This window comes from Sunxiuqinia sp. sy24 (genome assembly GCF_052677165.1).
This window is the reverse complement of record NZ_JBQYLH010000010.1, coordinates 1-115343: the sequence shown is the minus strand read 5'-3', so window position 1 is coordinate 115343 and position 115343 is coordinate 1. Positions and strand designations below refer to the sequence as shown.

Sequence of the window (115343 nt, the reverse complement as noted above, 5' to 3'; positions counted from 1 at the left end):
CCGTAAAAGATTTAACCACCCAGCTCGATGAAGTAGAAAAATTCAAAGGCTCCTTGACCCAATCTGCCGAGAATTTACTGAAAGCGCTGGAGTTCAATAGCAGGCTTTCCAAAGAAGCATCCAAAGTTTACTTATATGCCGGTATGAATTCCGACCTGGACACCCGCAACATGAAATACAATGGCATGAAACAAGAGCTGCAGTCTGTATTCTCCAACTTTGGAGCTAAAGCTGCCTTCATTGAACCGGAGATCCTTTCAGCCGACTGGTCAACCATTGAAAATTTCATCAAAAAAGACCCCCGCCTGGCGATTTACCGCATGCCTTTGGAAAATATGTTCCGCACCAAAGCCCACTCGTTAAGCGAAAAGGAAGAGCGCATCATGGCTCTTTCAGGAATGGTAAGTTCTGTTCCCCAAACCGTATATGGGACCTTCTCCAATGCCGAAATGACCAAACCCGAAGTACGCTTAACAGATGGCACGAAGCTGAAGATTGGCAGCGCCGAATATGGCCGCTACCGGGCATCAGCCAACCGCACCGACCGCGAGATCGTGTTCGAAGCCTACTGGAACAACTATGCTAAGTTTCGTGCTACCTACGGAGAAATGCTCTACGGGAATGTGAAAGCCGATATTTTCCAGGCCCGCGCCCGGCACTACGATTCGTCACTCGAAGCTTCGCTTTACCCGAACAACATTCCGGTAGAAGTGTATCATTCATTGGTTGACAATGTGAATGAAAATCTGCCGGCTTTCCATCGTTACCTGAAAATCAAGAAACGGATGATGGGCGTTGACACGCTCAAATACCTGGACTTATATGCTCCAGTGGTGAAAAATGTGGACCTGAACTATGACTACGACGAGGCAACAACCCTCATTCTGGATGCACTTAAGCCACTGGGGAAAGAATATGTGAGCACCGTAAAAAAAGCCGTAGATGAACGTTGGATTGATGTGTACCCCACCGAAGGCAAGCGCTCCGGAGCCTATTCCAACGGAGCCTATTATGATGGACATCCCTTCATTCTACTGAACTACAACGATCTTTACGACGATGTGAGCACCCTGGCACATGAGCTGGGTCACACCATGCAAAGTTATTTTTCAAACAAGACACAGCCCTACCCGACGGCTGACTACGTGACTTTTGTTGCCGAAGTGGCCTCTACCTTCAACGAAGTATTGCTCTTCGACTACATGATGAATAAGGTGGAAGACGACGATGTACGCTTGTCATTGCTGATGGAATGGCTCGACCGTTTCAAAGGGACCTTGTTCCGCCAGACTCAGTTTGCCGAGTTCGAACTAAAAATTCATGAAGAAGCCGAAAAAGGCAAACCACTGACCGGCGACGAGTTCTCCGAAATATACACCGACATTGTCAATCGCTACTACGGACACAATGAAAATGTGTGCTATGTAGATGACTACATCAACATGGAGTGGGCCTATATCCCTCATTTCTATTACAACTTTTACGTGTACCAATACAGCACCTCGTTCACCGCATCCATTTCGCTGGCCGAAAAAGTGATGAGCGGCGACAAACAAGCGCTGAAAAACTACATCGATTTCCTTTCAGCTGGTGCGTCAGACTACCCAATTACCTTGTTGAAAAATGCCGGAGTGGACATGACCAGCTCTGAACCATTCGACAAAGCCATTGCTTCGATGAACAAGGTGATGGATGAAATTGAAAAGATTTTGGACAAGAAGGAGAAAGAGTAACCAAGTTACTGACTGTCCGCTTATGAACCAGTCTCCCACAAGGGAGACTGGTTTTTTTTCAGCAACGGAACCAATAGCTGACCGAGACGCCAACAGTCAACAAGATGGGAGATCCAGAATCGATCCGGCAGCATAACGGTATAACAACAAGGACTAAATGCAGCCGTTATCCTTAAAAAACACTAATTTTATTTTTACAAACTCAAATACTTCAACATGAACAAATTAATCGCTATCTTTTGTCTGGCAATTCTCGCAACTGCGATAGCCTGCACTTCAACCAGTGAGCAACCGACCGAACCCGCTCGCGTGATTATGGGTTATTACTTTGCAGGAGAAGATGCACAGATTGAAAAACTTCCTCTGGACAAGTTAACGCACATCATTTTCTCGTTTACGGAAGTGCTGGACGGGGAAATGAAGTTTCCAACCGAATTCAGCGCTGATCAACTGCACCGTTTGGTTGCCCAAAAGAAAAACTATCCCGGACTGAAAGTAATGATTGCCTGCGGTGGCTGGGTTGGCAGTAAAGGATTTTCGGAAATGGCTGCAACTCCTGAATCGCGCAAAAAATTTGTGGATAGCACCGTTGACTTCATTAACACGTACAAAATTGACGGAATCGACCTTGACTGGGAATATCCGGCTTTGCCAGGAGATAATAACCCTTACGGCCCGGAAGATACGCCCAACTTTACTTCGCTGGTTAAAGAGCTTCGCGAAGCGATGGATAACATTGATGAAGATTTAATCCTTTCGTTTGCATCAGCCGGATGGGCCAAGTACTACGACCACATCGAAACCCTTGAGGTAATGAAGTATGTGGATTACATGAACATCATGACCTATGACCTGACAACCGGAGCCAATCCGTTTACTGGTCACCACACCAATTTGGGACTGATTACGAAAGAAGACCTGGAAGGAACGCCTATGATGGAAGCCTACAAAGCTGATCCGGATTTTGATGTGGAAAACTGGACGCCACGTTCCACGGAGTTCATTGTTGACTATTGCATTGAGCTGGGTATTGAGCCTTCTAAAATTGTGTTGGGAGCTGCTTTCTACGGACGTGGATGGAAAGGTGTTCCTCCTGAAAACAATGGCCTTTACCAACCCAACCAGGGAATTTTCATCAACTGGGCATCTTACTCGCTTATGCGCGACAAGTACGAAAACAAGAATGGCTATGTTCGCTATTGGGATCCGGTAGCTGAAGCACCTTACCTATACAGTGCCAAAGACAGCATTTTCTTCTCCTACGACGACAGCACGTCACTAAAAATGAAGAGCCGTTATGCGATCGACAAAAACCTGGGAGGCATTATGTTTTGGCACCTGGGCGACGACACCACCGAAGAGAACAGCTTGCTGGATGCCATTTATGAGGAAATGACACGCTAAAACAAGCACTGAAAATAAAGAAAAAGGCTATCTCAAAAGTAATTTTGGGACAGCCTTTTTTTATGGCTATACCGACAAGCTTTTCCAAAGTTTAAAACTTTGGAAAAGTTAAACTCGATATTGGCACACAAAACATGGAAACCGAATGATTAAAAATTATCTGAAAGGAATTGCTGGTAACTCCATTAATGCCAATCTGGCCGCCGTAGACTTCAATTTCAAAGGATTACTTCGGAAAATCAAAGAAGAGGTTCTTTGGCTTAATATTTCACTGGAAATAATCATTAGACAAAACAATTATCTCCAGTAAATATTAGTTCATAAGGATTACTAATTATACAATCATTGATTTTTTTTAATTCTTGCCAGATGACATTACGATCTCGGTTTTTTCTGTAAATCAATCTTTTATCGAAACAATAGCAATGCTTATTAATCCACCAATCAGCATTACAGAACCTGCGAGAAAAGGAAATCCTGCACTAACTCTACCTTCAATAGTAGCCGAGTATAAAAATGGAAGATAATAAAACATTCCAGCAATGGCTGTTATCATAGTCACGATAGCCATTATCATTACAATTTTCTTTAAGTCAAGTTTTTTCATATTGTGATTTTAATCTTATGTTGCCTATTTGCACTATCGTTCCAGTATACGGCACAACGTTCTGGTATTTTATCTATCGTCATAGCGTGCCGTCAAATTAATAATAATAATAACACACAAGAGTAATATTTGCTTTTTCGCCAGGCATTAACCAACGGAACATGAGTGCCTGCATCAATCGTATTCCCCTGCTGGCTCGGATTTACAATCGTGTCATTACTGAAGGCAATACGATTCCACGACAATGACATTCAATAAACCACTTTCTCTTACACAGTCAACTAATTGTTAAAAACGACGCCCGGCAGATCGATGAGAAGAACGCTTTTTTACAGATAACACTACCTTTGTACTTTCAAAAAAAGAATCAAAAAAAATGGGAAACAAAACCGATAGAACCATAGGAACACCATTTTCAGCAACCGCTACCAAAGCGCTGATGCTTGGTTCGGGAGAATTGGGGAAAGAAGTCGTTATTGAATTTCAGCGCTACGGCCTGGAAGTGATTGCCGTAGACAGCTACGAAAATGCGCCGGCCATGCAGGTGGCCGACCGTTCGTATGTCGCTTCCATGCTGGATGGCGAAAAGCTGGCTGAAATCATTCGCAGCGAAAAACCCGATTACATCATTCCCGAAGTGGAGGCCATTGCCACCGACACCCTGATCGAGCTGGAGAAAGAAGGGTTCAACGTAATCCCTACAGCCAACGCCACCAAGCTCACCATGAACCGCGAGGGAATCCGGACACTGGCTGCCGAGAAACTGGGGCTTTCAACTTCGCCTTACCGTTTTGCAGGAAGCAAGGAAGAGTTCGACGCTGCCATTGAAGAAATTGGCTTTCCCTGTGTGGTGAAGCCCATTATGAGCTCGTCGGGCAAAGGACAAAGCGTCGTTAAAAGTGCCGGCGACATTGACCGTGCGTGGAACTACGCCCTGGAAGGAGGCCGCGGAAAAAGCGACCGCGTGATTGTGGAAGGTTTTGTTGATTTCGATTACGAAATTACCCTGTTAACCATTAGCCATGTGGGTGGCGTTTCGTTTTGCGAACCCATTGGACACCGCCAGGAAGGAGGCGACTACCAAGAATCGTGGCAGCCACAAATCATGACAGAGAAAGCCCTGAGCGAAGCCCAGCGCATTGCCAAAGCCGTGGTGGAAGCACTGGGGGGCTATGGCCTGTTTGGCGTCGAATTCTTCATTAAAAACGATCAGGTGTATTTCAGCGAACTATCGCCACGCCCGCACGACACCGGTATGGTAACCATGATTTCGCAGGACTTAAGCGAATTTGCCCTGCACGTGAGAGCGGTGCTTGGCTTACCCATTCCCAACATTCATTTTCATGGTCCGTCAGCCAGCAGTGTTATCATGGTTAAAGGCGAATCGACCCAAGTGGCTTTCGGCAACCTGGGAGAAGTGCTCAAAGAAACCAATACGCAGGTGCGCCTGTTCGGTAAACCCGGCGTAAGCGGCGAACGTCGCATGGGTGTTTGCCTGGCCCGCGCCAACTCAGTCGACGAAGCCCGCGAAATAGCCAACCGCGCCAGCGCTTCGGTTGTTGTAAAATTGTAAATCCATTTTCAAGATACCAGAGCAAGCAGATCCGGTTTCGGGTCTGCTTTTTTTTGTCTCTTCTCGTATCTCATCTGCCGAAAATGGGCTTGGTATTATAAGCTTATTCTCTTCTTAATATTTTCACAATACGCTTATATACGATTTCCGATAAACTCCAGGTGTATCCTTCAAAATCAGCTGTATTCACAAATTGAATAACAACCGCGTCGATGTCTTTGTGGTATTTGGCAATACTCTGATAGCCGGGAACCAGTCCCGTATGCTTGTACACATAAATAGACGAATAGATTTCCTGTTCCCCTTCATCAAACAATGAGCCATCGTTTAATGCCCGTAAGAATATCCCCACATCTTCTGCTGTCGCGATCATTGAGCCATAATCGGTCGTTTTAATATCTTCTTCTACGCCAACATAGTAACCACTCATCAAATCGTCCATATTCACATCATAAATCGATCCGAAGGTATTTTTCAATCCGAGACGATCCAGAACTTCCTCTTTGATGTATTGAAAACTGCTAACTCCCATCACGTTCTCAATAAGTAAGCTAATCAGTAAATAGTTGGTGTTTGAATACCCATAGTCTTCATCGGGGGCAAAGGTTGCCGGCAAACCAAGTACCCGCTCAAGCGCTTCCTGGCTGCCTGTTGGTGGGTCTGTCCAAAAGTTGGGGGTGTCTGCTAAATTCGGAATACCACTCCGATGCTCCACTAGCATTCTCAAGGTAATTTTCTCCGCATTTTCAATTCTTCCCACAAGTTCCGGAAAGTAATCAGCAAGCGTTTTATCCAAAGACAAATGTTTGTCATTTACCAATTTGGCAATAGCAACAGCATCATACAACTTACCAATGCTGGCAATCTTGAATAAGGCTTTTGGGGCGGCAGCTATTTTATTTTTCCGGTCATGCCAGCCAGCCGCATAAAACTCAGGTGGCTTTCCTGCTTGGTCCACATAAACAATCATGCCATCAAATCCATAACCAATTGCCTCATCCACTTGCTCCTGAACCGTAGCAGGCAGTGGTAAAATCCAAGCCTTTACCAAAATCCATGGGACGAACAACAAGGAGCTTATGCTTGCAATAATAAATACGATTCGGAGTATTCGTTTTGTCTGTTTCACCTTCATAATACCATGCTATTTCAGTACGATGCCTTTTTATTCGATTACTCATGACGGCATTCTGTCAACAAAGTAAAATTAAGCCGTTTATATTCTATTCGCTTTAATGGCTGTTATCTAAACAATTCCTGACCCGAAAAGATTGCTAGATAGTCTGGCAGACGGCAATATGAGAACTGACGGTTTGCGGTGTGCAAACTTTTCCAAAGTTTTAAACTTTGGAAAAGTTAAGAAAATAAAAGCCCGACCATCGTGGTCAGGCAAAATAGCTTATATCCAATTGGAAAACCCATAAGACTTGTTTCGGCTATCAATCCCGGTTTACGTCAACACCGCGTTCAGCCACTGTGCTGCGCACTGGCCGAACACTTAATTGTTGGCAGTAGTTTTTATTTTTCATTTAATTCTCCATCTTTATTATATGACAAAAAAATTCCCTCATTATTAAATAAGTAAGATCTTCTTTCTTCTTCAATTTCTTTTAGAATTTCTTCTTTGTTGTCTATATTTCCCATTATTTTTTCAGCATAATTGCGGAGTAACATACCTATAGATATGACTCTTTCATTTTCATCCTCTAAATATATCCCACTGGGGAATTTCGTTCTAATAAAGTATTGTTTTTTTCTAGCGACATATTCTGAATAATATATTGGTCTATCTTTAAGATTTATATTTATAAATACTAAATGGGAAAAAATCTCCCTTAATTGAAATGGAGTTACAGCCCCATTTATTTTCTTAAAATTTTCCATAAAAACATTCAAAGCTGCAGAAGAGTCATTTAAAATGGATATAATTGAGAATTCGCCTAACTGCAACATTATGCCTTTCCCTTAAAGATTATCAATATAATCAAATCCATCCAAATTCAAGGTAGCTATAGATGGGACTATTAATAATGTTCCATAAACTTCACTATCTATTTTCGCATCTGTGTAATGACTCCTAACAATACAATGGATATGATGCATATCTTCCCAAAAGTAGTTGTCTGCTAAACACCCTGAGTCTTTTCTTAGGTCGCGATCAGTTCGTAATGTTTTATCTTTTAAATGAGTTTTTAGGAAAATCAAAGACAGCCACTTGAATAGTGTTTTAAATAATTCCGGTTTTTTATGTATAGATTCAATTATTTCAGTATAACTTTTGGTAAGAAGTTCACTCATTGGAACCTCATAGGTTTTACCTAACTCACGATTGCATTCTTCACAACATGGTATCTTATATTGACCATAGTTAAACGAGGTGTTGTTAGGTAGAGTAATAGTTTTAGCATGTAATTTATACTTTCGTAATATCCAATCAGGTATAACATGTTCATCATTAAACTTTTTAGTTTCGGGTACTGCCCCGCAAATGAAACAACAACTCCCCTTTGCAATATCCTTAATGAAATCTTCCAGTCCTATAAAGACTGCCTTCCCTTCATCGTTTATTATTGTTTTACTCTTATTTGGAATCATGTCATTAAATTCTGTCTAACGGTAAATTTTCAAATTACCCTCAAAATTTCAACCGTTAACTTGAAAAATCAATGGTTTTACAATAGGGGGAATTACTGCCAACGTTTCAATGTGATTTTTAGCCGGCTATTTGTGGCCGGCGGGGTTAACAAATAAAGACACGAATTAATGTAACTCACTGATAGCTTAGCTTTTATTGTGTATTGTGCACAGTTAATTTTTGTCAATCCATCCTTGTATTAGTTCATATTTCATTATCTCATGTTTTGGATATTCTCCACTACGTGACCAAATTTCAAGATAATCAATTAATCCGTTCTTAATGAATAACATCCCTTCAGCGTCCAATTCTTGTTCTTTTGCTTTTATTATCAATCCATCTAACACTTTATCTTCAGTAATTTTAAATCTCTCAATTGATATTGGTTTAATAAAATGGACAAATAATCCAGTACATGTATATTCTAAATCCTTTATTTCTAACAAATCAACTTGGGCCTTTAACAAATCATAATCCGATTCAGTCTCAATGAGTTTGTTTAAAATATCATTTATGTATTTTGAATTAATCATAATCTTTTAATCTCGTTTGTCTTTCATTATCCAAAATCCTCAAAAGTTCTCTTGCTCCACGGTATCTACCAGGATACATTACCAGACCACTCTTTTGTGTCTCTCCAATTGCTGTAAGTGTAAGATTTATAATTTCTAGCATAGATTCAAGAAATTTATGAACTTCATCAATATGAGTTGATGTTCCAAAATCTTTTCCGCCAGTTGTATAATTCAAATCATAATGAGCTAAATGTTTTCTTCTATAGTTTATTATGTCCTTATATTCTTTCTTGAGATTAATTAATTTACTTTCAAGCTCTTTCGATTCTTCTTTCTCTTGTTCCTTTAAAATCTCAACTAATGTAAATAAGGTTAAATTTAAATTTTGTCCTTGTTTATGATTATCAAGAAGTCTCGCAATTGTTATCAGAAAATTTCCCCAGTAAAAGTCATTCAAATCCATGAAAAAATCAGGAAGCAAATCATTTCTCAAATCCTTAATGTTTTTGTCGTCCGAAAACAAGGTTTCAAACTCCATCACTTTTGTCTTAAAATGAACCCAGTTATCGAATATTTTCTTTATCCTAATGTCCATGTTTGTAGCTCTGTCTTAATTGTGCACAACGTTCTAGTATTTTATCCATCGTTCTGGCATGCTGTTAAATTAGTAATAATAATTGACATTGTTATTTTGCTATTGGGAGAGTTTAAAATGATGGATAAAATATAGTTGGACTATTCCCCGTCGACGCTATGGGCTTCCCGTTTGCAGAATCTCCTCTATTGTCTCAGATTAAGACGATTGCCGTTTCGTTTCTTTCGCTTCTTGTTATTCGAGCACTGCTTTTACTTCAGGGGCGAACATAGTTTCCCCGTTGACCTTTAGATCAGTCTGTTGGAAACTTATTGTTCGGTTTATCAAAGAACGCGTGTTTGTTAGTTCAGGCAGAGTTGCTTATCGGGTAAACTTTCATGATCCCTTCGCCGCATTGCTTACATCGCCAAGGGTCTTTTCCGCTAAGGATCTGGAAAGCTTGGCAAGCATTCAATCCTTCCACCGGCGAGAGGTACTGGTCTTTGTCTATCAGAGCCAGGCATTGCTCTTTTTGAGCGGCAGCATTGGCCGAAGCCAAAATGCCAAAGTACCTGATTTTGTAGAAACCCGAAGGCAAAATGTGGAGTAAAAATCGTTTGACAAATGTTGCTCCATACCAAGTCCAAATCTTTCCCGTTTTTTCTAAGTTATTTCAAAGTATCTTCTGTGTTTTTCAATACAGAAGCTATACAGAAGATACCCAGAAGCAACGCAGAAGATCCGGAGTTGAACCGAAGACGATTCTGCCCGGAAAAACGAACGAAAACACGAACTCATGAATGAACGAACCGACAACCGACAAGGTCTAAGTCCCCCACTTCACCGGCAGGTGAAAGCGCGTGGGCAGAAAATTTGGCCCGGGCCAGCGAGAGCCTTGCGGGCGGAAGCATGAAATTTTCAAGATTTTTCTTTGTTTCCATGCCCGTCCGGCAGGCGAGCGTTTCTTTTCATCCGAAAAGAAATGAAAAACCTCATTCAGCTAGAGCCTAACCATCAGCAAACCACCTCGTCACCGGTAAACCGGTGCCATCCCTACCAGCAACCGATCCTGAAACAAGTTCAGGATGACGCTCAACGACGTAGCGGTGCACCGAGCGAAACAATTATCAAAGGGCACTCCGCTCCAACACAAACACGCCACAAACGTCTTCGCAGTCGTAGGTCGATCCTACCATTTGATTTTCGGTCATGCGTTGTATTTCAAAAGTATTGGGAAGGTAGCTAATTTCGCAGCCGTTTTGCAGAGCAGTAAGCTCAACGCTTTCCAACAACAACTTTCCATTAGCAATGGTGCCTTTTACCTTTTCGGTAACTTCAATGCGGTAATTGTTTTCGACCTCTTCGGTAAACGAAAACACGCCACTTACCTCATTACCGGTTTGGGTGAATTCAACCTGCCCTGTCGATTGGCCGTATTCAAAATCTTCGTGGTATGTCCAGCTTCCGCTAATATCCATGGTTCCTCATTTTAAAGGCAAACTTAATAATTTTCGTCATTGCACAGAAACTGGCAACTGCTAACACGCCACCCCATGGGTTCAACGACTTTTTTTACCTTTGCACGAAAACACAACTATGTCAAAAGTCAACTGGAAACCCGGAACCATGGTGTACCCGCTGCCAGCCGTATTAGTCAGCTGCGGCGAAACACCTGAGGAATACAACCTGATCACCATCGCCTGGACAGGAACCATTTGCAGCGACCCGCCCATGTGTTACATCTCGGTCAGGCCCAACCGGCATTCGTACGAAATCATTAAACGAACCGGCGAGTATGTGATCAACCTGACCACCGAAGAGCTGGCCCGCGCAACCGACTGGTGCGGCGTGCGCTCGGGCAAAAAGTTTGACAAATGGAAAGAAATGGGACTCACCCCTGCCCCTGCCACCATTGTCAAAGCTCCCATCGTACAGGAAGCCCCCATCTGCATTGAGTGTAAGGTGAAAGAGATTGTTCCGCTAGGCACGCACGATATGTTTATCTCCGAGGTGGTTAACGTACTGGCCGATGAACGATACCTCGATCCGGAAACCAATGCTTTCAGCCTCAAACAAGCCAAGCCGATTTGCTATTCCCACGGTCATTATTTCAAACTAGGAGATCCTATTGGCAAATTTGGCTGGTCGGTTGAAAAGAAAAAGACCAAAATGAAGAGAAAGAAAAAACGTTCGGAATGAACCATTCTTAAAGTTTTCTGTAATAATCTGGAACAGATTACGACAGATGCTAAACATCTGAATTTCGGAGAACTTAAAACATGAAAACAATGAAAACAAGTTACCGGGTGCTGGGCACCCTTTTAGTTTTACTTATTATGATGACAACACAAGCAGAGAACAACGAAAATCCCTTACTGAAACCTTTTCAGCATATCCATCAAACGGCCCCTTTCGGGGAAATTAAAAACGTGCATTTCTTACCCGCTTTCAAAGCAGCCATCGAGGAAGCACGTGCCGAAGTGGATGCCATTATCAACAACCCGCAACCGGCTTCGTTTGAGAACACAATTGTGGCCATGGCCAAGTCGGGCGATCGGCTATCGACCATTCGCAAAATATTTTTCAACCTGAACTCGGCTGAGACCAACGACGAGATTCAAAAGATTGCGCAGGAAGTGGCTCCCATGCTTTCGGAGTTTAGCAACGATATTTCGCTTAACCCCGATTTATTTGCGCGTGTAAAAGCCGTTTATGAGCAAAAAGAACAGCTGGATCTGAATCCGGAACAGAGCACCTTGCTCGAAAATTCGTACCTCGGATTTGTACGAAGCGGAGCCAACCTGAATGAGGCCGATAAAACCCGCTACCGCGAAATTACTGGTGAGCTGTCGAAGCTAAGTTTGAAATTCTCGGAAAACGTGCTGGCCGAAACCAATGCCTTTGAAATGCACATTACCGATGAAGAAGCATTAGCCGGACTACCTGATTTTGCTAAAGAAGGAGCCGCCCAAACGGCGAAGTCGAAAGACAAAGAAGGCTGGATCTTCACCTTGCAATACCCAAGCTACATCCCCTTTATGAAGTATGCCGACAACCGTGAGCTGCGCGAAAAGATGTACCGTGCATTCTCTTCAAAAAGCAACAAAGGCAACGAATACGACAACAAGGAGATCATAAAAAGAGTGGTGAGCCTGAAGCTTGAGAAAGCCAAACTTCTGGGCTACGAGTCGCACGCCGACTACACGCTGCAACGTCGCATGGCTGAAACACCCGAGCGGGTGATTGAGTTTTTGGAAGACCTGCACCAGTCGTCGCGTACCGCTGCACAAAAAGATTTTGCCGAAGTGGTGGAATTTGCCAAAGCCGACGGTTTTAACGAACAGCTACAACGTTGGGATTGGTCTTATTATTCCGAAAAATTGAAAAAAGCACGCTACGGCTTCAACGAAGAAGAAGTAAAAGCCTACTTCAAGCTGGAAAACGTGATTGATGGCGTATTCGACCTCGCGCAAACCCTCTATGGGCTGGAGCTCAAGGAAAACAAAGCCATTCCGGTATATCATCCTGATGTGAAAGCCTACGAAGTTTTTGACGCTGACGGCGCATTTGTTTCAGTGCTTTATATGGACTTCTTCCCGCGCGACGGTAAACGCTCCGGTGCCTGGATGACCGATTACCGTGGGCAGTGGCACGAGAATGGGCAGGACATTCGTCCTCACGTAAGCATCGTGACCAACTTCACCAAACCCACCGAAACCAAACCTTCGCTGCTGACTTTTGATGAGGTGACCACCTTTCTGCACGAATTTGGACACGGGCTACATGGCATGCTCAGCCAATGCCAGTACGAAAGCACTTCGGGCACCAACGTATTCTGGGACTTTGTGGAACTGCCCTCGCAAATACACGAAAACTGGGCCTACGAAAAAGAATGGCTCGACCGCTTTGCCGTTCATTATGAAACGGGCAAAAAAATCCCAAGTGAACTGATCCAAAAGATTGTTGCCGCCAAAAACTTCCAGTCGGGCTACATGTCTGAACGCCAGCTTAGCTTTGGCATGCTCGACATGGCTTTCTACAACACAACAGAAACGCTGACAGAGTCCGTGGCAGCAATAGAAGCCAAGGCGATGGCTCCAACCGAGCTTTTCCCAATGGTGGAAGGCAGCCTGATGAGCACCTCGTTTTCGCACATTTTTGCTGGTGGCTATTCGGCTGGATACTACAGTTACAAATGGGCTGAAGTGCTGGATGCCGACGCTTTTTCAGTATTTAAAGCCAATGGTATTTTCGACCGGAAAACAGCCGATGCTTTCCGCACCAACATCCTCGAAAAAGGCGGAAGTGAGAATCCCATGGATTTGTATGTTCGTTTCCGAGGACAAGAACCAACCGTGGAAGCGCTACTCGAACGTAGCGGATTAAAAAACTAAGTGGCAAAAACTGCTAACGAAAAGCCTGGACATGAATTTGTTCAGGCTTTTTTAGGCTCAATCGGCCAGGACTAACCTGAGTTTTAACTCGTAGAACTCATTTACCTCCCAATCAACTTATTCATAAACTTTGAAGACGTTCAATTCAACATTTAAAAGCGGTTGGCTGTTGTGCTTTAAACTGACTGAAAACAGAGTTGTAATCAATCATTTATAAAAGACACAAACCATGAAGAAACTAAACGTACGTCACGCCTTGGCTCTAAGCTTTTGTTTAAGCCTGTTTTCGTTCGCTTCTTACGCCCAGCCAGAAGCCAAAACAGACACGCTGCACATCCCCAAAAATGTCAAGGTGATTCTGGATAATTCGTGCTTTGGCTGCCACAATACTGATTCGCGAAACGATGACGCCAAAGAGGAACTCGATTTGAAAACCCTGCCTCAACTGAGCGGAACGAAAAGACTGGTCGCCCTGAAACATATTGGTGAAGTAATTGAAGAAAATGAAATGCCTCCCGAGAAGTTTCTGGAACGAAAACCGGAGAAAGCCCTGACCGACAAGCAGAAAGAAACACTGATCGACTGGGTGAAGCAAGAAAGCACCAGCTTACTTAGCAAGTAATTTTTAAACCAGAAAAACAAAGCATATGCGAACCGCTTTTCGCCTCATCCTTCTGCTGTTTATCGTGGGATTAGTTGTTATTCAATTCTTTCAGCCCGAAAAGAATCAGGGCACAGTCGGAGCAAATCATCTCTTAACAAGTGAGCAGGTACCGGATGATATCTCACAATTGCTGACCAATGCCTGTCTGGATTGTCATTCCAACCAAACAGACTACCTGTGGTACCATCAGTTTGCACCGGTATCGTGGTTCATCAACGACCATATTGTTGAAGGGAAAAGCGAGCTCAACCTGTCGAACTGGAAGACCCTGGAGGTGCTGGATCAAATTGCCGCGTTGGAAGACATAGCCAAAGAAGTGGATCATGGTAAAATGCCGCTTAAATCGTATGCCGCTGTGCATTCCAAAGCACGGCTCTCGGAAGAAGAAACCAAAGCACTGGTAGCTTGGGCAAACGACTTTAGCGAACGCTTACTAACGGGAGAATAAGGTAATTGTGCATTTAGCCCGTTCCGATTAGAGAGGTAAAGGCAAAGGCGGAGGCGGAAGAACAAGCGAAGAGAAGGTGTCCCGGGAACCGGGACGGATGGGTTAAGAGAATCAAGTAAACAGGCAGAAAGCAGAAGGGAATCCTCCAACTTCACCGCAAAGTGAAAAGCACGTGGGTCGAAAATTTGGCCCCGGCCAGCGGGGGCCTTGTGAGCGGAAGGATGAAATTTTCAGGATTTCTCTTTGTTTCCGTTTCTTTTCATCGGAAAAGAAATGAAAAGTGCAGCTGGGGTCAAGTGTTGACCATCAACAAACCACCTCGTCGCCGGTAAACCGGTGCCACTCATCCTTACCAAAAAGGAGGAGAAAAGAACACACGAGCATACGAAGTCACGCATCTTAGGTACTGAGGAACTACCAGGATCTGACGAAAAATCCCCAGCCGGTTAATTCGACTGAGGATTTCAATATCCGTCAATAGCTTAATTATCATTTCATCCGGGTTCCTTCTTCGGTGCTCTTTGCACCAAGCCCCTGCTTCGAGCCTTTAGCCCTTAGCCAGTGAGAACAAGAACTCGAGACCTCCTTCGGGCTTGTTTCGAACGGAAATTTCGCCCTTATGCAGCTGCACCGCATTCTTTACAATCGACAAGCCCAGGCCGGTTCCCCCGCTTCCGCGGGTGCGGCCTTCGTCGGCCCGGTAGAAACGCTCAAAGATACGTGGCAGATGTTCCTCTGGAATACCTTTTCCGGTATCAGAATAACTCAGGTAGTAGAACTTTTCGTCTTCGAGGTATTGCTTAATTTGAATCTCCGCATTTTCACCGGCATAGTTGATCGAGTTTTCAATGAAATTCTGGAAGATAGAGGCCAGCAAGCTGTCGTTTCCATAGACGTTCACCTCATCGCTCACCGACACTTGCACCAGCATATTTCGCTCATTCAGGCGCGACTCCAGATTCTCAATCACATCGTTAATCAGCGGACGCAGGTGCGTGTATTTAAACTCAAACAAGTCGCCGGCATCTTCAATGTTGTTGAGCAAGGAAATGTCGTTGAGCAATTCATTCAGTCGCTCACTCTGGCTAAAAGCTCGCTGAATAAAATACTCGAGCTTATCCTTGGGCAGGTTCTTGTTGTTCAGAATCGTTTCCAGGTAGCCTTTAACCGAAGCCAAGGGTGTTTTTAGCTCATGGGCAATATTCGATGTCAGCTGCTGTTTCAGCAGGCGTCGTTTCTCCGGCTTGGTAATGTCGCTAATCAACACTTCAAAGCTCTTATCGGGAAAGACGATGCTTTGCACCCGAAAATACTTTTCGTTACGCGAGATGGTAATCGAAAACTGGGGCAGATCCTTGGTATTAATCACATCATCATCACCAAGACATTTATCAATCTGAAGAACAAGTGGCTTAAAGTCTTCGATTTCAAAAAGCATGTCGGCCGAGACTGACGAACGATCAGAAATCAGGTTGATGTATTGAATAAAATGGCTGTTAGCCAGTATCTTTTCTTTGTTTGGAAGAAAGAAAGCGATTCCTTCGTTCAAGGCATTCAAGTGGTTAAACAGGCGTTCTTTTTCGGCTGTCAGGTCTTCCTTGGCTTGCCTCAGGTCGTTGTAAATATGCACAATCTGCCGGCGAATATCACCAAATTCAGAGTCGGCAAAAGTCAGACTCGGATCGATGTTTTCGTGCCGACCGGCCCGAACGGCAAAGTCGCGCAGCTTATTGACAAACTCCCCCAGGCGATTGGTAACCAGCGACAGCAAGCCCCACATGATTACGAACAGGGCAATCATAAAGAAAATAAACACCCGCTCGGTTTTCAGGAAATTCTTAATTTCAATGTTGTATTCCACCGCACACCGCACGAAATAGCCATCGTAGTAGCGCGCAAAATAGTAAAAGTCCTGTCCGGTAGTTTCGGAATACCGAATGTTGCTTCCTGTTTCTGAATAAAAGGCTTTTTGTACTTCCGGACGCGACAGGTGGTTCTCCATCTGGCTGTAATCCGACACGTAGCTATCATACAATACATCGCCTTTGGTATCGATCACCGTCACCCGGGTATTGCTCTCCGGAATCAGGTAGCGGATGGTGTCCAAACGGGCAAAATTCTGTTCCTCCATAACATCGTAATGCTCGATGTAGCGATTGGTAAAGCCCGCAATATTGTCCAGCGTATTTTCAAGCTGATCGGTCCGATAGCGTTTTTCGCGGTTAAACTGAAAGGCCAGAATCGCGACCATGAAAAAGGAAAATGCAGCAAAAAAGTAGATAAAAATCCGCTGCTTGTATGTTCTACGTTGAAGTCCCACAGTATCTGTTTTTAAAGTTTTAGTATTGACTCGTTAATGACCATTGCCAAATTACTAACATCTGTTTATTCTCCTGTATGAAGCTGATGTGTTTATCTAATTATCAAAGCAGTACCCATAGCCGGATCGCCCCTTGATGGCAGTGCCATAGGTCTTTATTTTCTTCCGCAAGCGGGCAATATTCACATCTACATTCCGCTCAGTAACAATCACATCGTCGCTCCATATCCGGTCCAGAATTTCCTGCCGGGAGATAAACTTTCCACGGTTTTTCATCAACATCGCCAGAATCTCAAATTCTTTGCGGGTCAGTTTTAGCTCCTCCTCATCAATAAAGGCTGACTTTCGACTCACATCTACCTTTAACCCATGATGCTCTAACAGCGTGGAGGGTTTGTTGGTGACGATTCCGCGTTTCAGAATGGCTTTAATGCGAACCACCACTTCCTTGATGGAAAAGGGTTTAACAATGTAGTCGTCGCCCCCCACATTGAATCCGGTCAACAAATCATTTTCCGAACCTTTAGCCGTCAGGAAGATGATGGGAATATCCAGATCTTTCTCTTTCCTCAGAAAGTCGGCCATTTGGTAACCCGACATGCCGCCCATCATCACATCGAGCAGGATGAGGTGGTAATTCTCCAACGGCATCGTTAAGGCCTCTTCGGCCGACGCAGCCACATCAATTTCAAAACCTTCGCTTGATAAATTAAACTGAAGAATTTCGCGCAGGTCTTTCTCGTCATCAACAACCAATATTTTAGGGGTATAATCCATGGCTCTATTTACCAAGTTTATGGTGACGAATATCTTTTCCTTCAATAGAATAGATGGCTGCCTCGGCAATGTTGGTGGCATGATCAGCAATACGCTCAATGTTCGACATCATTTCCTTGATGGTTACAATGCTCATGAGCAAGTGCTTGTTGCTTTCCTCTGTTTCCGTTTTCGCCAGTATCTTTTTCATCAACTTATGGTTGATCTCCTCAAAAACCAGATCATTTTTAATAGTCCAGATCGCAAACTCCTTATCATCATTCAAATAGGAAAGTAAGGATTTTCGAACCATCTTAATACTCTGAATAGTCATATTTGACAAGACTTCCCTTAAGCGCTCGTAAACTTCAGGAGTTTTAATTTTATTGATGAAGTTGGTTACATTAACCACAATGTCGCCTATGCGTTCCAGGCTCAGAATAATCCGATAACAAGCCATAATCCAGCGTAAGTCGGAAGCTACCGGCTTGTACAACACAATGGCATTAACAATCTTATCGCTCAGCTTGACTTCCCGCTTGTCGATGTCCTTTTCATTCTGCATGATCTTCTTCAACAGCCCGTCAGCCACATCTATTTCTCCCGAAATGATGATCTGCTCCATCTGGTCCAACTGCTCAAGTACCAGGTTGGCCATGGCCTCAAAGTCCGCCTGAATATGATTAATCGCGTCGTCTTTTTTAATAGTCATGATTTGATTTTATTAGTGGCTGTTAACCAAATTTTCCGGTTAAATATTCTTCCGTTCTGGAGTCTTTCGGGTTGGTAAACATGTTTTTTGTTTTCCCGTATTCAACCAACTCACCAAGATACATAAATAATGAATAGTCGGAGATCCGAGCCGCCTGTGACATGTTGTGCGTCACCAAAACGATGGTGTAATTTTCTTTCAGTTTGACCAGCAGATCCTCAACCTTTGAGGTGGCGATTGGATCCAGGGCCGAGGTGGGCTCGTCCATCAGAATCACTTCGGGACTAAAAGCCAGTGCCCGTGCTATGCACAGGCGTTGCTGCTGTCCGCCAGAGAGAAAGGTTCCCTTTTTGTAAAGCGAATCTTTCACTTCATCCCAAAGAGCCACATCGCGTAGCGAACGCTCCACAATCTCGTCGCGCTCTTTCTTTTTAGTACGAATGCCATTCAGCTTGTAACCTGCAATAACATTATCGTAAATGCTCATGGTTGGGAATGGGTTGGGGCGTTGAAAAACCATGCCCATGTGCCGCCGCAGCTTGATGGGCGACATGTCGTAAATATTACTGCCATTCAGCAATACCTCGCCTTCAGTACTAATATTTTCATACAGCTCGTGCATCCGGTTCAGGGCACGCAGCAAGGTACTTTTACCACAGCCCGAAGGTCCCATGATAGCAGTCACCGAGTTCTTCTTGATTTCAACCGACACCTTTTTGACCGCATAGTTCTTGTCATAGGCAACAGACAAATCGTTGATCGACAGAATCGGTTTTTTTATTTCAGCTATTGTGTTTGTCATGTTCTAATTTCTTTTGGCGGTAATCTGCTTCGAGACAATATTCAAAATTAAGACAATCGCCATTAAAAGCAGGGATGAACTCCAAATCAGGTCAATCATATTTGGATCGTTATAAAATTCCCAGATCAACAGCGGAATGGCGCTGGTCGGCCCGGTGATGTCCAGGTTAATCCGGGAACTGCCGAGTGCGGTTAACAACAAAGGAGCTGTTTCACCCAGAATTCGGGAGATTCCCAATAAAATTCCGGTTAACAAACCACTAAACCCGGTGGGAACCAACACCCTCAAGATCACTTTGTGGTAGGGAACCCCCAAGGCCAGTGCGGCTTCTTTTAAGGTTTGCGGAATCATTTTCAGTGTTTCCTCCGTCGATCGCACAATCATGGGCAACATCATAATAGCCAGCGATACGCTGCCCGCCAAGGCCGAATAGCCGCTGGTAATGTGCTTCACCACCCACAAATAGGAGATTAGTCCTAATACGATGGAGGGAACGCCCTGTAAGATATCCGATATATTTCGTGTCAGGTTCGCCATCAGTTTACCCTGATTTTCATACAGGAAAATCCCCGTCAACACCCCAACAGGAATGGCAATGACCGCAGCCAACACCACCATCACCAGCGTACCAACGATACCATTGGCAATTCCGCCGGGAATCTTTTCACCATTGGCCACAGCGGTCATCGCTTCAAAGGTGTCCGGTGTATTCTGAATCAGGAAATCAAGACTGATCTGCCGATAGCCTTCCATCACCAGCTTGGAGATAATCAGAATGATTGGTGATATGGTGACCAATGACAGGACGACAACCCCAATAAGCACCAGCTTGTCTTTCAACAAACGGCTGGATGAGTGATCCTGATTTTTAAGTGCTTGAATGGATTCCATGGGAAGCTTAGTTCATCTTTTTAATTATCAACTTTCCAACAGCATTAATGATACCGGTAATTAAAAACAAGAGCAGGCCAATCGCGATCAACGAACTCAGCTTGAGCCCATCGGCTTCGCCAAACTGGTTGGCAATCACACTGGCCATGGTGTTTCCGGTGTCGAAAAAACCGGAAGGCACTACATTGGTATTTCCGATGAGCATGGTAACGGCCATGGTTTCGCCCAAAGCGCGCCCAAAAGCCAGGATGTAGCCCGCAACGATGCCCGAGCGTGCGCTGGGAATGGTCACGGTGGTAATCACTTCCAGGCGGGTGGCACCCAAGGAGTAGGCTGCTTCTTTCAAGTCGTTCGGTACCATGCTGATGATTTCATTACTCAGCGAAGTGGCGTAGGGAATAATCATGATGGCCAGAATCAGACTGGCAGTAAAGATTCCAAAACCCCGTCCGCCAAAACCCAGCTCAATTAATGCGGGACGAAGTACATAAAAACCCCAAAGCCCATACACGATGGAAGGGATTCCAGCCAGCAGATCCACCAAAAGTCCTAAAATACGCGCCACGCGGGTTCCCCGAAAGTATTCACCAATAAATAGTGAGGTTGAAAAAGACAAGGGAAGACAGAGCAGAAGCGCAGCAAAAGAGGTCATTAATGTTCCGACAATGAACGGTAAAGCACCGTAGTCTTCCTGCCCTTCCGTGGGGTTCCATTCTCCGGAGAAGATAAATTGCCAGCCAAAGGTTTTCAATGCGGGGATGGCGCCTCCAACCAAGGAGTAAACCATACCTGCCGCCAACATCAAAATAAGTGTGGATACGGAGAATAAAACGGCTTTGGTGATTTTGTCACTGTTCATCGGTGTGGATCGTTTGGTTGTTAGTCATCGGGTGACTTCGAGTCACCCGATGACTAAACATTCAAATCATTTTTTTACTCCTGTAAAATTGCTTCGCCGCCGTATGTCACCCCGCGAAGGATAGCTTTGGCTTTTTGAACAGCTGCTTCGGGCAGCGGAGCATAGTTTACTTTGGCCGCCTGACCTTGAGCCTCTTCGCCAACCATCCAATCCAGAAATTCAACGGTTGCCAACGCCTGCGCTTTAGAGCGATCATCGTATGCCTGATCCTTATACAGAATAATCCAGGTAAATCCGCTGATTGGGTACGAAGCCGGATCGGACGAGTTGGTCAACATCACCCGGGTGTCGGCTGGTATTTCGCCTTGTGCTGCTGCACTAATACTTTCAATGCTTGGCACGATATACGCACCGCTACTGTTTTGAACTTTGGCGGTTTGTATTTTTTGAGCAAAAGCAAATTCAGAACCGATGTAGCCGATAGCACCTTCGGTTTGACTAATCGTTCCGGCAACGCCCGGATTACCTTTAGCGCCCATTCCAACCGGCCATTTCAGCGATTTACCGGTTCCTACAGCATCGGCCCATTTTTGACTGACCTTGCTCATGTAGTCGCTAAAAATATGAGTTGTTCCACTACCGTCAGAGCGGTGTACAAAGGTGATTTCCATATCCGGAAGATTCGCATCCGGGTTGTTTGTCTTTAGGGCCGGATCGTTCCAGTTGGTAAGCTCGCCCATAAATATTTTCTCCAGCAATTGGTCTGAAAGCCTCAGCTCGTCTACTCCGGGCAGGTTATAGGCAATAACTACCGCACCAATACAGGTTGGGATGTGAACCACCTCGCCCGGCATATCCGCTAATTTGTCATCGCTTAAGTAAGCGTCGGTGGCACCAAAGTCAACCACTTTATCTTTCAAGCTGCGGATGCCACCGCCTGAGCCAATACCGCCATAGGTGACCAACACATCGGTTGCCTTCGTGTAATTTTTGAATGTCAGGTTATAATATGGTAATGGGAAAGTCGCTCCAGCAGCTGTCAAACTCACGTTTTCGCCACCCGACTCATTGGTTTTCTTGTTTGAATTTTGGCATGCACTAAGCAGGGCAAGTGCCAAGACAAAGGATAAAATTACTTTCATGATAAAATCATTTATAGATTAAAATTTGATCTCACAATTCAGGAATAGTGAAGCACTAAAGTCCTTGCTGTCATCGGCCGGACTCCATCCCTGGAAGTTGGGAGCCAGTTTCACACCCTTTACCGGTGTAAATTCCAGTCCTGCCAAAAACAGCTGACCATCTTTTGACCTGTTCCAATCGCTGGATGAACCAGCCAAAGCGTTTGAGAAAAGCTTATCGTAACGAGCAAAAACCTTGATTTTTGATGAGGCATTCCAGGTTCCATAAAAAGAGGTTCCGCTTAAATCGTGATCTTCTTTGAATCCGGCATTATACTGCTGGTTATATTCCGCTCCAAGCGAGAAATCGTCTGCTTTGTAGCCAACAAAGGTGGCTAGAGATGACTGCGTGTTTTCTTTTGAAATAAAGTCGTAGTAAACTCGTCCGGTAAGCTTTTTCACCGGATGAATGGTTACACCGAAACCCGTCCGAAACGTGCTGTCGGCTTGTACTTTTTTGTAGCCTTCACCGTTCGACATAATCACATCTGCGCTAACAAAATCGGAGAACTTGTAAGCCAGGCTAACTCCCAGATCCGCGCTGGCGTTGTATTTATGTTCATCCTGAAGTGATTTATATAGATAGCGGTAGCCCCAGGCACTTTCCTGCACCTTAAACTGAGTCGTTGCAATCATTCCGAAGTTAGCTGTGAAATTTCCGGTATGATACTTCAGGTAAGCATTTTTCACATAAGCAGCCATCTTCAGACCACCTACACCTGGATCGGCCACATCAAAAATGACAGTTCCCGACAACTCGTTGCTAAACTGATGCTGATACCCCAAATACACCCGGGTTAGCTCAAAGGCAGAAGCCGATTCACCGTCCGAAAACGTGCTGTGATAATTACTAAAAATCCGCATAACTGGTTTTCCAGTTGGTTTAAATTCATCTGCTGTTTGGGCTTGGCCCAAGGCAATCATGCCCAGCATGACCATTACTAATACGCCAATACGTTTCATATACTTATGATTGATAAAAAATTTAATCTTCCTTGACAGAATTCACTGGCAAATGAAGATCTAAAACATTACAAGCCCATTAATAAAAGATTACAATTCGATTAAATTAACGAGTAAGGTTTCATAACGTGTCCTCCGAAACACGTTTATCTAACTGAATAACTACAAATTACAATTTGCTGCAAAAAGATTACAAATCAAACTTTTTTCGACCATCGGATTACAAAGACTGAAAATCCCCATCCCCTTCAAGCCTTTCATTAAGGACGCTCTGCGCTACACAGAAACACACAAGCTGCAGATACAGCAAGCTCCATCATTCAAAAATAATAAAAGTAATAGAAGTACTTTTCATCCATCTTTTATAAAAAAGGACAAAAAAGTATTTTATCAGGCAGCAGATTCTGTTTTGCAATCGTACCCTTTAGTAGAAGCGATTCGAAAATTTGCGCGCAAAACTTTTTTCGATCGAACTAGCAATTCAGTATTAACGCATTAAAAATCGAATCATGAAAACAAAAGACATCCATTTAAAAAGCAAATCACCAATAGTGGTTTTAATCGTTCTCTTTCTCTTCAGCGGACTATTCGCCTGTAGTGATGACAACAATGACAATACCGATATGGAATCAACTCAAAAGATTTCTTATGCCGGAACTTTCGTCAAATCCTCTGACAACGTCACAACATCAGCAACGGGAACCGCAAAGGGAACGTTCGATCCCATAACGCAAAAACTAACCTACACCATCAGCTGGTCAGGTTTGGGATCCAATGCCGTCAACATGCATTTCCACAACGACGGACCTGTTATTGTTGAAATTACAGGCTTTGCAAATGCAACGGCGGGGACCGTTTCAGGAACCGCGACGTTGACAAATCAACAAGTCAATGATTTAGCTGCCGGAAAGATTTACGCTCAAATCCACACGCAGGACTATCCTGCCGGAGAGGTTCTGGCTACATTGACCAAAGACAATTCTGGCTCAAATAATTCCGGAGGCGGAAGTGGGTATTAACCGAAAAAAGGCAAGCAAATGCAACCTGATAATTTAGACAAATGAAGAACCCAATTCTTATATGCTTAGTTGGGCTGGTCGCTCTTTTCGGTAGCTGTGAGAATACAGCACCGGAAATAGTTCCAGAGGATCCGGATCCAATGGACTGTGTTCCTCAATATCCAGAAATGGATATCACCTACACGAACTACGTCAAAGAAATTATGACTCAATACTGTGTTGAGTGTCATCATCAAGGCAATTCACAAGGACCTGGAGATTTTAGCACTTACAATGGTGTTAGCCAATACTTGGGCTCGTTCAATGCACGCGTGCTTTCTAGCAATGCAGATATGCCTCAAGGCAATGCCCCCCTGCCTCAGTCGATCAGGGATTCGCTCACTGTCTGGATTGCCAATTGCGCACCTGTCAACGAATAGAAAAGACAACTGTGATGAAAACAGCACTTATCGCTTTCCTAATCCTTTTAGTTACGCTGTCAGCCCATGCACAGCTATGGCTATCAGACAAGGTGAGCTTAAGCTTTTTCTCAGAAGCTCCTTTAGAAAACATCTATGCAATCAGTCACCAAGGAGTTTCAGCTATTGATATGGACAATCAATCTGTCTACTTCAAGGTTGCTATCCGAACCTTTGAGTTTGAGAGGCCATTGATGCAAGAACATTTCAATGTGAAGTACCTGGAAAGCGATCAGTATCCATATGCCGAATTTAAGGGTAGCATCCAACAACCTGTTGATTGGAAACAGAAAGGCATTGCTACAGTTGTTGCCCATGGCCAACTAACAATCCACAATGTAACTAAAAGTTATACCGTTCAGGCTCAACTGCAAACCGATGGAAAAATCCTGACAGCAAAAGCCACCTTTCCTGTTCGTCTTAAGGATCATCACATCCGCATTCCCCGCTTGGTAATCAAGAATATTGCAGAAGAAGTAGAAGTAACCGTTTCAGCACGCTACCAATTATCACTTAATTAATGCGATACGATGAAGAAAATAGAACAACCGCCATGACAACATGTATTTTGGAATTAAGCTCAATGCTGCCTTGTTCATTTTTCAAAACAGCATTGGCTTCTCTCTTTCAATCAACTAGTTACTGACATCCAAAATTGATAAACGAAACCATTTTGTATTATGAAGCGACTCTTCACACTTCTTTTATCCTTTTCACTAATCATTTTAGCCCAGGGGCAGGACTTAGCCCAACTTTTTCCCAATTCGGACAAAGATCAAGCTTCGTTACCGGTTCTTGGAACCTTCAATTCATCCCGAATCATCAATGCTCAGTCGAATGAAACGGTCCATAAAAATGACTTACTCTTTGTGGTGATGCACCGCTTTGGAGATATTGCCGGAAGTTCCGGAGGGATTCAAACTTTTTATGGGCTGGACAACTCCACTGATATTTTGATTGGTTTTGATTATGGCATATCCGATCGCTGGAGTATTGGGATCGGAAGAGCGAAGGGCTCTCCCAATAGTATCAGCACCGGTCAAAGAGAGCTGGTCTACCTAAACTCAAAATTCCGAATCGTTCGTCAAAGTACAGACAACCGCATTCCTCTTTCTGTTAGTTTTTTTGGAAACAGTGTCATCTCGACCATGGAAAAATCAACTATCGCTACTTCTGATGCAGCCTTTCATTCACTTGGAGACCGAATGAGTTACCTGGCTCAACTTATCGTTACCCGAAAATTCAATTATGGTCTCTCATTAGCCATCCTTCCTACCTATATTCGACGCAACTATGTGTCTTATATGGATGAAAACAATCTCTTTGCCCTTGGTCTTGGAACACGTGTAAAAATAAGTCCGGGCATAGCCATCATAGCCGATTACTTTATTCCTTTCAGAGGTCAAAACAGTAAAGACTATTTTCTGGAACAGAAAGATTTTCAATTCCACCATCCTTTGGGGCTTGGCCTTGAAATTGAGACCGGAGGGCACGTATTTAACGCTATTTTTACCAATTCAGCAGCGATTCTCGAAAACCAATTTATTCCTGCCACAAGCAGTTCATGGGGAAGTGGAGAGTTCCGATGGGGATTTACAATTACCCGAACATTCTCACTGGCGAAGAACGAACCATAACGAACTACAAACGATGACTTTACTCTTTAATCAACGTGATCAATTAAAAATAATGTCTTAAATTACACCATATGCGCCTATGACCAAAGCAAGAAGAGTTACTACTGGTATTAATTAGTCATTCTTTCCATGGAAGAACAAGAGTTACAGGAGTTGATCGTTGGTTGCAAAAAACAAGACCGGCAGAGTCAGAAGTTATTGTACCAAAAGCTTTACGGGTTTGCTATGAAAATTTGCCTGCGCTATGCCAATAACTACCAGGAAGCTACCGAAGTTTTAAATGATGGCTTTTTCAAAGCACTAACAAACATTGAGAAATATGACGAGAACCGACCTTTCACAACTTGGTTGAGTAAAATCATTTACCATGCTTCCATCGACTATTACCGGGCCAATCTAAAATGGACACGAATCGAGAAGCTGGAACAATCAGACGATCTTCCAAACGAGGCAACAGCTGAACGTAAACTTCGCTACGAAGACTTGCTGGCCATGGTCCAACGGCTTCCACCAACTTACCGGATGGTATTTAACTTATATGCCATTGATGGCTACTCGCATGATGAAATTGCTGAACTCATTGGAATCAGCGCCAGCACCTCCCGCTCAAACCTATACAAAGCCAGACAAAAGCTACAACAAATGCTCGCTCATCCTCAATCCATTGTTGTTTTTTTACTTTGGAAGAGCACGATAGCCTCAACGATACAATTCCTAAACCACCCGGGTTTTCATTCCAAATCGCACGAATCATGAAACCGAAGGACCTTGAAAATATCGATAAATTGTTTCGGGAAGGCTTAAACCCTGAATTTGATCCGGTTTCATTTAACTCCGATGACTGGCAAAAACTTGAAGTGCGTATCAAAAAGCATTCACTGCGAAAAAGCATTGTGTTTTGGCTTAAACCACTTGGCAGTATAGCTGCATTGCTTTTACTAGCTCTTAGCATTTGGGTGCTATGGCCCGCCCAGCAACAACAGGTAGCAGAACAGTTAAAGCAGGAAGAAACACCTGCGGAAGAAGAAAAGATACCTAGTCCACCTGCCACAGAGCGAGAATTGATCGATTCACTCATCCAACCCGGCATAAACTATCCTGATTTAGCATCCCGCACTGAATCTGAGGTGCAAGAAGATCGCCAATCCACCAAAACACAAGGGTCAACAGAGCCAACAGATACCAGCGAGCTTATTTCTTATTCAGAACTTATCCAACGTGAAAGTATATCCGGAAAACTCCCAGAGGCAGAGCGTCCAAAAACAAGTAAGCTAGAATCACTCAATAAGAATAGAGAAGCACCCCTCATCAGGCAAGCTACAGATAGCCCCCTTCATCTTGAGTCCGGTCCTAAAAACAGGCAACTTGCCTTAAGTGTCCTGGTGGCTCCTGCTTACAATGGCATTGACAACTTGAATGATGGAAGCTTTGGAGGCGACATCGGTCTGCTCCTAAGCTGGCACTTAACTCCACGATGGCAAATTAGCACAGGTGCCGTTTATGCCAAAAAAGTATACGAAACCGGCCTTAACAATTATAAGGTTGAAACCACCTATGCCACTCAAATGGTAAATGCCGACTGTCGGGTACTGGATATTCCTTTCAACATCCAATATGCCATCCTCACCAAAGGAAAAACAACCGTTAGCCTGGGAACTGGAATTTCATCCTATCTTATGCTCAAAGAAGACTACTATTTTGAAAACAGTAACGGCTATGGTCAAAACACAGAGGACGTCCACCTTGTAAACGAGAATCAACATTGGCTAAGCGTGCTTAACCTGCAAATGAGCGTACAGCAACAACTAAGTTCGAGAATGAGTGTCAACGTGCAACCATTCCTGAAAATTACGACACAAGATATCGGGTATGCTGAAGTTCGCTTACAGTCCTTTGGCATGGCTCTTAGCGCCAGCTGGACCCTCTAAACGATAACATACAAAAGTCCATTCACCTGACTGTGAACAGACTTTCAATATAATCACAAAAACATTCTGCTTTAAACGACTAGCTTAATCCTGCAAAAAATAATCAACCGTAGAAACCACACGCACAATTTTAATGTGCGGACTGTTTTGATCACGATCGTTGATGGTAAACAAGCCTTGGCGGGCATTTTTGATTTTTCCCACTTTGGAATTCGAATCTTTAGCAAATTTTTCGGCCACTTCGCGAGCGTTCATCGTGGCTTCCTCAATCATCGACGGTTTGATTTCATTCAACTTGGTGTAGATAAACTCAATGGGGCGCCAGGTATTTTTCGAACCAATCAAAATACCTTTAGAAATAAGAGATAAGGATTCGGCCAGCGCTGTTTGCAGCTTGTCGATGTTGCCGGTACGCACAGTAAACTCTGTTTTTACAATATACCGAAATTGGCGGTTTTGCATATTACCACCGTACATTTGTGCCCGAGCATCATCGATGTTGGTAGATCCCATACTCAACTCATCCTCAACAAAGCCCTGCTTGAGGAAGAACTCCTGTACCTGCTGCTTTTGCTGTTCAATATCGGTTTTTAGCAACTTTAAGTCGTTCCCGGTAAGGGTAATCTGAATGGGCCATACCGCCAAGTCAGCTTTCACTTCCCGCTCCGAAAGCCCTTTCACCTCCACATGGCGGTTGTACTTAATTCCATTTTGATGCATATTGCCCACAAAGTAACCTGCAATGACGAGTGCCACTGAAACAAGCACTGCTTTTAACCATCCTGTATTTTCCATTTTTATATGTTTAAAGTATTTATGCTATTGAAGAACAATTAGCAGACGTCTTCAACGGTTCCTTTTTGCTTCTTCAATTTTACGAAATAGTTCTACTACAAACAATGAGCCAAGCTAGTTCTAAAATCATTTCTCAAGCCTATTCAAAAAACCAAAACTATTTATAGATTTGCCTGTTTTTTTATCCAAGTAAAACAGTAGGATTAGGAACACACCCCAGTTAATTCGTGCTCCCCCCTTTTAACAAACTCAATTTACAAGTCATTATGATCTTTCGAAATGTTCTTCTTTCTATTTGCATCCTGCTGGCAGGAAACGCAATTGCTTCAAACGTTAGCGGCCGGGTTATTGACCATGAGGCCAAAGAGCCCATGGAATATGCCAGTGTGGCTTTGTATCAATCCGCTAGCCGGGAGCTGGTGGCCGGAGGAATCACCGATGTATCCGGCAAGTTCGCTTTCTCTAAAATTGAATCTGGAAGCTATTTCCTGCAGATTCAGTTTATGGGTTATGAAAAGAAACAATCTGAAGTGTTCGAAATAAGTACTGGAAAGCCAGTCCAGTTGGGAGATATTGCCCTGACTCCAGCCAAAGTTCTAGTCGATGAGATAGCGGTAACCGGTACCAAAATACAAGCGTTTAACAAGCTCGATAAGCAACTGTATAAAGCCGATCAGTTTGAGTCTGCTCAAGGCGGTTCGGCCATCGATGTACTCAAAAATATGCCCTCCGTTTCAGTCAATGGGTTGGGTGAAATTTCCATGCGTGGCTCCTCCGGCTTTCTGCTCTTGGTTAATGGCAAACCGGTATTGGCTGATCCGCAAAGCATGTTAAGTCAACTGCCGGCCAACACCATCGAAAACGTCGAACTGATCACCTCTCCGTCAGCTAAATACGATCCGGATGGTAAGGGCGGAATCATCAACATCACCACCAAACAAGGAAGCAGCGACCATACCGGCTTTAGTGTCAACCTTAAAGGAGGCCTGCCCAGCACCACTACCTTTGGCAACGAAGATCAACCTGTTCGTTATGCGGCCGATGCCAGTTTCAGCTACCAAAAGGATAAGTGGGACATCACCCTTAGCGGAAATTACGCCCGCGACGATCTGGCCGGCTTTCGCGACGGCTATGTCCGGATTACCAATCCGGAGAATGGCACTATCAATCATTTTCCGAGTGCCGGAGAACGCAGTTTTTACCGCTACAACTACATGGGGCGGGCATCTGTTAGCTATGCTGCCGACGAAAACAATGTGATCTCACTGGGCGTGTACAGCGGCAAACGCTACCAGGAACGCGATGCCAACATCTTTTACAAGAACTCGCAAACCGATTTGCAGGATAACTTCATCTACCATTTCAACTACTACAACCCCAACAAGCAGATCAAGCAAGGAACGTTTACCCTGGGGAACCTGGACTACACCCACACTTTTGCCAATCAGTCCGACCTGACGCTTTCGGGTTTGTATGAATACGATGATTTGTATGGCAACACCCACAACTACAACCTGAGCAGACCGGGAGGCGAGGTGTTGCAATACGTCCAGAATCCGTACGAGAAACCCATTAAAGGCTACCGCCTGAAAGCCGACTACCGCCTGCCCGTGGCCAGTGGCATGCTAGAAACCGGTTACCAGTTTCGCAACGACCGGCAAGATGGGGTATTCGACTACCTGGTAACTCCCTTTGATCCGAACCAACCCGGGCTGGATCAATTTAGCGGAACAGCCGTTTCAAAAAACCGGATCAATTCGGCCTACGTCCAGTATTCAGCACAAAGAGACCGTTTGGAATATTCAGCGGGCTTGCGTTACGAGTATTCAAGCCGTACCGTTGTTTTATCGACCGATCCCAACCCACATAAGCTGAAATTGTCTAACCTGTTTCCCTCGGTCAGTGCGCTTTATGCATTAGATAACGACTGGAAAGTGAAAGGAGCTTACAGCCGTCGGATTCAGCGATCGTCCAACAACCAGCTCAACCCAATTCCGGAGCGTGAGCACTCCGAAACCCTGGAAATTGGTGATCCTGACCTGCGTCCGGAGCTGATCAATTCCTTCGAGCTGGGGCTGATTAAAACCTTTGACAAAGGCTCCCTGTTTACCACAGCCTATTACCGCTCAAGCAAGGATCCGGTGCAACGGGTTAACAGCGTATATGCCGACACCATCCTGAACCGGGTGTATACCAATGTTGAAAAAGCAACTGCATTGGGCCTTGAACTGGGTGTAAATGTGCAGCCCGTCAGTTGGTGGAATTTTTACCTGGGAACCACGGTTTACAAGCAAAAATACGAAGGTGACCTGGTCATTCTGGGTGAGCCGGTTCGGATTGATCCGAAAGACGACTGGGTGTATTCCATCAATGCAAACACCAACTTTACGCTGGCTCCCACCTGGAGCCTGGATGCCAATGTGAATTACCTTTCGGTGCGCCCAACAGCACAAGGCGAAGATTCCCGTTTTTTAAGCCCCAACCTCAGCCTGAAAAAGAGTTTATTCAACAACCGGATGACCGCCAGCGTGCAATGGCAAAACATTGACCTGGGCATGCATGAAAGCAACCGACAGCGCATCACTACCTGGGGCAAAGACTTCTATACCACCACCAATTACATTTATGAAACAGATATGATTTTGGTGAACCTCAGCTTCAACCTGAACAAGAAAAACATCAACAGCAAACTCCCCAAAAGTGAGTTTGGCGAAAAAGAGTTTTAGCAGTTGTTTCAATGAAAGCCTACCCACCTACCCCTCGTTTCCGCAATTGCTCAAACGAGGGGTGGAGTTGCTACATTTGATTGGACGGTAGGTTAAGTATTATTTTATTCACCTACATTATGAGTCCTATGAGAAAGAAGTTTGACAAAGAATTTAATAAAAAAGCCATAGAGCTATCCTATGCGAGAGGGAATGCCAGCGAGATTGCAGATGAACTGGGAATCGACCGAGCATTACTTTATCGGTGGCGTAAGGAATTTAGTCAATATAAAGACAATAGTTTTCCAGGTTACGGGAATCCAAAGATGACGGATTTGGAGCGAGAAAATGCCCGCTTACAGAAAGAGCTTCGAGAAGCCAGAATGGAACGCGATATCCTAAAAAAGGCAATCAGCATCTTCTCCGTGAACGATGGGAAATCTACCAATTTATAAGCGATCACCGCAACCGGTTTTCTACCCGGATGATGTGTAAAGTATTCAAAATAAGCAAAAGCGGTTATTACCACTGGCTTCAGAACGGAGAGTCAAACCGTTGGAATGAAAACCAAAAGTTATTGGTCGAAATTAAACGGATTTTTCAGGATAGTGGTCAAAGCTATGGAAGCCCGCGTATGAGCGAAGAACTCCGCGCCTTAGGACACAAGGTGTCACGTTCTCGCACGGCCCGAATTATGAACGCTGCAGGACTGCAAGCCAAGCGGAAACGAAAGTTCAAAGCGACAACCGACTCCAGACACAACTATCCGATCGCTCCCAACCTGTTAAACCAGAACTTTTCGGTTTCTGCCCCTGCCAAAGTTTGGGTTTCCGATATTACCTATATCAGAACCAACAAAGGCTGGATGTACTTGACTGTCATTATTGATTTGTTTGATCGTAAAGTGATTGGCTGGGCCATGAGCAAGGGCTTGAGCGCTGAAGAAACATGTATCCCAGCATGGAGAATGGCCGTAAAGAATCGTCCGATTACGAATGAACTAATCTTTCATTCAGACCGTGGTATCCAGTATGCCTGCAATGCTTTCACCAATCTTTTGGAACGCGAGCAGCTGGTTGTCCGCAGTATGAGTCGTAAAGGTAACTGCTGGGACAATGCAGTAGCCGAAAGCTTCTTTAAAACGATAAAAGTGGAGTTGGTCTATCAACGGAGCTTTCTCGATCAGGAACAAGCCCAATTATCCTTGTTTCGGTGGATCGAAACCTGGTACAACAAACGAAGAAGGCATTCGGCTTTAGGGTACAAAACAATAAACGAATTTGAACAACTAAATAATAATCAAAGAATAGCAGCGTAACTCTTAACTAGCCGTACAGTTTTTTGTTGCATATCCACTCAGCGGGTGACTGCGAGTCACCCGCTGAGTAAAAACACAATCGCGCGGCAGCGATGGAAAAATAGTTTCAGCAATTGCTGCATCAACAGTCCGGGGAAAGGCCCCCTGCTGCAATAAGGCTTTGCTGAAGGCCTTTAAAAGAGGAAGCCCGGAGATAAATCTTCGGGCTTCTTCTTTTATGCTATGCTGTTCGACCTATAGATCGAAGGCTGCTTTGATGGTATCGACATAGTCGAGTTTTTCCCAGGTAAACAGTTCCACTTCCTTTTCAACCTTACCAAAATAAGGAGAATCAAATGTTTTGGTAACCGCAGCAGGCGTACGTCCCATGTGTCCGTAAGCAGCTGTTTCTCTGTAAATCGGGTTACGAAGTTTCAGGCGCTCTTCGATGGCTGCCGGGCGCAGGTCGAAAATCTCCTGTACCTTTTTCGCAATTTGTCCGTCATCCAGCTTCACGTTGGCTTTTCCGTAGGTATCGATAAACAAACCTACCGGCTGAGCCACACCAATTGCGTAAGCCAGCTGAACCAACACCTCATCGGTCACGCCAGCTGCCACCAGGTTTTTGGCAATGTGACGGGCTGCATAAGCGGCCGAACGGTCTACTTTGGAAGGGTCTTTCCCGGAGAAAGCACCACCACCGTGAGCTCCTTTTCCACCATAGGTGTCCACAATAATTTTACGGCCGGTCAAGCCGGTATCGCCATGAGGTCCACCAATCACAAACTTTCCGGTTGGGTTTACATGGTAGATAATATCGCTGCCAAACAAAGCTTTCACGCGCTCAGGAAGTTGAGCAATCACCCGTGGCATTAAAATCGTAATGACATCTTCCTTGATTTTTGCCAACATGGGCTCATCGGCATCAAACTCATCGTGCTGCGTTGAAACCACAATGGTATCAACACGTTTCGGGCTATGATCGTCGTTGTATTCAATGGTTACCTGCGACTTGGAATCCGGACGCAAGTAGGTCATTTCCTTTCCTTCGCGACGAATAACCGCCAGTTCCATCAAAATACGGTGCGATAATTCAAGAGGAAGCGGCATGTAGTCATCGGTTTCCTTGCTGGCATAACCAAACATCATTCCTTGGTCGCCGGCGCCCTGATCCATTTTATCGGTTTTATCCACCCCGCGGTTGATGTCGGGACTTTGTTCATGAATCGCCGTCAATACGCCGCAGGAGTCCCCATCGAAACGGTAAGCAGCTTTGGTATAGCCAATCTCATTAATCACCTTACGGGCAGCTTCCTGCACATCTACATAGGTTTTCGATTTTACCTCGCCGGCCAATACCACCTGTCCGGTTGTTACCAGAGTTTCAATCGCCACTTTAGAGTTGGGGTCAAAAGCCAGAAACTCATCCAGCAAGGCATCTGAAATCTGATCAGAAACTTTATCCGGATGCCCCTCGGATACTGATTCGCTTGTAAATAAATAACTCATATCGAAGTGTATTAAATGAACAACTTTGCCTGACACAAACTCATTGCGTCGGCTTAAAATCAGCGGTAAAAAAGGAGATTGAAGGAAATTGAAAAGTTAAAGCCGATTGCTTTAGCATTTTTTTTATGTGGTTGCAATCAATCTCAAATTTATCCACAATGATGGGCACAAATGTACAATCTTTTTTTGGGATACAAAATAATCAGAATCAGAGCATCAGCAAAAAGTTCAACGAAGCAGTTGATGGCCTAAAACGAAAGGAAAAACTAATTATTCAAGAAGTAACCGGTTAGCCTAAAAACCTTATTATAAGGTTACTTCCTTCAGCAAACTCATTTTCCGGCCGGGGAGATTAATCCCCCGAGACCACTGCTTCGAAATTATCGATCGTCGCATTGTAATAGATTTTCCCAACAGGCTTGGGTTGATCAACTGTATCCTTGTTAGACCCTTGATCTAAACTCACGACAACCTCAAAGTCAGGAAAAACACTGCTGACGCTATCCGGAATGTGGGTATTGATTGAAATTTTTTTGGCAGAGAAGCCAGGCTTCGAAAAAACGACCGTGTATGCTTTATTCAATTGAAAATCTATCCGAAACTGGTTGTTATCAATCACGCTTGTGTTACCAGATGGCTCAGTCCCATCATAAATCGTCATTTCTGAATGGCTTAACGTATCGCCAACGGTCTTCATTTTTCCGACAACTGTAAAATGCCCCTCCCGTGTTGGAGCAACCTCCGAGGTATTTTCAATATTCTTGTCTTTTCCCCTTTTGTCGGGTGTTGAACAATGAATCAGGCAAACTAAACCCGCCAGAATAAGCGGAAACGCAATTCGTGTAGGCATTTTCATGTCCATAAGGATTAGATGTGGTTCATTAATTAGCTTGCAATCTAGTTAATTAAATGTTTAATACCATGGATCTTCACACGTAATTGAAATCGTAAATTACAGGACGATCACGCCTTCAATTTGTCCAACCTTCTCGGTTACCTCTACAATCTCATCCGCATTTTGCATGGTCGCCACACAAGTAATGGCCACATGCGTAAGGTTGGAAGTATGCTTGTAGGAAATTTTGCCATGCTCAGGCAACAAGGCCTTAATTTGCTCCACATTGCCATCTTTGTTTGGGGTAATGAACTTAAACATGTATTCCAACGGCCAGGTTTCGCTCTCCATCAACTGGTACCGCAAATTTTTATATTTATCTCTCTCCATAATAATCTCCTTCATAAGGTGCAACGCATCTGCTGCGCTTTTTGTTTGTCCCTTCGAACCTGAATAGCTGCCAGTCCCCGGCTTCAACATAAGCTTCCGGGAGGAATCACATCTCGCGGCAACCTTTTATTGCCTAAAACGTTAGCTACTTAAAAGCAACAAATTTAACGGCAAACTGACAGGTGAAATCCAAGCTTCGGGAAATTCACCAAAGAAAATCTAAAAAATGGAAAAAATGAAAGCCATAGCCTATAAAAGATACGGACGACCAGAAGTGCTGGAACTCGTAGAGGTAGAAAAGCCAAGCCCGAAAGCCCATGAGGTGCTGGTAAAAATACAGGCCACCACGGTAACAACCACCGAGTGCTACTTCCGCCAAGGCAAACCACTCACGACCCGGCTGTTTACCGGACTTGTGAAACCCAAAATCAACCGGCTGGGAGAAGAGCTGGCGGGTGAAATTGAAGCAGTAGGCCAAGATGTCCAACGTTTTAAAAAGGGCGACCTGGTATTTGGAACGGCAGGGCCTGAATTTGGGGCCAATGCGGAATACATTTGTCTCCCCGAGGACGGGGTCCTGGCCCCAAAACCGGCCGGGATTAGTCCTGAAAAAGCCGCCGCCAGTGTGGATGGCTTTTTAACGGCTCTGCCGTTTCTCCGCGATACTGGCAAAATCAAACAAGGCCAACGCGTGCTGATTTACGGGGCTTCCGGCAGTGTTGGTTCTTCGGCCGTTCAGTTGGCCAAATACTTCGGCACTGAAGTAACGGCTGTTTGCAGCAGCACCAATATTGAGTTGGTTAAATCGCTTGGAGCAGATAAGGCAATTGACTATTCCGTAGAAGATTTTACGCAAAACGGGGAAACCTACGATATCATACTGGATGCAGTTGGGAAAATCCGCTTTCCCCAAGTTAAGAAAGTACTGACTCCGAACGGTGTCTTTCTGGAAGTAGCTATTGGTCTGAGTGTTCTTCCAAACGTACTATGGACTTCGCTCATTGGAAAACAAAAAGTAAAAATAGCTGCCACAGGCTTAAGACCACCTAAAGAAAGAGCTAAAGACCTGCTTCTGCTGAAAGAACTGCTGGAAACCGGCCAAGTAAAACCAGTCATTGACCGGACCTACGCGCTGGAACAAATTGCTCAGGCGCACACCTATGTCGACCAAGGGCATAAAAAAGGCAATGTAGCCATTGTTGTTTAACCCAAAGCCCGGCAAGCCTCCCCCGCTGCTATACTTGCTTTCGCCCCCAATTGTGTGGAAGAAATAAAAGCTCTTCAGGAATTCATCCTTCACAAAAACTTTGTAAACTTACTGTGCCAAATATTTAATCAAACACCATGCAAACTTCCCTTTCACGATTTCTGCAACCCCTGGTTTTCGTATGCCTTTTCATTTCCGGCTCAGCCCAGCAAATTTCTTGGCCCACGCCAAACCGCGAATCAAAACCATGGACACGTTGGTGGTGGATGGGCAACGCGGTTGACCAGGAAAACATCACACGCGAGTTGCAGGAAATGGCCCATGCAGGAATTGGTGGGGTTGAAATAACCCCCATCTACGGGGTGAAAGGGGAAGAACATCGGTTTATTGAATTCCTTTCCCCCGAATTTTCAGACCTAATTCGCTACACCGTCAACCAAGCCCACGGGTTAGGAATGGGTGTTGACCTTCCTCCCGGAAGTGGCTGGCGCTGCGGAGGTCCGTTTGTTCCCGAAAAAAAGGGCTTGTGGTCGTTGGAAATACAGCGAACCGAACTGCGTGAAGGTGAAAAGTGGCAAGCTCCAAACAAGCTATCCGGTCAGATAGCTGCCGCGTCCTTTGTCAATTCCAACGGAGAAACAACGGTACTGAATGCTGCCGGGCAATTTACCGCACCTCAAAACGGCACCGTTTACATGGCGCTACGCCAGAAAAACAAAGACAAAGTAAAACGTCCTTCGCAGGGTGGTGAAGGTTGGGCAATTGATACTTTTGACCAAACAATTTCGAACTGGTATTTCAATGAATTCTGGAAAAAACTGGGGATTGACGAAGGTTTGCTTCGTTGCTTCTTTCACGATTCGTTTGAATATACCGGTGACTTTACCCCCTACTTCACTAAGGAATTCCGCAAAAGAAGAGGTTACGACCTGGCGCAATACCTGCACGTGCTAACCGACGACTATCCCGACAAAGAGCTGGTTGCCCGTGTCAAATCAGATTATCGGCAAACACTGTCCGACTTGGTGCTGGAATCCTTTATCCAACCCATGACCGACTGGGCCAACAGCCATGAAAGTATGAACCGCAACCAGGCTCACGGTTCGCCCGGAAACATACTGGATTTGTATGCTGCCTGCGACATTCCCGAAACAGAGATTTTCAAAACAATTGAGCCGGGTACGGTTCGTATTTTTGTCAATAAATTTGCGTCTTCGGCCGCCCATGTTACCGGTCAGAAGCTGGTTTCAGCAGAAAGCTTCACCTGGCTTAATGAGCACTGGACAGTCAGTACTTCAGACATGGTGCGGGCAACCAACCGACTTTTTCTGGCTGGCGTAAACCACCTGTTTTTTCACGGCACCTGCTATTCGCCGGCTGATGCCCCATGGCCCGGATGGTTATTCTATGCCTCTACCCAGGTGAACAACCGCAACCCTTTGTGGCGCGAACTGCCTGCCTTGTTTCAATACATCGAACGTTCTCAGAGCCTGCTTCAGCAAGCCAGTCCGCAAAATGACCTGCTGGTGTATTGGCCTTATTTTGACGTTACAGCCAGTGAAGGACGGCTTTTCAACAACCTGAACATTGATAAAGGTGATCAGGCCTCCTGGTTTAGCGACTTTCCACTGGCCAGGCTTTCCGAAAAACTGACCAGGGCCGGATACAGTTTCGACTACATTTCCGACAAGCAATTGCTTAACTGCGGGATTCAGGATGGTGAAATCGTTACGGAAGGCAAAGCCCGGTATAAAGCCGTGGTAGTTCCCAAAACGGCTTATATGCCTGTGGAAACCATGCAGCAACTGGTGCAGTTGGTGGCAAGTGGTGGAAAGGTATTTTTTGATGAAAGCTTGCCGAAAAGTGTTCCCGGCCTGGCCAACCTTCACGAGCGGGAGCAGCAATTGAGGAAACTGCAGTCAGCCCTTTCTCCCGAAAAAACAAGCGGGGAAGTGCTGCAATTGCTTACCGAGTCCGGTATTCGGGGAGAAGTTTCGCTGACTGAAAACGGATTTCATTATCGAAAAATGAAGCTAGGCCATGATGATTTGTATTGGATTGTCAATACTACCACTGATCAGAAAGATGCCTGGGTTAGCTTGAACGCTTATGCCCAATCCTATGCTTTTATGAATCCGATGAACGGCGAGATTACGCTCCCCGGACAAAAAGGAGATTCGGTCCGGATTCAACTCGAATCAGAGCAAGCCTTGTTTATCAGCTGTTCCAATAATAAGGCGAAGGCGCCGGATTATCGCTATGAAAATTCCGATCAGATGCCCCTTGAAGCCGGTTCGCTCTGGAAGGTTGAGTTTATTGAGGGCGGCCCCGTATTCCCCGGCAACCTGCAAACCGACGAACTGCTGTCGTGGACTAAAATGGGCGACATGGAAACCCGTCGCTTTGCCGGAACAGTGCGCTACACCACCCAGTTTAACCGCTACCAAACTGAGAAAGAGGCTTTGCTGGACTTGGGACTTGTGAAAGATTGTGCCCGGGTAATCCTTAACGGGAAAGACTTTGGAACTTTGCTGGGCCCCGTATACAAGGTGAAAGTAGACAACCTGATGCCCGGGAAAAACACCCTGCAGGTTGAAGTGACCAACGTGGCTGCAAACCGTATCCGCGATCTGGATTGCCGGGAAATTATCTGGCGTAAGTTTCATGACATCAACTTCGTAGATATTCACTATCAACCATTTGATGCGTCTAATTGGAAAATTAAAGATGCAGGCTTACTTGGCCCGGTTATACTGAGAGCGTTTTAAAAGTCCAGGAATCTCATCTTCTAAATCCACCTTCGACAGCGCCAACCACTAGCTAATCTAAAAGGCAAAAACAAACAGTTCGCCTCGCTTAGCTTCCGCTTCCCTATTTAGAATTTAAAGGACCTTATCCTACTACTATTATCACACAATAATTAGTTATATTAGCCTGCTCAAAGATTATCACTTCTATCTGGATGAGAATCTAACTTAATGATAAAAACGAATAATACGCGGTTACTTTTTCTGGTTATCTTTTTCCTTTCATTTAACGCCGGACTAGCTAAAAACACCGATGGGGAAAGCCTTGATCTGCTATTGGCGAATACTTCAGGAGATTCAGCCAAAGCAGAACTTCTGAAAAAGCTGGCGCAGTCTTCCTTGGAGAAGAATAAATCAGTTTACTATTATACTTCAGCACTGGAGTTTGAGAAAGATTCATTCCAAAGAGCTCACTTATTAGACCGGATCGGCCTTTTCAACTGGCAGCTTGGAAACTTCCAGGAAGCCATCAACCACTTCAACCAAGCCTACACCCTCTTTTCGCAACTAAACGACAGTTTGTGGCTAGGCAAGGTACACAACAACATTGCAGTGGTTAATTGGGGCTTGGGAAACACCATTGATGCCCTCAGCAATTATCAAAAAGCACTCGCCATCCGCGAAGCCATTAAAGATACTGCCGGCGTATCGAAAGTAATGAATAACATTGGCCTGGTTTATCAGGATTGGGGTTTGTATGACAAAGCCTATGAACTTCACTACAAGGCCTTGAAAATGGCTACTGAAATAAGAGCCATGAGTTCCATTGCTTATTCGTATGCCAATATTGGCAATTGCTATGAGAATACGAATGAATTGGGAAAGGCGCTTAAAAGCTATCACCAAGCCATTGATATACTCACAGAAAAAGATGGAGGCATCCCCTCCTATTCGTTTGTCTCGGTGAACATTGCAAGTGTTTACAGCAAAATGAATCAGCTGGATTCAGCCCAATACCACTACCGTCAGGCCGTGCAATACGGAATACACATGAATAACCTCAACCGGATTGCTATTGCAGAGCATCATCTGGGGCACAACTACCTACGTCTCAATCAGCTGGATTCAGCTCGCTACTACACTCAAAAAAGTCTGAAACTGTCGGAAGAAAAAAATTATGCTGGCGTAATCCGTGATAACCTGTTTGTTTTATCGAAAATGGCTGAGAAAGAAGGTCGGACTACATCAGCGCTAGACTATTACAAACAGGCAGCAACATTGAAAGACAGTCTGTTTAATGCCGAAAAACTAACGAAATTCAACGATTTACAAATCAAATACTTTACTGAGCAACAGGAAAAGGAAAACCAGATTTTAAGAACCAACAACGAGCTACAACAAATAACCATTCGCCAACAAAAAATGGTCAGCTACATTTTGATTACCGGTGGGGTGCTTATCTTGCTGGTTTTAGCGATTGTAGCCAGAAGTCGCATTTCATTGAAACGATTAAGTGTTAAGCTTGAAAAATCAGAAATGGAACTTCGCAAAGCCAATGCCGATAAAGACAAGTTTTTCACCATCATTGCCCACGACCTGAAAAGTCCGTTTAATGGGTTCCTCGGAACCACCGATCTGCTGGTCTCCAATTTCGATGAGCTCCCCACAGGCACCATCAAAAAGTTCCTACATGCCATGAAGGATTCGACGTCAAATCTTTATGCCCTGTTAGAAAGCCTGCTGCAATGGGCACAAGTTCAAACGGCAACCATGCAGTACCGGTTTGAGAAAGTTGACGTGCATCAAATTGCAATGAGCGTGACCGATCTGCTGGAGACCAATGCCAACCAAAAAAACATCACCCTGACACGTAAAATACAGGAGGACACTCTAGCCTATGCCGATGAAAAATCAGTAGCAAGTATTCTGAGAAACCTGGTTTCCAATGCGATTAAATACACCAATCCGGAAGGAACGGTACTGGTAGAAACGATAAGAAACGAACACAACATTGAAATTTCGGTTACCGACAACGGCATCGGAATGAGTAAAAAGACCAGCGACAAACTATTCGATATTAGCCAAATGGTGTCGCAACAAGGAACAGAAAACGAACAAGGAACAGGCTTGGGACTGATTCTGACCAAAGAGTTTGTTGAAAAAAACAAGGGGAGAATATGGCTTAAAAGCGAACCTGGCAAAGGCACTAAATTCACCTTTACCTTGCCGGCATTCGATGAACAGAAAAGTAAACCACCCCAATAATCAGGGTACAAGACTTCCAACTATACCTCCCATTACAACCCATTTTCAACAAAATAGAACAAGCTTATTATCTTTGCAGACCAATCCAAGAAATGGACATGAATAAAGAATCAAAAAACACATCAAAGCACACCCGCACATTCTTGCATATTTTTTCGGCAGCGGTTCTATTGCTACTTGCAGCATGCAGTACTCCCAAAAATCAGCTTACCGGATCGTGGACGCAACCAATTCCCGGGCAGGAAACAAAAATGCAAGGATTCAAGCTGGATGCTGACGGAAAAGCTTCATCAATCAACATGAGCACCTTGCAGTACGAAAGCTGGAGCAGTAAAGGCAAGCAGCTTATGCTCACAGGCAAAAGTATTGGCAATGGTCAAACGATTGATTTTACTGATACGCTTCTTATTCAGAAAAAAACAGCCGACTCGCTGATCATCAAACGGGGCAATCTGGAATTGGCCTATGGACGTCAGCGCTAAATTTCACAGCTAATTGTTCAACTCAGGCCATGAGCAGGAAATCGGTGCCTGGCTGATAATGCCTGTTTTTCAGGTAACTCTCAATTTGGTCGCGTGCACCATGATTACCCACCATCGATAGGATAAATTGACGGCCGGGCTCAGGAATATCGACATACGAACGACAGAGTCTCTCTGCTGTTTTATTTGCGTTCAAATCGTAGTAGCCTCTAATCGTCACCCCCTGTTCTTCAAGCAATCGAGCTCGCTGTCGCGATTTCCGTCCGGCTCCCCACACCCATATTTCGAGCTGCGGATGTGTTCGTAAAAACCACCGGGCAAAATAGTACGCTTTGGTTTTGTAGAATGCGTGAGGACTGTATCGCTCATCGGTTCGGGTGAGGCGGGTTTCTGAGTCATGCCACTCGTGCAGCAATTCAGGAAGTTGGTAAAACAGAACACCAGCATCAAGCCAGCGCAGAAACAGCTCATAATCTTCCGGAAAATCACCCTCCCGGTAGGCTCCATATTGCCCAACCAACTCCGCACGAAACATCACGGTAGGTTGAATAATCGGGATTTCAACCAAGCGGTTCTGAAATATTTCATCGGAGGTATGAAACGAGTTGACCCATTTCACAAATCGCTCCAGCCCTTTTGATGGCAGTGGCGACACATGCTTTACCCGGCTGCCCACCAGCCCAAACTGCGGGTGTTGCTGCAAAAAACGGAATTGCTTTTCCAGTCGTTCGGGCAGCGACACATCATCGGCATCCATCCGGGCAATGAACTTACCGCGAGCCTCCTGCATGCCACGGTTCATAGCAAACACCACCCCCTGCTCTTTTTCGTGAAATACTTTAATACGGGAATCCGTAAGCGCCATCTGGCGAGCGATTTCAACACTTCTATCCATCGAATTGTTATCCACCAGCAACAGCTCAAAATCAGTAAACGTTTGACTCAAGATGGATTTGACAGCCCGTTCGAGAGTATTTTCGGCTTGATAAAAAGGAAGGACAACAGAAACAATACTTCGATTCATAAGAAAAAGCTAACTACAGCGTTCGGGTAAGTTCACGGAAAACATGCTCCAGGCCAGCTTGCTTTTCATTCATCGTCAGAATAATCAGCCCCTGATTGACCGCAAAACGAAAAATGGCTGGACGCAAATCCCGATCATCCGAGGCCGTCAGTAGTACTACTTTTTCGGACAGGATTTGCAGCCCCTCAACTCCGGGTAAACTTCTCCAGCTCTCTTGATTAACGGCCGTGGAAAGCTCCACCAACACCTGCTGCCGACTCAACAGCTGCCCCGATCTAACCAGATCAACAGAACCATCGGTGATTAGTTTCCCCCGATTGATGATGATCACCCGATTGCAAATGGCCTCCACCTCCTGCATGATATGGGTGGAAAACAGGACGGTTTTCTCGCGGCTGATGGTACGAATGAGGTTCCGGATTTCATCCAGCTGATTGGGATCCAGCCCCGTGGTTGGCTCATCCAGAATCAACACCGATGGGTCGTGAATCAAGGCTTGTGCCAAGCCCACCCGTTGCCGGTACCCTTTCGATAACTCCCTTATCTTTTTGTGCTGCTCCAAGCCTAAACCAGTCATTTCAATAACATCAGCAATTTTTTGCTGTTTGTTTTGAAGCTGATAAAACCCAGAAGCAAAGTTCAGGAATTCTTTGACATACAAATCGGTGTACAAGGGGTTATGCTCGGGCAAGTAGCCGATGTTTTGCCGCAAGGAATAGTTTTCCGGCGTCATTTTCTCGCCATTCAACAGCACTTCACCCGAATCAGCGGCTAAATAGCCAGTCATAATTTTCATTAAGGTAGACTTTCCCGCACCATTAGGCCCCAAGAAACCAACCAATTCCCCTTCTTCAAACTGAAAACTCACCTCGTCCAGTGCTTTTTGCACCCCGTAAGCTTTAGATATCTTATCAACTTTTATCGGCATTGCATCAAACTTAGTTCTCTCAAAAGTAAGTGATTTCGGGCAAAACAGAAAGTTGATCAAATCACGATTAATTAAGTTTGGGCTAATACCTGACCGCTAAAAAATTCTTTTCTTTCAGCCATTCAAATTCGAGTTATCAAATAGGAAAAAAGGCTTATCTCGATAGCAATAATTCCATTGACACTCAACTAGAAAGCACTCTATCCAAATTCTTTTCATTGAGCGCAGGAATTTCGGCTTGGGGATTTTTTATTTCTTAACTTTAAATTAACTTTGTGGCGCTCAAAAAATGCATGGCTGAAGATGAAAGATCGGAATTTTAATTACATCAAGGATTTAACAAAATACCAACGTCAATCAACGTCAACCGTTCAGATTGGGAAAGTGCCAATGGGAAGTGAGTTTCCAATTCGCATCCAGTCGATGACGGACACGGACTCACGAGATACTGATGCAACTGTTGAACAGCTTATCCAGATCATAAAGGCTGGCGCCGACTATGTTCGGGTAACCGTTAAAGGAATCAACGATGCAGAGAACCTCAAAAACATAAAGAAAGAGCTGGTGGCCCGGGGTTATGAAACACCGCTGATTGCAGATATTCACTTTAACCCACGCCTGGCAGAAGTTGCCGCCAAATACATTTCTAAAATCCGAATCAACCCTGGAAACTTCTATGACAAACGTGCTCGTTTCGAGCACCACCTATACACAGACGCAGAATACAAGGCTGAGCTGAATAAGATTGAAGAACAGTTTATTCCTTTCCTCGAAGTCTTGAAAAAAACCAATACGGCCCTGCGCATCGGAGCCAATCAAGGTTCCTTGTCCGACCGGATCATGAGTCGTTTTGGCGATACGCCAGCGGGAATCTCAGAGTCGGTGATGGAATTTTTGCGTATCTGCAAGAAAGTCAATTACAACAATGTGGTCATCTCCATCAAGTCGAGCAACACCCGCATGATGGTTTACACCGTTCGACTTCTGAATAAAAAAATGCGCCTGGAAGATATGAAGTTTCCACTGCATTTGGGAGTAACCGAAGCCGGCGAAGGTGAAGATGCACGCATCAAGTCTGCCGTAGGAATCGGCGCACTTATGGTTGACGGTATTGGCGATACCATCCGAGTTTCGCTCACCGAATCGCCGGATGCTGAAATTCCGGTAGCACAAAAAATTATCAACCACGTGACGTCCTACCAGGGACACGAGCCAATAAAAGCGCCCCTTTTCGCTCAAACCAATCCGTTTGAATACGAACGACGTTCGGTTCGACCTGTTATGAATATGGGCGACAAACAAGTTCCGGTTGTACTGGCCGACCTGCGCGACCGTAGCATGGCCGAGATTTTACCACTGCGTGGAAAACAAATTCCGGAGTACTTCCTGAAGAATGACGAAGTTTTCGATCTGGAAGGCAACTCCTACCCGATACTCTCCATTGATGAATACCTGTTTGGCGGTTCGCATTGGGGACAAATGAAATTTATCCGAACCAACAAGCCGGAGTTCGATCGCTTCATGGCTGAAAACCCGGAGATCATTACCAAGCTGAAGCAAACACGGAAGACAGTTTTGATACTGGAAAGCTTCAACAAGAACCCTTTGGCCGAATTGCGCGCGTTTTTTATGAATCTGGAAACACACATCTGGAAGGTGCCGGTCATCATTTACCGCAAATACAATGAGCGTAGTCTGGATGATCTTCAAATCAAAGCTTCTGTCGATTTGGGCGGTTTATTGCTCGATGGCTATGGCGATGGTTTATGCATCACTAATAATGGGGACAACATCACCTTTTCAGACCTGAAAAATCTGAGCTTCTCAGTTCTACAGGCTAGCCGTATGCGGGTAACCAAAACCGAGTTTATCTCGTGCCCCGGCTGTGGTCGCACACTTTTCGACCTGCATGAAACCACGAAAAACATCAAGGCGCATTTCAAGCATCTGAGCCACCTTAAAATTGGAGTGATGGGCTGCGTGGTGAATGGTCCCGGCGAAATGGGTGATGTGGATTATGGCTTTGTTGGAGCTGGTCCGGGCAAGGTGAACCTCTATAAAGGGCAAACGCTTAAGAAACGTCATATCCCCTTTGAAAACGCCGTTTATGAGCTTGAAACGCTCATCAGGGATAGTGGGGACTGGAATGATCCTGAAGACAACTAATTCCGTCCAAAAAGCGCATGCAGGCTTTGCTTCATGGTAAAGTGAACGGCATGCATCCCTGCCTTTTGAGCACCAAGGGTATTCTCTTTCGAATCGTCGATAAACAAAGTTTCCTGAGGATTTAAACCGGCATCATTCAGTACGGTCTGAAACGATTCCAGGCTTGGCTTGCGGTGATTGAGCACATGAGAATAGTAATCATTCACAAACAAGTTCGAAATTGGAAAGCCAAATCGTTGCTGAAACATGGCCTGAAAATGATTCAGATGAATGTTGTTAGTATTGGAAAAGAGATAGAGTTTATAAGTCGTCTTCAACTCATGAAGCAAGCTAATCCGATCCTCTGAAAAGTCAATAATCATAGCGCACCACGCCTTATCAATCGCTTCATCAGTTGCAGGCTCCGGCAGTAGTTCCCGAATGCCATCACGAAACTGCTCATCCGTAAGCAGCCCTTTCTCCATGTTCAGAAAAACTTCGTGCTGGTAGCCCCATCCCCCTGAGTCGATTGCATTGATCAATCCCAACGACTCAAACGCGTTGATGGAGCGCTGCGAGTCGATATCCAGCAACACACCACCTAAATCAAAAATAATATTGCTTACATCTTGAGGAATCTTTTTCATGACGGCAAAATTAAGGATTGTTTGTCGAACAGGAAATAGCCAGTCCCGCTTTCTCCCGATTAGTGGATCGAGATAAGCTCCGTTTTCAATTGATTGACTTTCAACAGATACACTCCGGCCTTCAGACCACTCAAGTCCAGCTGGTAGTTTTTACCCTTCAATCCTGATTTTGAAACCAATAGCTGTCCGCTCATAGAAAAAAGCTGTATCATACTCAACGCCTCGCTTGAATCAATATTGACAAACTGCTGTGCCGGATTAGGATAAACCTTTAACTCGGACTGTATTAACGGATCATCAACAGCCGTGCTGGTTGCAGCCTGTAAGCGCAAGTTTTGAATCTGAAGCCGCCCGCTACCCGTTTTTCCAAATATTCCGTAGTTGACATAGATCCTGATCTGGGCAATCTTTCCCAGCAAAAAAGAACCATCGGCTTTGGACGAAAAATGATGATAGTGAAAATGAAAGCTGTCATCCGACCCAAAAGATTCCATCTTAAACAAATCGACCAGTTCCACATTTCCATTGACATCGACCAAATCAAAACGCAGATTGGAGGGAGGATTTGCCGGATCAACTTTCAGGTCTAACGCCAACTCATTGTGGGCTGTCAAGTCAATCAATCCGTTAAAATTATAGGAAAAGTAAGCGTTTTGTGAGGGATCGGCAATATCAAAATCAACAAGCAAGACACCATCTGCTTCCGCTAAAACCAAACTGTTATCAGTGCCTGCATTCGCTTGCCAGAGCAACTCCTGAGCCTCATTAACCGGAGCAACATCAAAACGATCGGAATTGGGCTTGATAAGGTAATCGACATGAAAAACATTCGACACGACCGCATCGCAAGCGGTAGATACTTCCACTTGAATATCGCCAGGAGCATCATTCCATTGTACCGTAATGCTTGAAGTTCCTTCACCACTTAGCAGAGTTACTCCTTCAGGCAACAGCCAATTATACTGTGCTGCCTCAACGGCATCAACAGAATAGCTTACCTCGTCGTTCATCGAATTTAAGTTTGATCCCTGAACAACCGGCTGAGGCAATTTATTGGCATACACCCGGACATAATCAACGGTCATCGTGGCTTCCGTCAGGTTTGGATCGATGCCCTCAGCACCGCCCCAATTCCCCCCAATGGCAATATTGAGTAATAAGTGAAACCGTTTGTCGAATGGCCACTCTTTATAGGTTTTATTTTCATTGTTAAAGGTGAAATACAATTCATCATCCACATACCAGCGCATGGTCTCATCGGTCCACTCCATGGCATAAACATGGAAGTTAGCCATGGCATCGTCAATGGTGATGCTCCCGCCCTTTTGTGTACCAATACCGTGATTATACGCCTCGGTATGGATGGTTCCGTGCACCACGCCCGGATCGTAGCCCACATGCTCCATGATGTCGATTTCACCACTGGCCGGCCAGCCACCATATTCCCAATCGGTTGGTAACATCCATATCGCTGGCCAGGTTCCTTTACCCAATGGCAACTTGGCCCGCACTTCAATCCTACCATAAAGCCAATCACCTTTCCCTTTGGTGATCAATCGGGCTGAAGTCCAATTATTACTAGACTTGATGGCTTTTATGTACAAGTTGCCGTTTTCAACCCAGCTATTGGCGCGAGTGTTGGTATAGGTCTGTAATTCATTGTTGCCCCAGCCTCCACCTCCAGTATCATAGCCCCATCTTTCTTCCGAAGGAGCTCCATCAGTACTGAATTCATCAGACCACACCAGGTTTTCACAATCTTGTTGTGCCTTTAATGGTGTACTCAACCCCAAAAAAAAGAGCAGGAATACAGGAATGAAGTATTTCATGGGATACGTTTTTATTTCTTTTGATACACCCTGACGTAGTCCACCTCCATCGACCTCGGAAAGATATCGGGCGCAATTCCATGGGCTCCTCCCCAGGTACCACCCACAGCCACATTGAGTAAAAGGTGAAAGCGCTTGTCATAGGGCCACTCATTCGGTCCTGTTCCTTCGTTTTTGAAGGTGAAAAAATGCTCTCCATCAACAAAAACCTTGTACTGATCGGGCTCCCACTCCAACTGGTACAGGTGAAACTCATTATAACAGGATGGAACAACGATTGTGTCTGAACGCTGGGTTCCAATCTTATGGTTGTATGCTTGGGTGTGCGCCGTAGCCAGAATGGTGTCGGGCATGTACCCCACATTTTCCATGATATCGATTTCACCACTGGCCGGCCAATTGCCATATTCCCAGTCCGTGGGAAGCATCCAGATTGCCGGCCAAAACCCACGTCCCTCCGGAAGCTTGGCACAAACCTCAATCCTCCCATAAAGCCAGTCACCCTTTCCTTTGGTTATCAGGCGGGCCGAAGTGAATTTGTGCCCCTTATAAATCTCGTTAATAGCGGTAATATGTAACTTCCCGTTCTTTACTTCCGAATTGGCCAATCGCCTCCTGGTGTAATATTGTTCTTCGTCATTTCCCCAGCCCCACTCGTTCCCCTCGGTGTCGTAGCTCCATTTACTCGAATCGGGCAATCCCTCGTAATCAAACTCATCGGACCACACCAGCTCATAGTCCGAATAGGCATCTTCTCTATTCGTTTTTGTGTTTTGACAGGAAATGCTGACGATCACCACAAAAAGTAGAACGATTGTGGATAAATCCGTTCGTTTCATCATCGGTTTTTTGGCTGATTAGTTGATTGAAAATTCAGCATGCAAACCTTCTTTCGAATTGGTTCCCATCCAAACATCGAAATCGCCGGCCTCAACAACATAGTCTTTGCCGTTAAAGAACTCCAGATCTTTCGCCTTCAACACAATGCTTACTTTTTGTGTTTCTCCGGGCTTAAGGGTGATCTTTTTATAACCTTTCAGCTGTTTTACCGGGCGGGTTACACTTCCAAAGCGATCGCGGATATACAGCTGAACCACTTCAGCGGCTTCATATTTTCCGGTATTCTTCAGATCGACAGAAACTTCAATAGCTCCTTCAGCCCCCATGGTGTTAGACGACAATTCCAGATTCGAATAAGCAAACGAGCTATAGCTTAAGCCAAAGCCAAAAGGCAAAAGAGGCTCAAAACCGGCATCCAAGTAATGAGAGGTATTACCCAGTGAATGCTGAGTGGCTTCGGCCGGAATTTTATTTATGTCAGTCCATTGCTCATAGTCTGCCGGACGTCCGGTGTTTTTATGATTGTAATAGATGGGGATTTGGCCGACTGTTTTTGGGAAGGTAACCGGCAATTTCCCGGATGGAACGGTTTCGCCAAACAACATATCAGCAATGGCAGGCCCCCCCATGGTTCCCGGATGCCAAGTGTATAAAACGGCATCGGCCAGCTTCAACTCGCGCTCAATGGTCAACTGGCGTCCGGCCATAATAACCAACACAACAGGTCTCCCAGTCGCTTTAACCGCTTCCAGCAATTCGGTTTGACGGCCTTGCAGATTCAGATTTGCCAAGCTATGGGCTTCGCCCGAAAGGATCGATTCTTCACCAAGAAAGAGTAACACAACATCGGACTTTTCAGCTGCTTCAACGGCTTCCGCGAATCCTTCCGTCGACTTGGTCCGACTAATCTTCAATCCTTTAGCAAAGTTGACTTTAGCATCTCCAAGCTTTTCAGTCAATGCCGTAAGCGGTGTCACCGAGTTTTCTTTTTTACCATCAAACACCCAGGTTCCCATCTGGTCGTGTGGTGAATCGGCCAATGGACCAATTACGGCTACCGAGCTAATTTCGTTAGATAGAGGTAGTATTTCATTTTTATTTTGAAGCAAAACAAAGCTTTCGCTTGCTGCTTGCTGGGCAATTTCTTTGTGTTTCTCGGTCAGAATTGTTTTTTCAGCCAACGCTTCATCCGTATAAGGACGCTCGAACAAGCCCAATTCAAATTTCAAACGCAAGATATTAGTCACATAGCGATCAATGGTCGCCATGTCAATTTTTCCTTCATCCAATAAGGCTTGTACATTTCCAACATAACAGTCGCTGGCCATTTCCATATCAACACCAGCCGTTAACGCTCTTTCTGCGGCTTCTTTCTTATTAGCAGCATAGCCATGAGGAATCATTTCGGCAATGGATGCCCAGTCACTGACCACCATTCCATTGTAACCCCACTCTTGGCGTAAAATCTGCTTCAGCGTAAATTCATTCCCACTGGTGGGAACTCCGTTCAAATCGTTGAAAGCCGACATGAAGGTCGCCACGCCTGCATCGGCAGCAGCTTTAAAAGGAGGTAAATAATCGTTCCGAAGTTGTACTTCCGGAATTAATGTGGTATTGTAATCGCGTCCACCTTCGGCTGCGCCATAGCCAACGAAGTGCTTCGCACAAGCAGCAATGGTTTTCGGATTGCTCAGGTCATCACCTTGAAAACCTTTGACCATAGCCTTGGCCATCACAGACGTAAGGTAAGTGTCTTCGCCACAGCTCTCGGCGATACGCCCCCAGCGAGGGTCGCGCGATACATCAATCATCGGGGCAAAAGTCCAGTGAATTCCTTCGGAGGCTGCCTCTGCCGCAGCTACAGCCATGGCATCTTCTGCCACTTCTGCATTCCAGCTCGCTGCCAGTCCTAATGGAATTGGCATAATCGTTTGATAACCGTGGATCACATCACGGGCAATAATCAGGGGAATGCCCAGTCGGCTTTCTTCAACAGCTACCTTTTGCAAGTCATTAACGGCACTGGCACCTACCAAATTTAAAATAGAACCAACTTTCCCATCTTTAATAGCCTGTTTAGCATTCTCCGGGCCTCCTAACTGTCCGGGGTCAAACTGCGACATCTGTCCCAATTTTTCCTCCAGGGTCATTTTGGAGATCAGTTCCTTTATCCTGCTATCTGTTTGTTCTTTCTTTTCTGCAGAAACTGCTGCACTGGCTCCGGTTAGCAGGAGCAGTCCGATTAAAAATAAGGAGATTGTTTTCATGTTTATAGCGTGTAAGAAACCTAACCTGCCCCAAGAAGGGCAGGCAGGTTCTAATTAAGATTCAAATTGTAATTAGTTGATTTGTGCCGACTTAATCCCCTCGACGTGAGGGCCAGCCAATTCATCAAAATAGAATTCGTGAGTACCTTCTCCGGTTCCTGCATTCAGCATGATCCGAACAATATCATAATAATCGTGGCTATAACGATCGTCAGTCGTAACATCACTTGCCATCAATGGTGCCAATCCCGCATCCCATGATAAATCAGCGGTTGCTGCTCCTGAGAAATCATACTCAGCCACTTCCCAGGTATTGTCATTCTGAATAGTATAAGTAAGCTCCACACCTGTTTGCCAAGCATTTCCGCCCATATCTGTATTTTCCAATTTCAACAGAACCACATCACCGGCATTTCCATAAACCATGATTCTGAAGGTTGAGATTGATCTCAGGTCAAAACGATATCCGGAAGGTAACTTCATATTGGCATTCGCCCATTGGTTATCTGTTTTGGAATACATCGCAACACTGGCACTTCGGTTTGGATAAATACGCTCAGGATTCGCCATGCTAACCACTGAGCAATCTTCGCCAACTACCGGAGCCATAGCCACTTCGCTGAAGTCATTGTACATCACCATTTCATCCAATAAGAATGGGACATAATCCGGATGATTTGCATTAACAGTAACGGTTTCAGAAAGAGTCAAGTCTCCAATCGATGTGCTTACAACTGCACTGATCATGAACGTTCCGGCACGCATGTAAGTATGCGAAACCACATCAGTATAACTATCAGCCACCAAAGTCTCGCCATCTCCAAAGTCGAAAGTCACCCCACTGATCGCTTGTCCTGCAGGAATATCCAAATTAGTCAACGAAGCCTCATAGGTATTAACCTCAGTTGCAGAAATATCAGTTACCAAAATCTCGGCAGTAATCGAAGGTTTCACATAACCTTTTGGAATAAACTGGTAATGCCATGCATTGCCATCGCCTCCTAAAGCAACAAGCTCCATCAGGTTTTCCTCCAGCTTCAAGATTTCATATGACCCATTCGCAGCATCCACATCGAAAATTGGGAACATCCGGCTTGTACCCGAGAGGGTCAGGAATGATTTTCCATCCCGATCTTCAATAAACCAGCTTCCCAGAGCTGGTGTGAAGTCAACAACATAATCGGTATCATCCTCATAGCCATTGGAGTACCCAGGACTATTCGCAATAAAATCTTTCACATAACTCTTACCATTATTGGTTAGCGTAGCTGCAAATCCGGTAATGCTAAAATTGATTTCATCATCGTACAACTCACCAACACCCTGCTTTGCCAATGGCGGAGCACTCCAATATCCCAGACCAACAGTTCCAGGAGCTCCAACTCCCAGGTGCCCCTGAGCTAAACTATCCAACACCCAGGTTTTTCCATCCAGGTCATCAACGCCACCACTCAGGAAAATAAACTTTTCGCTGGTAAAAATAGAGTAGTCCGTTTCTTCCTGAACAATCTGAGTAACGACTTTCTGAGTAAATGCTCCCGTATTGGTTGTAATGGTAAGCGTCACATCGTAAGTACCTGGAAGCGGGTAATAAGCCACAACTTCTTTTCCTTCAGCAACACTCCCATTTCCTAAATCCCATTTTATCAGATGAATACCAGAAACGCCAGCATTGCTAACCATTTCGAAATGGTACGCATCACTTCCCTGGCTGACATTTGCCGTTACCTCTTCCTCTGAAGGAGGATAACTTTCTCTGGCATCGCCCGAGTCAAATTCTTGCGGTTCGCAAGCGGTGAATAGCATTGCCAACATGGACATTAGCAAGCCTATTTTAAATATATTTTTCATAGTTTTTTCGATTTTAACAATTAATAACCATCATTTTGAACCAGCTTGAATTCCCCTTCCGTTTTATCGATTTCTGACTGAGGAATCGGCAGGTACTTTTTACTAGGTGCCCACGTACGGTTGGAAGAATATTCAGGAAGGTTCTCCGTTAAGGTACTACCTTCACCCCAGCGAACCAGATCCCAGAAGCGCATGCCTTCACCCAGAAACTCACGACGCCTTTCAAGCTTAACTAATTCCGCACTTGGTGCTGCAGGATCCAAACCAGCCCGATCTCTGATTTCATTGATAGCCACTTCGGCCGTCAACTGTCCCACAGGAGCCACGCCATGAATAACGATTAATTCAGCGGCATTCAGCAAGACCTCAGCATAACGGAAGATCCGCAGGTTGTTTTCGTAGTTCAGGTCAACATCGCCCGGTGGCTCATTATAGCCTTTGCGAGCAGCATATTTGGCCATAAAATAACCGGTATTCTGAAAACGTGCCGTATAAGCTCCATCAGCGAAATGGTTGATGGAAGCATTCAGTCGCTCATCGCCATCTTCAAAAATATCAACTAGTTCAGGACGTACGGGCCCGAAACCCCAGCCACCCTGGTAAACCGACAAGCCACTTAGCTGGTCTGCTCCACTCAATCCGTTAGGAGAGATAAAAGCGGGTAAATTGGTTCCAAAGCCAGTCCAACCATCATCCCAGGTTTTTCCGCCATATTCGCCAGGAAGGTGATTCGTCTCGAAAATAGATTCAGCACCAAACTCACCTTCACGAGTCCAGATCGATGCGAAGTCAACCAAGCTGTAGGCGCCACTTTCATAGATTTCGTTCATGTCGGCTAATACTTCAGCGTACTTTGACTCATCGTTTTGATACATCACTACGCGGGCTTTCAGCAGCATAGCAGCAGCTTTAGTTGCCCGGCCTTCTTTAGCACCTGTAACACCCATGGGCAGCTTGTCACCGTCCAACGCGAAGTTGATATCTTCAATAATCTCGGCGTAAATTTCATCAGCCGTATATTGACGTGCAAAATAAGGTTCTTCCAGATCTTCTTCGAAATAAGGAATATTACCCCAGAATTTCCACAACCAATGCATGTAATAGGCACGTAAGAAATGCGCTTCGGCATTGTATTGAGCCAGGCGGGTTTCATCAACGCCTACTGCATTCTCGCAGGCCGAAATGGCATTATTACAACGAGCTAGCGCGTTATAGTAAATCGTCCAAAGGCCTTCGGGTAATTCGTCCGGAGTAGCATCCAGCTGCGACAAGCGATACAATTGTCCCTGGTCACCAGCGTCACCACCACCTTTAAAGATATCATCCGAGCGAAGGTCAGACATCAAAACGACACTATTGTAGTTTTGGTTTGCATAACTATCGAACAGCAGAACTTGATAGCAGGAACCTAAGTTTGATAAAATAGCTCCTTCCGTTGCCGTCCCCCCTGATTCCTGCGAAGCAGTAGGATAGTTTGTAAGGAAGTCATCCGTACACGATGTAAATCCTAATATGGCAATAAAAACTATTGCTTTAATATATTTATTCATAACTTCTTCTGTTTTTATTGATTAGAAAGTAATATTAGCTCCAATGTTAATTGTTCTTGATTGAGGATAGATTCCCCGGTCAATACCAATTGTTGTATAGCCACCAGATGCAACCTCCGGATCGAAACCATCGTAATCCGTAATCGTCAAAAGGTTCTCCGCTGAAACAAATACACGCAGGCGTGAGATCGATGCTTTTTGCAATAATGCCGTTGGCAAAGAGTAACCAAGTTGAATATTTTTCAGACGTGCATAAGAACCATTTTTGACGTATAAATCAGATGAACGCCAGTTCCGGTTGTTATTCAGATTGGTCATGCGAGGAATAGAATTGGAAGTTCCTTCGCCAGTCCAACGATCCAGGATCCAGCTTGGACGATTCATGGCAGGAATATCGCCACGCTGCGAGAAATCAAAGATATCATTGCCTAAAGAACCTTGCCAGAACATATTGAAGTCAAACTGCTTCCACTCGGCACCAACGGTAAAACCATAGGTCCAGTCAGGCATTCCTTTACCAATCTTAGTTTTATCATCATCTGTAATACTTTCATCACCATTCAAATCAACAAAGCGAACATCGCCAGGCTTGGCATTCTCACCATACAAACTGTTGTAGGCATCCGCTTCCGCCTGATTTTGAAAAAGACCATCGGTTTGGTAACCATAGAAGTATGGAAAAACCTCGCCATTCATCCCTTTCACATAACTTCCAACACCCGAAGCTCCGGCATTTTCGTAGATCGCTTCACCTGAATCATTCCCCATATTAATGAGTTTATTCTTCAGATAAGTGGCGTTAGCCGAAATGTTATAGCTGAAGTCGCCTTGGCTTCCACGATACCCTAGTTCGAACTCCAGGCCACTGTTCTCCATATCTCCAGCATTAGCAATAGGAGCACCTTTCCCTACATAACCAGGAATTGGTTGATCAATTAACATCCCATTGGTTGTCTTTTTGAAATAGTCAAACCCAAAGGATAAGGCACTGTTAAAAAACCGGGTATCGAAACCAATATCAATTTGTTCTGATTCTTCCCATTTCACATTGGCGTTGGCCAATTTTGAAGGACTACTACCGTACTGCATGTACATGTCATCATCCGTTCCAAAGTAGTAGTTTTGATTGCCATCCATCAAACTAGTATAAGCGAAGTTACCAATCCGGTTGTTTCCGTTGGTACCCCAACTTGCTCTAATTTTCAAGTAGTTGAACCACTCTGGCACATTTTCCATAAATGCTTCGTTGGTAACGTTCCAGCCCACAGAGAATGAAGGGAAAATAGCCCATTTATTATCGGGTCCGAATGAAGAAGAACCATCGCGGCGAATAGTCGCCTGTAAGATATATTTCTCATCGTAGTTATAATCTAAACGACCAAAGTACGAAGCCAGTGTTTCGTTAGAGAAACCATCTGTTCCGCCACTTACGCGTCCTTCAGTTGGAGGAGCAATGGCATAGTCAATGTTCGCTTTGCGTGGATCGTTTTCCAACAAATCGTAGTCATCACCATACAAGTGACGAACCGTATATTCCTGAGCCGACTGTCCGAGCAGTACCGTAAAGTTGTGCTTCTCATCGACTATCTTATTATAGGTCAGCGTATTTTCAAGCTGCCACGCAAAACCACGATGCATGTTTGAATAGACATGGCTTTGTGTCAGGTCTTTTCCCTGCGTTGCCAAGAAATGCTCAAACTCGTAACCATCAGCTCCCCAGAAAGCCAGGTCAACGCCGTAGCTTGATTTAAGCTTCAAACCCTCAACCACATTGATTTCTCCCCAGAAAGAAGAAACGAATTTATCTTCGTTATCTTGAGCTCCGGTAGGTGCATTCAACATAGCTACCGGGTTGGCAATTTCCTGAAAGCCTGCCGGTGGAATCGAAAATACATTCCCGTTTTTATCGGTCACCGCATTGGGATGAGCAGCCAAAACAGCATCAGGATCTTCAGCATAAACAGGAACAAGCGGATTGAACGTGAGGGCACTTCCTAAAATAGAGCCATACTCGGAGTTGGTTTCAATTCCGCTGGATAAAACACGAGAGTAACCGGCATTCACGCCGACCTTAATATTATTCAGGAAGGAACGGTCAGCTTCAAAAACATTGTATGTGGTATTCGAGCGAATACTATAACGTTCATAGTTTGAACGATCAAAATTACCCCCTACAATACCCTCTTGATTAAGATACCCAAAAGACAGGAAGTAAGTAATATCATCACTACCTCCATTAATGCTGATTTGGTGCGATTGCACCGGAGCATCATAATTAAACGTTTCATCCTGCCAATCGGTTCCGACGCCCGCGTTGGCCACTTGATCAGCTGAGTAACGAGCCCCTCTATTGTCATTCAACTCCGCCTCGTTCATAATCATCATGTACTCTTTGGCGTTCAGGACTGATTTCTTTTTCCAAGGATTTTGCAACCCATAAGAAAAGTCATAGTTAATAGACGCTTTACCCGATTTACCTTTTTTTGTTGTTACCAAAATAACACCATTGGCAGCTCTTGCTCCATATACCGCTGCAGATGCAGCATCTTTCAGCACTTCAACAGATTCGATATCAGATGGATTTAAGTAGCTGATACCACCACCGACAGCCATTCCGTCAACAATATAGAGTGGTTCACTATTGTTAATGGTACCAATACCACGAATCCTGACTTTCGAGTCAGAACCCGGTTGACCGGAACTCTGTGTAATTTGAACTCCGGAAACACGTCCTTTCATAACATCTTCAATACGAGTTGGGGTTGAATTTTCCAACTCTTCAGAAGACACACTACTAATAGCTGCCGTTACAACGCTTTTCTTTTGCACGCCATAACCAACCACAACCACCTCATCGAGGTCCGTATAGTCTTCTGATAGCACAACATTAATAATAGACCTTCCGTCTACAGCTAACGTTTGGTTTTTCATACCGATGTATGAAAACTCCAACGTTGCAGAGGCTGGAACCTCAAGCGCATAATTACCATCAAAATCGGTAATTGTACCCGTGGTCGTTCCCTGGATAACTACAGACACCCCTGGTAGAGGGAGTCCATCTTCTTTAGCAGTTACATTACCCGTAACGGATATTTCCTGGGCAAGTAAACTCAAGCTAAAGAAAGAACAGAATAAAATAAACAAGATTCGTTTCATGCGTTAAGTTTTTAAATAGCAAATAATTTTCTTCACTTAAAAATTTCAAGTCTGTAAGCGAAAATGGAACTAACAAACCATACTTTAAAATTTAAACCTACTTCATTAATGCTACAACTATATTATCCGCACCCCTACAGAAACACATCATGTGTAAATTTCACATACTGTATATCAGTCATTTAACAAAGATTAACGATTGATTTTGCATACATCGTCATGAAATATGCTCTACAACAGAAGTTTAAATACTTGAGATAAAAGCGCTCAAATTGGTATCGCGATCCAATTCTAATTTTTTGCGAAGTCGGTACCGGCTGATTTCAACACCGCGCGCGCTTATGTTTTGAAGTGTGGCAATTTCTTTGGTTGAAATATTCATTTTAATGTAGGCACAAAGCTTTTGCTCCCGTGGTGTTAGCGTCGGGAATTTTTCGGTTAATCGCTTAAAGAAATCCTCGTGTACTTCATCAAAATAGGTTTCAAAAAGCTCTTGTTGCTTTTTGTCATCGAACTCCCGATCAATCCGACTGATAATCAGACTTATCTTTGATTTGGCTGTACTATCAACAACCAAGGTCTGCAAATTCTTGAGCTCTGTTTTGAGCTTGCCCATAAATTTATTTTTCTGAACCAGGCTCATCGTTTGGTTAGCCAGTTCTTTATCCAGGTGAATCATTTTACCCCGAAGTTTCTCATTCCTCAACTTGACGATCTCCCGCTCAGAAACCAGCACATCTCTCTGATACTGATGAATCCGCTTCCGATATTCCTGCAGATTTTTGAGCCGCTCTCTTCGCTTGGAGACCTGCATTCGATAATAAACCCACCAAATAAGCAGGGCAATCAGGAACAAACCACAGAGGGTATAAATGAGCCAGGCCAAGGTTGAACGATACCAGGGTGGCCTGATGACAAAAGCAAAACTAGCAGCCTCAGTCTCATTTTTAAAAGGATCGACTGTTTTAACCTTAAAAACATAGTCTCCTTCCCGCAAATTCATAAACTCGCAAGCGGCTTCCTCCGACCATTCGGACCATTCGGTACTGTAATTCTCCAAAAAATAGCTAAACACAATCCGATTCAAGTTCTTATAATCGGGACTGGAATAGACAAATCTCAGATTATTTCCCCTATGTTTAAAAGTCAGGGAATCCTTCGGAAAGTCATCGGACAAAGAACTGGGATAAAAGCTTTTTTCATTCTGCAAGTTTACTACCTCTCGAATATAAACATGTTCCTGCCGATCCTGGTTAGCCTGAAAGCTAGGGGAATAATGAGCCAATCCGTCTTCCAACGAGATGAACGTGTTTTGCACATCGACAATATTGATATGCTGAAACCCTGAGATGATCCGCCCGGCTAACTTTTCAAATGGCCCTACCACCTTCGTGTAGCTTCCATCCTCCAGAAATCGCAATACACCAGGAACATTTCTGCTTATAAACCAGAGATTACTATACTGATCTTCCTTGATGTATTCAACGTTGCTTTGATCACCAAACAAATCGTTATAATAAGTTGACCGCTCAAAATGATTCACTGCCTCATCATAAGTATAAATTCCATTAGGTGAGGTAAAAATGATGTCACCTTTAACCGTCATTAAATTGATGTAGATGTCAGAAGGAAGTCCATCGTTGGAATTGTAAAAATCGTAATACACAACTCGGTCCAGGCTTTCATTCAACCGCATCCGGAACACGCCCTTGTAGCCATGGCTCATCCAGATGTCGCCCTTTTCGTCCTGTGCCATCAATTTGGATGATTCTGAAAAACCTGCTATTTGTGTCACAAACTCCCAGGATTGTCCATCAGCTGTTTTCCTGAAAAGAGTTAGTCCGCTATAGTTCCCTCCAAGCAAATAATCATCGCTCTGCATCAGTTCGATGAAGATCCATGCTCCCCGAACATCAGAAATCAAGCTTGCCGTTTCATTTTCGATCACATAAGCACCATTGTCGTGTCCGCACAAAACAACATCATTGTGAACACCCAGATACCACACCTGCCCAATGGTTTTAGGAATCAATCGAAAGCCCGCAGCATCGATATTCACATCATCGGGCCAGTCTTTTACATATAAGCCATGATTGGTGCCTACATACAATTTTCCATCATACACCAAAGAGGTATAGGTGGCACCCAAACCTTCCGGGTCGAACATAAACGTGAGCGGCGATCCAACATCGATATAATCGACACCGTTATCCAGCCCTAACCATAAATTATCTTCCTGATCGGTCCCAATACTTAGGATCGTATTATTCTGCAAGCCCTTTTTCTTATTCACATGCTGAATAATCTCACCTCCCTCATCGGTTATCAGCAAGCCACCCTGAATCGTCCCAAAAGCATAATAAGCGCCCTTGAACTTACTGGCCGAAAAAATCTGATTCTCCTTCAGAAAGTCGTTGGCCAATCCGTTCCACGGCGTCAGCTCCTCCCCATCATAAGTATATACTCCATTGTTAGCCGTACCAATCAACACCCGATTATTGTAAACCGGAAGAATTGTCCAAATCTCCTTATCTTTAAGCTCTTCCAGCCCTTCAAGTTCAAAAAAATGCCCCTGCCGGTATTCCCGTAAACCGGCCACTTCATCCTGCACCCATAGATGTCCATTAATATAAAAAGAAAATCGCACCCGATCCGTTAAAGGAACGCTTACCACCCTGCCCTCCCGGTAAATAAACAAATGGGTATAAGACTGAAAAACCACGCCAAAGCTCGTCAAGTGAATCCGCCAGACCTCCTCAAAGTTGCGTTCTTGAATTGGCACCTGATCCAACAACGAATAGTATTCCAATTTCCCATCAGGCCCCGGCTCCATATAGCCAAAATCATTCTGTTGCCCTACATAAATTCGGCCACTCTCATCAACCTTTAGCGACCTGACAATGGACCGATTGGGCAAACCATAAAGCTGCCAGTGATTTCCATCAAATTCAAGTACGCCGTCATTATTGGCAAAATACATGAAATTGCTACTGCTCGAAGCGATATCCCAATTTTGAGCGCTCCCCTTATATTCCTGCTTCTGAAAATGCTGAATATCGGGAACGCCTATATCTTTCAATTGAGCATACGACAGGCTACTTATCGTAAGAACAACTCCAAGAATAGCATATCGTAGGTGAGACATGTGCATAAAACAAATATAGCTAAAATCAATTTTTTACCTATCCTTATCGTCTAAAATCCTGATAGAGCCTTATTTTTGTCCAAACATTGAAAAGACACAACGATGAAAACCGGACTTATTGGCGCTATGCGGGAAGAAATCCTGCTTTTAAAAAAAGACATCCAGCATTCAAAAACCGAACAATTTGGATCACGCGAGTTCTACTCGGGAACCCTAAATGACCACGAGCTTGTGATGTGTCTCTCGGGCTGGGGAAAAGTAGCCGCGGCCTCTACAGCCACAACGCTGATCAATCACTATCAGGTAGATCAGCTGGTGTTTATTGGCCTGGCAGGTTCGGTTCAGCCGCACCTCAACATCGGCGATATTGTGGTGGGCAACCAGCTCATTCAGCACGATGTGGACTTATCGCGATTGGAGGGATTTCCAAAGGTCGAATCACCCTTTTGGAAAACCTTTGAGTTTAACGTATTCCCAGACTCAGGAAAAAAAGCACTTTCCGCGGTTGATAATTTCATTCTCAATTTGAAAAACAGACAGTATCCCCATATCAATTCGGATTATGCCCCACAAGTTCATGTTGGAGCTATTGGTACCGGCGATCAGTTTATTGCTTCAAAAGAAGGAAAAGTACGCATAAACGAGCGTTTCCCTCAAATACTATGTACCGAAATGGAAGGTGCAGCCATCGCTCAGGTTAGCGCCGACTACCAGCTTCCATGCACAGTCATCCGGGTTATTTCAGACAATGCCGATGAAGAGGCGCACCACTCATTCTCCAAATTTTTGTTTGAAGACATCAGTCAAATTTCGATAGAAATAGCCAAGCTGCTTCTATCCTAGCACCTGACTCAAAAATACCGACGAAAAACATCCGAAAACGAACTTACTAAGAAAGAGCGCATAAAGGCAATCAAGGCAAAAACAACAGCAAATTACGGGTTCTCCACACAAAGAATGGCACAGTAATTGTAAATAGTCAGCCAGCCAGAAAACAACATATACGCCACTTAGCAGTGGAAACAATTAGACAAAAACAATTTAGTTTAGACTAGAAACAAAAAATCTCCAAAGTAACGTGCTTTGGAGATTTTCGTTTTTTAGGCCTCGATGGCACTCAAGAAAGACACAATGGCTTAGTTGAACGCCGCATCCAGGGTTTGTATTTTAAACACTTCTTTCAGCTGATCTTCTGCAATACTTGTACTCAAGGTTATTTCAGCGGTCTCTCCCGGCAATAAGTCGAAGTAATTATCTGAAAAGAATCCCTCTTCATCACCAATAGTCATGAATAGGTTTTTAGCCAGCTGATCGGTTTTAATCGTAATGCGGTAACCGCCTTCTGAAGAAGCAATTTCGTAATTAAGCTCAGGTGTCGGCAGCTTCATTTCCTTTACCGGTCGAAAGTAAAATACGTTTTTAGCAATAACCTTTCCCCCTTCAAGTACTTCGGCAACCAGCACCTGCTGGTAACTATCTTTGCCTCTTAAAAAGTCATACCGGTTGACATCGAAATAGGAAGCGCTGGAATTGGCAGGAACATCGGCCAATACGGACTTTTCCCAAGCCACTTCACCATCAAAATTAACCATGCGTAAATTTAGTTGCGCATTGATTTCACGAAGCTCATCATTAACAATACCCACTTTGAGGAAGTTCCCATCAATATATGGAGAAACCAAGACTGGCTCGAAACCTTTTTTCACATAGTATTGAAGCGCTTTCCAGCGTTGATAATAGTCGGTTGAACTCCAGGAAGCCACCGGCCAGCAGTCGTTGATTTGCCAATACAAACTTCCCATACAGAAAGGCATCGCCCGGCGGTGTCCTTCCAACGCAAATTTAATTCCTTCGGCCTGCAACACATGATTGACATACAGGAACGACTCAAAATCTTTGGGTTGATCGTAATCAAGCAACATGTAATATTCAATGGTTTTGTTCCCGATTGACGAACGTTGATGTGAATTCATAACTTCGGAAACAATGTCATAATCCTCTGGCAAAGCGTATTGTTTCACACTTTTAAACTCAGGGAAAGACTGAAAGCCGTATTCGCTCATGAAACGAGCCATGTGTGTAGCATAAGTCTGAAATGGCTCTTTTCCCCACCAAACGCCCCAATAGTGCTCATCGCCATTCACCAGGTCCGCTTTAATTCCTGTTCCTGAAGACGGACTAGAAGCCCAGTACGAACGGGAAGGATCATATGATTCAACAGCATCGGGCAATATCTTGTGGAAGATATCCTCATAGGCTTTCCACATTTTATCTGCGTTTTCTTGGTTCTTCGCTTCTTCGTTGCGCTTCCATCCCCAGCCCAACCACGCAACAAGTATTTCGTTATTACCACACCACATGGCAATACTTGGGTGGTTACGCAACCGCTTAATGTTGTCAATCGCTTCTTCTTTTACATTATTCAAGAAAGCCTCATCTCCCGGATACATGGAACAGGCAAACATAAAATCTTGCCAGACCAAAATACCGGCTTCGTCACACAAATCGTAAAAAATATCATTTTCATAAATACCACCACCCCAAACACGCAACATGTTCATGTTCGAATTTTTGGTTGTATTAACCACTTTTCTATACTGCTCATCGCTTACGCGGGAAACAAAAACATCATTAGGGATGTAGTTCGCCCCTTTCATAAAAACGGGGACTCCATTTAATTTGAAATAGAATGATGTTCCATCGTCATCTTTTTCGCGCACCAACTCCAACGTGCGGATGCCAATACGGTCCTCCTTTTGGGTAGTCCGCTCATTAACGCTCAGATTGGCTGTAATTGTATAAAGAGGTTGTTCGCCCAAGCCATTGGTCCACCATAATTTGGGGTTTTCAATATCAAAATCAAGCGAATAAGTATGTAAGCCCTTTTTTAGGTTGATAACCGTTGATCCGGCTTTCTGTCCATTCACCTCAATACGATAGGTTGCTGGTTTTTCTGTTTCAGATTCAACCTCTATTATAGCAGAAAATGTGGCCAACTCATCCTGAACCTCATGCTGGACAACCTGCAGGTTTTCAATTCGCGATTCATCCCAAGCTTTCAAGTGCACCGGGCGCCAAATGCCACTGGGCACCAAGCGTGGGCCCCAGTCCCAGCCAAAATGATAAGGAGCTTTACGGCAATAGGCACTCACCTTCTTGCCTTCCTCAACCTCTCCGAGCGTGGCAAGGTCGTTGTCTGAAACCATGACAACGAAGCCATTGGCATCGTATTTTTTTATTCCTTCTTTAATAGGTGAACGAAAAGTTATGAGCAGCGTATTTTCACCTTCTTTTAGATAGGGCTTAATGTCGACCAAATACTCCCGGAACATATTATCCGTTGCGATCACTTTTTGATCATTAACAAATACATCGGCAAAAGTATCCAAACCTTTAAAGTCAAGGGCAACGCGGTCTCTTTTCAAAAGAGGCTTCTCAACCATAAAAGAGGTTCTATAATCCCAATCCAGCTTATCAATCCACTGCATATCCCGCTCATTCAATCGATAAAACGGATCTTCAATTTTCCCGTTTGCCAGTAGGTCAGTATGTACACTCCCAGGCACCGTGGCTGGCAGCCATTCATTTTTTCCGTGTTCCGAAAATTGCCATCCTTCATTTATTACGATCGAATTCATAAGCGCAGGGTCTTTAGGTTGACAGGCAAGCAGCAACAAGCCCGACAAGCCGAATAACAAGGATAGATACCTTTTCATGTGATGATAATCTTTAATTTGTAGCTCCAAAATTGGTGAATGAATGCTAGAATAACAAACAAAAAATCCGAAGGAAAATTGCCTTCGGATTTTAATTTTAGTTGCTCTACTAAACTTTCGGTAAAGTCCAGGGACTTCGGTAGGTCGGCACCAGGTGCTCATTGGCTTCCGGATCATCGATGAACAAGCTTTTTTCGCTGTCCCAATACAAGCGTCGTCCGGTTTTCAGGGCAATATTCCCCAAATGAGCGACACGCGCGGTGTTCGCGGCAATTTCAATACTGCAATTCAAATCGCGCCGGCGATTACGAACGCCATCCAAAAAGTCAGCCATATGCAAGTCGAGTCCTTTGCCTACTCCTTTTTGCAGCTCCACACGCTCAACCAGGTCCTTGTCGTTCTTGCGTTCAGGAATCACTTCCCAGCCTTCGCGGTCAACCACCAGCGTGCCGTTGTTTCCCACGAAGCCCACGCCATGATTACGGCCAAAATGGCCTCCATCAATTCCCGTTCCATGATCCCAAAGCATGGTAAACCCATCAAATTCATAAATCGCCTGCAGGGTGTCGGGCGTTTCAGCGGCATCATCGGGATACGCAAACTTGCCCCCCATGGCCATCACCGATTTTGGCGCTTTGGCCTGCATACCAAATAAGCCATAATCAATGATGTGAACCCCCCAGTCCGTCATCAATCCACCGGCATAATCCCAAAACCAACGGAAGTTAAAATGAAAACGATTGGGATTGAACGGGCGCTTTTCAGCTGGTCCGAGCCAGAAATCATAGTCTACTCCTTCGGGAGCTTCGCGATCGGGTTTCACTGGAACAGGCTCCATCCAACCTTGGTAAGCCCAGGTGCGCACCGTGCGGATTTTGCCCAGCTTGCCGGAATAAACATACTCGACGGCATCGCGCCAGTGCGGGTCGCTACGCTGCCACTGACCTACCTGAACCACTGTGTTGTATTTATTGGCTGTGGCTTCCATGATGTTGATTTCCTCGATGGAGTTCCCCAGCGGCTTTTCGCAATAAATGTCCTTGCCGGCCTGGCACGCCTCAACAAAAGGCAGGCAATGCCAGTGATCCGGTGTTCCGATTATAACCACATCCACTTCCGGGTCAGCAATCAACTGGCGGTAGTCGTTATATGCCTTGGGTTTCTTTCCTTGCAATTTCTCGGTGTCAGTCAGGCGGGCATCCAGCACCCGCTGATCGACATCGCAAATGGCGACACACTCAGTATTGGGCTGCCCCAAAAAGGCCCGCAAATCGGCAAAGCCCATTCCTTTCGCACCAATCAGTCCGCACCGAATTACTTTTTCGGGCGAGCAGGCGCTCATCGCTGCTGGCATCGAAGCAGCTAAGCCCACCGCTGCCGTTGCTGCAGTGGTCTTCTTGATAAATGATCTTCTACTAGTCATTCGTTCGATTATTAATTATTCCTTCTGCATCGCATCATCAAACGCAATATCCGAAGGAGCAAAATCACTGTAACGCACAAACTCGCAGGACTCAGCAGCGCCGGCTTCGCGGTCCATACCACTGTCTTCCCACTCAATGGATAGTGGGCCTGCATACTGAATGTCATTCAAAGCTCGGATGATGTTTTCAAAGTCGATTTTCCCTCGGCCTACACTTCTGAAATCCCAATAACGACGATGATCTCCAAAAGGCACATGACCGCCAAACACGCCAACAGTGGTTGGCACATCACTCCAATGCACGTCTTTCATATGCACATGAAAGATACGATCGGCAAAGTCATAGATAAAGCGAACGTAATCGACATGCTGATAGCCCAAGTGGCTAGGATCGTAATTGAAACCAAAAGCCGGATGATAATCCAGTGCTTTCAAGGCCCGTTTGGCCGATTCAATGTCAAAAGCAATTTCCGTTGGATGAACTTCCAAGGCGAACTTCACCCCCATCTTTTGGTATTCATCCAGAATGGGTTTCCAACGCTTGGCAAAATCTTCATAGCCTTTGTCGATCATTTCCTGCGACATCGGTGGGAAAGCGTATAACAAATGCCAGATAGAACTGCCGGTAAAGCCAACGACCGTATCCAGCCCCAGTCTCTTGGCCACGTGCCCGGTTTTAATCAATTCCTGTGCAGCACGCTGGCGAACCCCTTCCGGGTCGCCATCACCCCAAATGTAATCGGGTAAAACGTTTTTATGCCGTTCATCGATATTGTCGCAAACACATTGTCCAACCAAGTGATTGGATATCGCAAATAGCTGCAAATCATACTTTTTCAATAAGGCTTTTCGTTCGTCGCAATAGTTCTGATCGGCTTTATCAATTTCCATGTGATCGCCCCAACAGCAAATCTCCAGGCCATCGTAGCCAAAATCTTTGGCTTTCTGACACATGGTTTCAAATGGTAAATCAGCCCATTGCCCCGTAAATAGTGTTACTGGTCTGCCCATAGTTTTATCTTTTTTAGTGGTTATTCTGATTTGATGATTCGTCTTCGGTTCATCTCCTTAGTCATTGGCTGAAGCACGATACGTGAGCTCCGATACCAACAATTGATAACTGACGACCGACGACCGAGAACTTACTCTTCGAACTTCACCCATTTCACCGAGTCGTTGTAGCCGGCCTCAACAACCGTATCGATAAAGCGCATACCTCGAACCCCATCTTTAATACCAGGGAAGTCGAGCATGGCTTCGGTGGGTTGCTCGCCATTCATTTTGGCTCTAACAGTCAAGGAGAAGTTTCGGTAAATATTGGCAAAAGCCTCGAGATACCCCTCCGGATGACCGCCAGGTGTTCGAGTGTTATGCTGAGCGGTATCGCCCATTTGTCCCGTTCCTACCCGTACCATCTCCGTCGGACGATCGGCCCACTTCATCCAAAGGGTGTTGGGTTCGTGCTGATTCCACTCCAGTCCGCCTTTGTCGCCATACATCCGTATTTTCAGCGCGTTTTCTTCGCCGGCAGCAATTTGTGTGGCCATCAAAACACCACGCGCCCCATTGTCAAAACGCAGGAAAGCGGCACCATCATCGTCAAGCAAACGTCCGGGCACAAAAACATTGAGTTCAGCACACAATTCAGTAACCTTTAATCCAGAGATGTATTCGGCCAATTGATGAGCATGCGTTCCGATATCGCCCATGCAACCCGCTTTACCCGATCGTTTGGGGTCGGTACGCCAACTGGCTTGCTGATTACCAGTATCCTCCAACTTGGATGCCAACCATCCTTGTGGGTATTCGACATAAATGCGCTTAATTTCACCCAGTTCGCCACGGGCTACCCGCTCTTTAGCGTCTTTTACAGCTGGATAGCCGGAATAGGTATGTGTCAGGGCCAAGGTCAGGTCCGTTTCGTCCAGTTTAGCCTGAAGGGCAAGCGCTTCGTCAAGCGTAAAAGTAATGGGCTTATCAATCACCACATGAAACCCATTCTCCAGAGCCATCATGGCAGGGGCAAAATGAACAAAGTTTGGTGTGACAATCGTCACAAAATCCATTCGTTCACCCTCGGGCAGTTTGGCTTCACTTTCAAACATTTCCTGATAGGTTGCATACACCCGGTTTTCCGGTAAAAAATAAGATTGACCCGACGCTTTTGAGATGTCAGGATTGACACTGAAACAACCGCAGACCAATTCAATCTGGTTATCCATAAAAGCGGCAAGACGGTGAACAGCACCAATGAAGGCATCTGAGCCTCCACCAACCATTCCCATTCGAAGTTTACGATTCATAGTAATTGGTTTATTAGATTTTAGTACGTAATTTCCCAAAGTTATAAAACTTAATCCGAATGCTGAAGATTTTTCAGCTCAAAAAATAGACCAGACCAGAATGGATGGACATCGATTGATCAGTCATCTGAAAAAGAAGTAAGCACAAAACAAACTAAGCATCACCATTAATTATGTCTGACTAGGGAGCAAAATCATGCATCCAACCAATAATCTACTTGTAATCTCGATTGAATAAACTTATTTTTGATATCTCACTAAACCAATAACAACAATGAAACGACGCAACTTCATCAGGAATACTGCCCTCAGTAGTTTTGTAGCCACAGGTCTAGCCTCCGGCCTTTCGGCCTCCGCATCAACAAAAAAGGAATCAAACACAGCTCAGTTTAAACTGAAATATGCTCCCGGATTGGGAACCTTCAAAGAGCTTGCCGGCAATGATCCGATTGACCAGATCAAGTTTATGCACGACCAAGGGTTTCGGGCCATTTTCGATAATGGCTTGATGCATAAAGAGCCAGCCCTGCAGGAAAAAATTGCCAACGAACTGGCTCGGCTTGGAATGGATTTAGGTCCTTTCGTTTTGTATGCCGATTTTGGCGTGAAATCGTTTGTTACGCAAAATCCGGAAATCAAAGAGATGTTGAAAAAGAAGATGCAAGAAGGCCTCGAATGCGCCAAGCGAACCAACGCCAAAACCGCGCTGGTGGTTCCCGGACGCTTTGCCGACAACCTGGAATGGGATTACCAAACAGCCAACGTGATTGAAAACATGCGCATGTGCTGCGAAGTGGTTGAACCTGCTGGCTTAAAGCTGGTGCTGGAACCTCTGAATGCCTGGAGCGACCATCCCGGCTTGTTCCTAACCAAGATTCCACAAACGCACATGATTTGCCAGGCCGTTAACAGCCCAAGCTGCAAGCTGGTAAACGACTTATATCACCAACAAATTACCGAAGGCAACCTGATCCCCAATATTGACAAAGCCTGGGACTCCATCGCCGCTTTCCACATTGGCGACAACCCCGGACGCAAAGAACCAGGCACCGGCGAAATCAATTATGTGAATGTCTTTAAACACATCCACAGCAAAGACTACGATGGTGTGCTTTGCTGCGAGCACGGCCGCAGCCTGCCTGGCAAAGAAGGCGAGTTGGCCTTCATCGAAGCTTACCGCAAAGCGGATAACTTTTAAGCAAATACCAAAGAGCCTCAAGAGATACAGACTTTTGAGTATACTATACATCCTCTAGATATAATACTGAATTTGCAATCCGGAGAACAAGAATATTTCGTCACATCAAGCAAAAGGAAGCCTTTCCAATTGGGGGGCTTTTGCTTTATGCACCTAAGACGTGGCAAATCGACCAAGGAATTCTCTCCGAAGTATGTCCGATCGAAACTGGTCTTTTTTAACCCAATCCACCTGACCCTGAACTTTTCCAAAGGTCAATTCATGTTTTTCAACAGAAAAATGTACTTTTGCTGTTCAATTTTAAATCCTGAGAGTCAGGGATAACACCAAAATCTGCAAAAAAGAAAGAACAACATGAAACGACTGAAAATTAAAGAAGTATTGACTGGCGGCCAAGTGGGCCAGCAAGTGTTGGTTAAAGGATGGGTACGAACCAAGCGTGGTAGTAAGAATGTCAATTTTATCGCCTTGAATGACGGGTCAACCATCAATAATTTGCAGGTTGTTGCTGATGTTGAAAAGTTTGGTGAAGAATTATTGCATAACATCAATACCAGTGCCGCACTGGGAATTACTGGTGAGTTGGTCGAATCAATGGGTAGCGGACAAGCTGTCGAGCTGGTAGCATCTGAAATTACGATTTACGGGAAAGCCGATCCGGAGAAATACCCTATTCAACCGAAGAAACACAGCCTCGAATTTTTGCGCGAGAACGCTCACCTGCGCTTTCGTACGGCTACTTTCAGCGCTGTTTTCCGCATACGTCACGCCATGGCTTTTGCCATTCATAAATATTTCAACGACAAAGGATTTTACTATTTGCACACCCCTATCATCACCGCTTCCGATGCCGAAGGCGCCGGGCAGATGTTTCGGGTATCGACCCTGCCAGCCGTTGAACCGCCTTTAAACGAAGAAGGAGAAATTGATTATACACAAGACTTCTTCGGGCGTCCTACTAACCTGACGGTTTCCGGTCAGCTGGAAGGCGAACTGGGAGCCACCGCTTTGGGTGAAGTGTACACTTTTGGACCCACCTTCCGTGCCGAAAATTCGAATACCACCCGCCACCTGGCCGAATTTTGGATGATTGAGCCGGAAATGGCTTTTTACGAGCTGAAAGACAACATGGATCTGGCCGAAGAGTTCTTGAAATACTTGATCCGTTATGCACTGGACAACTGCATGGACGACCTCAAGTTCTTGAGCAACCGCCTGCAGCAAGAAGAGAAAAACAAGCCACAGGATCAACGCTCGATGGAGTTGATTGAAAAGCTTCAGTTTGTATTGGAAAACGATTTTATTCGCTGCACTTACACCGAAGCCATTGATATCCTGCGGAATTCCAAGCCTTTCAAAAAAGGTAAATTCCAGTATCCGGTGGAATGGGGCATCGATCTGCAAAGCGAGCATGAACGCTACCTGGTTGAAAAACATTTCAAAAAACCCGTCATTTTGATTGATTATCCAAAGGACATCAAAGCCTTCTATATGAAGCAAAACGATGACGGCAAAACCGTAGCTGCCATGGATGTATTGTTCCCTCAAATTGGTGAAATTATTGGAGGCTCGGAGCGGGAATCAGATTACGACAAGCTGGTTAAACGCATGGAAGAAATGGACGTTCCGACTGATGAAATGTGGTGGTACCTGGATACCCGCCGCTACGGAACCGTGCCTCACGCCGGATTTGGACTAGGATTTGAGCGTTTTATTCTGTTTGCCACCGGCATGGGAAATATCCGCGATGTGATTGCCTTCCCCCGGACTCCTAAAAACGCTGAATTTTAACCTGAGAAATTATTCATCAATAATAAAAAACCAAAGAGGTTGACCCAAAAGTCAGCCTCTTTTTGATTACAAAGCTTATATTTGTTAATCGGATAAAAGTTAACTTTGACGAAAATAGGATAGTATGCCATCTCAAAAATTAAGTTTACAACAAAAACTGTTACAAAAGCTTTCGCCCCAACAAATTCAGGTGATCAAGCTTTTGGAGATCCCTACTATTCAGCTCGAACAGCGTATCAAAAAGGAGATCGAAGAGAACCCTGTCCTCGAATTACTTGATGACGAACCCGTTGATCAAAGTGAAGACAACGAGAACAATGATAGTGATGAGTTTTCGCTGGAAGATTATATGGACGAAGATGATACGCCAAGCTATAAGCTGAATGCCAACAACTATTCGAAAGACGATAAACAAGTCGACATTCCGTATAGCTCTGGAACCAGCTTCTATGAGTCGCTAAACGAGCAGTTGGGTGTAACAGAACTAACAGACCAGCAAAAAATGCTGGCTCAATATATCATCGGCAACATAGATGAAGACGGCTATTTGCGTCGCGATTTGATGTCCATCAGCGATGACCTGGCCTTTACGATGAACATGAATGTGACCGAGCAAGAGCTGGAAGAGATTCTCGAAGTCATTCAGGATTTTGATCCGGCCGGTGTTGGGGCTCGTTCGCTGCAGGAATGTTTGCTGCTTCAAATTCAACGTAAAAAAGGCAATGATTCCACTTGCCTGGCCTCGCGGATTCTTCAGCATAGTTTTGACGAGTTTACCAAGAAGCACTACGACAAGATCATTCACAAATATGAAATAACGGAGGACGAGCTAAAAGAAGCTTTTAATGAGATTCTGAAACTCAACCCCAAACCCGGTGGCTCGATGAATAATCCACACAACCGTTCGAACCAGGTCATTGTGCCTGATTTCACCTTGGACAATGTGGACGGAGAGCTGATCTTGTCACTGAACCAGCGCAATGTGCCCGACTTACGGATGAACAATTCCTACCTGGACATGCTGAAAGGCTATACCAGCAACCGTAAAAGTGCTTCGAAAAACCAAAAAGAAGCCGTTCAGTTTGTCAAACAAAAGCTGGATTCGGCCAAATGGTTTATCGATGCCATTAAACAGCGGCAGCAAACCTTGCTTTTAACCATGTCGGAGATTATCGATTTCCAGAAAGAGTATTTCAAAGAAGGCGAAGAAACCAAACTTCGCCCCATGATTTTGAAGGATATTGCCGACCGAACCGAACTGGATATTTCCACCATTTCGAGGGTGTCAAACAGCAAATACATTCAAACACACTTTGGTATTTATCCGCTAAAATATTTCTTTTCAGAAGGGATGCAAAAAGATACCGGCGAGGAAGTTTCGACCCGGGAAATCAAGAAAATACTGGAAGAATGTATCGAGAAGGAAGACAAGCGCAAGCCGTTAACAGATGATCGGCTGGCCAGTATTTTGAAAGAAAAGTCTTATCCGATTGCCCGGCGAACCGTTGCCAAATATCGAGAACAATTGGGTATTCCGGTAGCCCGATTAAGAAAAGAATTATAAAACCACCCCATGAAGATTAATCTACGTATTGCTCAGTTTTTGTCGCTCTTATTTCATCCGCTACTGATCCCAACTTATGGTTTTCTATTGCTGATGAACTCAGGATTCTACTTCTCTATGCTCACTTTTGACGCGAAGAAACTAATCTTACTGATCGTCTTCATGAGTACCTTGCTGTTTCCCCTGCTTAGTCTTGGAATCCTATCGCTTAACAAGCGATTTAATATCAAAATGGATAAAAGTACCGACCGGGTGATTCCACTTCTTCTAACCGTGATTTATTACTATCTGGGCTATTTTTATCTGGGAAAACTGCAGGTGTACCCTATTTACCGCATATTTCTGCTATCCTCCATCCTGATTATTATTCTGCTTTTACTAATATCCATGAAATGGAAGATCAGCAACCATATGGCCGGTATTGGTGGATTAATTGGAGCGGTGCTGGCCCTCTCCTTCCGCCTGGGGATGAACAGTTCCCTTCTTTTAATCGGATTAATATGTACGGCCGGATTGATCGGAAGCTCTCGCTTACTGCTCAAAAGACATGACCCGCTGCAGATCTATGCCGGGTTCTTTCTCGGATTCGCCATTAACTACCTGGTGATTATTTTTCTATAACCATAATCCAGGCGTCCTTGAGTTCGTCCTCCTGACGAAGCACCTCTAAGGCACTTTGTGCTAAGTCGAAGTCGTTGAACGATTGTAAGGCCAAGCGGTAATAACCATCTTCGTTGCGCATAATAACTGCAGACTTATAACCTTGCTTCTGGTATTTCTGATTCCAGCTTTCAGCAAATTCTTTCACCGTGTAGGTGTCGGCAATCAAAAAATACTTGTCGCCCAGATTAACACCCAGATCGATTTCCTGAACGGGCTCGGGTTCAGGAGCTACAACTTCCGCAACTTGAACGGTATCCTGAGGAGCTACTTCAACCTGAAGGTCTTCTTTCTTCTCCTCGGTTTTACACGCTACAAATACGATTAAAAATACGAATACCAATAGATTTCTTGATTTCATTTCAAAAGTGCTTTTAAACAAAGGTAACGAAAGAAATAAAAAAAATCCTTATCAACTAAGGGATTAATGGCCTACTCAACAAATTTGTAGCCAATACCTTTTAAGGTTTTGATGTGATCATTACCGATCTTTTCGCGAAGCTTGCGAATATGCACGTCAATGGTTCGGTCACCAACAACCACATTATCACCCCAAACAGAAAAGTAAATTTCCTCCCGCGTAAAGACCTTACCTGGCTTGGAAACCAAAAGAGAAAGCAACTCAAACTCTTTTCGGGGAAGGATCATCTCTACGCCTTCGGTGTTGATCAGGTAGCGCTCTTTGTCAATCACGAGATTCCCAATGGTAATGGTTGTTGAATTTTCAACGACTTGCTCGGGTGCAATTCCACCGCCTGTTCGTTTCAGTAAGGCTTTAACACGGCTAACAAGCACTTTGGGCCGAATGGGCTTGGTGATGTAATCATCCGCTCCAGCTTCAAAACCGGCAATTTGCGAATAATCTTCTCCACGTGCCGTCAGAAAGGCGATAACCACGTTGGGCAGCGATGGAATTTTCCGAATTTCTTCGCATGCAGCAATGCCATCCATCTCGGGCATCATCACATCAAGAATGATCAGGTCAGGTGTCTTTTTCTCAGCCAACTTAATCGCTTCTACCCCATTTTGTGCGGTATACACTTTGTAGCCTTCTTTTTCGAGGTTATAACTAATAAACTCCAGAATATCGACTTCATCATCGACCAGTAAGATTTTGTATTTCGTATCACTCATAGTTGGTAGCTTTAACCATTGCTAAAGTAGACCTATAGCGTAAATAGATTGTAATTATGTTTTAAACTTGAAAACTAACGAAAATTACTACTTTCATTTGGCTTTTTCAAGGGTGAAGGTAAAAGTTGTTCCTTCATCAACCGCAGACTTAACATTAATGGTCTGCTCATGGGCTTCAATAATGTGCTTGACAATGGAAAGCCCCAGCCCGGTTCCACCCTGCTCGCGAGAACGAGATTTGTCGGCCCGGTAAAAACGCTCAAAAATACGCGATAAATGCTTGTTGTCAATCCCCAACCCATTATCAGCCACTTCAACCATTAAGCTATGTTTCAGGTCATAAAAGGATATTTTCACAAATCCTTTTCGTCTACCGTATTTAATACCATTCACCACCAGGTTGGTTATCACCTCGGTTATCCGCTTTTTATCGGCAAGTACTTTCACCGGCCTCTCGGGGCGGTTAAACAACAATTGAATTTTACGCTCAGAAGCCATCATCTGTTCCATCTCTAACACATCATCCGTTAAGCGAACCAAGTCAAACACTTCCAGTTTCAATTTCAGTTCTCCGGATTCAAGTTTGGTAATAGACTCCAGATCTTCGACAATGGAAATCATCCGATCGATACTTTTCTCCGTCCGCTTAAGATACAATTTGTTTACTTTCGGATCGTCAATCCCTCCTTCGAGCAAGGTGAGAATATAGCCCTGAATATTAAAAATCGGGGTTTTCAGTTCGTGTGACACATTGCCCACAAAATCTTTCCGATACCGCTCTAAGTCTTTTAAGCGGGTAATTTCACGGGTTTGATTTTTGGCCCACTCTTCCACTTCCAGGCGAGCACGAGAGACTAAGTCAACCTGATCATCGCGTTTCTTAATTTTTTTTCCTTCGATCGGTATTTTCCGGATAATTTTATAAATCGGCTCAATACGATTGTCGACATATTCACGCATAATATAAACAATCAACGAATAAATTATCGCAAAATAAAAGAGAACAAGCACCAAAAACACCCAGAAAGAAAAGCCTAAGAATGAGAAAGCTACGACAAATAAAACGGTTAAAATGGTCAAAGCCATTCCCAAATAAGAAGCCAACTTTTGTGGCGAATATGTTTTCATAGAATCAGAAGTTTCAGGCTAATTTATAATAAAATTTTGCTTGTAATCTCATTAATAGTAAATTGACGGTTCGTTAACGTTTATTTAACGTGCCAGTTGCAGTCAAAAAATTGATAACGCTATTTTTGCCATCGTCAATCATACTAAAAAAAATGGAACAATTCTATCTTATTCTTGTTGTCGTGCTTTTTGCCTTGGCTATATCTGATTTAGTCGTCGGAGTAAGCAACGACGCGGTTAATTTTCTCAATTCAGCTATTGGTTCAAAGGCTGCACCCAAATGGATCATTTTTGCTGTTGCCAGTGTCGGGGTTCTCGTAGGCTCTACCTTTTCCAGTGGAATGATGGAAGTTGCGCGGAAAGGGATTTTTCATCCTGACATGTTTTTCTTTGCAGAAATCATGATCATATTCATGGCCGTCATGATAACCGATGTGATTCTGCTGGATCTATTCAACACGCTAGGCCTACCCACATCAACAACCGTTTCGATTGTATTCGAGTTATTGGGTGCTGCAGTAGCCGTTTCGGTCGTCAAGATTAACCAGGCGGGACAATCCATCGCCGAGTTACACAAATATATTAACTCGGAAAAAGCGCTGGCCATTATCACGGGAATCCTATTATCGGTGTTTATCGCCTTCATTGTCGGAGCACTGGTTCAGTACATTGCACGAATAATCTTCTCATTCAAACACCACAAGACACTGAAATATTACGGTTCGGCTTTCGGGGGTGTAGCTATCTCCGCCATGACTTTCTTCATGATTATTAAAGGAGCCAAAGGTGCTTCTTTCATGTCTGAAACAACTGTTGAATTCCTGAAAACCAACATGGTTAACATCTTGCTGTACAGCTTTATTGGCTGGACCGTTATATTGCAGTTGTTGTATTGGGTTTTCAAAATAGATATCCCCAAAGTAATTGTACTGGTAGGAACCTTTGGACTGGCCATGGCTTTTGCAGGAAATGACCTGGTCAACTTTATCGGTGTTCCATTAGCCGGGTTCTCTTCGTTTAAGGCTTGGGCTGCCAGCGGAGGCATGTCGGCTGACACCTTCGAAATGGGCATGTTGAGTGGTGCTGTTCCTACGCCAACCTACATGCTGGCCATTGCCGGTTTTATCATGATCATCACCCTGATTACTTCGCGCAAAGCACATGGGGTAGTGGCCACCTCGGTTGACCTTTCACGGCAAAGTGAAGGTGAAGAACGCTTTGCTTCTTCTGCCTTTTCACGGGCTATGGTACGTAGCACCATGTCAATCAATAAAGGCCTGCGCAAGGTTCTACCTTCTTTCATCATTAATAGCTTAGACAAACGATTTGAACCCAATACAGAAGAGCAATACAATGCCAAAGACCGCCCCGCTTTTGATAAAATCAGAGCATCTGTCAACCTGGTAGTTGCCGGGATCTTGATTTCAATCGGTACTTCCTATAAACTCCCACTTTCAACTACTTACGTTACCTTCATGGTTGCAATGGGTACTTCACTAGCCGACCGGGCCTGGGACCGCGAAAGTGCCGTGTATCGGATTTCGGGTGTTTTCACCGTCATTGGAGGTTGGTTTATGACCGCCTTGGTAGCCTTTACAGTTGCCTGCTTTATCGCCTGGATTATTTCAATCAGTGGTAACTTCATGATCTTTGTATTTGTCATCATCGCAATTATAATGGTGGGTCGAACTTACTTACTATTTAAAAAACGCGCCAAGGAAGATGCCGAAGAGGAAGAAGAAGAAATTGAGTTGTCTGAACAAATCATTGAAAAAACGAAGAAACAGGTATTAAATACCATTATCAATGCCAACCAGGTTTATTCCATTAGTATTGATAGCTTTATCAAGGAAAACCGAACGCATCTAAAAGAATCACTGGATCTTAACAAGAAATTCCTAAAGAAAGTTAAGAAAGCGAAAGACAAGGTTTTCCCAACCATTCAAACGCTCCAGCAGGAATCGATGGAGAGCGGACATTGCTATGTCCAAATTGTGGACTATCAGCGTGAAGTCTCACACTCGTTAAAATTCCTGATCGACCCACTATACAAGCACCTGGACAACAATCACAAACCATTTATTGAAATTCAGTTGGAAGAAATGACTGACCTGATCAGCCAGGTAGATGACTTTTTCAACTTAACACTGCACTTGGTAAAAGAGGATCAATACGAGAAGTTTGACGAGATGCTGACTCAAAAGGAAGCGTTAACCGACAAACTAACCCAGTTGGAGAAAAAGCAGATTAAGCGAATTAAAGGTAAAGACGTGAGCACTCGAAATTCGTTGCTGTTCTTCAATGTGATTAAGGAAACCAAAAACCTGATTTTACATTCCATCAACTTAATCAAATCGCAACGCGACTTTGTGGAGTTGAGTAAACGATAATTACAACTAGTATAAAAAATGAAAGCCGGGCAAATGTCCGGCTTTTTTTTTGCTTAAATCAGTATCCTGAATATTCACATACATCGGGAATCCGTTGTTCCTTCAGGCTAGATTGAAGATTAACTTTTACGACTAAAATAACGCCGGAATAGGACCTTTTTCAGGTCGCGAAAAATGATTTGGTGGGCAATGACCTCCACTTGATTGTAGCGTGGAAAATCGGCCTGTGTGCGTGTAATGTCGCGATCAGAAATATCAACCTGATACAAGATCGACATCAGCAGATCCGAATTATGGATCAGCAAGGAATCAATTTGCTCCACCAGCTGCTGGTGCAGCTCGTGGTAAGCATCGTCAATATGACCTGAAAAATGAATCTCCACCCCAAACAAGCCAAAATCTTTCATAATCTGGGCGATGGTGTCGAGAATGATGTCTTCGCGGTTCAGAAAGACATCGACATTGGTATGGGTGATATTGGGCAGATTCATGGTTTCCGTTGTTTTAAAGCAGGAAAGGTAGGAATTTTCGAAGAAGAAAACCAAGTCCGGCCTCTTAGCTGTCGTTCGGAACCCTTCGGATTTTTTGTAACTTAGAAATCCGAATGAACGCAGGAACATCAACCAACATTTACGGAACATGAAAGCCAAGTCCACCATCAAACTACCATTGCTTGAAGCCGAAAAAGCCTCGATTAAAGCGCATAAAGTACGCCTGGGTGAGCTTCTCAATTATGCGGTGGATGAACTGGAAGTTTTACTGGACGCCAGCCCCGAACGCGCCCGGGAAATTCATGCTTTAGCCGAGTTTCAGAGCATCCCCTCGGTTGGCCCCAGGTTTGCCAAAGACTTGGTCTTCCTGGGCTACTACACCATCGATGAGCTGAAGGGCCTGGATGGCGCCCAATTGACCGACGCTTACGAGCTTCAAAAAGGCTTCTGGACCGATCCCTGTGTAGAAGATCAGTTTCGCCTGGTGGTGCACTATGCCAACACCCACGACGCAACCAAAAAGTGGTGGGACTTTACCAACGAACGGAAAGCTTACCGCCAGGAGCACGGTTATCCTGCCAACCGCCCCAACACCCCTTGGCACGAGGTTCGGCCAATCCGCTCAAGAGAAGAGCGCAAATGATGTTCGGATTTTCGGATTGCTGGATTTGAAGAACCAGGAAGCTAGAGTCAGGACTCAACGGATGGCTTTCGCCTTAGCCTTTCCTCCCAGAGGATATTCGGATTCTCAGATTGCTGGATCATCGGATGATTGGATTTGAAGAACCAAAAGCCAGGAAGCATGAGCCAAGACTGTACAGATGGCTCTCCCTTCTCCCATGCCTGTGCCTTTCTTCTAAAAAGAAAAGAGTGGCCTACAAGGCTTTTGAGCTAGAAAACAAGGAAAGGAATCCGCGCAGGTACTGCGCTAAGAAAAACCTGTTTGACGACCAGCGGGAGAAGTTGGTTTTCGGGAAGTGACTGACCCGTCTTTTTCGTTCAAAAGACTGGTCAGCCTTGATCTTTTTTGGCATCAAGGCAAAAAAGAAACTGGGGTTCAGGGACAACGCCCCCCACTGCTGCACAATTCTATCATCTGGCATTTCCAGAAAGACTTGACCAGGCGATGCAATCAAGCAGGAGCAATGCAGTGAATATTATTGATTTTTCAAATCTATGCCAGCAGAAAAGGCATAGCTATTTTTAGTATACTTGCAGGTCCTTTCAATATCACCGATCAGATCAAAATTATCCAACAGAAAATAGACAGATAAAATTATGATTAGCCTCAAAAATACCAAGAATATATACACTCTAATCTTTGGCCCGAAAAATTCATTTAACCTCGAACAAAGAGTTTTTATTATTGCCTCTCTTGTCGGCTTATTTTCGTGCATCGTCGGAGTCATTTGGAATTCCATCATCGGCCTGTCATTACATATGAATGTAATTATTGGGAGCTATATTATCCTCTACTATTTTCTTTTCCATTTTGCACGATACAAGCAAATCTATAATCCGTTTGTTTATGCGCTTATAACACTATCCTTCCTATCATTGTTGTATATCAACAGCGGAGGTATAAGTGGGTCTACTCCTGCCCTTTATATTGTTGCACTGGTAACTTTCATAAGCCTCTCCAAACGCAAGCACCATCTATTAATGCTATTGATCACCCTTGCCAACATCGTTATATTGTTTGTCCTCGAATACACATTCTCCGATAAAGTTATTACTGAATACAACAATCGTACAATTGAGGAATTAGATTTAGCATTTGGCTATCTGGCTTCCTCTGTAGCATGTTTTGTTTTTATCAGTTTTTTCAAAAAAACACTATGCGTTAGCCATGCGCAATTGAAGAAATCAAATGAAAACAAAGACTTGTTTTTTAATGTAATTGCACATGATTTAAGAGGGCCATTTAGTCATATTATGAGCCTTACTGAGATAATGGCTGATAAATCGGCAGCTATCACATTAGAAGAGTTTAAAGAATGCTCTGAACTACTAAATCAAGAAACAAAGAAAACCTACCAGTTACTTGAATCACTTTTAGAGTGGGGGAAAATTCAAATGAACAAAGTCACCATAAACCCACAAAAGGTTAATCTAAAAGATGTTATTGACGAAATCACACATTTTCATAAGGAGAACTACACGAAAAAGAATATTAACATTGAAATCCAGGTCGCGAATAATTTGTACGCTTTTGCCGACATCAACGCGCTGAGAATAATCCTACGAAATCTAATTTCGAATGCGATAAAGTTCACTCCAAACAATGGAGAAATTCGTATTACTGTAGAAAAGTCTAAGAATAAGAACCTTTTACTAATTGTAAAAGACAGTGGAATTGGGATGAATAAAATAATTCTTGATAATTTATTTTTACACGAGGTCAGTACGAATCGTAAGGGTTCAAACGGAGAAACAAGTGTAGGACTAGGGTTAATTATCACGAAGGAGCTTATAGAAAAACAGAGTGGAGAGCTTATAATTGAAAGCGAAGAAAATAAGGGTAGCACATTTAAATTTACTATTCCAAGGTCAGCATCTGCTTAGATTCAGATCGGATTCTCAGATTGCTCGATGTTTGGATGATTGGATTGAAGAGAGTCAAGAGCCAAAATGCTAGAACCACCCGCAGCCGCACGATTGTATCGTGTGGTATTTCCTGCTAAGCTTGACCACGCTAATAACCGCAAAGGCGCGAAGAAAGCGCAAAGCAAGGATGCAAGCCTGCGAAAGCAGCGATCACAAAAAACAAACCCACCAGTGAAAACCGGCGGGTTTATTTTCATAGAAAATGAGGATATTTCACCTTATTAGTTCGGACTTAAGGCTTCTTCTTTCGGATTTCGGCGGGCTAACATATTCGCGTAGTAATTTCGTCCGGCGTTGATTAAATCCAGGGCCTCTTCAAACAACGGAGTGCCTTGGGCCTTAGCCATGGCCAACACGTAATTGCAGAAATCCCGATAGGTTTGAAAGGTTTCCCGGCGAATGGTCTTCATATCGTAATCTTCCGTTTGGGCTTCGGTTTGAATACGCTGACCAAACAACACTTTAAAAGCTTCATTGTCGGCCTTTAAACGCGTAATATAGCGCTCCATGTTTAGGGTACTGACATGCGCCGCAGCCGTTGGTTCTTCTAAATCGCTGATCAATTTGTCAATGGCAATCGTTTCGGCTTCGTAATTCAGGTTGGGCAAATTTCTAAAGTTTTTGAAAATCAGGTTCAGGCTGCGGCTGGCAGCCACTTCCTCCGGGTCGTCCGAAAGGGCATAAAGGGCCAAACATCGCCGGCAGGCCTGGTTCGACTTATCGCGTTTGGTATCGGCATTGGCAATATTCAGGGTTATTTCACTCGCCCTGATCTGTGCCATGGCCTTCTCGAACAAATCACTATGATCACTTAACTTACTCATGTAGTTGTTAAATGGCTCATCGGTCATCAGAGCCTGATCAATCGTTCCTAAATCGGCTAAATGACGGTTAACTAATTGGCCTGCTTCGAGGTTCGAAAGCGCAGAAACGCGCAAAGATTCTAGAAAATGTTTCATCGTTAGGTCGTTTTATGTTTATAATTAACTACAAGTTATGACCTTCTGATGAAATAAAAAACATTTCTACTGATAAATTGCCTTTTTTAAGCTGCCTTTTCGATTGAAAATCAAGCGAAATACCCGATACAAGCTACGGCTTGGGTGCCTTGCCATTTTTTGACTCCGGCTGAGCCTCAGCTAAGCCCAAACCAATTAAAGGCACCCCAGCTGAGCCTCAGCTAAGCAGAACTGAAACAAAAACAAGCCGGCTGAGCCTCAGCTAAGCAGAACCGGAACAAAAACAGCCCGGCTGAGCCTCAGCTGAACAGAACTCAATCAAAAACAAGCCAGCTGAGCCTCGGCTGGGCAGAACTGAACCTCAGGCAACTTTTCTGAGCCTCAGCCAGCACCCCAAAAAATGAAAATGACTCAAAAACTTTTGAAAAAATGAGCTTATGATCAGTTTGTTTTGCTAAATTGGCTCCCGTTTCAGTAGAGGCTATCATGTAGCATTTCAAGGTAAACGTAAGTAGGCGAAGCAATCGTGCGGAAGCAGCTTAAAGATTACTGCAAGTGTATAAAATAATAGGAGTAAAAAAAACACTACTGATGAATACTTACTTTAAAGCACAATTACATTATAAGGCTAAACAAATACTATGACAATTCAAGATTTTATTGAACAAATTGAAAGCGAAGAGAAAGAAAGAAGATATTGGTTTGTAAGAACAGATAATGGGCAATATTATGATACATATTTGGAAAATAATTTTATTGCAATAGGTTGGAATTATATTACAGTTCATGACATTGTTAATTCATCAGAAGAAGAAGTTAAAGCTAAAATATCACAACATGAGCCTCAAAGCCCTGAGCAATCTGATGTTTCATATAAAATGAAAATTTCTGGAATTTATAACAAGATTGTCCGCTTTAATGACCTAAGTGAAGGTGATATTATTGTTATTCCAAATGAAGGTTCTGGTAGCTTAGCTTTTGGTGAAATTATTCAAAATCACATCTATGTAAATATTGATGGGGAAAACGATTGCATCTACCACAAAAGAAGAGAAGTAAAATGGCATAAAAGCGGAAATATTAATTCTTTTGACCCACATCTTAGATTTATTAAAAGAAACATGCACACTATTAGTGAGGTAAAAAGTTTTCAGCCATACATTGATAACGTTTTAAATCATTTGTATAAAAGAGGTGAGTATGCTCATTATGTTATAGACGTTAACTTGGCTGATAATATAAATCTTCGGGCATTTACAGACTTGGTCGGAAGTATTGAAAAACTCTCAGCCATAATAAACGCAAATTTTGAACTTGCTGAAGATATACATAGCACAGCTATAAAACTTCAGCTTCAGTCGCCAGGAAATATTGAAATTATATCAAAAGGTCGTAACTTAATGATTTTAGCAGCTTTCTTAAGTTTTGCTTCATGTACCAATAAAGATGATTTAAATTTAGATAATCAAACAAAAACCAATTTCGAAAGCCTGCAAGAAGAACATTCTCAGGTCGTTGATACTTGTCTGCGTGCTTTTGAAAAATTGGAAACCGATAAGTTTGAATTAGACAGTTTATAATGGATTTGACTCCTTTAAATACAATTTCCTCAAGTGATAATTTTTTTAAGTTTATCACATTATCAGGCATAATTATTTGCTTAATTGCTCTTTTTTATCCAACTCACATGCAAAATCAACTTGAGCTTGATAAACTCAAATTTGAGCAAGATTCATTGCTTTTAAATTTAGAAGCCAAGTTAACAACTAAAGAGATTTATCATTTAAGTGCAGATATTGATAGTAGTAAATTAGAATTTAAAAGCTTACGTAAAAAAGGTAATCATGAAGCTGATATTATCAACATAAAGAATAAAATTGAAAAGAAATATGAACTTCTTTCTCCCAAAAAAAAGATAATTCTTACTAAATCAACAATTCAATCCTACAATCGAAAAAAAATACAACTAATACAATCTCAGATTAACAAATATAGAAGTTATAAAACCTGGATGCTTATTATTTCATTTATATTTATCATTGGCGGGGGGCTATTTTGGGCAAAATCACAATTTGTATCTGAAAAGATAAAGAAAAAGCAATTATGAATTTCTCCTAAAGAAAACCCAGTTGGAAACAAGCCGTCATAAATCAGCGAATGCTATCGCACGATTTCACCCTCTACCTCTTCTTATCAACCTTGCCCACGCGATGCAATCCTCCCGCTGCCCAAGATTGTATCGTGTAGTATTTCCAGCTAGCCTTAACCACGCGATACAATCGCACGGGAGCAACAATTGGGCTTGAAGTAACAGGAAACCAAGATTCTGAAACAAGTTCAGAATGACGCTTCGAGTCGGGTGGTTCGGTTGGCCTACCAGGCTTTTGAGCTAGAAAACAAGGGAAGGATACAGCGCAGGTACTTGCTAAGAAAACCCTGTTTGACGACCAACGGGAGGAGTTGGTTTTCGGGGAGTGACTGACCCGTCGTTTTCGTTCAAAAGACTCGTCAGCCTTGATCTTTTTTGATTCCTTTTTGGCATCAAGGCAAAAAAGGAACTGGGGCTCAGGGGCAACGCCCCATTTGTAGATGCGAAAAACGCATTTTAAACTGCCCTTTAGCCCGCAAGCAGTTAGCTTTCCGCAATCCTTTCATCCAATAACTCGCTGGCAGATTCTGAAACAAGTTCAGAATGACGCTACGGTTGGGGCGGTTCGGACGGCCTACGAGGCTTTTGAGCTAGAAAACAAGGAAAGGAATCCGCGCAGGGACTCGCTAAGAAAACCCTGTTTGACGACCAGCGGGAGGAGTTGGTTTTCGGGGAGTGACTGACCCGTCATTTTCGTTCAAAAGACTGGTCAGCCTTGATCTTTTTTGGTTCCTTTTTGGCATCAAGGCAAAAAAGGAACTGGGGTTCAGGGGCAACGCCCCATTTACAATGGAAAATGTACGCCTGAGAATTCTCCTGCAACACAATATTTCTCCCAACAAAAAATCCGGCCTTTAAAGACCGGATTCCTGTATATTTATTCTCTTTTACAGCCTTTTAAAACACGGCTTCCACAATTTTACGGGCATTGTCCGACACACCGTAAGTGTACATGTGTAAGCTGGGCACTTTATTGGCCACCAGGTCTTTCGACTGGTAAATGGCCCATTCAGTACCCACCACTTTGGCATCGTCGTTACTTTTACATTTGGCCAGTTCGGTCGCCAGTTCCTGTGGTAAATCAATACTAAAAATCTTAGGTAGCACCGTCAGCTGATTCTTCAAATTGATGGGTTTAATACCCGGGATAATGGGCACATTGATGCCTGCTGCCCGACATTTGTCCACAAAATTGTAGTATACCTGGTTGTCGAAAAACATCTGGGTAACAATGTAGTCGGCTCCGGCATCAACCTTTCGCTTCAAATAAGCCATGTCGGTGTCGAAATTGGGGCATTCAAAATGCTTCTCCGGATAGCCTGCCACACCAACACAGAAGTCCAGCGGCGAGTTGTTTTTCAGGTCAGGTTCCAGGTACTTGCCTTCGCGCAAGTTCACAATCTGCTCTACCAACTCGTTGGCATTGGCATGCCCATCGGCGTTGGGCCGAAACATGTTATCAGTTTTCAGGCCGTCGCCACGCAAAGCCAGCACATTGCTGATTCCCATAAAATTCAGATCAATCAGCACGTGTTCGGTTTCGCTTTTTGAAAAGCCACCACACAAAATATGGGGCACCACCGGAATGCCGTATTTGTGTTGAATAGCAGCCGCAATGGCTACCGTTCCGGGGCGTTTGCGAACGGTACGTTTTTCAATGCTTCCATCCGCCAACTCTTTAAAAACCATCTCATCCCGGTGCGTGGTAATGTTGATGTACTTAGGATCGTAATCCACCAAGCTCTCGATGGTCCGGTAAATATTACTGGCATCATTCCCTTTCAAAGGGGGAAGCAATTCAAATGAGAAAACCGTTTGATCGCTCTGATTGATGATATCTATTACTTTCATAGTCGGGTCGTACGTTTCGAGTTGTGAACCATATGTTCATTTACTCTGATTATTTAAAAATGTTTTCTATTTTCTTTTGAGCTCTTTGGGCTTCGCGTTCCAGTTCCTTTTCAATCGAATTGTTGAAATGAAAAACCATATCCAACACAAACATAAGCACCATTCCTAAAACGAAGGCAATTACAAATTTTCCAGCCGAATTCTTCATGATCTATTAATTTTATTCCTCTTTACAAGTGTCAGCCTGAATTCATTTCAGGGTTTATCCTTTTTGAGTTAGAGATCCTGAAACAAGTTCAGGACGACTTCCTGTTGCTGCTTTACACTCCTTTATAATTCAGGTTAACGGGTAAAAACTGCTCCACCAAATCTAACGAAACACTCTTGCGACTGGCGTAATCTTCCACCTGGTCTTTCCCAATTTTTTCGAGACTGAAATAGCGTGATTCGGGATGGGCAAAAAACTGCCCGCACACCGCTGCTGTAGGATACATGGCGTAATGCTCCGACAGGGTGATGCCAATTTTTTCGGCACCAAGGATGTTGAACAGGTTCTCCTTTTCGTGGTGTTCGGGACAAGCCGGATAGCCCATGGCCGGGCGTATTCCCTGGTACTTTGTCTTTAAAATATCATCCCACGAAAGGTTTTCATCCGGAGCATACGCCCAGTATTCCTGACGCACTTTTTCGTGTAGCAACTCGGCAAAGGCCTCGGCCAAACGGTCGGCCAGCGCTTCCAGCATAATGGCTTTATAATCGTCGTGATCGGCTTTGTATTCAGTCATCCATTTTTCAATGCCAATACCGGCAGTGACGGCAAACGCCCCGCAGTAGTCGGTTTTATCAACCTCTTTGGGTGCCACAAAATCCGACAGGCAGAAGTTAGGCGAACCTTCGCGCTTCTTCTCCTGCTGACGCAAATGATAAAAACGACCAAGCTCTTTACGGCGTGCTTCATCTTCAAACAACACAATGTCGTCGCCTTCGGTATGAGCCGGCCAGATGGCATAAATACCATTCGCCTGAATCATTTTCTTTTCAATAATTTCGTCGAGCATTAGCTGGGCATCTTCATAAACCTTGCGAGCCTGCTCTCCTTGGCGCTCATCCTCCAGAATGTCGGGGAACTTACCGCGTAACTCCCATACAAAGAAGAAAAAGTTCCAGTCGATGTACTTCCGCAATTCTTCAATCGGAAAGTCAATCAGCTCGAAAACCCCAGTTTGTTTGGGTTTGTAAATCTCATTTTTACTCCAGTCAATCCGGAACTTATTGGCACGGGCTTCTTCTAAAGTCAGGTATTCCTTTTTCTTCTTCTGCCCGTGAAACTCGCGAATTTTGGCATATTCATCTTTTACCGACTGAATATACTCCTGGTTGTTTGCCAACAAATTGGCTACCACATTCACCGTGCGGCTGGCATCTTTGACATGCACCACCGGATGCGAATAGTGAGGTTCAATTTTCACGGCCGTATGAATTTTTGACGTGGTTGCCCCTCCAACTAACAGCGGAACATGGAAATTCTGACGCTCCATTTCAACGGCAACACTGGCCATAATTTCAAGCGATGGGGTAATCAAGCCGCTCAAGCCAATAATGTCGACCTGTTCCTTTATGGCCGTTTCCAAAATCTTTTCGGTTGGAACCATCACGCCCAAGTCAATCACTTCGTAGTTGTTACAGCCCAGCACCACGCCAACAATATTTTTACCAATGTCGTGCACGTCGCCCTTTACGGTGGCCATCAGCACCTTTTTTTGGTTACTTTGCTGGTTCTTAAACTTCGCCTTGTCGGCCTCGACGTAAGGCAACAGGAAGGCTACAGCTTTCTTCATCACCCGGGCCGATTTAATCACCTGTGGCAGGAACATTTTTCCTGATCCAAACAGGTCGCCTACCACGTTCATGCCATCCATCAGCGGGCCTTCAATGATATTTAAAGTCGGCTGATAATGCGGCAAGGCCTCGGCCAAATCAATTTCGATATAATCAGGTAATCCTTTCACCAGCGCATGCTCCAGACGTTTTTCAAGCGGCAACTCACGCCACTCATCTTTACGGACAACCTTGTTTGGATCTGCTTTTAAATCCTGTGCAAATTCGAGCAAACGCTCCGTTGCATCCGGGCGCCGGTTCATCACCAAATCTTCGATATACTCAAGCAAGTCCCTCGGAATTTCGTCGTAAATCTGCAACATCCCCGGGTTCACAATCCCCATGTCGAGCCCGGCTTTAATGGCATGAAACAGAAATACCGAGTGAATGGCTTCGCGCACCAGGTTGTTTCCGCGGAAGGAGAACGACACGTTGCTCACCCCACCACTTGTTTTGGCATGTGGCAGGTTTTCTTTAATCCAGCGAATGGCATTGATAAAGTCCACCGCGTAATTGTTGTGCTCCTCCATTCCGGTTCCAATGGTCAGAATATTGGGGTCGAAAATGATATCTTCAGCCGGGAAATTGATTTTCTTGGTCAACAGTTTGTAGGCACGTTCACATATTTCAATGCGCCGCTCGTAGTTGTCGGCCTGGCCTTTTTCATCAAAAGCCATAACTACCACCGCAGCACCATAACGTTTAATCTTTTGCGCTTGCTCCAGAAACTGCTCCTCCCCTTCCTTCATGCTGATGGAGTTCACGATCGCTTTACCCTGCAAGCATTTCAGTCCGGCTTCAATCACCTCCCACTTCGAGGAATCGACCATCACCGGCAACTTGGCAATATCGGGTTCGGCCATCAACAGGTTCAGGAACCGCACCATTTCTTTTTTGGCATCCAGCATCGCATCGTCCAGGTTCACATCAATCACCTGGGCGCCGTCTTCCACCTGGTCGCGGGCTACCGCCAGCGCTTCTTCAAATTTCTCTTCCCGAATGAGGCGGGCAAATTTGCGTGATCCCGACACATTACAGCGTTCACCAATGTTCACAAAATTGGTTTCGGGGGTGATGGTTACCGGCTCCAGTCCGCTGAACCGGGTTAATTCATCGTTTTTTTGTTTGATATGCGGTTGAGAGGCCGCTGCTATTCCGGCAAATTTCCGGATATGATCAGGCGTTGTTCCGCAACAGCCCCCAATGATATTCACAAAATGGTTGTCCAGAAAATCCTTCACCTGGGTAGCCATTTCTTCGGGCGTTTCGTCGTATTCGCCAAACTGGTTCGGCAAACCGGCATTGGGATACGCACTGATGTAGAAGGGTGCTTTTTTCGCCAGCTCTTCCAAATAAGGACGCATATCTTTGGCTCCCAACGAGCAGTTTAGCCCGATGCTCAGCAAGTCGATGTGACGCATGGAGTTCAGAAAAGCCTCTACGGTTTGACCCGATAAGGTTCGTCCGCTGGCGTCGGTAATAGTACCTGAAACCATCACCGGCAGCCGTTGACCGCGTTTCTCCAGCTCTTCCTCAATCGCAAAAAGGGCAGCCTTGGCATTCAGGGTATCGAAGATGGTTTCCACCAGCAACAGGTCCACACCACCATCCAGCAAACCTTCCAACTGCTCCCGATAGGCCTCTTTGATGCCATCAAACGATTCGGCGCGATAACCCGGATCGTTCACATCGGGCGAAAGTGACAGGGTTTTATTGGTTGGTCCGAGTGCTCCGGCAACATAACGCGGTTTCGAGGGGTCTTTTTGCGTGTATTCATCAGCCACTTTACGGGCCAGCTCAGCCGATGCTTTATTCATAGCGTACACCCACTTTTCGGTGTGGTAATCGGCCTGCGAAATACGGTTGGCATTGAAGGTATTGGTTTCCAATATGTCAGAACCTGCCTCCAAAAATTCAGCATGAATGCCCCGAATGACATCCGGTCGGGTGAGTGACAGGAAATCGTTATTTCCAAACAAATCATTCTTCATGGCTGCCATGTCCTCGTTTCGGAAATCATCCTCCGTTAATGAGTGCTTCTGAATCATGGTTCCCATGGCTCCATCCAACACCAGCACCCTGCTTTTTAACTCCTCGCGTATGTCGTTTTTCCTTATCATCCTCGTATGTTTTTAGTGATCGGCGAACCTAAAGTCTTGTAATCATTTCCGTTTCAGCCTAATATATTTAATTCAAACTCGCCCCGAATACCAATCTGATCTTCACAAATCAATACCGCTGAGATAATTTCCTCAAAGCGTTCGGTTCGTTTCAATACCTTTTCAACATCTGTCGGCTTCTTAATCAAATTGCCAATACTGGTAGCAAAAGCATCGGCCAAGGCCGTTTCTTTACATGCTATCATCACAGCATCGGCCTTACCGAAGCTGCGTGAGGTACCACTTGTTCCAGCGGAAGTACAAATACCCAGCGGCGTTTGTTCTGGCAAAATTTCCAGGCCTGCCATGCCCGACAGCGGCGACTCGCCGGCAAAAATAGTCATAACGAGTGATTTTTGCAGTTTCAGGTAGCAATCACCGCCGTTCTCAACAACCAGTTCGTTAATCGAAAAGTTCTTCAAAAGGGCTTGCCCAATCAACTCACTGAACATTCCTGCCACGGCAGCCGTTGGCCCCACTCCTGCCTTTTCAGCAACTGCAGCCATCACTTTGGCTATCTCGGGCGCATTTTCCTGAACCGGGCATGGCTTTAAGCTCTTTTTGAAAAAGCTGTCTTTGGCCATGTATTGCTCCAGCTCATCACTAATTTCTTTAAGCTTTTCTGATGCCAACTCCACCATTTCCTCCTTGTACGAATCGGGATCAATTCCGATCCAAAGATCCGCCTCTTTGTAGGTAATTACAAACGATTGGAAACGTTCGCTCGAAAAGCTGTTGCGGTATGTTTTGGGTTCAAATAGCATTCGTTCTTGTTCTATGAAAGATTATAACTTATTGTCCTACACCTGAGTTTCGAATCCTCTGAGAACTCATCACCATGTCAGGACCATTTTCTAGTAAAAGGAAAGTATCTTGCGCCGATTAGCGCATGCAGCTGTTTGCGAAATGCATACAGCTCAGCAGGAATAAGGAATTTGCTTGTTTCTTCACTCGTTTCATTTTTTAATATCAATTATAATTCCGTTTTCCGGCCGGGTTTTGGCACCGTTTCCATTGTTGAACAGAGGGTTGCCAGAGTTTCCAGGAGCCCGCTCTCTCCACTCTTCCTTATAACCAAGAATCCCCAAACGATGGGAATATTTGATAATTTCATGCAAATGTAGTGTCAAAACTGATAATTATCAAGCATTAGAGGGCCTAAGCTTTAAAATAACAGGCACACTAAAGCAATTGATAGTACGACCTGAAATTGGCAATCAGGGCTCTGATATTTTATTTTCCCATTTCTTTCCTCACCGAAAATCAGCTACTTTTGCAGTCATGATTACTGAAATCAGCATCCATGATTTTTATAGCCAGGAGCATCGGTTACCACTGATTGATGTGCGTTCGCCGGGTGAATTTGAAAAAGGCCGCCTTCCGGGTGCCACCAATATTGCCTTGTTTTCGAATGACGAACGGGCTCAAGTGGGCACTGTTTACGTGCAGCAATCGCGCGAAAAAGCCGTTGCGCTGGGCTATCAGTTTGTTACGCCGAAGCTGGACTGGTTTGTTAGCGAGAGTCGAAAAGTAGCCGGAGACTCGTCTGTTGCTGTACATTGCTGGCGCGGGGGGATGCGCAGCCATGCCTTTGCTGAGCATCTGCATACCAATGGTTTTGACGAAGTGTACGTCATTACCGGTGGTTATAAAGCTTATCGGAATTATGTGCTTAACTTCTTTGAACAGCCTTTCCAACTGCGCATTCTGGGTGGCTATACTGGCAGTGGCAAAACCTATTTACTTAGGGCTATTCAGCAACTAGGCGAGCAAGTCATCGATCTGGAAGGGCTGGCTCACCATAAAGGATCAGCTTTTGGAGCGATTGGCGAAACGGCACAACCAACCGTGGAGCAGTTTGAAAACAACTTGTTTGAGCAGTTTCGTCAGCTCGATTTCCAAAAACCAATCTGGCTGGAAGATGAAAGTCATTGTATTGGGAAAGTGAAAATCCCGATCCCGCTATTTCGACAGATGCGCGAACAAATGGTCTATTTTATTCAATTATCAAGAGAACAACGGGCACAGCACCTGGTGAAACAATATACGGCTTGCGAAACGCCGGAGCTGGCCTACGCCATCAATGGCATTGCTAAGCGGCTGGGGGGTCAAAATGTAAAAATGGCTCATGAATATCTTGCCCAACAGAAATTTTATGAGGTTGCTCTTTTGGCTCTTCAATACTACGACAAAGCATACTTGAAAGGGGTACAAAATCGTAACCAGGAATTCGTGCGTTTGATTCCGCTGCCCGACATGAATCACGAAAATAATGCAAAAACACTTATCACATTAGTCGAAAAACATGAACGAAATAAAACTCACGCAGTATAGTCACGGCGCCGGCTGTGGCTGCAAAATATCTCCCAAAGTTCTCAGTTCCATCCTTCAAACAAATCTGGCTCCTTTTAACACGCCCAACCTGTTGGTTGGCAACGACAGCCGCGATGATGCCGCAGTTTACGATATGCAGGACGGAACCGCCATCATCAGCACCACCGACTTCTTTATGCCCATTGTGGATGATCCATTCACTTTTGGAAAAATTGCGGCAGCCAATGCCATCAGCGATGTATATGCCATGGGCGGCAAGCCCCTGCTGGCCATTGCTATTTTGGGCTGGCCCATAAATAAACTAGCACCGGAAATTGCCCAACAAGTATTGGAAGGCGGACGCGAGACCTGCCAGGAAGCGGGCATTCCGCTGGCAGGAGGACACAGCATCGACAGTCCCGAGCCTATCTTCGGCTTGGCCGTTACCGGCCAGGTTGCTTTGGACCAACTGAAACGAAATGACACAGCCACCAAAGGCTGCCAACTCCTACTAACCAAACCCTTGGGTGTGGGCGTGTTATCCACAGCGCAGAAAAAAGGGAAGTTAAAAGCGGAGCACCAACACCTGGCTCCTAACTCCATGATGCAACTCAACAAGGTGGGCTTTGAACTGGCCGCTGTTCCGGGCATCAAGGCAATGACTGATGTTACTGGCTTTGGCTTGCTAGGTCATTTAACCGAACTGTGTGAAGGAAGCCAGCTATCAGCTGAGGTTGAGCTGGACAGGGTTCCGCGCTTTGCCGAAGTAGCTGAGTATATCGAATTAGGCTGTATCCCGGGTGGGACATGCCGAAATTGGGATAGCTATGGCAGCATGGTGAAACTGAAAAATGAGTCGGACAAACTGCTGCTGTGCGATGCACAAACCAGTGGCGGATTACTGTTGGCGGTTGAACCGGATGCCCTGCCACAGGTGCAGGAAATTCTGAAAAGCCACAACATCAAGGCAGAACCATTTGGGCAACTGGTCGCTCCGCAAGATAATCTGATCCGGGTGGTTTAACAGCCTGAACAAGCGTATTTAGGAATCCGGTCTGTCGGAAAGACCGGATCCTTCAATCAATAATATTCTCCCAGACCTTCCGGGATAAATTCGTGGGTCATGATTTCCTGAATCGCCTTCGAGTCAGATTCCTGGTAGCTCAGCTGCCCATCAATCAGGTCTTCCAACAGTTGAAGCATGACGATATCCAACTCAATGGCTAAAATGGCCGGGCGTCGTTCAATCACCACCTGGTGCTCATCATTCAGGGGAATAGTGTCAAATTCATTGATTCCTGTTTCCTGCGGGAAAATGTGGCTGACATGGTACTCCAACAAAATGGGCAAAGCCAGTTCTTTAATTTCATCTAAAATGTAGTGGTGAAAGCTCAGTTCCCGCTTTTGCGGATGATAAAAAGCCAATTGCTGCTCAATCAAAGACTCCAAAGCTGCCAAAACAGTTGGCTCCTTTTCCATAGGAAGCTTCACAAACAAACGACGGATAAAGCCGTTTTCGGTCACTTTTTCCCAGGGCTTAACTACCAATGGTGCATGTTTTATACGATTGGCCGACTTCTGATGCCGGTTTTTATAAACAAACGAACAATAGTTAATGGGCAGATCAATGCGTTCATCCAAGGTAAACTGAATCAGGCGCAAAGCAGTCAGCTCCGACTCCATCACAGTCACCTTTTCACCATGCGTGTAGGTGTAATCGTGCTCAACAAGTTGGTTGAAGTTATAGGGAGTAAGGCGCATCTGATGAAAATTCAGATGATTGACTCCCAACTGATGCAATTCCCGTATTTTCTCTTTCAGCAATGCTTCTTCCTGCGGAACAGCCGGAATTTCAACCGTAACCACCGGAATCTGTCCGACAGCCAGCTTTATTTTATCGGTTTTGTACTCCGTTGCACCAATGTCGAAGCGCATTTCATTCAAGCCCGCCTGTTTTAAGGCTGCCACTTTTTCTTCGGTCAGCAAAATGCCATTGGTATATAACCAAACGTACACTTCATCGCCAAAAGCGTCTTTTACCGCCTGCACAAAAGCCAAGCTTTTCTCAAACGAAACCAGCGGCTCACCCCCCGAAATACTGACTCCTTTAAAACCAAACCGACGAATGTAGTCCACATAGTTCAGCGGATCGTCAAACGTCAGCGTATTGGTCTGCGGCTTGCCCAGATCGGATTGCTGTGTGGGACAATAAAAACATTTCCCATTGCACAGGTTGTTGATAAAAAGACAAGACCACTGTCCCTCTCCACAAAGCTGACATCCCTTTGAAAGTTTTGTCACATCTACTTTGCTGTTATGAAATCCCCACTTGACCCTGCTTTCAATGGCCGACAAAATCGTTTGTCGTTCTTGCATAGCAGTCGCTGCTTCTTCCGGTGACGGAAATTTCAAATAATTGTATTTCACCTGGTACTCCTCCTGATTCCTCAGCAGGTGCCGCTCTTTTAAAGGTGTTAACCTATTCATTCAAAACATCAAATAACTGGCCGTAAATATAGTTTCATTTTGAATTGAAAAAACACCCTCTTGCATTTTTGTGGATATATTGAAGACCAAACAAATCATGAACTGGCTTGTCTGAATAGATAGAACCAAAACAAGCTGATTATGAATTTCAGAATAGAAAAGGATACCTTGGGTGAAGTTAGCGTGCCCGCTGATAAATATTGGGGAGCACAAACCCAGCGCTCCATTGAGAACTTTCGGATTGGACCGGCAGCCAGCATGCCAATGGAAATTATTCATGCTTTTGGTTATCTGAAAAAAGCGGCGGCCCTTACCAATGAAAAATTAGGGGTTTTACCCCCCAAAAAAAGTAAGCTGATCCAACAGGTTTGCGATGAGATTATTTCCGGAGAGCTGAATGCTGAATTCCCACTGGTAGTTTGGCAAACTGGCTCAGGAACACAATCCAACATGAATGTCAACGAAGTGATTTCAAACCGGGCACATGTGCTGACGGGAAACCATTTGGGAGAAGGAAAGTCGCCAATTCACCCCAATGATGATGCCAACAAATCGCAATCATCCAACGACACCTTTCCCACGGCCATGCACATTGCCGCATACCAAACAATGGTAAAACATACCATTCCGCAGGTGGAACTGCTACGGGATACCCTCCATAAGCAGTCTGAAGCGATGATGTCCATGGTTAAAATCGGTCGCACGCACTGGATGGACGCCACACCGCTCACCCTGGGACAAGAGTTCTCCGGCTACGTTTCGCAACTCAATCATGGCTTGAAAGCGCTGCGAAACACGCTCCCCCATCTGTCGGAACTGGCCTTGGGTGGAACGGCTGTTGGAACCGGGCTCAATACACCCAAGGGCTATGCCGAAGAAGTGGCCAAAACCATTGCAACATTAACCGGCTTGCCTTTTATAACTGCTAAAAATAAATTTGAATCGCTGGCAGCCCACGACGCGATCGTGGAAGCACACGGGGCACTAAAACAACTTGCCGTAAGCCTGATGAAAATTGCCAATGACATCCGCTTGCTGGCCTCGGGCCCACGCGCGGGAATTGGCGAAATTACCATCCCGGCCAACGAGCCCGGCTCTTCCATCATGCCCGGTAAGGTCAATCCCACCCAAGTGGAAGCACTCACCATGGTTTGTGCTCAGGTGATGGGCAACGACACCACCATTTCCATTGCCGGATCGAACGGCCAGTTTGAGCTTAATGTGTTCAAACCGGTCATGATCCATGCATTTTTGCAGTCGGCCAATTTGTTGGGCGATGCCTGTAAATCGTTTAACGACCGCTGTGTTGTTGGCATTCAAGCCAATCAAGCACGAATTGATGCCCACCTCTGGAATTCACTGATGCTGGTAACCGCACTCAATCCGCACATTGGTTATGAAAAAGCAGCGATAATTGCCAAAAAAGCGCATGCCGAGAATAAAAGCTTGAAAGAAGCAGCACTCGAGCTGCGTTTATTAACTGCTGAGCAATTTGACGAATGGGTCGATCCGCAAAAGATGGTGGGAAAAATAAACGATTCATCCAGCAAGTTTTCACTTTGACGGTGACTCTCATCGGCTCATTTAGCCACAGTTGAGCAGAAATTTTTACCTTTGCACAAATTTCTCGAAACCATGGAAAATCAGCTACAGATTTACAATACATTAAGTCGCAAGAAAGAAGTTTTTGAACCCCTTCATCCGGGAAAAGTCGGCTTGTACGTTTGCGGACCTACTGTTTATGGTAAAGCCCACCTGGGACATGCACGTCCGGCAGTGACTTATGACCTGCTTTTTCGCTACCTGACCCACATTGGCTACAAAGTCCGCTACGTGCGCAACATTACCGATGTAGGGCACCTGGCAAACGATGCCGATGAAGGCGAAGACAAGATTGCTAAAAAAGCCCGCCTGGAAGAGCTGGAACCCATGGAAATCGTTCAGATTTATACCAACGACTACCATAAAAACATGCAGCAGCTCAACGTTCTGCCACCCAGCATTGAGCCCCGCGCCACCGGTCATATCATTGAGCAGATTGAAACGGTAGAAAAAATACTGGCAGCCGGCTATGCCTATGAAAGCAATGGTTCGGTTTATTTTGATGTCGAGAAATATGCCAAAGATTACCCTTATGGCGAACTTTCGGGCCGCAAAATAGAAGACCTGCAAGCCAACACCCGCCAACTGGACGGACAGAATGAAAAACGTTCGTCGCTGGATTTTGCCATCTGGAAAAAAGCCATGCCGGAACACATCATGCGCTGGCCTTCAAAATGGAGCGACGGATTTCCGGGCTGGCACGTCGAGTGTACAGCCATGAGTTGCAAATATCTGGGCGATACCTTCGACATTCATGGTGGAGGAATGGATTTGACCTTTCCGCACCACGAGGCCGAAATAGCTCAGGCCAAAGCAGCCAACGGACACGATGCTGTGCGCTACTGGATGCACAACAACATGATTACGCTGAATGGACAAAAAATGGGAAAATCTCTCGGAAACGCCATTTCGTTGGATGATTTTTTCGAAGGCAATCATCCCTTGCTGGAAAAAGCCTACAAACCGATGACCATTCGCTTTTTTATGTTGATGGCTCAATACCGCAGCACTCTCGACTTCTCAAACGAAGCCCTGCAGGCTGCAGAAAAAGGAATGGAACGCTTACTGAAAGCTGTTGAAACATTGGATAAACTGGAAAGTTCGGCAACATCAACCGTAAATATTGAAGAGCTAAAAAGCAAGTGTTACCAAGCTATGAATGACGACCTGAACAGTCCGATTGCTATTGCCCATTTGTTCGATGGCGTAAAAATGATCAACTCCATTGCCGATGGAAAAAACAGTATCTCGGCTGAAGATTTGGAAACACTGAAATCCTTGTACTCCTCCTTTTTGTTTGATTTATTCGGACTTCAAGAACCAGAGCAACAAGCCAATACAAACTCGGAGGCGTATGAACATGCCATCGATTTATTACTACAACTTCGCATGGAGGCCAAAGCCAATAAAGACTGGGCAACAGCCGATAAAATCCGTGATGAGTTGGCGAAACTGGGCTTTGTTGTAAAAGATACCAAAGACGGTTTTAGCTGGGAATTGAAATAAAAAAAGCCCGGCTATTTTATCAGTCGGGCAACCATATTTTTCTCAAAATCAGATATAACTAGGCTTTAGGACCATCCCAATCGCCGACTCCCATTGCGGCAAGAGCTCCCACTCGAATTGGCTCAACCGCATCATTCAATGCCTGAAAACCGAAGTCCAATCCTGCAATCGTTCTAAGAGGACGACTGCCTGCTGGCTTATTCATCAGATCTTCGAAAATCTTAACAACGACCATCGGGTCAGTCGGTGCGTTCTCATCCTCAAAAAAGTTTTGAACCTGACCACCAAAGCCTTGAATAAATCCTGCTACATGTTCATAAGCTGAAGCAATCTCAGCATCCTTAGGCTGAACAATGTTGCCAAAGAAATTTGTTGAAAATGGTCCCGGTTCAACAATCACCACATCAATCCCCAATGGAGCTAATTCATAACGCATGGCTTCACTCACTCCTTCCAGTCCCCACTTACTGGCATGATATACACCAAAGCCAGGAAAAGCGCCTCTCCCAGCCGTAGAGCTGACCTGAATAATCAAACCCGATTTTTGCTTTCGCAATTTGGGCAATACTGCTTTAGCAACCCGGATGGTTCCAACGATATTTAAATCTAACTGCTGTAATATTTCTTCGGAAGAAAATGCCTCCACAGGTCCGCCATATCCATATCCGGCATTGTTGATAACAACATCTAGTGTCGGAATCTGTTTGACAGCAGAATTGACGCTCTCATCAGATGTAACATCCATGTCGAGAACATCAATGTTGAGCTTGTTAGCCTTTGCAAATTCCTTTAAATCTGAAGCTTTTCCAGCATTATTACCGGCCACCTTTCGCATGGTAGCATAAACGTGATGTCCCTTTTCTGCCAAGTATTTAGCTGCTTGATAGCCAAACCCTGAACTACAGCCCGTAATCAATATTTTTTTCATGACAATTAATTAAGATTAAACCATCTTAATCAACGTCCAATGTCTGAAACAGTTCAATACTAGTAGGGGTAACTAGAGACTAACAATCATAAATTTAATAAACCACTTCGTTTTACTATTGTTTTACTGATAGGAATTAAAAATTTAAACAAAACTAGTTATGAAAAAATTAGCTATTCTTACTCTTTTTATCAGTCTTTTTACTTTTAGTCAGAAAAGCTTTGCTCATTGTGAAATCCCCTGTGGCATTTACGGCGATTCGGTACGTGTAACACTCATTGCTGAGCATATTGAAACATTGGAAAAGTCTATGAATCAAATCAATGAACTTTCTAAAGCCGGAGATAAAAACTACAACCAACTGGTTCGTTGGGTGGTAAACAAAGAGGAACACGCCAAAAAGATTCAGGATATTGTAAGTCAATACTTTTTACATCAACGCATCAAGCCTGTTTCCCCTTCAGAAGTAGAAGCTTACGCTAAATATACCAACCAGTTGGCGCTGCTCCATCAATTACTGGTTTATTCCATGAAAGCAAAACAAAGCACAGACCTGGAAGTGATCGAAAGTTTAAAAACAACACTGGATAAGTTTTCACACAGCTATTTCCAAAACCACACGCATTAATATGATTGACCAGTCCTGATTTTGAATAATTCAATTTCAGGACAAAAAAAATCCTTGATCCTAGATTAATCTCTTGAGAGTAAGCCCAAGAAATAGTCAGTTTCAAGGATTTCTCATTTCTCTTGTTATCAACCCGTTCGACTAAAACATTTATTAAAATACAGAGGAAAAAGGTCTCCTGAAGGCAAGTCACAAGGAGATTTTTGACAAAAAAAAGGGGCCGCCTTCAACGGTCCCTTTTCAAACTAATAAAACCAACTAAACCTAAACTAAACCTAAATATCTATTTGCGTATTTTATATTCTCATTCATGAAGTTCGATGCCCGCCTTCTCTTCTTCTGCAACTCATACTATAATCTCTTTCCCTATCTCTTAATCCTCTTCTTGAACATCGAACTTGATATCAGAAACAACCCGATAACTGGAAAAGTTCAAGATGACCAAAAGTATGTTTGCATTTTTCATGCAGCGAAGGCAAACACCTATTCGTTTCCGATAGTATTCATCAATACTATAAGGCATAATAACACAATTTAAGCTGGTTCAAGCAAATTCATTTTCGATCTACGGAAGCTTAATTCAACAATTTCAGGATCAAAAAAAATCTTTCCCAATCCCGCCAACACACTCATCATATGAAACCTACCCCATAAAATTAAAAACTCAATCGTCCACTAAAACGCCGCTAAGCTTTTAAGAAGGTAGCCAAAGAATTGAAGGTATAAGCCAGATTATTGGATTACCATTTCAATTTGACTAAATTTAAGTCAGAAACTTGGACTTTCTGTTGGGGCCGATGCAATTCCATGTTAATTGGTTTGTCCACCCTTAAAAGATGATGACCGAGTCCGTTTTATCGAGTATCGTTTGATAATAAAAATTAGCGTGAGATGAAAAAAGTCGTTGTATTCGCTTTATTTATGCTTGTTACATTGGGGCAACTTTTCTCAGCCCAGCCACTCCGAACTCCTTTTATTGAAATGTTTATTGAAGGAAAACGAATAGTGGATGGTTCTGAAATTAATGTCAACAAAGGGCAACAATTTACGCTGCTGACCCAAATAAAAGGTGGCCGGGCCGATTTTGTCCAGTTTCCGGACACCTATGCTGATTTGGGCGATGATGACAAAATTATTTCCAGGAGTTATAACAAGCTGATTTACGAAAAGGATGGCGTCGTGCACAAATGGGAAATAATAGATGAAGACATTGACCTCGAATCGGATACAAAAATCAAGCTTTTGGTGAACAATGAATTGGTCAATAAGCAACAAACTGATGTTTTTATTCCGGTAGACAAAGTAGAAAAAACCTACATCAAGGTTAAAGTTACAACCACCTGGAGCTATGATAATGGCACAAGCACCACAACAGAGCAAAACACGGCCGAGTCCCTAATTCATCTAAACATCCAGGGGAATACCAACGAGTGGTTTGCAACACCAAACATTAGGGCTGCCGGGGCAAAAGAAGAACAGGTAGAGGAAAAACTACAGGCAATTCAAACTTCGTATGACAAAATTGAAATGCTACTAAACACTTTTGAATTTACCTCCATGATGGGCGAAATCCAGCAACTCCGAAGCACTGTAGGTCAACTCGAAGACCGAATCGAATACCTGGTAGCTAATGAGCCAACCAAGCATTCTGATATTTTCTTTATCGGTTTACCCAGCGATCAGGCCATTAGCGACATTGATGATTTTCGCACCTTGTCTACAGCCTGGAATGATTTGGAAGAACTAGTCAAGAAACAGCAAATCAAGCTTCATACAATAACGAAGGCCGACGATAAGCTGACCCGAAGAAACCTGCTTGGGCTTATCAAGCCATTTATCAGCTGGGAAGAAGCGCTGCCCGGCAACGCGGAAGCCTTACTTCAATATTACGCCAATGATTTTAATTGGGAAAATACCAACATTCGTACCTTCTTAGCCTTTAATCCAGCCGAAGAACGAATCAACAACATCGAACAAAGTCTGGTCGATTTTCAGCGATTTTTGGATAACCGAGCGGAAAATATCGAGGCCGAAAAACAAAAAATACAGTATGCTCTCACCCGACTTCAGGCTGTACGAATCTTTGATGGCATGCTCATGGGGTTTTTCTCCTCCCTCAATTTTGCCCGTTGGCAGAATACCCGAAAATAATTGGCGTTTGTAGGTAGAACACAAAACTAAATTGTTTAATGACTAGCTAGAATGATTAAACAATTGTCACAGCTTCTTGTTTTGATTTTTGAAACCATTGACATAAATGCCTCCATGCCATGATAAGCATAAATAAACACGCAGGAATTTATACGCTAAAGGTGGAGCAAAAGCTCCCCATTTCGTTGGATGAAGCTTGGGATTTCTTTTCAAACCCGCTCAATCTCGAACGAATAACACCATCCAACATGCAGTTTAAGATTACTTCTGGTAAGCCTAAGCCCATGCATCCTGGTCAGATTATTACTTACAGGGTAGCTCCCTTCAAAGGATTCTCAACCAACTGGGTAACCGAAATAACGCACGTTGCTGATAAGCAATTTTTTGTTGATGAACAGCGTTTTGGTCCCTACAGCATGTGGCATCACGAGCATCATTTCGAAGCAAAGGAGTACGGAATTTTAATGACGGACAAGGTGAGTTACAAACTGCCTCTCGGCTGGTTAGGCAACTTGGCCCAACAGCTGTTTGTGTACAAACAGCTTCAATCTATTTTTAACTACAGGTACACCTGGTTGAGCAAACAATTTAAAAACTAAGCCCTATGTTTGGACTATTTAGAAGGAAATCGGAAGTTGAGAAACTTCAATTAAAGTATAACAAACTGATGCAGAAATATTATGAGCTTTCGAAGGTTAACCGTAGAGAAGCTGAAAAATACTATGTTGAAGCAGAGGATCTGCTCAAGCAAATCAATTCGATGCTAAAAACGGATTAACTAAGCTAAAGCCGATCTAAACTGACGTCCACTATTTGGGAAACAGAGCATGATTATTTTAACAAGTTTCAAGTGTTGAAATTCAATATTGCAAAGCAGAAATTGATATGTCAATCTTCCAATTTAAATTGGAAGATTAAACTCAAGAAAATTTAGAATGGGCTAAAAACCAAAAAAAATAGCACCTCACCTAAACCTACCCGATATCAAGTAAGAAGTTTTTTATAATCTTTCCTTTTCCCAAAGAGGACCGCTGCCTGAAATTTCTTAATTTAAACCTAAATTAAGAAGAACGATGTCAGAATTTACTCACAACAAACAGGAACGCGTTAACGCATTGGCCCATTTTGCCCGCGAAATGATGGCGACAACTAACAAAGTTAGGCTCGTAAAAGCCAATGAAAAACTAATCGGTGAGGTTATTCCATCGGAAGTCATCGCCCTTTTTGATATTTTGGTTAAAGAAAACGATCGTCGGGACTATAGAATCCTAAAAACCGCCACCAACAAAATTATACATCTATTTCATCTGCCTTTGATCGCTTACCCGGCTATAAAACCTGCCAAAAACAGTTTCTTGGATGTATTGACCCAGAATAATACAGCCATGGAAAACCTACTGAAATCGATGAAAGCAGCCATCAAAATACTGAATCAGCATCCGAAAGATCAGCAGGCCTGTGCAGACTTAAAAGGCAAGACCCACGAACTCCAACAATTCAACAAGCATTACCTGATCAAGGAAAATGTTCTTTTCCCGACGTTGGAAAAACATTGGGAAGACTTTCATTGTGTGCAGCTAATGTGGTCTTATCATGATGATATCCGCCAACTAATGAAAGCACTCCTTCAGGAACTCAATGAAACGACCATTAACCTGAGGAAGATGAATAGACTCGTGGGCGACCTGTTCTTCAACTTATTTGCTATCCGTTTCCGCGAAGAGCGAATCCTCTTTCCACACATCCTGGAAACTATTCCAAAAGACGTAATTCACCAGATGCTCCTGGACAGCCTTGAAATTGGCTTTCCCTATTTCAGCCCCACCAGTATAGCGGACTCCGATAGCGATATATTTACAAATGGAACAATGGTCAATTTGGGCACCGGGAAGGTATCTTCCGAACAAATCATTCAGATTCTCAATCACCTGCCAGTCGACATCACTTTTGTAGACGAACACGATACGGTACGCTTTTTTTCCACGCCCAAGAAGCGGATTTTTCCGAGAACCAAAGCCATTCTCGGACGGAAGGTGCACAACTGCCATCCGCCCGAAAGCGTGCATGTGGTGGAAGAAATTGTCGATGCTTTCAAAAAAGGAAACAAAGACCAAGCTAGTTTCTGGATTAATTTTAAGGAAGACAAAATTCTGATCCAGTATTTTGCTTTACGCAATGAACTAGGAGAATACAAAGGTGTCATTGAGGTGACTCAAGAGATTGCTGGAATTCAACAACTAAAAGGAGAGCGACGCCTACTGGATTGGTAAAAAAATAAAGATACTTATTTAACAACTACAGTTTTAATATTGACAAACTCCCGAATTCCGAAAACAGAGAGCTCACGACCGAAACCACTCTCCTTGATTCCTCCGAAAGGCAAACGAGGATCTGATTTAACAAAATCGTTCACAAAGACACAGCCTGCTTCAAGTCCTTTTTCAGCCAGCAATTTCCCCCGTTCTACATTGCTGGTAAACACCCCTGCCCCCAAACCAAAAACGGTGTCGTTGGCTATCTTTATTGCCTCCTCATCAGTCTTCACTTTGAATAAGGAAGCTACTGGTCCAAACAATTCTTCTTCATAGGCGGGCATGCCTGGTTCAATCCCATCCAGTACCGTTGGAGGGTAGAAAGCGCCAGCCAACTCAGGGATAAAACCACCACACACAATTTTAGCTCCTTTGGCCACCGAAGCACTGACCTGGCCATGCAATTCGTTCCGTAAATCGATTCTTGCCATGGGCCCAATGGTTGTCTTCTCATCGGTGGGATCACCAAAACTAGCTTCCTCCATATGCCGCACAAAAGCCTCGCGAAAGGCATCATAAACCGATTCCATTACGATAAAACGTTTAGCTCCAATACAACTTTGTCCGGCATTGAGCAAACGGCTGGATACGCATAACTTAGCAGCTTCTTCAATATCAGCGTCATCTAAAATTAAGTAGGGATCGCTTCCGCCCAACTCTAATACCGATTTCTTCAAAACAGAACCTGCAGCGGATGCTACTGCCTTTCCGGCAGGAGTGCTACCGGTTAAGGTTACAGCCTTAACTTTAGAACTTTCAATCACCGCCTTAACCGACTTTCCTCCAATCAGTAAACTACGGAAAACATTAGCCGGAAGACCAGCATCTTTCACTAACCGTTCAATGGCCAACGAGCAGCCCTGCACATTGCTGGCGTGCTTTAAAACGGCAGTATTGCCCGCCATAAGCGCCGGTGCTAAAAATCGAAAAACCTGCCAAAAAGGAAAGTTCCAGGGCATTACTGCCAGAATGGTCCCCAACGGCTGGAAGCTGACAAAAGATTCCGACGCATCCGACTCAATGGGCTCATTAGCCAAAAAATGAGCGCCATTTTCAGCATAATAACGACAAACCCAGGCACATTTTTTCAGCTCGCCCAAAGCTTCCTTTTTTACTTTGCCCATCTCGGTTACAATCAAGTCAGCCAGCATTTCCTGCTGATCAAGCAGCTCTTTTTCCAGATTCAGCAAATGCATTTTACGCTCCTCAAACGAGATTTTTCTCCAGGATTTAAACGCCAGATCAACCGTTTTAATGATCCGTTTGGCTTCGTCGTCAGAATGAGCCCGATAAGACTGGATCACTTGATTGGTAAATGGATTGACAGATCTCATAGTATTCAATTTTTCTCCCTTAAAATTAAGCATAAAAAAGGGGCGTTTCAAAAGTTTCATCTAACTGATTTTGCCAAAATCCCGATATACACCTTATTGCATTTCTGAGCGTAAAAGGTTTGGAGTCGAATTACCTGTTTGTTTCTATAAAAGAATCCGTAATTTTGACGCATCAATCGAAACTCCAATTTTGAGAAAGCATAGATTTCATAGTGAACATGATCGAATTAAAAACCTGCGTAAAGGTGACCCAATTGCATTTGAAGAAATTTTCTCCAAATATAGCAACAAGCTGTACCAATTTTCCCTCTCCTACCTTAAATCTGAAACTGAAGCCGAGGAAATAGTCCAAGAGGTTTTCCTAAAACTTTGGGAACGAAGAAAGGAAATCAAAACGGAAACTTCTTTTCAATCCTATCTTTTTACCATTACCTTAAACTTCATTAAAAGGCATTTCAACCAAAAATCAAGAGCAGATCAATACAAACATGAGCTGGCAAGCCAATTTTTCGAAGCAAATGATCAAGTTGAGAGTTCAATCACCTACCAAGATCTCTTAAATAAGCTGGAAATACTGATTGACCAGATGCCTGAAAAACGAAAACAAATATTTATCGAACGGAAACAACACGATAAACCCGTCAAACAAATTGCGGAAGAATTAAACATCACCCCAAAAACCGTTGAAAATCAACTCACCAGAGCGCTAAACTTTTTACGATCAGAGATTCAAAAAGAACATTACGGCGGCTTTCTCTTCTACCATCTTTTCATTTGCCAATAAAAAATATCAATCCCTGTGGGGGATAACCTTCTTTCAAGGATATAATAAGCAAACACAATTACTCAAGGGGCTAACTGGAGTCTCATCCAGATAGCTTATTAAATGAATAAGGTGAAAAAAGAAATCGACAGTAAAATTTTATCCAGATACCTCAATGGTTCCTATTCTCCTGATGACTATCGTCAGCTAAAAAGCTGGTTTGAAAAAGAAGGTACAGCAGAACCACTTGATACGCTTATTCACCAAAACTGGCAGCAATTTAATGAACAACACCCTGGAAAAGACCTGGATTTCATTCTGGAGAAAGTTCAGCGACAAATCTACCTCAATGAAAAAAGGCAGACAAAATCCCTTTGGCATACGTACCGGCAAATAGCGGCAGTGTTGCTACTTCCGTTCCTTTTACTCACGACTTATCTTTTACTAAACAATAAGTATATCCCGGAAAATGCCTGGGCTGAAATCCACTCACCTGCGGGTGCCCGGACGCAATTTCAACTTCCTGATGGAACCTCGGGTTGGCTGAACAGCGGCTCAAGCATTCAATACCCGATTAAATTTTCTAATCGACACGTAAAAATCAGCGGTGAAGCTTTCTTTGATGTTGTCAAGCAAAACAAGGAAAAGTTCGTTGTAGAGACTCCTTACCTGAACATTACCGTATTGGGAACCAAATTTAATGTTGCTGCTTATCCGAATGATCAATTTGCTGAAGTTGTGCTGGAAGAAGGAAAAGTAAACGTGGACGGTAAAACCAGTAAATTCTCAGAATCATTATCACCTGACGAGCGATTTGTTTTTGAGACTGATCTAAAGGTGGGGAAGATAACTCATGTTGATGCCCAAAGCCATTCGGCCTGGAAAGAAGGAAAGTTGGTTTTTCATGACCAGCCACTTGCTGAAGTTCTGAAAAAAATGGAACGCTGGTACAATGTACAGTTTGTAATGAAAGATGAACAATTGAAGAACTACATCTACAAGGGCACCTTTATAAATGAGACCTTAGACGAGGTACTAAAATTACTTGCATATACAGCGCCAATAAGCTATGAAATAAAAGACAGGAAGATGAAAAGTGATGGGACCTGGTCAACAAAAACGATTCTAATCCAGAAAAGAAGATAATACAACAAAATCAGGAAAGTGCGGACACACCTTCCTGATCTAAACAATGATTAACAATAATAATTATTAACCGTTCAACTGTAAATTTATGAAAAAAAATCGGAAACGATGGACAAGCCTTTGGTGTGTCCTTAAAAAGCCAATGCAAATTATGAAGTGGAGTTTGTTCTTATTCATTTTGAGTATTTTCCAGGCACAGGCTATCTCAGGCTATGCACAAAAAACTCAACTTTCGCTGGACTTTAAAAGCACCAGTATCGAAACAATCTTAAACGAAATAGAAAACCAGTCGAATTTCTATTTTCTTTACAACAAAAATCTGGTTGATGTCCGGCACGAAACCAACATCCAGGTGAAGGACCAGCAGATTGAAGTCATTCTCGACCGGTTATTCCAAGAATCAGACATTAGCTATCGGATTTTTGACCGGCAGATTGTGTTGTCTGTTGAAAAAAATCAAATTCAGGGACTCAGCTCACAAATCAAAGATCTGTCAGGTAAAGTAACCGACTCTTCCGGCCAACCCTTGCCAGGTGTAACTGTTTTAATTAAAGGAACCACTCAAGGAACAATTACTGATTTTGATGGGAACTATACCATTAACGGAGTGCCCACGGGTGAGACCCTAGTTTTCTCTTTTGTAGGAATGAGAACGCAGGAGTTAGTGGTTGGTAACCAAGCAACAATCAATTTGGTTATGGAGGAAGATGCCATTGGAATTGAAGAAGTTGTTGCAGTTGGCTACGGAGTTCAAACAAGAAGAAGCTTAACCTCATCGGTTTCCTCAATTGATGTGGCTGATGCCGTGAAAATACCAACATCTTCTGTTTCTCAAACGCTGCAAGGAAGAGCAGCCGGATTAAATGTTAGTCTAAACTCAGCACAACCCGGTGGAGAAGTTAAACTTCAGATTAGAGGATCTGCAACGAACCGTTCTCCTCTGATCGTTATCGACGGAATGCCTACATCCAATTTCTCTCCATCGAAAGTGGGCTATTTTGGAACCGGGGCACTTGACGGAGTTCTTTCTTCCTTAAATCCCAATGACATTAAAAGCATTGATATTCTGAAAGATGCTTCCGCAACATCTATCTATGGTTCAAAGGCAGCAGGAGGAGTTATCCTGATTACCACAAAAAGAGGTCAAAAAGGAGAAGACAGATTCTCTGTTGATGTTAATGCTTCCACTGGAGTTCAAGAGTTATTTAATCTTCCAGAGATGTTGGGGGCTGTTGATTTCATGAAAGAAACAAACAGTATCCAAAGAGAAAAATGGCTATATGACAGTCGATTAGATGTATATTCTGACGTTACAAAACCCAATGGATGGGTGGCTCCAGGAGACTTCTCCCCCTATTTCACGTCAGAACAAATTGCAGAATTCGAAAATGGAACGAAAACAGGCACGAACTGGAGCGATGAAGTAACCCGCACCGGAATGGTTCAAAATGTTGACTTATCACTATCGGGCAATAGCAAAAACACTCGCTACTACGCTTCATTTGGAGCTTACGACCAGAAAGGAATTATCAAGAATAATAACCTTGCAAAATATACAGGAAGGGTAAATGTAGATCAGGAAATTGGTGATAAAACAACTGTTGGGTTAACCATCAACTTTAGCCAGATCAATACCGATAACGTTTCTATCGGTAACGGAGGACAATGGGAAAATAGTGGTGTTTTAATGAGCTCATTGACATTTTCTCCTATACTACCAGTATATGATGAAAATGGTAATTATACGATTAACAATCGGATGTCAGTACTTCCAAATCCTGTATCTTATCTTGATATTACGAACAAAACGGTCATGGAACGTTTTTTCAGTTCTGCATTCTTAAAGTATAATATATTGCCAGAACTATCTTTAAGAACGCAGGTAGGATTTGACAGAAATGATAGTAAAAACTACGGCTATCTGCCAACGACAACCATTACCGGTGCTAGTTATAATGGTCGTGCTGACCGGTCAAACAACCAGACTAACAATTACCAATTTCAAGCATTGTTAAACTACGTAAAAACACTGGGTGAAAACCATAACCTTTCTGCCACCTTGGGTACCGAGTATATGAAATACAAGTGGGAAAGTATGGGAATAACTGCAACCGATTTCCCTTTTGATGGTATTTTATGGAACAACCTTAACCTGGGAGCAGAGAGACCACGTGTCTCGTCTTCGGGTGGTAGCTCTGAAATAATATCTTATTTCCTGAGAACCAGCTATGACTATGACAATAAATATTTTGTTACGGCGAACCTACGTGTGGATGGATCTTCAAATTTCTCCCCTGAAAACCAATATGGAATATTCCCAGGGATTTCGTTAGGATGGGATATATCGGAAGAAAACTTCATGAACTCTTCAAAAAGTTGGCTAAACCAACTCAAGTTTAGAGTAGGATATGGGCAAACAGGTAATGACAACATTGGCACGGCATTTTCAGACTTTTACAGTCCTGGCGCCAATACCATGTGGGGAAACTCAATCATATCAGGCGTTAGACTTTCAGGCTTGGGAAATCCGGATCTCAAATGGGAAAAACAAGTTGACTTCAATACTGGACTAGACTTCTCATTGTTCAACAACAGAATCTCCGGATCTTTGGAGTACTTTAACAGAGAGATTAGCCGTATTTTAGGATCAAAAAGCTTATTGAGTTCAAATCCGGTAACAAGCATCGCCTATAATCTGGATGCCACAAAACAAACTTATGGAACTGAGCTTACCTTAAATACCCAAAACATTGTTTCGGACAATTTTAGCTGGAATTCGAATATGACTTTCACTTATTACCGTGACCGCTGGTTAAAACGCGACCCCAGCTATGTTTTAGGAATCAACGATTCTCCAAAACAATACTTTGGAGAACTTTGGTATTATGAAACTGATGGATTGGTTCAAGTAGGAAGTACTGATCCGTTAAACCAAATTCCCGGAACAGTCAAAATTGTGGATCGTGATGGTTACCTTTTGGATGATGATGGCACCAGAATACTTGACGAAGACGGCAAACCCCAGCGCTCGGGCAAACCCGACGGAAAAATAGATGCTGCTGATAAGGTGAAAGTCGGCGTTAATACTCCTTTTACTATTGGTATGAACAATTCGTTTAGCTACGGCAATTTTGATCTATCGATATACACTTATGGAGTCTTTAACAAATGGAAAATGAATGAGACCAGAACAAGATTAGGAGTTGCAAATCCCTACACGATAGTCTCTACTGCGTCAAATATTCCTGTCGAAGCCCTGGATAGATGGAATAGTGATAACCTTGAAGGAACAGGGGTGTCTGCATTACAAAGTTCTGCTCAATATGGCACAGGTGACTTTTTCCTTGAAGATGCTTGGTTCGTTCGTGTGCGAGACATTACTTTAGGTTATTCGCTCCCCGGACATATTTTACAGAATGCGAAGATCAAACGTTTGAGAGTGTATTGCAACATTATGAACCCATTCCTTTTCACTCCCTATACTGGTATGGATCCAGAAACTGATCAATACGTAGCTGCCTACCCTAATCACAGAACCTATAACTTAGGCGTACAGCTTAGTTTCTAATAACAATTAGAAGATAATCGAAGATTGTCTCATAAATCATGCAAATCATAATTGGAAATACAGTTTAAAAAAAAACAACAAACAGATGAAAGCAAAATATATAATTGCAATCGCACTCTCCTTACTCATAACATCTCAAAGTTGTGAGCTAATGAGAGACGAATACGATAAAATAACGCCTGACAATTTCTATAATACAGAGAAAGATGCCAAATTAGCCATTGCCGCACTATATTATAACTCAATCACGAAAGTTGGAACCTGGAGTCCTGGCTTGTTTGTACAAAACATCAACTCAATAATAACCTTATCTGATATTTCGGCAGGCGATATGATGATGTGTTCCTACGGAACAAACCCATGGGAATATCTTAGAACCCACCAGTGGACCGAATCTAATGGATATGGTACTCAAAATGTTTTTAACTATTACAATCACATCTCAAATGCTCGTATTGTTGCTAATCAAATTGAGCAGATGGATATTTCGGATAACCTGAAAGCGGCATTAGTTGCTGAAGCCAACGCTGTTGGGGGATGGAAAGCGGCTATTCTGTATGATTTCTACGGTCCTGTTCCTTACCCAACAGACGAAATACTGGCAAATCCAGCAGAGTTAGTTTACCCGGAACGTCCAACAAAGGAAGATTTTGTAGCAATTATTGAATCCTTATTTGAGGGCAAGGATGATCTGCCAGAAGCTGATTATGGCCCAAATTTCGGGAGAATAAATAGTAGTATCGCCAACATGGTACTTCTTCGGTTATATATGAATGAAGCTGCCCGAACAGGTGACGCTGCATTTTGGACTAAAGCGAAAGAATGTGCCGAGAAAATCATAAACTCGGGTTCTCATCAATTGATGAATAATTATAGCGATGTATTCAGTGTTAACAACACTAAAAACAAGGAAATTATATTCGCTACTCCCTCTGACTATTCGTTTAACACCATGATGTGGCACGCTGAAGCTCTTCCCAACAATTTCCCAACCCCCGGAGGTGGAAGATCAAATTCATGGGGAGGTTACAAGATCTTGTGGTCTTTCTACGATACCTTTGATCCCAATGATATGCGTTTATCTGGTATTGCAGCGTCGTATACTACTCCTGACGGAGTAGAGATAAGCCGACAAAATCCGGTAGATAATCGACATGGTGTTGGTGACGGAGCCATTCCTGTGAAATATGACCTCGATCCAAATCAGGTGAGTTTCTTTCAGGGACATGATTTTATTGTCTACCGCTATGCAGAGACACTTCTGGCCATGGCCGAAATCTTGAATGAGCTGGAAACAACTGCAAGTGTCAACGCTCCGGCAATCACTCAAGTATCAAAAGAAGGTACTACCTATAACAGCGATGGAGGAAATACAGCTTATTCTTTTATCAACGCAGTAAGGGTTAGAGCAGGATTAGAGCCACTAACAAACATGTCAAAAGAGGATTTGCGTGACGCCATTTTAGCGGAACGTTCGCACGAACTATATTGTGAAGGCACTCGCCGGATGGATTTAATCCGCTACCAGCGAATGACCAATGGCAATGGAGACAAGAAATTTGATGATGATCAAGATAAATTCTTATTCCCAATACCTATTGGTTACATCAACGAGTACAAAGGGAACTTAACTCAAAACCCTGGATACTAACAAAGACTAATACAAGTTTATATTTCCGGTGATTCAACCGGGTATAGAAGCGAGGTAAAAACGACCTAAGAGAAAACAATAATTATTTACCCATAAATGTCCGGCAAATTGCCGGGCATTTTTATATTACTTAAATCATGAAATTCGTTCATTTAAACTACCTCATTATTCTCGTTTCTTGGTGTATGATGGGATGCCAGAACAATATGCCGCGAGAAAGATCATTTTCGATCATACCTGATACTACCTCTATCTTGAAAAACCCCGCAATGGGTTGGGTAATGTACTGCGAAGGCTGGGAACTCTACCCTTATTTTCAAGATAATTTCGACAGAATAAATGTAAACAGCTTCTGGGAAGAAATGGATGCTGTTCGTGCACATGAGGTAAGTAATATTTTATACATAAGAGCTGTATGGTCAGCCTTTGAGTCTGAAGAAGGGAAATATGCATGGGAAGATGATCCGAATTTTATTCAGCTTGTGGAGGGTGCAAAAGAAAGGAATTTAAAATTAGCTTTCCGGATTTTCCATGACAGTCGAGATATGGTGCAACAGGCTACGCCTGAATATGTTTTCAAAGCCGGAGCATCATTCAAAACGGTGACGGGGAAAGATGGGGAATTTAAAACGCCATATTACGATGATCAAATATTTCAGAAAAAATTTGACACCTTTCTTCAAGCATTTGCGAAAAAATTTGATGATCCTCAAACTGTTGATTTTATCGATGCCTATGGATTAGGACGATGGGGAGAGGGACATGGAGTTATCTTAAAAAACAAAGAAAATTACTATTCTGTCGTTGATTGGATTACTAGCTCCTATGCCAAAAGCTTCAAAAAAATTCTCACCGTGCTAAATGTTTCAGAAGCAGACTACAAGTATACTAAACCTCTGGCCTTTGACAGGTATAATTTCATTCCACGCCGTGATGGTTTAGGTAGCTATTGGTTTAGTAAGAAGGATCAGGAAATTCTCAATAGCTTGTTTCCACAAAGTGCCTTCATCGGTGAAGCTTGCTACTGGTTTACAAGTCCCACAGGAGACACGCTAAGTAACCGGGCTTTTGAACAGGATAAACAGTACAAGTTCAAAAGCTTTAAAGCAACCTTTCCTGCAGCTTTAGACGATGCCCTGAAATTTCATTCAAACACTATGGATCTTCGCGTTCCTTTGGAATGCAAGTACTGGATTGAAGAACTACCAGAACTGGTACAAAAGTTTATTAGCCATGGCGGATACCGATTGTATCCATCGAAAATAACCGTTTTAGAAAGCGATGATAAGCTTTCTATAACCCACGTTTGGAAAAACCTGGGTCTTGGAGTCCTCCCCAATAATCATCCTAACTGGAACCAGAAATATCAAGTGGCTTTTGCATTATTTGACGACAAAGGAAAATTGAAGAAAAAATGGATCAGCAAAAAGGCTGAACCTTCAAAATGGGTAAAAGGAGTAGAAGGAAGCTATTCTGAATCTCTCAGCCTAAACGATGTCGCTAGAGGCTCATATCAACTTGCGGTTGCTATTGTTGATATCTCTTTTGATAAACAACCAGGGATTAAGCTGGCTGTAGATCAGAAAAATATTAATGATGAGGGATGGTTACAGGTTGGTGAACTTACACGCTAGGCTCAATAGAATAACGACCAAGAATTTGATTTTTTGTACTCGTTCTCTCTATATTGTATCTACTAAATTTCGCCAAGTTTTAATACACAAATTAAACAGACATAAGTAAATCGCACAATACTTCAACTACTATTTACTATGAACAAACTAAAAACAACTTCAATTATTTGCTTACTTATTTTGCTAAGCAATTTCTCATTTGGGCAGACAGCAGATACGCTGATTGTCCAAA

90 protein-coding genes, 1 pseudogene and 1 riboswitch (1 of these 92 running past the window's edge) are annotated in these 115343 nt (G+C 43.9%); of the genes and pseudogenes, 45 read left to right on the top strand and 46 right to left on the bottom strand.

From position 1 onward, the window contains the following. The 3 genes from pepF to ACUNWA_RS10500 form a co-directional block, all read left to right on the top strand. Positions 1 to 1733 carry the 3' portion of an oligoendopeptidase F gene (gene pepF, locus ACUNWA_RS10510; RefSeq protein WP_445591863.1) on the top strand. 166 nt of this gene lie to the left of the window's left edge, so the window shows 1733 of its 1899 coding nt (coding positions 167–1899); the start codon falls outside the window, past its left edge; it ends in the stop codon at positions 1731 to 1733. A gap of 216 nt (positions 1734 to 1949) precedes the next feature. Further along, positions 1950 to 3137 carry a glycoside hydrolase family 18 protein gene (locus tag ACUNWA_RS10505; protein WP_445591862.1) on the top strand — a complete coding sequence of 396 codons (1188 nt, stop codon included), beginning with the start codon at positions 1950 to 1952 and terminating at the stop codon, positions 3135 to 3137. 145 nt (positions 3138 to 3282) lie between these two features. Continuing rightward, on the top strand, positions 3283 to 3447 hold the full coding sequence (locus ACUNWA_RS10500; protein ID WP_445591861.1) for a hypothetical protein: 165 nt from the start codon (positions 3283 to 3285) through the stop codon (positions 3445 to 3447). Between the two features lie 90 nt (positions 3448 to 3537). On the opposite strand, the gene ACUNWA_RS10495 is transcribed toward ACUNWA_RS10500, so the two are convergent. After that, positions 3538 to 3744, bottom strand: a complete 207-nt coding sequence (locus ACUNWA_RS10495) for a hypothetical protein (RefSeq protein WP_445591860.1) — start codon at positions 3742 to 3744, stop codon at positions 3538 to 3540. A gap of 376 nt (positions 3745 to 4120) precedes the next feature. Between ACUNWA_RS10495 and purT the strand changes: the two genes are divergently transcribed. Next, a complete protein-coding gene (gene purT, locus ACUNWA_RS10490; RefSeq protein WP_445591859.1) occupies positions 4121 to 5317 on the top strand; it encodes a formate-dependent phosphoribosylglycinamide formyltransferase in 1197 nt (398 codons plus the stop codon). 103 nt (positions 5318 to 5420) lie between these two features. On the opposite strand, the gene ACUNWA_RS10485 is transcribed toward purT, so the two are convergent. From ACUNWA_RS10485 to ACUNWA_RS10455, 7 genes and pseudogenes are all read right to left on the bottom strand, one after another. Then, the gene (locus ACUNWA_RS10485; RefSeq protein ID WP_445591858.1) at positions 5421 to 6452 is read right to left on the bottom strand and encodes a serine hydrolase domain-containing protein; all 1032 of its coding nucleotides are present in this window, start codon (positions 6450 to 6452) and stop codon (positions 5421 to 5423) included. Positions 6453 to 6835: 383 nt separating this feature from the next. Beyond that, complete coding sequence (locus ACUNWA_RS10480; protein WP_445591857.1) at positions 6836 to 7270, bottom strand: hypothetical protein; 435 nt, start codon at positions 7268 to 7270, stop codon at positions 6836 to 6838. Between the two features lie 12 nt (positions 7271 to 7282). Continuing rightward, positions 7283 to 7912: a hypothetical protein gene (locus ACUNWA_RS10475; RefSeq protein ID WP_445591856.1), complete on the bottom strand. Its 630-nt coding sequence runs from the start codon at positions 7910 to 7912 to the stop codon at positions 7283 to 7285. A gap of 213 nt (positions 7913 to 8125) precedes the next feature. Next, on the bottom strand, positions 8126 to 8485 hold the full coding sequence (locus tag ACUNWA_RS10470; RefSeq protein WP_445591855.1) for a hypothetical protein: 360 nt from the start codon (positions 8483 to 8485) through the stop codon (positions 8126 to 8128). Continuing rightward, positions 8478 to 9005, bottom strand: coding sequence for an AbiU2 domain-containing protein (locus tag ACUNWA_RS10465; protein WP_445591854.1), 528 nt, complete (start codon positions 9003 to 9005; stop codon positions 8478 to 8480). The genes ACUNWA_RS10470 and ACUNWA_RS10465 overlap by 8 nt, the downstream gene beginning before the upstream one ends. A gap of 403 nt (positions 9006 to 9408) precedes the next feature. Continuing rightward, positions 9409 to 9675 (bottom strand): annotated as a pseudogene (locus tag ACUNWA_RS10460) (transposase); the annotation flags it as partial. Between the two features lie 493 nt (positions 9676 to 10168). Then, positions 10169 to 10519, bottom strand: coding sequence for a hypothetical protein (locus tag ACUNWA_RS10455; RefSeq protein ID WP_445591853.1), 351 nt, complete (start codon positions 10517 to 10519; stop codon positions 10169 to 10171). A gap of 118 nt (positions 10520 to 10637) precedes the next feature. On the opposite strand from ACUNWA_RS10455, the gene ACUNWA_RS10450 reads away from it, so the two are divergent. The 4 genes from ACUNWA_RS10450 (at position 10638) to ACUNWA_RS10435 (ending at position 14547) form a co-directional block, all read left to right on the top strand. Further along, a complete protein-coding gene (locus ACUNWA_RS10450) occupies positions 10638 to 11240 on the top strand; it encodes a flavin reductase family protein (protein ID WP_445591852.1) in 603 nt (200 codons plus the stop codon). Positions 11241 to 11320: 80 nt separating this feature from the next. Continuing rightward, entirely contained in the window at positions 11321 to 13435 is a 2115-nt protein-coding gene (locus ACUNWA_RS10445) for a M3 family metallopeptidase (RefSeq protein ID WP_445591851.1), read from the top strand. A 229-nt stretch (positions 13436 to 13664) separates the two neighbouring features. Continuing rightward, entirely contained in the window at positions 13665 to 14057 is a 393-nt protein-coding gene (locus ACUNWA_RS10440; protein ID WP_445591850.1) for a heme-binding domain-containing protein, read from the top strand. 25 nt (positions 14058 to 14082) lie between these two features. Then, positions 14083 to 14547: a heme-binding domain-containing protein gene (locus ACUNWA_RS10435; RefSeq protein ID WP_445591849.1), complete on the top strand. Its 465-nt coding sequence runs from the start codon at positions 14083 to 14085 to the stop codon at positions 14545 to 14547. A gap of 547 nt (positions 14548 to 15094) precedes the next feature. On the opposite strand, the gene ACUNWA_RS10430 is transcribed toward ACUNWA_RS10435, so the two are convergent. The 8 genes from ACUNWA_RS10430 to ACUNWA_RS10395 form a co-directional block, all read right to left on the bottom strand. Next, complete coding sequence (locus tag ACUNWA_RS10430; protein WP_445591848.1) at positions 15095 to 16867, bottom strand: ATP-binding protein; 1773 nt, start codon at positions 16865 to 16867, stop codon at positions 15095 to 15097. Positions 16868 to 16963: 96 nt separating this feature from the next. Beyond that, the gene (locus ACUNWA_RS10425) at positions 16964 to 17644 is read right to left on the bottom strand and encodes a response regulator transcription factor (RefSeq protein WP_445591847.1); all 681 of its coding nucleotides are present in this window, start codon (positions 17642 to 17644) and stop codon (positions 16964 to 16966) included. Positions 17645 to 17648: 4 nt separating this feature from the next. Next, entirely contained in the window at positions 17649 to 18335 is a 687-nt protein-coding gene (locus ACUNWA_RS10420; protein ID WP_445591846.1) for a phosphate signaling complex PhoU family protein, read from the bottom strand. A 22-nt stretch (positions 18336 to 18357) separates the two neighbouring features. Then, the gene (pstB, locus tag ACUNWA_RS10415) at positions 18358 to 19137 is read right to left on the bottom strand and encodes a phosphate ABC transporter ATP-binding protein PstB (RefSeq protein WP_445591845.1); all 780 of its coding nucleotides are present in this window, start codon (positions 19135 to 19137) and stop codon (positions 18358 to 18360) included. A 3-nt stretch (positions 19138 to 19140) separates the two neighbouring features. After that, positions 19141 to 20028 carry a phosphate ABC transporter permease PstA gene (pstA, locus tag ACUNWA_RS10410; protein WP_445591844.1) on the bottom strand — a complete coding sequence of 296 codons (888 nt, stop codon included), beginning with the start codon at positions 20026 to 20028 and terminating at the stop codon, positions 19141 to 19143. A gap of 7 nt (positions 20029 to 20035) precedes the next feature. Next, entirely contained in the window at positions 20036 to 20887 is an 852-nt protein-coding gene (gene pstC, locus ACUNWA_RS10405; RefSeq protein WP_445591843.1) for a phosphate ABC transporter permease subunit PstC, read from the bottom strand. 74 nt (positions 20888 to 20961) lie between these two features. After that, the gene (gene pstS, locus ACUNWA_RS10400; protein WP_445591842.1) at positions 20962 to 22029 is read right to left on the bottom strand and encodes a phosphate ABC transporter substrate-binding protein PstS; all 1068 of its coding nucleotides are present in this window, start codon (positions 22027 to 22029) and stop codon (positions 20962 to 20964) included. Between the two features lie 18 nt (positions 22030 to 22047). Further along, a complete protein-coding gene (locus tag ACUNWA_RS10395; protein WP_445591841.1) occupies positions 22048 to 23031 on the bottom strand; it encodes a hypothetical protein in 984 nt (327 codons plus the stop codon). Between the two features lie 509 nt (positions 23032 to 23540). On the opposite strand from ACUNWA_RS10395, the gene ACUNWA_RS10390 reads away from it, so the two are divergent. The 6 genes from ACUNWA_RS10390 to ACUNWA_RS10365 all read left to right on the top strand — a co-directional run bounded on the left by ACUNWA_RS10390 (position 23541) and on the right by ACUNWA_RS10365 (position 28073). Continuing rightward, positions 23541 to 24050 (top strand): CHRD domain-containing protein, encoded by a 510-nt coding sequence (locus ACUNWA_RS10390; protein WP_445591840.1) that lies wholly within the window; start codon positions 23541 to 23543, stop codon positions 24048 to 24050. A gap of 41 nt (positions 24051 to 24091) precedes the next feature. Next, the gene (locus tag ACUNWA_RS10385) at positions 24092 to 24469 is read left to right on the top strand and encodes a hypothetical protein (RefSeq protein WP_445591839.1); all 378 of its coding nucleotides are present in this window, start codon (positions 24092 to 24094) and stop codon (positions 24467 to 24469) included. A gap of 14 nt (positions 24470 to 24483) precedes the next feature. Further along, the gene (locus ACUNWA_RS10380) at positions 24484 to 25029 is read left to right on the top strand and encodes a YceI family protein (protein WP_445591838.1); all 546 of its coding nucleotides are present in this window, start codon (positions 24484 to 24486) and stop codon (positions 25027 to 25029) included. Between the two features lie 159 nt (positions 25030 to 25188). Beyond that, complete coding sequence (locus ACUNWA_RS10375) at positions 25189 to 26145, top strand: DUF5777 family beta-barrel protein (RefSeq protein ID WP_445591837.1); 957 nt, start codon at positions 25189 to 25191, stop codon at positions 26143 to 26145. A gap of 129 nt (positions 26146 to 26274) precedes the next feature. Further along, on the top strand, positions 26275 to 26901 hold the full coding sequence (locus tag ACUNWA_RS10370) for an RNA polymerase sigma factor (RefSeq protein WP_445591836.1): 627 nt from the start codon (positions 26275 to 26277) through the stop codon (positions 26899 to 26901). Then, positions 26898 to 28073 (top strand): hypothetical protein, encoded by a 1176-nt coding sequence (locus ACUNWA_RS10365; RefSeq protein ID WP_445591835.1) that lies wholly within the window; start codon positions 26898 to 26900, stop codon positions 28071 to 28073. The genes ACUNWA_RS10370 and ACUNWA_RS10365 overlap by 4 nt, the downstream gene beginning before the upstream one ends. An 84-nt stretch (positions 28074 to 28157) precedes the next feature. Here the strand turns inward: ACUNWA_RS10365 and ACUNWA_RS10360 are convergent, their stop codons facing one another. Next, a complete protein-coding gene (locus ACUNWA_RS10360) occupies positions 28158 to 28868 on the bottom strand; it encodes an SIMPL domain-containing protein (RefSeq protein ID WP_445591834.1) in 711 nt (236 codons plus the stop codon). 266 nt (positions 28869 to 29134) lie between these two features. Here ACUNWA_RS10360 and ACUNWA_RS10355 point away from each other — a divergent pair, with 266 nt between their 5' ends. Both ACUNWA_RS10355 and ACUNWA_RS10350 read left to right on the top strand, forming a co-directional pair. Continuing rightward, entirely contained in the window at positions 29135 to 31594 is a 2460-nt protein-coding gene (locus ACUNWA_RS10355) for a TonB-dependent receptor domain-containing protein (protein ID WP_445591833.1), read from the top strand. Positions 31595 to 31713: 119 nt separating this feature from the next. Beyond that, a protein-coding gene (locus tag ACUNWA_RS10350; protein ID WP_445591832.1) for an IS3 family transposase occupies positions 31714 to 32891 on the top strand; the annotation gives its coding sequence in 2 pieces (ribosomal slippage) (positions 31714 to 31972 and positions 31972 to 32891; 1179 coding nt in all). 234 nt (positions 32892 to 33125) lie between these two features. Here ACUNWA_RS10350 and metK read toward each other — a convergent pair. The 3 genes from metK to ACUNWA_RS10335 form a co-directional block, all read right to left on the bottom strand. Next, entirely contained in the window at positions 33126 to 34379 is a 1254-nt protein-coding gene (gene metK / locus ACUNWA_RS10345; protein WP_445591831.1) for a methionine adenosyltransferase, read from the bottom strand. A gap of 352 nt (positions 34380 to 34731) precedes the next feature. After that, positions 34732 to 35235 (bottom strand): hypothetical protein, encoded by a 504-nt coding sequence (locus tag ACUNWA_RS10340; RefSeq protein WP_445591830.1) that lies wholly within the window; start codon positions 35233 to 35235, stop codon positions 34732 to 34734. Between the two features lie 96 nt (positions 35236 to 35331). Beyond that, a complete protein-coding gene (locus ACUNWA_RS10335) occupies positions 35332 to 35604 on the bottom strand; it encodes a DUF493 family protein (RefSeq protein ID WP_445591829.1) in 273 nt (90 codons plus the stop codon). Positions 35605 to 35830: 226 nt separating this feature from the next. On the opposite strand from ACUNWA_RS10335, the gene ACUNWA_RS10330 reads away from it, so the two are divergent. From ACUNWA_RS10330 to ACUNWA_RS10315, 4 genes are all read left to right on the top strand, one after another. Continuing rightward, positions 35831 to 36811: an NAD(P)-dependent alcohol dehydrogenase gene (locus tag ACUNWA_RS10330; RefSeq protein ID WP_445591828.1), complete on the top strand. Its 981-nt coding sequence runs from the start codon at positions 35831 to 35833 to the stop codon at positions 36809 to 36811. 137 nt (positions 36812 to 36948) lie between these two features. Further along, positions 36949 to 39579, top strand: a complete 2631-nt coding sequence (locus ACUNWA_RS10325; RefSeq protein WP_445591827.1) for a glycosyl hydrolase — start codon at positions 36949 to 36951, stop codon at positions 39577 to 39579. A 210-nt stretch (positions 39580 to 39789) separates the two neighbouring features. Continuing rightward, positions 39790 to 41823, top strand: coding sequence for a tetratricopeptide repeat-containing sensor histidine kinase (locus ACUNWA_RS10320; RefSeq protein ID WP_445591826.1), 2034 nt, complete (start codon positions 39790 to 39792; stop codon positions 41821 to 41823). A 98-nt stretch (positions 41824 to 41921) separates the two neighbouring features. After that, positions 41922 to 42305 carry a lipocalin family protein gene (locus tag ACUNWA_RS10315; protein WP_445591825.1) on the top strand — a complete coding sequence of 128 codons (384 nt, stop codon included), beginning with the start codon at positions 41922 to 41924 and terminating at the stop codon, positions 42303 to 42305. A 22-nt stretch (positions 42306 to 42327) separates the two neighbouring features. Here the strand turns inward: ACUNWA_RS10315 and ACUNWA_RS10310 are convergent, their stop codons facing one another. Further along, positions 42328 to 43329 carry a glycosyltransferase family 2 protein gene (locus ACUNWA_RS10310; protein ID WP_445591824.1) on the bottom strand — a complete coding sequence of 334 codons (1002 nt, stop codon included), beginning with the start codon at positions 43327 to 43329 and terminating at the stop codon, positions 42328 to 42330. Between the two features lie 13 nt (positions 43330 to 43342). Beyond that, a complete protein-coding gene (gene gldA, locus ACUNWA_RS10305; RefSeq protein ID WP_445591823.1) occupies positions 43343 to 44257 on the bottom strand; it encodes a gliding motility-associated ABC transporter ATP-binding subunit GldA in 915 nt (304 codons plus the stop codon). 303 nt (positions 44258 to 44560) lie between these two features. On the opposite strand from gldA, the gene ispG reads away from it, so the two are divergent. Further along, the gene (ispG, locus tag ACUNWA_RS10300; RefSeq protein ID WP_445591822.1) at positions 44561 to 46423 is read left to right on the top strand and encodes a (E)-4-hydroxy-3-methylbut-2-enyl-diphosphate synthase; all 1863 of its coding nucleotides are present in this window, start codon (positions 44561 to 44563) and stop codon (positions 46421 to 46423) included. Here ispG and ACUNWA_RS10295 read toward each other — a convergent pair. From ACUNWA_RS10295 to ACUNWA_RS10260, 8 genes are all read right to left on the bottom strand, one after another. Further along, positions 46420 to 47049 (bottom strand): HAD family hydrolase, encoded by a 630-nt coding sequence (locus ACUNWA_RS10295; RefSeq protein WP_445591821.1) that lies wholly within the window; start codon positions 47047 to 47049, stop codon positions 46420 to 46422. The genes ispG and ACUNWA_RS10295 overlap by 4 nt on opposite strands. Before the next feature lie 59 nt (positions 47050 to 47108). After that, positions 47109 to 48878, bottom strand: coding sequence for a family 16 glycosylhydrolase (locus tag ACUNWA_RS10290; protein WP_445591820.1), 1770 nt, complete (start codon positions 48876 to 48878; stop codon positions 47109 to 47111). Between the two features lie 11 nt (positions 48879 to 48889). Next, positions 48890 to 49720 (bottom strand): glycoside hydrolase family 16 protein, encoded by an 831-nt coding sequence (locus ACUNWA_RS10285; protein ID WP_445591819.1) that lies wholly within the window; start codon positions 49718 to 49720, stop codon positions 48890 to 48892. 15 nt (positions 49721 to 49735) lie between these two features. Then, positions 49736 to 51985: a glycoside hydrolase family 3 N-terminal domain-containing protein gene (locus tag ACUNWA_RS10280; protein ID WP_445591818.1), complete on the bottom strand. Its 2250-nt coding sequence runs from the start codon at positions 51983 to 51985 to the stop codon at positions 49736 to 49738. A 72-nt stretch (positions 51986 to 52057) separates the two neighbouring features. Then, entirely contained in the window at positions 52058 to 53836 is a 1779-nt protein-coding gene (locus tag ACUNWA_RS10275; RefSeq protein ID WP_445591817.1) for a PKD domain-containing protein, read from the bottom strand. A gap of 20 nt (positions 53837 to 53856) precedes the next feature. Next, a complete protein-coding gene (locus ACUNWA_RS10270) occupies positions 53857 to 55386 on the bottom strand; it encodes a RagB/SusD family nutrient uptake outer membrane protein (protein ID WP_445591816.1) in 1530 nt (509 codons plus the stop codon). Positions 55387 to 55407: 21 nt separating this feature from the next. Beyond that, entirely contained in the window at positions 55408 to 58542 is a 3135-nt protein-coding gene (locus ACUNWA_RS10265; RefSeq protein ID WP_445591815.1) for a SusC/RagA family TonB-linked outer membrane protein, read from the bottom strand. A gap of 244 nt (positions 58543 to 58786) precedes the next feature. After that, complete coding sequence (locus tag ACUNWA_RS10260) at positions 58787 to 61687, bottom strand: triple tyrosine motif-containing protein (protein ID WP_445591814.1); 2901 nt, start codon at positions 61685 to 61687, stop codon at positions 58787 to 58789. A 102-nt stretch (positions 61688 to 61789) separates the two neighbouring features. Here ACUNWA_RS10260 and ACUNWA_RS10255 point away from each other — a divergent pair, with 102 nt between their 5' ends. Then, positions 61790 to 62530 (top strand): 5'-methylthioadenosine/adenosylhomocysteine nucleosidase, encoded by a 741-nt coding sequence (locus ACUNWA_RS10255; protein ID WP_445591813.1) that lies wholly within the window; start codon positions 61790 to 61792, stop codon positions 62528 to 62530. Positions 62531 to 62823: 293 nt separating this feature from the next. Here ACUNWA_RS10255 and ACUNWA_RS10250 read toward each other — a convergent pair whose 3' ends face one another. From ACUNWA_RS10250 to ACUNWA_RS10235, 4 genes are all read right to left on the bottom strand, one after another. Continuing rightward, positions 62824 to 65403, bottom strand: a complete 2580-nt coding sequence (locus tag ACUNWA_RS10250; protein ID WP_445591812.1) for a beta-mannosidase — start codon at positions 65401 to 65403, stop codon at positions 62824 to 62826. 109 nt (positions 65404 to 65512) lie between these two features. After that, positions 65513 to 66826, bottom strand: a complete 1314-nt coding sequence (locus ACUNWA_RS10245) for a Gfo/Idh/MocA family protein (protein WP_445591811.1) — start codon at positions 66824 to 66826, stop codon at positions 65513 to 65515. A gap of 15 nt (positions 66827 to 66841) precedes the next feature. Then, positions 66842 to 67837, bottom strand: a complete 996-nt coding sequence (locus ACUNWA_RS10240; protein ID WP_445591810.1) for a sugar phosphate isomerase/epimerase family protein — start codon at positions 67835 to 67837, stop codon at positions 66842 to 66844. Positions 67838 to 67968: 131 nt separating this feature from the next. After that, positions 67969 to 69129, bottom strand: coding sequence for a Gfo/Idh/MocA family protein (locus tag ACUNWA_RS10235; RefSeq protein ID WP_445591809.1), 1161 nt, complete (start codon positions 69127 to 69129; stop codon positions 67969 to 67971). Between the two features lie 274 nt (positions 69130 to 69403). Here ACUNWA_RS10235 and ACUNWA_RS10230 point away from each other — a divergent pair, with 274 nt between their 5' ends. From ACUNWA_RS10230 to ACUNWA_RS10215, 4 genes are all read left to right on the top strand, one after another. Continuing rightward, complete coding sequence (locus ACUNWA_RS10230; RefSeq protein WP_445591808.1) at positions 69404 to 70327, top strand: hydroxypyruvate isomerase family protein; 924 nt, start codon at positions 69404 to 69406, stop codon at positions 70325 to 70327. Positions 70328 to 70681: 354 nt separating this feature from the next. Next, complete coding sequence (gene asnS / locus ACUNWA_RS10225) at positions 70682 to 72118, top strand: asparagine--tRNA ligase (protein ID WP_445591807.1); 1437 nt, start codon at positions 70682 to 70684, stop codon at positions 72116 to 72118. Positions 72119 to 72242: 124 nt separating this feature from the next. After that, positions 72243 to 73682, top strand: coding sequence for an RNA polymerase factor sigma-54 (gene rpoN, locus ACUNWA_RS10220; protein WP_445591806.1), 1440 nt, complete (start codon positions 72243 to 72245; stop codon positions 73680 to 73682). A gap of 9 nt (positions 73683 to 73691) precedes the next feature. Next, positions 73692 to 74303, top strand: a complete 612-nt coding sequence (locus tag ACUNWA_RS10215; protein ID WP_445591805.1) for a phosphatase PAP2 family protein — start codon at positions 73692 to 73694, stop codon at positions 74301 to 74303. Here ACUNWA_RS10215 and ACUNWA_RS10210 read toward each other — a convergent pair. From ACUNWA_RS10210 to ACUNWA_RS10200, 3 genes are all read right to left on the bottom strand, one after another. Next, complete coding sequence (locus tag ACUNWA_RS10210) at positions 74290 to 74703, bottom strand: SPOR domain-containing protein (protein WP_445591804.1); 414 nt, start codon at positions 74701 to 74703, stop codon at positions 74290 to 74292. The genes ACUNWA_RS10215 and ACUNWA_RS10210 overlap by 14 nt on opposite strands. 71 nt (positions 74704 to 74774) lie before the next feature. After that, positions 74775 to 75476, bottom strand: coding sequence for a response regulator transcription factor (locus ACUNWA_RS10205; RefSeq protein WP_445591803.1), 702 nt, complete (start codon positions 75474 to 75476; stop codon positions 74775 to 74777). Positions 75477 to 75569: 93 nt separating this feature from the next. Continuing rightward, on the bottom strand, positions 75570 to 76604 hold the full coding sequence (locus ACUNWA_RS10200) for a sensor histidine kinase (RefSeq protein ID WP_445591802.1): 1035 nt from the start codon (positions 76602 to 76604) through the stop codon (positions 75570 to 75572). Positions 76605 to 76756: 152 nt separating this feature from the next. On the opposite strand from ACUNWA_RS10200, the gene ACUNWA_RS10195 reads away from it, so the two are divergent. Next, positions 76757 to 78994, top strand: a complete 2238-nt coding sequence (locus ACUNWA_RS10195; protein ID WP_445591801.1) for an anion permease — start codon at positions 76757 to 76759, stop codon at positions 78992 to 78994. 119 nt (positions 78995 to 79113) lie between these two features. Here the strand turns inward: ACUNWA_RS10195 and ACUNWA_RS10190 are convergent, their stop codons facing one another. Further along, positions 79114 to 79485, bottom strand: coding sequence for a hypothetical protein (locus tag ACUNWA_RS10190; RefSeq protein ID WP_445591800.1), 372 nt, complete (start codon positions 79483 to 79485; stop codon positions 79114 to 79116). A gap of 148 nt (positions 79486 to 79633) precedes the next feature. Between ACUNWA_RS10190 and ACUNWA_RS10185 the strand changes: the two genes are divergently transcribed. Both ACUNWA_RS10185 and ACUNWA_RS10180 read left to right on the top strand, forming a co-directional pair. Continuing rightward, positions 79634 to 80128 (top strand): helix-hairpin-helix domain-containing protein, encoded by a 495-nt coding sequence (locus ACUNWA_RS10185; RefSeq protein WP_445591799.1) that lies wholly within the window; start codon positions 79634 to 79636, stop codon positions 80126 to 80128. A 635-nt stretch (positions 80129 to 80763) separates the two neighbouring features. After that, complete coding sequence (locus tag ACUNWA_RS10180; protein WP_445591798.1) at positions 80764 to 82050, top strand: sensor histidine kinase; 1287 nt, start codon at positions 80764 to 80766, stop codon at positions 82048 to 82050. Positions 82051 to 82313: 263 nt separating this feature from the next. Here the strand turns inward: ACUNWA_RS10180 and ACUNWA_RS10175 are convergent, their stop codons facing one another. Then, the gene (locus tag ACUNWA_RS10175; RefSeq protein WP_445591797.1) at positions 82314 to 83051 is read right to left on the bottom strand and encodes a DUF6261 family protein; all 738 of its coding nucleotides are present in this window, start codon (positions 83049 to 83051) and stop codon (positions 82314 to 82316) included. Positions 83052 to 83692: 641 nt separating this feature from the next. On the opposite strand from ACUNWA_RS10175, the gene ACUNWA_RS10170 reads away from it, so the two are divergent. Beyond that, positions 83693 to 84631: a hypothetical protein gene (locus ACUNWA_RS10170; RefSeq protein WP_445591796.1), complete on the top strand. Its 939-nt coding sequence runs from the start codon at positions 83693 to 83695 to the stop codon at positions 84629 to 84631. After that, the gene (locus ACUNWA_RS10165) at positions 84631 to 85158 is read left to right on the top strand and encodes a hypothetical protein (protein ID WP_445591795.1); all 528 of its coding nucleotides are present in this window, start codon (positions 84631 to 84633) and stop codon (positions 85156 to 85158) included. Before ACUNWA_RS10170 ends, ACUNWA_RS10165 begins: the two co-directional genes overlap by 1 nt. Before the next feature lie 939 nt (positions 85159 to 86097). Here ACUNWA_RS10165 and metF read toward each other — a convergent pair. From metF to ACUNWA_RS10145, 4 genes are all read right to left on the bottom strand, one after another. After that, entirely contained in the window at positions 86098 to 87051 is a 954-nt protein-coding gene (metF, locus tag ACUNWA_RS10160) for a methylenetetrahydrofolate reductase [NAD(P)H] (RefSeq protein ID WP_445591794.1), read from the bottom strand. Between the two features lie 49 nt (positions 87052 to 87100). Continuing rightward, on the bottom strand, positions 87101 to 87259 hold the full coding sequence (locus ACUNWA_RS10155) for a hypothetical protein (RefSeq protein WP_445591793.1): 159 nt from the start codon (positions 87257 to 87259) through the stop codon (positions 87101 to 87103). Positions 87260 to 87371: 112 nt separating this feature from the next. Continuing rightward, positions 87372 to 91049: a methionine synthase gene (gene metH, locus ACUNWA_RS10150; RefSeq protein ID WP_445591792.1), complete on the bottom strand. Its 3678-nt coding sequence runs from the start codon at positions 91047 to 91049 to the stop codon at positions 87372 to 87374. Between the two features lie 53 nt (positions 91050 to 91102). Beyond that, the gene (locus ACUNWA_RS10145; RefSeq protein ID WP_445591791.1) at positions 91103 to 91852 is read right to left on the bottom strand and encodes a UPF0280 family protein; all 750 of its coding nucleotides are present in this window, start codon (positions 91850 to 91852) and stop codon (positions 91103 to 91105) included. Positions 91853 to 92058: 206 nt separating this feature from the next. Next, positions 92059 to 92165: riboswitch (SAM riboswitch) on the bottom strand. Positions 92166 to 92279: 114 nt separating this feature from the next. Here ACUNWA_RS10145 and mnmH point away from each other — a divergent pair. Both mnmH and selD read left to right on the top strand, forming a co-directional pair. Further along, entirely contained in the window at positions 92280 to 93422 is a 1143-nt protein-coding gene (gene mnmH, locus ACUNWA_RS10140; RefSeq protein ID WP_445591790.1) for a tRNA 2-selenouridine(34) synthase MnmH, read from the top strand. Next, positions 93394 to 94425: a selenide, water dikinase SelD gene (selD, locus tag ACUNWA_RS10135; RefSeq protein WP_445591789.1), complete on the top strand. Its 1032-nt coding sequence runs from the start codon at positions 93394 to 93396 to the stop codon at positions 94423 to 94425. The genes mnmH and selD overlap by 29 nt, the downstream gene beginning before the upstream one ends. 56 nt (positions 94426 to 94481) lie before the next feature. Here the strand turns inward: selD and ACUNWA_RS10130 are convergent, their stop codons facing one another. Next, positions 94482 to 95888, bottom strand: coding sequence for a radical SAM protein (locus ACUNWA_RS10130; RefSeq protein ID WP_445591788.1), 1407 nt, complete (start codon positions 95886 to 95888; stop codon positions 94482 to 94484). A gap of 141 nt (positions 95889 to 96029) precedes the next feature. Between ACUNWA_RS10130 and fumC the strand changes: the two genes are divergently transcribed. Together fumC and cysS are read left to right on the top strand one after the other, a co-directional pair. Beyond that, positions 96030 to 97451 (top strand): class II fumarate hydratase, encoded by a 1422-nt coding sequence (fumC, locus tag ACUNWA_RS10125; RefSeq protein ID WP_445591787.1) that lies wholly within the window; start codon positions 96030 to 96032, stop codon positions 97449 to 97451. Positions 97452 to 97523: 72 nt separating this feature from the next. Next, positions 97524 to 98996: a cysteine--tRNA ligase gene (gene cysS / locus ACUNWA_RS10120; RefSeq protein ID WP_445591786.1), complete on the top strand. Its 1473-nt coding sequence runs from the start codon at positions 97524 to 97526 to the stop codon at positions 98994 to 98996. 58 nt (positions 98997 to 99054) lie between these two features. Here the strand turns inward: cysS and ACUNWA_RS10115 are convergent, their stop codons facing one another. Then, positions 99055 to 99924 carry an SDR family oxidoreductase gene (locus ACUNWA_RS10115; RefSeq protein WP_445591785.1) on the bottom strand — a complete coding sequence of 290 codons (870 nt, stop codon included), beginning with the start codon at positions 99922 to 99924 and terminating at the stop codon, positions 99055 to 99057. A 160-nt stretch (positions 99925 to 100084) separates the two neighbouring features. On the opposite strand from ACUNWA_RS10115, the gene ACUNWA_RS10110 reads away from it, so the two are divergent. From ACUNWA_RS10110 to ACUNWA_RS10090, 5 genes are all read left to right on the top strand, one after another. After that, a complete protein-coding gene (locus ACUNWA_RS10110; RefSeq protein ID WP_445591784.1) occupies positions 100085 to 100552 on the top strand; it encodes a superoxide dismutase [Ni] in 468 nt (155 codons plus the stop codon). Between the two features lie 891 nt (positions 100553 to 101443). Then, entirely contained in the window at positions 101444 to 102703 is a 1260-nt protein-coding gene (locus ACUNWA_RS10105; RefSeq protein WP_445591783.1) for a hypothetical protein, read from the top strand. Between the two features lie 119 nt (positions 102704 to 102822). After that, positions 102823 to 103302 (top strand): SRPBCC family protein, encoded by a 480-nt coding sequence (locus ACUNWA_RS10100; RefSeq protein ID WP_445591782.1) that lies wholly within the window; start codon positions 102823 to 102825, stop codon positions 103300 to 103302. Between the two features lie 5 nt (positions 103303 to 103307). Continuing rightward, positions 103308 to 103481 carry a Lacal_2735 family protein gene (locus tag ACUNWA_RS10095; protein WP_445591781.1) on the top strand — a complete coding sequence of 58 codons (174 nt, stop codon included), beginning with the start codon at positions 103308 to 103310 and terminating at the stop codon, positions 103479 to 103481. Between the two features lie 295 nt (positions 103482 to 103776). Further along, positions 103777 to 104973 carry a PAS domain-containing protein gene (locus tag ACUNWA_RS10090; protein WP_445591780.1) on the top strand — a complete coding sequence of 399 codons (1197 nt, stop codon included), beginning with the start codon at positions 103777 to 103779 and terminating at the stop codon, positions 104971 to 104973. A 14-nt stretch (positions 104974 to 104987) separates the two neighbouring features. Here ACUNWA_RS10090 and ACUNWA_RS10085 read toward each other — a convergent pair whose 3' ends face one another. Further along, on the bottom strand, positions 104988 to 106382 hold the full coding sequence (locus tag ACUNWA_RS10085) for an NAD-dependent succinate-semialdehyde dehydrogenase (RefSeq protein WP_445591903.1): 1395 nt from the start codon (positions 106380 to 106382) through the stop codon (positions 104988 to 104990). A gap of 157 nt (positions 106383 to 106539) precedes the next feature. On the opposite strand from ACUNWA_RS10085, the gene ACUNWA_RS10080 reads away from it, so the two are divergent. From ACUNWA_RS10080 to ACUNWA_RS10060, 5 genes are all read left to right on the top strand, one after another. Beyond that, positions 106540 to 107133, top strand: a complete 594-nt coding sequence (locus ACUNWA_RS10080; RefSeq protein ID WP_445591779.1) for an RNA polymerase sigma factor — start codon at positions 106540 to 106542, stop codon at positions 107131 to 107133. Positions 107134 to 107244: 111 nt separating this feature from the next. Further along, complete coding sequence (locus ACUNWA_RS10075; protein ID WP_445591778.1) at positions 107245 to 108258, top strand: FecR family protein; 1014 nt, start codon at positions 107245 to 107247, stop codon at positions 108256 to 108258. Positions 108259 to 108409: 151 nt separating this feature from the next. After that, positions 108410 to 111826 carry a TonB-dependent receptor gene (locus tag ACUNWA_RS10070; protein ID WP_445591777.1) on the top strand — a complete coding sequence of 1139 codons (3417 nt, stop codon included), beginning with the start codon at positions 108410 to 108412 and terminating at the stop codon, positions 111824 to 111826. A 151-nt stretch (positions 111827 to 111977) separates the two neighbouring features. After that, positions 111978 to 113477, top strand: a complete 1500-nt coding sequence (locus tag ACUNWA_RS10065) for a RagB/SusD family nutrient uptake outer membrane protein (RefSeq protein WP_445591776.1) — start codon at positions 111978 to 111980, stop codon at positions 113475 to 113477. A gap of 137 nt (positions 113478 to 113614) precedes the next feature. Next, complete coding sequence (locus ACUNWA_RS10060; RefSeq protein ID WP_445591775.1) at positions 113615 to 115111, top strand: hypothetical protein; 1497 nt, start codon at positions 113615 to 113617, stop codon at positions 115109 to 115111. Positions 115112 to 115343: the final 232 nt, after the last annotated feature.

Excerpts from the sequence above, each read along its gene's own strand:
- ACUNWA_RS10210 (WP_445591804.1), bottom strand. The coding sequence starts at position 74,703 with ATGAAATCAAGAAATCTATTGGTATTCGTATTTTTAATCGTATTTGTA.
- ACUNWA_RS10145 (WP_445591791.1), bottom strand. The coding sequence starts at position 91,852 with ATGCTATTTGAACCCAAAACATACCGCAACAGCTTTTCGAGCGAACGT.
- ACUNWA_RS10365 (WP_445591835.1), top strand. The coding sequence starts at position 26,898 with ATGAAACCGAAGGACCTTGAAAATATCGATAAATTGTTTCGGGAAGGC.
- ACUNWA_RS10465 (WP_445591854.1), bottom strand. The coding sequence starts at position 9,005 with ATGGAGTTTGAAACCTTGTTTTCGGACGACAAAAACATTAAGGATTTG.
- pstB (WP_445591845.1), bottom strand. The coding sequence starts at position 19,137 with ATGACAAACACAATAGCTGAAATAAAAAAACCGATTCTGTCGATCAAC.
- selD (WP_445591789.1), top strand. The coding sequence starts at position 93,394 with ATGAACGAAATAAAACTCACGCAGTATAGTCACGGCGCCGGCTGTGGC.
- ACUNWA_RS10440 (WP_445591850.1), top strand. The coding sequence starts at position 13,665 with ATGAAGAAACTAAACGTACGTCACGCCTTGGCTCTAAGCTTTTGTTTA.
- ACUNWA_RS10230 (WP_445591808.1), top strand. The coding sequence starts at position 69,404 with ATGAAACGACGCAACTTCATCAGGAATACTGCCCTCAGTAGTTTTGTA.
- ACUNWA_RS10185 (WP_445591799.1), top strand. The coding sequence starts at position 79,634 with ATGAAAGCCAAGTCCACCATCAAACTACCATTGCTTGAAGCCGAAAAA.
- ACUNWA_RS10200 (WP_445591802.1), bottom strand. The coding sequence starts at position 76,604 with ATGAAAACATATTCGCCACAAAAGTTGGCTTCTTATTTGGGAATGGCT.
- ACUNWA_RS10385 (WP_445591839.1), top strand. The coding sequence starts at position 24,092 with ATGAAGAACCCAATTCTTATATGCTTAGTTGGGCTGGTCGCTCTTTTC.
- pstS (WP_445591842.1), bottom strand. The coding sequence starts at position 22,029 with ATGAAAGTAATTTTATCCTTTGTCTTGGCACTTGCCCTGCTTAGTGCA.
- ACUNWA_RS10500 (WP_445591861.1), top strand. The coding sequence starts at position 3,283 with ATGATTAAAAATTATCTGAAAGGAATTGCTGGTAACTCCATTAATGCC.
- ACUNWA_RS10255 (WP_445591813.1), top strand. The coding sequence starts at position 61,790 with ATGAAAACCGGACTTATTGGCGCTATGCGGGAAGAAATCCTGCTTTTA.
- ACUNWA_RS10205 (WP_445591803.1), bottom strand. The coding sequence starts at position 75,476 with ATGAGTGATACGAAATACAAAATCTTACTGGTCGATGATGAAGTCGAT.
- ACUNWA_RS10245 (WP_445591811.1), bottom strand. The coding sequence starts at position 66,826 with ATGACTAGTAGAAGATCATTTATCAAGAAGACCACTGCAGCAACGGCA.
- ACUNWA_RS10180 (WP_445591798.1), top strand. The coding sequence starts at position 80,764 with ATGATTAGCCTCAAAAATACCAAGAATATATACACTCTAATCTTTGGC.
- ispG (WP_445591822.1), top strand. The coding sequence starts at position 44,561 with ATGAAAGATCGGAATTTTAATTACATCAAGGATTTAACAAAATACCAA.
- ACUNWA_RS10115 (WP_445591785.1), bottom strand. The coding sequence starts at position 99,924 with ATGAAAAAAATATTGATTACGGGCTGTAGTTCAGGGTTTGGCTATCAA.
- ACUNWA_RS10130 (WP_445591788.1), bottom strand. The coding sequence starts at position 95,888 with ATGAATAGGTTAACACCTTTAAAAGAGCGGCACCTGCTGAGGAATCAG.
- pstA (WP_445591844.1), bottom strand. The coding sequence starts at position 20,028 with ATGGAATCCATTCAAGCACTTAAAAATCAGGATCACTCATCCAGCCGT.
- ACUNWA_RS10335 (WP_445591829.1), bottom strand. The coding sequence starts at position 35,604 with ATGGAGAGAGATAAATATAAAAATTTGCGGTACCAGTTGATGGAGAGC.
- ACUNWA_RS10285 (WP_445591819.1), bottom strand. The coding sequence starts at position 49,720 with ATGATGAAACGAACGGATTTATCCACAATCGTTCTACTTTTTGTGGTG.
- ACUNWA_RS10165 (WP_445591795.1), top strand. The coding sequence starts at position 84,631 with ATGGATTTGACTCCTTTAAATACAATTTCCTCAAGTGATAATTTTTTT.
- ACUNWA_RS10175 (WP_445591797.1), bottom strand. The coding sequence starts at position 83,051 with ATGAAACATTTTCTAGAATCTTTGCGCGTTTCTGCGCTTTCGAACCTC.
- ACUNWA_RS10315 (WP_445591825.1), top strand. The coding sequence starts at position 41,922 with ATGAATAAAGAATCAAAAAACACATCAAAGCACACCCGCACATTCTTG.
- ACUNWA_RS10330 (WP_445591828.1), top strand. The coding sequence starts at position 35,831 with ATGGAAAAAATGAAAGCCATAGCCTATAAAAGATACGGACGACCAGAA.
- fumC (WP_445591787.1), top strand. The coding sequence starts at position 96,030 with ATGAATTTCAGAATAGAAAAGGATACCTTGGGTGAAGTTAGCGTGCCC.
- ACUNWA_RS10370 (WP_445591836.1), top strand. The coding sequence starts at position 26,275 with ATGGAAGAACAAGAGTTACAGGAGTTGATCGTTGGTTGCAAAAAACAA.
- ACUNWA_RS10215 (WP_445591805.1), top strand. The coding sequence starts at position 73,692 with ATGAAGATTAATCTACGTATTGCTCAGTTTTTGTCGCTCTTATTTCAT.
- ACUNWA_RS10105 (WP_445591783.1), top strand. The coding sequence starts at position 101,444 with ATGAAAAAAGTCGTTGTATTCGCTTTATTTATGCTTGTTACATTGGGG.
- ACUNWA_RS10070 (WP_445591777.1), top strand. The coding sequence starts at position 108,410 with ATGAAGTGGAGTTTGTTCTTATTCATTTTGAGTATTTTCCAGGCACAG.
- purT (WP_445591859.1), top strand. The coding sequence starts at position 4,121 with ATGGGAAACAAAACCGATAGAACCATAGGAACACCATTTTCAGCAACC.
- ACUNWA_RS10395 (WP_445591841.1), bottom strand. The coding sequence starts at position 23,031 with ATGAAACGTATTGGCGTATTAGTAATGGTCATGCTGGGCATGATTGCC.
- metF (WP_445591794.1), bottom strand. The coding sequence starts at position 87,051 with ATGAAAGTAATAGATATCATCAATCAGAGCGATCAAACGGTTTTCTCA.
- ACUNWA_RS10250 (WP_445591812.1), bottom strand. The coding sequence starts at position 65,403 with ATGAAAAGGTATCTATCCTTGTTATTCGGCTTGTCGGGCTTGTTGCTG.
- ACUNWA_RS10425 (WP_445591847.1), bottom strand. The coding sequence starts at position 17,644 with ATGGATTATACCCCTAAAATATTGGTTGTTGATGACGAGAAAGACCTG.
- ACUNWA_RS10095 (WP_445591781.1), top strand. The coding sequence starts at position 103,308 with ATGTTTGGACTATTTAGAAGGAAATCGGAAGTTGAGAAACTTCAATTA.
- ACUNWA_RS10485 (WP_445591858.1), bottom strand. The coding sequence starts at position 6,452 with ATGAAGGTGAAACAGACAAAACGAATACTCCGAATCGTATTTATTATT.
- ACUNWA_RS10360 (WP_445591834.1), bottom strand. The coding sequence starts at position 28,868 with ATGGAAAATACAGGATGGTTAAAAGCAGTGCTTGTTTCAGTGGCACTC.
- cysS (WP_445591786.1), top strand. The coding sequence starts at position 97,524 with ATGGAAAATCAGCTACAGATTTACAATACATTAAGTCGCAAGAAAGAA.
- ACUNWA_RS10435 (WP_445591849.1), top strand. The coding sequence starts at position 14,083 with ATGCGAACCGCTTTTCGCCTCATCCTTCTGCTGTTTATCGTGGGATTA.
- ACUNWA_RS10420 (WP_445591846.1), bottom strand. The coding sequence starts at position 18,335 with ATGACTATTAAAAAAGACGACGCGATTAATCATATTCAGGCGGACTTT.
- ACUNWA_RS10320 (WP_445591826.1), top strand. The coding sequence starts at position 39,790 with ATGATAAAAACGAATAATACGCGGTTACTTTTTCTGGTTATCTTTTTC.
- ACUNWA_RS10290 (WP_445591820.1), bottom strand. The coding sequence starts at position 48,878 with ATGAAATACTTCATTCCTGTATTCCTGCTCTTTTTTTTGGGGTTGAGT.
- ACUNWA_RS10340 (WP_445591830.1), bottom strand. The coding sequence starts at position 35,235 with ATGAAAATGCCTACACGAATTGCGTTTCCGCTTATTCTGGCGGGTTTA.
- ACUNWA_RS10100 (WP_445591782.1), top strand. The coding sequence starts at position 102,823 with ATGATAAGCATAAATAAACACGCAGGAATTTATACGCTAAAGGTGGAG.
- ACUNWA_RS10475 (WP_445591856.1), bottom strand. The coding sequence starts at position 7,912 with ATGATTCCAAATAAGAGTAAAACAATAATAAACGATGAAGGGAAGGCA.
- ACUNWA_RS10265 (WP_445591815.1), bottom strand. The coding sequence starts at position 58,542 with ATGAAACGAATCTTGTTTATTTTATTCTGTTCTTTCTTTAGCTTGAGT.
- ACUNWA_RS10310 (WP_445591824.1), bottom strand. The coding sequence starts at position 43,329 with ATGAATCGAAGTATTGTTTCTGTTGTCCTTCCTTTTTATCAAGCCGAA.
- rpoN (WP_445591806.1), top strand. The coding sequence starts at position 72,243 with ATGCCATCTCAAAAATTAAGTTTACAACAAAAACTGTTACAAAAGCTT.
- ACUNWA_RS10455 (WP_445591853.1), bottom strand. The coding sequence starts at position 10,519 with ATGGATATTAGCGGAAGCTGGACATACCACGAAGATTTTGAATACGGC.
- metK (WP_445591831.1), bottom strand. The coding sequence starts at position 34,379 with ATGAGTTATTTATTTACAAGCGAATCAGTATCCGAGGGGCATCCGGAT.
- ACUNWA_RS10240 (WP_445591810.1), bottom strand. The coding sequence starts at position 67,837 with ATGGGCAGACCAGTAACACTATTTACGGGGCAATGGGCTGATTTACCA.
- ACUNWA_RS10270 (WP_445591816.1), bottom strand. The coding sequence starts at position 55,386 with ATGAATAAATATATTAAAGCAATAGTTTTTATTGCCATATTAGGATTT.
- ACUNWA_RS10060 (WP_445591775.1), top strand. The coding sequence starts at position 113,615 with ATGAAATTCGTTCATTTAAACTACCTCATTATTCTCGTTTCTTGGTGT.
- ACUNWA_RS10380 (WP_445591838.1), top strand. The coding sequence starts at position 24,484 with ATGAAAACAGCACTTATCGCTTTCCTAATCCTTTTAGTTACGCTGTCA.
- ACUNWA_RS10170 (WP_445591796.1), top strand. The coding sequence starts at position 83,693 with ATGACAATTCAAGATTTTATTGAACAAATTGAAAGCGAAGAGAAAGAA.
- ACUNWA_RS10495 (WP_445591860.1), bottom strand. The coding sequence starts at position 3,744 with ATGAAAAAACTTGACTTAAAGAAAATTGTAATGATAATGGCTATCGTG.
- ACUNWA_RS10085 (WP_445591903.1), bottom strand. The coding sequence starts at position 106,382 with ATGCTTAATTTTAAGGGAGAAAAATTGAATACTATGAGATCTGTCAAT.
- ACUNWA_RS10480 (WP_445591857.1), bottom strand. The coding sequence starts at position 7,270 with ATGTTGCAGTTAGGCGAATTCTCAATTATATCCATTTTAAATGACTCT.
- gldA (WP_445591823.1), bottom strand. The coding sequence starts at position 44,257 with ATGCCGATAAAAGTTGATAAGATATCTAAAGCTTACGGGGTGCAAAAA.
- ACUNWA_RS10195 (WP_445591801.1), top strand. The coding sequence starts at position 76,757 with ATGGAACAATTCTATCTTATTCTTGTTGTCGTGCTTTTTGCCTTGGCT.
- ACUNWA_RS10065 (WP_445591776.1), top strand. The coding sequence starts at position 111,978 with ATGAGAGACGAATACGATAAAATAACGCCTGACAATTTCTATAATACA.
- pstC (WP_445591843.1), bottom strand. The coding sequence starts at position 20,887 with ATGAACAGTGACAAAATCACCAAAGCCGTTTTATTCTCCGTATCCACA.
- ACUNWA_RS10470 (WP_445591855.1), bottom strand. The coding sequence starts at position 8,485 with ATGATTAATTCAAAATACATAAATGATATTTTAAACAAACTCATTGAG.
- ACUNWA_RS10445 (WP_445591851.1), top strand. The coding sequence starts at position 11,321 with ATGAAAACAATGAAAACAAGTTACCGGGTGCTGGGCACCCTTTTAGTT.
- ACUNWA_RS10260 (WP_445591814.1), bottom strand. The coding sequence starts at position 61,687 with ATGTCTCACCTACGATATGCTATTCTTGGAGTTGTTCTTACGATAAGT.
- ACUNWA_RS10375 (WP_445591837.1), top strand. The coding sequence starts at position 25,189 with ATGAAGCGACTCTTCACACTTCTTTTATCCTTTTCACTAATCATTTTA.
- ACUNWA_RS10280 (WP_445591818.1), bottom strand. The coding sequence starts at position 51,985 with ATGAAAACAATCTCCTTATTTTTAATCGGACTGCTCCTGCTAACCGGA.
- ACUNWA_RS10275 (WP_445591817.1), bottom strand. The coding sequence starts at position 53,836 with ATGAAAAATATATTTAAAATAGGCTTGCTAATGTCCATGTTGGCAATG.
- ACUNWA_RS10355 (WP_445591833.1), top strand. The coding sequence starts at position 29,135 with ATGATCTTTCGAAATGTTCTTCTTTCTATTTGCATCCTGCTGGCAGGA.
- ACUNWA_RS10090 (WP_445591780.1), top strand. The coding sequence starts at position 103,777 with ATGTCAGAATTTACTCACAACAAACAGGAACGCGTTAACGCATTGGCC.
- ACUNWA_RS10505 (WP_445591862.1), top strand. The coding sequence starts at position 1,950 with ATGAACAAATTAATCGCTATCTTTTGTCTGGCAATTCTCGCAACTGCG.
- ACUNWA_RS10155 (WP_445591793.1), bottom strand. The coding sequence starts at position 87,259 with ATGAAGAATTCGGCTGGAAAATTTGTAATTGCCTTCGTTTTAGGAATG.
- ACUNWA_RS10325 (WP_445591827.1), top strand. The coding sequence starts at position 36,949 with ATGCAAACTTCCCTTTCACGATTTCTGCAACCCCTGGTTTTCGTATGC.
- ACUNWA_RS10110 (WP_445591784.1), top strand. The coding sequence starts at position 100,085 with ATGAAAAAATTAGCTATTCTTACTCTTTTTATCAGTCTTTTTACTTTT.
- metH (WP_445591792.1), bottom strand. The coding sequence starts at position 91,049 with ATGATAAGGAAAAACGACATACGCGAGGAGTTAAAAAGCAGGGTGCTG.
- asnS (WP_445591807.1), top strand. The coding sequence starts at position 70,682 with ATGAAACGACTGAAAATTAAAGAAGTATTGACTGGCGGCCAAGTGGGC.
- ACUNWA_RS10190 (WP_445591800.1), bottom strand. The coding sequence starts at position 79,485 with ATGAATCTGCCCAATATCACCCATACCAATGTCGATGTCTTTCTGAAC.
- ACUNWA_RS10295 (WP_445591821.1), bottom strand. The coding sequence starts at position 47,049 with ATGAAAAAGATTCCTCAAGATGTAAGCAATATTATTTTTGATTTAGGT.
- ACUNWA_RS10450 (WP_445591852.1), top strand. The coding sequence starts at position 10,638 with ATGTCAAAAGTCAACTGGAAACCCGGAACCATGGTGTACCCGCTGCCA.
- ACUNWA_RS10390 (WP_445591840.1), top strand. The coding sequence starts at position 23,541 with ATGAAAACAAAAGACATCCATTTAAAAAGCAAATCACCAATAGTGGTT.
- ACUNWA_RS10235 (WP_445591809.1), bottom strand. The coding sequence starts at position 69,129 with ATGAATCGTAAACTTCGAATGGGAATGGTTGGTGGAGGCTCAGATGCC.